Raw genomic sequence first — 95994 nt, forward strand, 5'->3', positions numbered from 1 at the left:
GGAAGAAGGTCTGCGCTTCGCCATCCGTGAAGGCGGTCGTACCGTCGGCGCCGGCGTCGTGGCCAAGATCATCGCCTGATCGATCCGATAACAAGAAGGAACTGACATGTCCAAGCAAAAGATCCGCATCCGTCTGAAGGCATTCGATTACAAGCTGATCGACCAGTCCGCAGCCGAAATCGTTGACACCGCCAAGCGCACCGGCGCCATCGTCAAGGGCCCCGTGCCCCTGCCCACGCGCATGAAGCGTTTCGACATCCTGCGCTCGCCGCACGTCAACAAGACCAGCCGCGACCAGCTCGAAATCCGCACGCACCAGCGTCTGATGGACATCGTGGACCCTACGGACAAGACCGTGGACGCCCTGATGAAGCTCGACCTGCCAGCCGGCGTGGACGTCGAAATCAAGCTGCAGTAATGATCCCTTCCCGGCAGGCTTGCCTGCCGGGGATGGTCTCGTACGACGCGAACTTGCTTGCAAAAGCGGTTCGCGTTATACTTTAGGGCTTCGCTTTTGATGCGTGCGCTTTTGTGCACGCGCGGGCGAAGTTTTATTAACCTTCTCTCATGGCAAGCGCATGCTACGCGCGGGCCAACACCTCGGCCAATTGAAGTCGGGGCGGTGGGAGTTTTGGAGAAAACCAATGAGTCTGAGCAACTCCCTCGGGTTGCTGGGTCGCAAGGTGGGCATGATGCGTCTGTTCACCGATGATGGGGACGCAGTGCCTGTCACGGTGGTGGATGTGTCCAACAACCGCGTAACCCAGATCAAAACCCAAGAGAACGATGGCTACGTGGCCCTGCAGGTCACGTTCGGCTCGCGCAAAGCATCGCGCGTGACCAAGCCAGAAGCCGGCCACCTTGCCAAGGCAGGTGTGGAAGCCGGTGAAATCATCCAGGAATTCCGCGTGACCGCCGATACCGCTGCCCAGTACCAAGCTGGCGCCTCGGTGGCTGTGACGTCCGTGTTCTCCGTGGGTCAGAAGGTCGACGTGCAAGGCACCTCGATCGGTAAAGGCTACGCCGGCACCATCAAGCGCCACAACATGAGCTCGCAACGCGCGTCGCACGGTAACAGCCGTTCGCACAACGTTCCCGGCTCCATCGGTATGGCGCAGGATCCAGGTCGCGTGTTCCCTGGCAAGCGGATGACGGGCCACCTCGGCGATGTCACCAAGACCACGCAAAACCTCGATGTGATCCGCATCGACGAAGCGCGTCAACTGCTCTTGATCAAGGGCGCTATTCCGGGCTCCAAGGGTGGGTTCGTGACGGTGCGTCCCGCCATCAAGGCCAAAGCCTCCAAAGGAGCGAACTAATGCAGCTCGAACTCCTGAATGACCAAGGCCAGGGCGCATCCAAGCTGGATGTTCCTGAGACCGTGTTCGGTCGTGAATACAACGAAGATCTGGTGCACCAGATCGTGGTGGCCTACCAGGCCAATGCCCGCCAAGGCACTCGCGCCCAGAAGGACCGCGAGCAAGTCCGTCACTCGACCAAGAAGCCTTTCAAGCAAAAGGGTACGGGTAACGCACGTGCTGGTATGACCTCCTCGCCACTGTGGCGCGGGGGCGGTCGCATCTTCCCGAACCTGCCTGATGAAAACTTCAGCCAGAAGATCAACAAGAAGATGTACCGCGCTGGCATGTCCGCCATCCTGTCGCAGCTGGCCCGCGAAGGCCGCCTGGCAGTGGTGGATTCGCTGAAGGTCGACTCGCCCAAGACCAAGGTCCTGGCCGACAAGTTCAAGGCGATGAACCTGCAATCGGTGATGGTGATCTCCGAGGAAGTGGACGAAAACCTGTACCTGGCTTCGCGCAATCTGGTGAACGTGCTCGTGGTCGAGCCCCGTTACGCCGATCCCGTGTCGCTGGTCCGATTCAAGAAAGTGCTCGTCACCAAGGGCGCGATCGACAAACTCAAGGAGATGTTCGCATGAGCACGCTCAAGTTTGACGAAGGTCGTCTGATGCAAGTGCTGGTCGCTCCCATCGTGTCCGAAAAGGCCACCATGGTTGCTGAAAAGTCCAATGCTGTGACGTTCAAGGTGCTGCAGAACGCAACCAAGCCAGAAATCAAGGCCGCTGTGGAATTGATGTTCAAGGTCGAGGTCAAGGGCGTTTCCGTGGTGAACACCAAAGGCAAGACCAAGCGCTTCGGCAAGACCGTCGGCCGCCGCGACAATGTTCGCAAGGCATACGTCACGCTGCAGCCAGGTCAAGAGCTGAACCTGTCCGGGGAGGCTGCTTAATCATGGCCGTTATCAAGATGAAACCCACTTCGCCCGGCCAACGTGCCGTGGTGAAGGTCACGCGTGACCACCTGTACAAGGGTGAGGCGTACGCCCCGCTGCTGGAACCCCAGTTCCAGAAGGCCGGCCGTAACAACAACGGTCACATCACCACCCGCCACAAGGGCGGTGGCCACAAGCACCACTACCGCGTGGTGGACTTCAAGCGCAACAAGGACGGCATCCCGGCCAAGGTTGAGCGCATCGAGTACGACCCGAACCGTACGGCCCACATCGCTCTGGTGTGCTATGCCGACGGCGAGCGTCGCTACATCATCGCTCCCCGCAACCTGGAAGTGGGCGCAACCCTGCTGTCCGGTTCGGAAGCCCCGATCCGCGCTGGCAACACGCTGCCGATCCGCAACATCCCCGTGGGTTCGACCATCCACTGCATCGAGCTCAAGCCCGGTGCCGGTGCGCAGATCGCCCGCTCGGCTGGTGCTTCGGCAACCCTGCTGGCCCGCGAAGGCACCTACGCCCAAGTGCGCATGCGCTCGGGTGAAGTGCGCAAGATCCACATCGAATGCCGCGCCACCATTGGCGAAGTGGCCAACGAAGAACACAGCCTGCGCCAACTGGGCAAGGCCGGTGTGAAGCGCTGGATGGGTATTCGTCCAACGGTTCGCGGCGTGGCCATGAACCCTGTGGATCACCCTCACGGTGGTGGCGAAGGCCGCACCGGCGAAGGCCGCCATGCAGTCGATCCTTGGGGCAATCTGACCAAGGGTTATCGCACCCGTAACAACAAGCGCACACAGATCATGATCGTGTCGCGTCGCAAGAAGTAAGGGGTAACAGATGACTCGCTCTCTCAAAAAGGGTCCATTTGTTGACCATCACTTGCTGGCCAAGGTCGAGAAGGCCATCGCCACCAAGGATAAGAAGCCAGTGAAGACCTGGTCACGCCGCTCCATGGTTCTGCCCGAGTTCATCGGTCTGACCATTGCCGTGCACAACGGCAAGCAGCACGTACCTGTGTACGTTACCGACCAGATGGTGGGCCACAAGCTGGGCGAATTCGCCCTGACGCGCACCTTCAAGGGCCACCCCGCGGACAAAAAAGTCCAGAAGAAATAAGGAACGACCATGTCTGAAACACGTGCAGTCCTCCGGGGCGTCCGTCTGTCGGTCGACAAGGGCCGTCTGGTCGCTGATCTGATCCGCGGCAAGAAGGTTGATCAGGCCCTGAACATCCTGACGTTCACGCAGAAAAAAGCTGCTGGCATCGTCAAGAAGGTTCTGGAGTCCGCTATCGCCAACGCTGAGCACAATGACGGCGCCGATATCGACGAACTGAAGGTCAAGACCATCTACGTCGAGCAAGGCACCACGCTCAAGCGCTTCACCGCGCGCGCCAAAGGCCGCGGCAACCGCATCAGCAAGCCCACGTGCCATGTGTACGTGACGGTTGGCAACTAAAGGCTCGGAAGACTATGGGACAGAAAATCCATCCTACCGGCTTCCGCCTTGCGGTCAGCCGCAACTGGTCCAGCCGTTGGTACGCCAGCAACCGCGACTTCGCGGGCATGCTGGCCGAAGACATCAAGGTGCGCGAGTACCTGAAGGCCAAGCTGAAGAACGCAGCCGTGTCGCGCATCCTGATCGAGCGCCCCGCCAAGAACGCCCGCATCACCATCTACTCGGCACGTCCTGGTGTGGTGATCGGCAAGAAGGGTGAAGACATCGAGAACCTGAAGAAGGAACTCGCGTCGCGCCTGGGCGTGCCTGTCGCAGTGAACATCGAAGAAGTGCGCAAGCCTGAAATCGATGCCAAGCTGATCGCCGACAGCATCACGCAGCAGCTCGAAAAGCGCATCATGTTCCGCCGCGCCATGAAGCGCGCCATGCAGAACGCCATGCGTCTGGGTGCCCAGGGCATCAAGATCATGTCGTCCGGCCGTCTGAACGGTATCGAAATCGCCCGTACCGAGTGGTACCGCGAAGGCCGTGTGCCACTGCACACCCTGCGCGCCGACATCGACTACGGCACCTCCGAAGCCAAGACCACCTACGGTGTGATCGGCGTCAAGGTCTGGGTCTACAAGGGCGATACGCTGGGTCGTAACGACCTGCCTGCCGTGGAAACCCCACGTCCAGACGAAGAACGCCGTCCCCGCGGCCCACGCCGTGATGGCCGCCCAGGTGGCGACCGTCCAGGTGCTGGCCGTGGCCCACGCCGCCCAGTGGGTGCGAATTCCGCACCTGCTGACGGCAGCGACAAGCCCGCCGAAGCCGGTGGCGCTGACAACACCGCCGTTAAGCGCGTTCGCAAAGTCGCCGCGCCCGCTACAGCAGCGGACGGTAAAGGAGAATAAGTATGCTGCAACCTGCTCGCCGCAAGTACCGCAAGGAGCAAAAGGGCCGTAATACCGGTGTCGCAACGCGGGGTGCCTCCGTTGCCTTCGGTGATTTCGGTCTGAAGTGCACCGACCGTGGCCGTCTGACGGCCCGCCAGATCGAGGCTGCACGCCGTGCAATCTCCCGTCACGTGAAGCGTGGCGGCCGCATCTGGATCCGCGTGTTCCCGGACAAGCCGATCTCTACCAAGCCCGCAGAAGTGCGTATGGGTAACGGTAAGGGCAACCCCGAGTACTACGTGGCCGAAATCCAGCCCGGCAAGATCGTTTTCGAAATCGTCGGCGTGCCCGAAGAACTGGCCCGTGAAGCGTTCCGCCTGGCTGCCGCCAAGCTGCCGCTGCGCACCACGTTCGTCAGCCGCCACATTGGCTCGTGATTCAGGAGAACAAGCAATGAAGACCTCTGAACTCCGCCAAAAAGACGTTGCCGGCATCGAAAGCGAAATCAAGGCTCTGCAGAAGGCCCACTTCGGCCTGCGCATGCAGAAGGCTACCCAGCAGTTGGCCAACACCAACACGCTGCGTACCACCCGCCGCGATATCGCCCGTGCAAAGACCATTCTTGCTGAAAAGCAAGCCGCCAAGTAAGGAGCCGACATGACGGAAGCTAAAAAATCCCTCAAGCGCACCTTGATCGGCAAGGTGGTCAGCGACAAGCGCCAGAAGACCGTGACCGTGCTGATCGAGCGCCGTGTGAAGCACGAGCTCTACGGCAAGATCGTGGGCAAGTCGAGCAAGTACCACGCCCACGACGAAAAGGGCGAGTACAAGCTGGGCGACGTGATTGAAATCACCGAGAGCCGTCCGCTCTCCAAGACCAAGAACTGGGTTGCCACCCGCTTGGTGCAAAAGGCCGGCCTGCTCTAAGCCCTCCCGGCTGACTGGCAGCACTGCCCTCCAAAACGACCCACAATGTGGGTCGTTTTGCTTTGTGGGCCGTGCTTTGTCGAAAGCGGCCCGCCGGGCATGCGTACACCCCCAACAAACCTAGGAGAGAGAACCATGATCCAAGTCGGCGACACCCTGCCCGCGAGCACCCTGATGGAATATTCGGAAGTCGAAGGCGAAGGCTGCAGCATCGGCCCCAACCCCGTTCCTGTGGACAAGGCCACGGCAGGCAAGACCATTGCGCTGTTCGCGCTGCCCGGCGCCTTCACGCCCACCTGCTCGGCCAAGCATGTGCCTGGTTACCTGGAGAAGGCCGAAGAGTTCAAGGCTGCTGGTGTGGACGAAATCTGGTGCGTGAGCGTGAACGACGCCTTCGTGATGGGCGCCTGGGCGCGCGACCAGAAGACCGCCGGCAAGGTGCGCATGCTGGGCGACGGCGACGCCACCTTCGCCAAGGCCACCGGCCTGACGCTGGACCTCAACGGCAAGGGCCTGGGCCTGCGCAGCAACCGCTACTCGATGCTGGTGCGCGACGGCAAGGTCGTCACGCTCAATATCGAAGCCCCCGGCAAGTTCGAGGTCAGCGACGCGGCCACGCTGCTGGCACAGGCCAAGGCAGCCTGATTTCAGTCCTTCGCCGCCGCTTCCCCGTCCACCGGCGTGAAGCGGATGGCATCGAACAAACGCTGCAATCTGGCAGCGCGCGCTGGTGCCAGCCATTGGCTGGCCCAGCGGATTTCTCCCTCCAGCCGCGCACGGTCGCCCGCCTCCACCCAGGCCTGCTGTGCCAGCCGGTGCAGTCGCGCCTTGAGCATGTCGAACTGCGTGCGGCTGTAGTTGGCCCGTTGGTTGACCACCAGGCCGGTGACGGTCTGGCGCTGGTGGGCCGGCATCACACGGGTCTTGTCGGCCCGCAGGGCAAACCCTTCATCCTGAGCGATCGCAGCGACCCAGGCGCGCAGCGCAATGAACTGGCGCCGCAGGGTTTCGGGGCCTGAAAACACCAGATCGTCGGCATAGCGGGTGTAGTTCGCGCCAAAGCGCTGCGCGAGCGCCTGCAGCCGCACATCCAGCCCAAAGGCGCACAGGTTGGCCAGCGCAGGCGAGGTGGGCGCACCCTGGGGCAGATGGGGCCGGGCCAGGCGCTGGGCCATGGCGCGGCGCTGCGTAACGAAGGCCGGAGCCTCGGGCATGCACTCCAGCAGCCGCTCGCGCACGCCCACAGGCGTAGGTGTTGTGCTCAAGCGGGTGAGCAGCTCGGCAGCGGCGCGTCCGTGCCCCAGGGCGCGCCACAGGGCCCGCACGCGTGTGGCGTGGATCTGGGTGAAGAAGTCCGCCAGGTCGAACCGGATGACGACGGCCTGGCCGGTGTGAACCTGCGCATGGCTGCCCACGCTGCGGCCGCGAACGAAGCCGTGCGCTGCTTCGTGCAGGGGAATGGCTGCCAACAGTGTGTCCAGGATGCGCCGTTGCGCATGCATCAGGCGTGGGCGCGGAGACTCCAGCAGGCGCAGTCCGCCACTGGGCTTGGGCAGCAGCCGGTAGCGGTAGTGCGAAGGCGGGAGCGCATGGCCCGCAGCCTGCCGTTCGCGCCAGAAAGCGCCCTGGGGCGCCAGCCACGACAGATCGTCCAGCGAGAGCGCCAGCATCCGGGCCACGTCGGCGGCGGTGGCCAGGAGCGGGGGTGCTGTGCTGCGCTCCATCCAGGCCGGAGGGGGACCTGCCTCGGCGGGGCGCAGCAGCCAGCGCCGTGGAGCGGCCGTGCGTGCGGTGGCGGCCCAGATGCGGAACGCCTGGGCCAGGCGTGGCGCCGTCCAGCCGGTAGGAGGCAGGCCGGGCAGGGTGCCATCGTCGTCGCTTTCCCCATCGGGTTCAGCGAAGCCATCGCCATCTCCATCCGAGGCCGGTGCATCGCTATCGCCAGCGGCCCAGGGCAACGCGCCCTGGCGCAGGCCGGCGCTGCGCCACCAGCGGCCCCAGCAGAGCCAGGTGGCCACGTCTTCCGGTTCCCAGCGCGCCCACTCCAGCGAGGGCATGGCGGACAGGCGCCGCAACTGTTCCAGCACAGAGGCAGGGAGCGTGGGTCCTGCCGCCGCCTCCAGGCCCAGGCAGGCCTGCACCCGCGCGACAAGGGCCTGGGGCGTGCGGTGTCCGGGCGTCTGCGCGTCGGCCAGCACCGCCATTGCGATCGCCTTGGCCAGCACGCGGGAGCGGACGGGGGTCTTCACAGCGTGTCGGCGCGATGGTGGGCAGTGGGGCGGGGCCGTGCGATGGCCGCGGCAAGGGTGGCCCGGCGCCAACCTGCGGGTTGGGCGCGAACCTGGTGCCACGGATGGCAGGGGGGTCGCGCGCCGCGATGTGCGCTTGCCAGATACACCGTGGGGCTACCCCACGGCCCGAACCGGTGAGGGATCGGAATGCTTGGCGCCAGGCCGCTGGCATTCTAACGTCGCCATCCCGGCGACGGCGAGCCACGCCCACGCACAAGCACCGCTGGCCACCATCGCCCTCAGGAGATATCCACCTTGAGGTAGTGCGAGCCTGCGATGGGGTTGTGGTAGTAGGGGGGGATCTGCTCGAAGCCCAGGTCGGCGTAGAGTGCGCGGGCCGACTCCATGCCGTCGAGCGTGTCGAGCAGCACGCAGGCGTAGCCGGCACGGCGCGCCTGGTCCAGCATGGCCTCGGCCAGTTCGCGGCCCAGGCCGAAACCCCGGAAGGCCTTGCGCACGTACAGGCGTTTCATCTCGCTCGCGTTGGGGTAGTCGGCGGTATCCAGCGGGCGCAGGGCGCAGCATCCGGCGATGGCGCCTTCCACCACGGCCAGCAGCAGGTGGCCGCGGGGGGCGGCATAGTCGCCGGGCAGCTGGGCCAGTTCGGTCTCGAAATCCTGGAACGCCAGGTCCACGTTCAGGGTGCCGGCGTACTCCCGGAAGATGTCGCGCACCGCTTCCATCTCGGTGGCGGACGAGGGATTCATCAAGGTGACGGCGGGCTTGTCCAAGGCGGCAACTCAGGAGCTGGGGAGGGGGCAGTGTAGCGCCATGGCCCTTGCCGAACCCCCTGTGGGCTCAGAACGCGGGAGCCCCGAGGGTGGAGACCCACCAGGCCAGCCCCGCACCGAGCGCCAGGGCCAGCACCGCCGCCACGCGGCTGAGCAGGTCGTCGCGCGAGGGCGCCACGGGCTGGGGCAGCTCCTTGTCGCCATGCAGCATGGGCCGCACCAGGCGGTGCTTGCGCACTGCGATGTAGAAGACGATGGCCAGCAGGTGCAGGGCGACCAGTCCGAGCACCAGGTACTGGCCGATCTCCTTGTGGTAGCCCGTGGCCTGGCCCACCACGGCATTCGAGACGAAGCGCGTCAGCGGGCCCGAAAAGGCGATTTCATCGTCGCTCAGCAGGCCCGTGCCCACCTGGGCGGCCAGAACGGCCAGCAGGGCGAACACCGACAGCGCCCCCAGCGGGCTGTGGCCCACGGCATCGTCGGGGTGGCCCGCGCCGCGCAGGTAGCGCACGAGGCGTGCGGGCGAGTAGAGGAACGCGCCAAAACGCGACCAGCGTCCGCCCACCAGTCCCCAGACCAGCCGAAACACCAGGAGCGCCAGCACCACATAGCCCAGGCGCAAATGCCAGACCATGGCATTGCCGCCGATTTTGGCCGTGACCACCAGGGCGATCACGCTGGCGGCCAGGGCCCAGTGGAAGAGGCGGGTGGGCAGATCCCAGATGCGGACGGTGTGGGTCATGGTCGTGCTCCGGCGCTTGCCGTGTCGTGGGGTGTTCTTGGCCGCATTGTGCGCGAGATGGCCGGCGCCGCCAACGCGCACCGATAGGCATGCCAAAACCGCCGCAAAGCGGCATACTGGCGGTGGCTGGTTGGTTTTTGCTCCCCACGATACAAGGAAATATCCGATGAAAACCCTCGCTGTAGTCGCCCTTGCCGCGGCCGTCACCACGCTGTCGGCCCCTGCATCTGCCCAGTTCGCCAAGCCCGAAGACGCCATCAAGTACCGCCAGAGCGCGCTGTTCGTGATGGGCCAGCACTTCGGCCGCCTCGGGGCCATGGCCAATGGCCGCATCCCCTTCGATGCCAAGGCGGCGCAGGAGAACGCCGACATTGTGGCCGAGATCGCCAAGCTGCCCTGGGCCGGCTTTGGCGCCGGCACCGACAAGGGGGCGCCGACCAAGGCCCTGCCCGAGATCTGGACCCAGCAGGCCAAGTTCAAGGAGCATTCCGACAAGCTCGAGGCCGACACCGTCAAGCTCGCCGCGGCGGCCAAGACCGGCAACCTCGACAACCTCAAGACGGCTTTTGGTGCCACCGCCAACAGCTGCAAGGCCTGCCACGACAACTATCGCGCCAAGTGAGCGCTGGCACACCTGGGTGTGCCGAGCGAAAAAAGGCCTCTTCTGTGGAAGAGGCCTTTGCTTTTTGGAGCGGCCCGGTGTGCGGGCTTGCCCTGGATCAGGTCTCGGCCAGCAGCTTCTCGATCAGCTGGTGCAGCTCGGCGAAGTTGGGGGCGCCCACATAGGTCTTCACGATCTCGCCGCGCTTGTTGACGATGAAGGTCGAGGGGGTGAGCCGCACGTCGCCCCAGGCCTGGGCCACGGCGCCGGTGTTGTCGATGGCGACCTTGAAGGGCAGCTTGCGCGTCTCGGCGAAGTTCACCACATAGCTGGGCGGGTCGTAGCTCATGGCCACGGCCAGGGTCTCGAATCCCTTGGGCTTGTACTTGTTGTAGGTGGCAATGATCTCGGGCATCTCGGCCACGCAGGTGGTGCAACTCGTGGCCCAGAAATTCACCAGCGTGACCTTGCCGCGCAGGTCGGCCGTGGACTGGCGCGAGCCGTCAAGCAGCACGAAGGTGGACTGCGGTGCTGCCGAGCGGCCCGTGTCCAGGTACACGTAGGCACCCACGGCGGCAAAAGCCGCCACCGCTGCACCCGCTGCCCACTGCTTGATACCCATGGTGTCGTTCCCATCCCTGACTGGCGGGCCCTTGCGGCCCTGCACGGTATTGTGCCGGACATGCCGATCCTGCGCAGGCGCGGCGTGCCACTCCTTTGAGTGGAGTGCGCTCGCGCGCAAAAGTTCGCGTTCCCGGGCCGCTTGCACAAAAGAAGTGCATCCCTGCCGATAATGGGCCGATGAACTGGACTTTGCTCGGCGCGGCCTGCGCCCTCCTGGGCCTGGCCGCCTGCAGCCCGGCGCTCAATTGGCGCACGGTGCCACTGCCCGAGGCGGCACTCACCATCACTTTGCCCTGCAAGCCCGACCACGCCACCCGCAGTGTGGAGCTGGCCGGTGCGCCGGTCGATCTGTCCATGGTCGGCTGCGAGGCCGATGGCGCCACCTTCGCCGTCTCGCACGCCACGCTGGCCGACCCGGCACAGGCCGGTGCGGCACTTGCGCATTGGCACGCGGCCGTGCTGGCCCGCCTGGGCGGCCCGCAGGCGCAGACCGGCGAGCAGCCCTTTGTGCCGCGGGGCGCGCTGCCCTTGCCGCAGTCGGTGCGCGCCGTGGCCCAGGGCCAGGGGCCTGGCGGGCGTGCGGTCGTTGCGCAGGCGGTCTGGTTTGCCCGCCCCGTGGGGCCACAGATGCGGCTCTACCATGCCGTGGTCTACACGCCCAAGCCCCGCCCCGAGGTGGCCGACACCTTCTTCACCGGGTTGGTGCTGCCATGAGTGCGGGGGTGCTGCCGCGGCGCATGGCCGTCATCGTCTTCCTGGCCTTTGCCTTTGCCTACTTCCTGTCGGCCCTGCTGCGTGCCGTCACGGCCACGCTGGCGCCCACGCTGTCGCAGGAGTTCACGCTGCACGCCAGCGACCTGGGCCTGCTCGCGGGCGGCTACTTCCTGGGCTTTTCGGCCACGCAGCTGCCGCTGGGCGCCTGGCTGGACCGCCATGGCCCGCAAAAGGTGCTGCTCGGTTTTCTGGGCGTGGCCGTTGCCGGCTGCCTGGTGTTCTCCATGGCCACGGGCTTTTCGGGCCTGCTCGCGGGGCGGGTGCTGTGCGGCGCGGGGGTGAGTGCCTGCCTGATGGCGCCGCTCACCGGCTACCGCCGCTGGTTCGACCCGACGGCGCAGATGCGCGCCAACTCCTGGATGCTGATGACCGGCTCGCTGGGCATGGTGGCCTCCACCCTGCCGGTGCAGTGGGCCTTGCCGCTCGTGGGCTGGCGGCCGCTGTTCTGGGGGCTGGCCGTGCTGATCGGCGTGGCCATGGTGGGCATCGCGCTCTGGGTGCCGCGCTGGCATGCGGCCGAGCCCGCGCCAGGTGCAGCGGCGCCCCTCGCTCCTGGGGGCTATGGCGTGGTCTGGCGCCATCCCTACTTCCAGCGCATGGCCCCGCTGGGCTTTTTCGTCTATGGCGGCATGGTGGCCATGCAGACCCTGTGGGCCGGTCCCTGGATGCAGCAGGTGGCCGGCTACACCGCACTCGAATCGGCCGTCGGCCTGTTCTGGATCAATGTCTCCATGCTCTGCACTTTCTGGACCTGGGGCATGGTCAATCCCTGGCTGCTGCGCCGCGGCCTCGGCGCCGACCGGCTGATCCTCGCGGGCCTGCCGCTGTCGCTCCTCATCCTGCTGGCCATCATCGTCGCGGGGCCGGCGGCCGGAGGCGCCGCATGGGCGCTGTTCTGTGTCTCGTGCACCTTCGTCTCGCTGTCGCAGCCCGCGGTGGGCATGGCCTTCCCGCAGGCGCTCGCGGGGCGTGCGCTGTCGGCCTTCAACCTGGTGATCTTTGCCGGCGTGTTCGTGGTGCAGTGGGGCATCGGCCTGGCGGTGGACGCATTTGCCTCCGCAGGCCTGTCGACGACCGAATCGTTCCGGGCGGCCATGGGGGTTTTCCTGGCCTGCAATACGGGGGCCTACCTGTGGTTTGCGCGGGCCCAGCGCCATAATGTGCTCCAAACCTCTGTCCCATGAGCACCAGCATCCTCCTCATCGCCCATGCCCCCCTGGCCCATGCACTGCGCGAATGCGCCCTGCATGTGTTTGCCGACTGTGGCGACAGCGTGGTTGCACTCGATGTGCAGCCCAATGAGCGGCCCGAAGAAACCCTGGCCCAGGCCCAGATCCTGCTGGACCAGCTGGGCACCGACTCCACCCTGGTGCTGACCGACGTGTTCGGTGCCACGCCCTGCAATGTGGCGCAGCGCCTGGTCGATGGCGTGCGCTCACGCCTGGTGACAGGGGTCAACCTTCCGATGCTGCTGCGTGCCGTGAGCTACCGCGCAGAACCCCTGGATTCGGTCGTCACCCGCGCGGTGGTGGGCGGCACGCAAGGGGTGATGCAGGTGGCCATCGCCGCGCCGCAGAACCAGTCCCGACGCAACCGACATGATCAAGACCCGTACGACCATCAGCAATAAACTGGGCCTGCATGCCCGTGCCTCGGCCAAGCTCACCAAGCTGGCCGGCAGCTTTCCCTGCGACGTTTTCATGAGCCGCGGCGACCGCCGCATCAACGCCAAGAGCATCATGGGCGTGATGATGCTGGCCGCCGGCATGGGCACCGAGGTCGAGATCGAGACGAATGGCGAGCGCGAGCAAGAGGCCATGGACGGCCTGCTGGCGCTGATCGCCGACAAGTTCGGTGAAGGCGAGTGAGGTCCCGCAAGGGGGATTGATGGCTGAAGAAAGGCGCTGGCAATGACCTTTTCCGTCCACGGACTCGCGGTGGCGCGCGGCATCGCCATCGGCCGTGCCGTGCTCGTGGCCTCGAGCCGCGTGGACGTGGCCCACTATTTCATCCAGCCCGAGCAGGTTCCCGCCGAGATCGAGCGCGTGCGCCAGGGCCGCAATGCCGTGGTGGAAGAGCTGCAGCGCTTGCAGACCGACATGCCCGCCGATGCACCGCACGAGCTCACCGCCTTGCTGGACGTGCACCTGATGCTGCTGCAGGACGAGGCCCTCACGGGCGGCGTCAAGCACTGGATCACCGAGCGCCTGTACAACGCCGAGTGGGCGCTCACCACCCAGTTCGAGGTGATTGCGCGCCAGTTCGACGAGATGGAGGACGAGTACCTGCGCGAGCGCAAGGCCGACCTGGAACAGGTGGTCGAGCGCATCCTGCGCTACATGAAGGGCGTGTCCAGCCCCGTGGCGCCCCCAGCGAGCAGCCCGCGCCGCAAGACCCAGCAGGACCTGCTGCTCGACGACACGGTGGACGTACCCCTGGTGCTGGTGGCGCACGACCTGTCGCCGGCCGACATGCTGCAGTTCAAGGAGAGCGTGTTCGCCGGCTTCGTGACCGACGTGGGCGGCAAGACCTCGCACACGGCCATCGTGGCGCGCAGCATGGACATCCCGGCGGTGGTTGGCGCGCGTGCGGCCAGCCAACTGGTGCGCCAGGACGATTGGGTCATCATCGACGGCGATGCCGGCGTGGTCATCGTCGACCCCTCGCCCATCATCCTGGCCGAGTATGGCTTTCGCCAGCGCCAGACGGAGCTCGAACGCGAGCGCCTGTCGCGCCTGCGGCATACGCCAGCCGTCACCATCGACGGCCACCGCATCGAACTGCTGGCCAACATCGAGCAGCCCGGTGACGCCGTGGGGGCCGTGCGCGCCGGGGCCGTGGGTGTGGGCCTGTTCCGCAGCGAATTCCTGTTCATGGGCCGCACCGGCAACCTGCCGGGCGAGGATGAGCAGTACCGCGCCTACCGCGAGGCCCTCGACGGCATGCAGGGCCTGCCGGTCACCATCCGAACCATCGACGTGGGGGCCGACAAGCCGCTGGACAGCAAGGCCCACAAGGACACGCACCTGAACCCCGCCCTCGGCCTGCGTGCCATCCGCTGGAGCCTGGCCGACCCGGCCATGTTCCGCACCCAGCTGCGCGCCGTGCTGCGTGCGGCGGCGCATGGCAAGGTGAACCTGCTGTTCCCCATGCTGGCGCACTCCAACGAGATCCGCCAGACCCTGGCCCAGGTGGACCTGGCGCGTGCCGAACTCGATGCCCGGGGCGAGGCCTATGGCCCGATCCAGCTCGGGGCCATGATCGAGGTGCCGGCTGCGGCGCTGATGGTGCGCACCTTCCTGCGCTACTTCGATTTCCTGTCCATCGGCACCAATGACCTGATCCAGTACACCCTGGCCATCGACCGCGCCGACGAGGCCGTGGCACACCTCTACGACCCGGTGCACCCGGCCGTGCTGCGCCTGGTGGCCGACGTGATCGCCGAGGGCGAGCGCCAGGGCAAGAGTGTGTGTGTCTGCGGCGAGACCGCGGGTGACGTGACCATGACCCGGCTGCTGCTGGGCCTGGGCCTGCGCAGCTTCTCCATGCACCCGGCGCAGATCCTGGCCGTCAAGCAGGAGATCCTGCGCGCCGATACGCGCAAGCTGGTGCCCTGGGCGCAGCAGGTGCTCGATGGCGAAGAGCCGGCGGCATTGCTGGCGTCGTAGTTGGATGCAATGGCTGCCAGCGCCGGCTGGACAAGCGCTGGAGGTTGATCTTGGCCCATGCCCCGGTAGTCCCCGCTGACGCGTCCCTGATCGATTCGCGCCAGGCCTTTGAGCGCCTCCTGGCCACGCTGGGCCTGGTGGTGCTGGGCAACAGCAGCATGTATGTGGTGTCGGTCGTGCTCCCGGCCGTGCAGAGCGAGTTCGGCATCGGCCGGGCGAGTGCCTCGTTGCCCTACACCCTGATGATGGTCTGCCTGGGTCTGGGAGGGCTGCTGACCGGCAGGTTGGCAGACCGCCATGGCCTGACGCCCGTGCTCTGGCTGGGCGCCCTGGCCGTGCTGGGCGGCTTTGTCGGCGCGGCCTTTTCCGGCAACATCTGGGCCTTCGGCCTGGCCCATGCGGTGATGGGCTTCATCGGCAGCTCGGCCACCTTCGCGCCGCTGCTGGCCGACACGGCGCTGTGGTGGAACCGCCGGCGCGGCATTGCGGTGGCGGTGTGCGCCAGTGGCAACTATGTGGCGGGTGCGCTCTGGCCCCCCATCGTGCAGTACGGCATCGACACCATCGGCTGGCGACCGACCTACATGGCGCTGGGCGTGGTCTGCGGCCTGGGCATGCTCGCGCTGTCGCTGCGCATGCGCCAGCGGCCGCCGGCCATCCAGGCCGCGGCGGTTGGCACGCCGGCGGCCGCCGTGGACCGCACACGCCCCTTCGGCCTGGCACCGGCCGTTGCCCTGGGGCTGCTGTGCGTGGCCGGTGTGGCGTGCTGTGTGGCCATGGCCATGCCGCAGGTGCACATCGTGGCCTATTGCACCGACCTGGGCTTTGGCGCCGCCCAAGGGGCGCAGATGCTGTCGCTCATGCTGGCCTGCGGTGTCGTGAGCCGGCTGGTCTTCGGACTGATCTGCGACCGCATCGGCGGCATCCGCACCCTGTTGTTGGGGTCGGCACTGCAGGGCATCGCGCTGCTGCTGTTCCTGCCTTACGACGGCCTGGTGCCGCTGTATGTGATCTCGGCGCTGTTCGGTTTGTTCCAGGGCGGCATCGTGCCGACCTACGCCATCATCGTGCGCGAGTACTTCGCGCCCACGCGGGCGAGCGTGCTGGTGGGTGCCGTGATCATGGCCACGCTCATCGGCATGGCGCTGGGTGGCTGGCTATCGGGCTTCATCTTCGATGTCACCGGCAGCTACCATGCCGCCTTCCTCAACGGCATTGGCTGGAATCTGTTGAACCTGTCCATCACCGGCTGGCTCTTCCTGCGCCTGCGCAGGGAGCGCCTGCAACCTGGTCTGCCCACCGGGGCGTGACCCCGTGGCGCTCGGCCTGCCTATTTCTGCCGCAGGCCCAGGATGGCCGCTCCGATGATCATGGCCGTGGCCAGCGCGATGCTGCCGCTGAAGTTGCGGCCGCTCACCACGATCAGCAAGGCGGTCGAGGCCAGCGGCGTGATGTAGCTCAGGATGCCGATGTGCCGCGCATCGCCGAGCTTGAGCGCCTTGTCCCAGAGGAAGAACGAGGCCCCGAGCGGCCCCAGGCCCAGCACGCTGAGCAGCAGCCAGTCGCGCGCCACGAGCGTGGCGGCCGGCTCCAGCACCGCGTGGCAGAGCAGCGAGAGCACGCCCGAGACCAGACCGAACAGGCCGATGGCCGTGGTGGGAAAGGCCGCGACGCGCTTGGTCATGAGCGAATAGGTGGCCCAGATCAGCGCCGCCGCGAAGGCTGGCACATAGCCCCAGGCCAGGGTGCCGCTGAGGCCGCGCCCACCCGCGATGGCGATGGCCGCGCCGCCAAAGCCCAGCAGCGCCGCCAGCACATGCGGCCAGCGCAGCGACACGCCGGGCAGCACCACGGGAGCGAGCACCACGATGAACAGCGGCCACAGGTAGTTGACCAGGTTGGCCTCCACCGGTGGCGCGTGGCGCAGCGCGATGAACAGCAGGAAGTGGTAGGCGAACAGGCCGTACACCCCCAGGGCCAGCGTGCGCAGCGGAATGCGCCACTGCAACGGGTCGCGCAGCACGAAGGGCCAGGCCGGCACGCTGCCGATGATGAGTGCCACCCCCGTGAGCAGGAACGGGGGCACATGGGTCAGCGAGACGCCCAGCGAGGCGAGCGAGGCCCACAGCGCGATGGCGCCCAGGGCGTAGAGATTGGCTTGCATGCCGCCAATGTAGGCGGCTGCACCGTCGCGTGCCGATGGTGCATCGTCGCGAACCGACGGTGTGGGCGGTTCAATCGCGCCGCAGGGCGGCGGTCAGCGCGGAGGGCGAGCGGTAGCCCGTGCGCCGTGCCACCTCGGCCACGGCCATGCCGCCCGAGCGCAGCAGCCGGGCGTGCTCCAGGCGCTGGCTGCGCAGCCAGCCCATGGCACCCTGGCCCTGTTCCTCGCGGCAGCGCGCGGCGAACTGGCTGGGGCTCAGGTGCACCTGCTCTGCCATGTCCGCCACCGACAGGGGCAGGTGCCACCGCTGGGCAGCCCAGCGGCGCAGCGCCGGCCAGTCGATGGCGCGGCGCCGGGTGTCGAGTTCGAGGGGGGAGGGGGCTTGCAAGGAAAGGAGCGACGGGCTCCAGGCCTCCAGCAACAGCGCCGGGCCGTGGGCCTGGGCCAGCGGGCGGCCTTGTTGCAGCGCGCTGGCCAGGTAGCGGGCCAGCGCCAGTGCGGGCGGGGGCGGCGCCGTCTGCAGCGCGGGCGCCGTGCAGCGCGTCCAGCCCAGGTCGCTGCTGTCCAGCACCAGGCACAGGCTGCCGCCGCGGGCCTCGAAATCGTGGTGGGCCCCCGGGGCGATCACACAGCCGCCGCCGACGGGCACGCGCATGCCGCGCCCGTCGATCTCCAGCTCCAGTTGGCCGGCCAGGCCCAGCAGCACCTGGAAGTGGCCGTGGCTGTGGCTGCCCGGGGACGGACCGTACCGGCGCAGCGAGAGCGAGCCGGCGGTGTCCATGTTGTGTGCGGGCTTACACGCCCGCGGCGTGGGCCTGCTGGTCGGCGTGGTAGCTCGAGCGCACCATGGCACCCACGGCTGCGTGGCTGAAGCCCATCTTGTAGGCCTCTTCCTCGAACATCTTGAAGGTGTCGGGGTGCACGTAGCGGCGCACGGGCAGGTGGCTGTTGCTGGGCGACAGGTACTGGCCGATGGTCAGCATGTCGATGTCGTGCGCGCGCATGTCGCGCATGACCTGGAGGATCTCTTCGTCCGTCTCGCCCAGGCCCACCATGATGCCGCTCTTGGTCGGCACCGTGGGGTGCAGGGCCTTGAACTTCTTGAGCAGGTTCAGGCTGAACTGGTAGTCTGAACCGGGGCGCGCTTCCTTGTACAGGCGGGGCGCGGTTTCCAGGTTGTGGTTCATCACGTCGGGCGGCGCGGCCTTGAGGATTTCGAGCGCGCGGTCGTCGCGGCCACGGAAATCGGGCACCAGGATCTCGATCTGCGTGAGCGGCGAGAGTTCGCGGATGTTCTGGATGCACTCCACGAAGTGGCCGCTGCCGCCATCGCGCAGGTCGTCGCGGTCCACACTGGTGATCACCACGTACTTCAGGCGCAGCTGAGCGATGGTGCGCGCCAGGTTCAGCGGCTCGTCCTTGTCCAGCGGGTCGGGGCGGCCATGGCCCACGTCGCAGAAGGGGCAGCGGCGCGTGCACTTGTCGCCCATGATCATGAAGGTGGCCGTGCCCTTGCCGAAGCATTCGCCGATGTTGGGGCAGGAGGCCTCTTCGCACACCGTGTGCAGGTTGTTCTGGCGCAGGATGTCCTTGATCTCGTAGAAGCGCGTGGTGGGCGAGCCCGCCTTCACGCGGATCCACTCGGGCTTCTTGAGCACTTCGCCCTGCTCGACCTTGATCGGAATGCGCGACAGCTTGGCCGCGGCCTTCTGCTTGGCCAGCGGGTTGTAGGCTTCGGTGGACTGCGCTTCGCGGACGACGTCGGTGGTGCTCATGGCTTGGTAGCGGTTCAGGGAGACAGGCGGATGCCGAGCTGCTGGCCCAGCACCTTGGCAGCATCGTCCCAGGTGGTTTGGACCCCGATTGTAGAAAGGTCCACGGTTTGCAGTCCCGCGTAGCCGCAAGGGTTGATACGGTGGAAGGGTTCCAGGTCCATCGCCACGTTGAGCGCGGCGCCATGGTAGGTGCTGTGGCGGCTGACCTTGATGCCCAGGGCGGCGATCTTGCCCAGGCCTTCGAAATCGGGCTCCACCGGCCCCGCAGCTTCGCGCTTTTGCGGGCGCTGGGGCAGCATGGCGTGGCTGTGCGGGTCGTCCAGGCGCACATAGATGCCGGGGGCACCGGCCACGCGGTGGCCGGTCACGCCGAAGTGCGCCAGCGTGCGGATGATCGCTTCTTCCAGGCGGTAGACGTATTCCTTGACGAAGTAGCCCGCGCGCTGCAGGTCGATCAGCGGGTAGGCCACCACCTGGCCCGGCCCGTGGAAGGTGACCTGGCCGCCGCGGTTGGTGGGCACCACGGGGATCGCGCCGGGGTGCAGTACATGGTCGCTCTTGCCCGCCAGGCCCTGGGTGAAGACGGCGTCGTGCTCGCACAGCCACAGCGCGTCAGGCGTTTCGGCCGTGCGCGTGGCCGTGTACTCCTGCATGGCCTGCACGGTGGCGGCGTAGTCCACCCGCCCGAGCGTGCGCAGATCGATGGCCACGGGCTACAGCACTACTTTGACGAGCGGGTGGGAGGAGAGGGCGCGGTACAGGTCGTCGAGCTGCTCGCGGCTGGTGGCCGTGATGGTGACTGTAACTCCGAGGTAATTGCCCTTGCTGCTGTCGCGCAGTTCAATGGTGGCGGGGTCGAAGGTCGGGTCGTACTGGTGGGCCAGCTCGGTGACCGCGTGCACGAAGCCGTCGACCTTGGTGCCCATGACCTTGATCGGGAACCGCGAGGGGTACTCGATCAGCGAGTCCTTGCGGGCATCCGCAGCGGAGGAATCGAGGATGGTGAGGTTCGGAGGCAAAGGAGTGGACGTCATGAAAGGCTCTGGTTGCGGTCGCCGTGCTGGCGCTGCCATTGTGCGGCAAGCCCCTTTGGGCGGCGGGGGTGTGTCACATGCCCATGCGCGTTTTCGGTGCATAACACGGGGTTGCGTGCCATTGGCGTGCGTTGGCGACTCACCACAACAGTGCTGGCGGGCGCACGCCATCGGACCTGGTTTGCAGGTCTTTGTAGTTCACAACGGGTTTTTACTTATAATTAGAGGCTTTGTGAAATTTGCAGTCTGTAACAGGGGCGTTACTCAACAATGAAAACAATCGCCCCCGAGACTGAAGCTGAGGCTGAAGATTCTGACTTCAAGCCCCTGACCGCGCAGGAAGCGCAGCAGTGGCGAAGCCGCAACCCTCCCGTCTCGATGTGGAAGGTGGTGGCCGGTCAGGCGCTTGTCGGCATGCTCGTGGCCCTGGTGGCCTGGGGGCTGACGGGCAGGACCGAGGTGGGCTGGTCTGCCGCCTACGGCGCGCTTGCAGTGGTGGCTCCGGCCGCATTGTTCGCCCGTGGGTTGTCGCGCCAGATGGCGTCCGCGAATGCGGGTGCGTCCATGGCGGGGTTCTTTGGTTGGGAGATTGCCAAGATCGTGTTCACCGTCGCGCTGCTGGCTGCGGCCCCCTGGGTTGTTCCGGGGCTGGTGTGGCTTGCCTTGCTGGCGGGCATGGTGATCACGATGAAAACGTACTGGGTGGCACTCATGGTGCGGCCCGGTGTCCGAAAAACCGATTGATAGTTACGAGAGAGTTGTCCGATGGCCGCAGAAGCGCACGCTCCGACTGCAAGTGAATACATCGTTCACCACCTGCAGCATCTTCAAAACGTCAACCAGACCAAGATTGTTGACTTCACGGTCATCAACTATGACTCGATCATTGTCGGTTTGGTTCTGGGCGCGCTGACCCTTTTGATCCTGTGGTCCGCTGCCCGCAAGGCCACCTCCGGCGTGCCCGGCCGCTTCCAGGCCGCTGTGGAAATGCTGGTCGAAATGGTGGACAACCAGGCCAAGGCCAACATCCACAACGCCGAAAGCCGCAAGTTCATCGCCCCCCTGGGTCTCACGGTGTTCGTCTGGATCTTCCTGATGAACTTCATGGACATGCTGCCCGTGGACCTGCTGCCCGCAATCTGGGCCCAGATCTACGGCGCTGCCGGCCACGATCCGCACCATGCCTACCTGCGCGTCGTGCCCACGGCCGACCTGTCGACCACCCTGGGCCTGGCATTCGCCATCCTGATCCTGCGCTTCTGGTACAGCGTCAAGATCAAGGGCGTCGGCGGCTGGAGCCATGAACTCGTGTCGGCCCCGTTCGGCACCAGCAAGAATCCCATCTTCGCCCTGATTCTGGGCGTGGTGAACCTGCTCATGCAGGTCATTGAATATGTCGCCAACACCGTGTCGCATGGCATGCGGTTGTTCGGCAACATGTACGCCGGCGAACTGGTGTTCATGCTGATCGCCCTGATGGGTGGTGCGGCTGCACTGTCGCTGTCGGGTGTGCTGCTGCCTGTGGGCCACGTCATCGCTGGCACCATCTGGACGCTGTTCCACATTCTGGTGATCTCGCTGCAAGCCTTCATCTTCATGATGCTTGCGCTGATCTACCTCGGTCAGGCGCACAACGCGCACTAACGGTTCCCTTTCGTTTCCTTTTCAACCTTTCCTTTTTTTAACTCAGGAGTCATCATGGAAAACATTCTCGGTCTCGTCGCTCTGGCTTGTGGTCTGATCGTTGGCCTCGGCGCTATCGGCGCTTCCATCGGTATCGCACTGATGGGTGGCAAGTTCCTCGAATCGTCGGCACGTCAGCCTGAGCTGATCAACGAACTGCAAACCAAGATGTTCATCTTGGCCGGTCTGATCGACGCCGCCTTCCTGATCGGCGTGGCCATCGCCCTGCTGTTCGCTTTCGCAAACCCCTTCGCTTCCACGTTCTTGGCCAACCTGCCCAAGTAATTCCCTCCCAACGCCACTCTAGAAAGGTGTTGCCGTGAGTATCAACGCGACCCTGTTCATTCAGGCCATCGTCTTCCTGATCCTGGTGTGGTTCACGATGAAGTTCGTGTGGCCCCCGATCGCGAAGGCGTTGGATGAACGAGCCCAGAAAATCGCCGAAGGCCTCGCTGCTGCCGACCGTGCCAAGTCCGAACTGACCGCTGCCAATCAGAAGGTCGAGAAGGAACTGGCGCAGGTGCGCAACGAAACGGCCTCGCGTCTTGCGGACGCCGACCGCCGTGCCCAGGCCATCATCGAAGAAGCCAAGGCACGCGCCACGGAGGAAGGCAACAAGATCGTTGCATCCGCACGTGCCGAAGCCGAACAGCAAACGGTGCAAGCCCGCGAAGCCCTGCGTGAGCAGGTGGCCGCGCTGGCCGTCAAGGGTGCTGAGCAGATTCTCCGCAAGGAAGTCAATGCCGGCGTTCACGCCGACCTGCTCAACCGCCTGAAGACCGAGCTGTAAGGGGACACACATGGCTGAACTCGCCACCATTGCCCGTCCCTACGCCGAAGCCCTGTTCAAGGCCGCTACCGCGGGTGCGGGCATGGACCTGGCCAGCACCGCTGACTGGGTCGATGAACTGGCGGCTATTGCCGCCAACCCCCAGCTGCGCCAGCTGGCGGACAGCCCCAAGGTGACGGCAGACCAGGTGTTTGCCGTCTTCACGGGTGTTGCGCGTTCGGCGCTGTCCGATACGGCCAAGAATTTCCTGCGCACGGTCATCGACAACGGGCGCCTTGCAGCGCTGCCGGAAGTCGCCGTGCAATTCCGTGCCCTCGTGAATCGCCGCGCCGGCTCCTCGGACGCCGTGGTGCACAGCGCCTTCCCGATGGATGCCGCAGCACTGGCTGAGGTCAGCGCCGCGCTGGAAAAGCGCTTCGGCCGCAAGCTCAACCTCACCGTTCAGCTGGACGAGTCCCTGATCGGTGGCATTCGCGTAGTGGTGGGTGACGAGGTGCTGGACACTTCGGTCAAGGCCCGTCTTGAACAAATGAAAGCGGCCCTCACCGCGTAAACGCGGCGAGGACAGCGAACCAAAGAAAGAAGGAAAGAGTCATGCAACTCAATCCCGCAGAAATTTCTGAACTCATCAAGAGCCGCATCGAAGGTCTGGCCGCCAGCAGCGATATCCGCAACCAGGGTACCGTGGTGTCCGTGTCCGACGGTATCGTGCGCGTGCACGGCCTGTCCGACGTGATGGCCGGCGAAATGCTCGAGTTCCCCGCCACCAAGGACGGCCAGCCCTCCTTCGGCCTGGCCCTGAACCTCGAGCGCGACTCCGTCGGCGCCGTGATTCTGGGTGAGTACGAGCACATCTCCGAAGGCGACACCGTCAAGTGCACGGGCCGCATTCTGGAAGTGCCCGTGGGCCCCGAACTGGTCGGCCGCGTGGTGAACGCCCTGGGCCAGCCGCTCGACGGCAAGGGTCCCATCAACGCCAAGCTCACCGACGTGATCGAAAAGGTCGCTCCGGGCGTGATCGCCCGTAAATCGGTGGACCAACCCCTGCAAACCGGCCTGAAGTCCATCGACTCCATGGTGCCTGTGGGCCGTGGCCAGCGCGAGCTGATCATCGGTGACCGCCAGACCGGCAAGACGGCCGTCGCCATCGACGCCATCATCGCCCAGAAGGGCCAGGGCGTGACGTGTATCTACGTCGCCATCGGCCAGAAGGCTTCGTCGATCAAGAACGTGGTGCGCGCGCTGGAACAAGCCGGTGCCATGGAATACACGATCGTGGTGGCCGCATCGGCCTCCGAATCGGCTGCCATGCAGTACGTGTCGGCCTACTCGGGCTGCACGATGGGCGAGTACTTCCGCGACCGCGGCCAGGACGCCCTGATTGTTTATGACGACCTGTCCAAGCAGGCCGTGGCCTACCGCCAGGTTTCGCTGCTGCTGCGCCGCCCACCAGGCCGCGAAGCCTACCCCGGCGATGTGTTCTATCTCCACAGCCGCCTGCTCGAGCGCGCAGCCCGCGTGAACGCCGACTACGTCGAAGCCTTCACCAAGGGTGAAGTCAAGGGCAAGACCGGTTCGCTGACGGCTCTGCCCATCATCGAAACGCAAGCCGGCGACGTGTCCGCCTTCGTTCCGACCAACGTGATCTCGATCACGGACGGCCAGATCTTCCTGGAAACCAGCCTGTTCAACGCCGGTATCCGCCCCGCCATCAACGCCGGTATCTCGGTGTCGCGCGTGGGTGGTGCTGCCCAGACCAAGCTGGTGAAGAACCTGTCCGGCGGTATCCGTACCGACCTGGCCCAGTACCGTGAACTGGCTGCCTTTGCGCAGTTCGCTTCCGACCTGGACGAAGCTACCCGCAAGCAGCTGGACCGCGGTGCCCGCGTGACCGAACTGCTCAAGCAGGCACAGTACAGCCCGCTGTCCATCTCGCTGATGGCTTCGACGCTGTTCGCTGTGAACAAGGGCTTCATGGACGACATCGACGTCAAGAAGGTTCTCGACTTCGAACACGGCCTGCACCAGTTCCTGAAGACCAGCCACGCCGCACTGCTGGCCAAGCTGGAACAGGCCAAGGCCATGGACAAGGACGCAGAAGCCGAACTGACCGCTGCCATCGGCGCGTTCAAGAAGTCGTTCGCTTAAACCGGACGAGGAGCCATCATGGCAGCAGGCAAGGAAATACGCGGCAAGATCAAATCGGTGGAAAACACCAAGAAGATCACCAAGGCCATGGAGATGGTGGCTGCATCCAAAATGCGCAAGGCGCAGGACCGGATGCGCGCTGCCCGTCCCTACAGCGAGAAGATCCGCAACATTGCAGCCAACCTCGGCCACGCCAACCCCGAATACGTGCATCCGTTCATGAAGTTGAACGATGCCAAGGTGGCGGGCGTGATCGTGGTGACGACGGACAAGGGCCTGTGCGGCGGCATGAACACCAACGTGTTGCGTGCCGTGACGACCAAGTTGCGTGAACTGCAGACCGCTGGCGTGTCGACGGAAGCCGTGGCGATTGGCAACAAGGGCCTGGGTTTCCTGAACCGTGTCGGTGCCAAGGTGGTTTCGCACGTGACGGGTCTGGGCGACACGCCCCATCTGGACAAGCTGATCGGCCCGGTCAAGGTGCTGCTCGACGCGTATGCGGAAGGCAAGATCAACGCGGTGTACCTGAGCTACACCAAGTTCATCAACACCATGCGCCAGGAATCGGTGGTGGAGCAGCTGCTCCCCCTGTCGTCCGAGCAACTGCAGGCCGACAAGACCGAGCATGGCTGGGACTACATCTACGAACCCGATGCCCAGACCGTGATCGACGATCTGCTGGTCCGCTATGTCGAATCCCTGATCTACCAGGCCGTTGCGGAAAACATGGCGTCCGAGCAGTCGGCACGCATGGTGGCCATGAAGGCCGCCACCGACAACGCCGGCAGCGTCATTGGCGAGTTGAAGCTGGTCTACAACAAGACGCGCCAGGCAGCGATCACGAAGGAACTGTCCGAGATCGTGGCTGGCGCCGCTGCTGTGTAAGCAGCTCAACCAACATCTATATTGGAGCGAAAAATGGCTCAAGTGCAAGGCAAGATTGTTCAATGTATCGGCGCTGTGGTGGACGTTGAGTTCCCGCGCGACCAGATGCCCAAGGTTTACGACGCCCTGAAGCTCGAAGGCACGACGCTGACGCTGGAAGTGCAGCAGCAGCTGGGCGACGGCGTGGTGCGTACCATTGCCCTGGGTTCGTCCGACGGCCTGCGCCGCGGCATCATGGTGACCAACACCGGCAACGCCATCACCGTGCCCGTGGGCAAGGCAACGCTGGGCCGCATCATGGACGTGCTGGGCGCGCCCATCGACGAGCGTGGTCCCGTGAGCCAGGAACTGACGGCATCCATCCACCGCAAGGCCCCTGCGTACGACGAACTGTCGCCTTCGCAAGAGCTGCTGGAAACCGGCATCAAGGTGATCGACCTGGTGTGCCCGTTCGCCAAGGGCGGCAAGGTGGGTCTGTTCGGTGGCGCCGGCGTGGGCAAGACCGTGAACATGATGGAACTCATCAACAACATCGCCAAGGCCCACTCGGGTCTGTCGGTGTTCGCTGGTGTGGGCGAGCGTACCCGCGAAGGGAACGACTTCTACCATGAAATGGCCGATTCCGGCGTGGTGAACCTCGAGAAGCTCGAAGAGTCCAAGGTCGCCATGGTCTACGGCCAGATGAACGAGCCACCAGGCAACCGTCTGCGCGTGGCGCTGACCGGCCTGACCATCGCCGAGTCCTTCCGTGACGAAGGCCGTGACGTGCTGTTCTTCGTGGACAACATCTACCGCTACACGCTGGCCGGTACCGAAGTGTCCGCTCTGCTGGGCCGCATGCCTTCCGCCGTGGGCTACCAGCCTACGCTGGCCGAGGAAATGGGCCGCCTGCAAGAGCGTATCACCTCGACCAAGGTCGGTTCGATCACCTCCATCCAGGCCGTGTACGTGCCAGCCGATGACTTGACCGACCCCTCGCCCGCCACGACCTTCGCCCACTTGGACTCCACCGTGGTGCTGTCGCGTGACATCGCTTCGCTGGGTATCTACCCTGCCGTGGACCCGCTGGACTCCACCAGCCGCCAGCTGGACCCGAACGTCGTGGGCGAAGACCACTACGCCACGGCCCGCGCCGTGCAAGGCACGCTGCAGCGCTACAAGGAATTGCGCGACATCATCGCCATTCTGGGCATGGACGAACTGGCTCCTGAAGACAAGCTGGCCGTGGCCCGCGCGCGCAAGATCCAGCGTTTCCTGTCGCAGCCATTCCACGTGGCCGAAGTGTTCACGGGCTCGCCAGGCAAGTACGTGCCCCTGGCCGAAACCATCCGTGGTTTCAAGATGATCGTGAACGGCGAGTGCGACCACCTGCCAGAACAAGCGTTCTACATGGTCGGCACCATCGACGAAGCCTTCGAAAAGGCCAAGAAGGTGGCCTGATTGCCCGGGAAGGCTGAACAGCCCTGCGCTGCGCAGCCTTCAAGAGCAGCCAAGCAACCCATCCCCTTTTTCGAGGAGCAATGATGAACACCATCCACGTTGATGTGGTCAGTGCCGAAGAGTCCATCTTCTCCGGTGAAGCACGCTTTGTCGCGCTGCCTGGTGAATCTGGCGAGCTGGGCATCTATCCCCGCCACACCCCGCTGATCACGCGCATCAAGCCCGGCTCGGTGCGCATCGAGATGGCCAACGGCAACGAAGAGTTCGTCTTTGTGGCCGGTGGCATTCTGGAAGTGCAGCCCAACTGCGTGACCGTGCTGTCCGATACCGCCATCCGCGGCAAGGACCTGGACGACGAGAAGGCCAACGCGGCCAAGGCATCTGCCGAGGAAGCGCTGAAGAACGCCAAGAGCGAGATCGACCTGGCCAAGGCCCAGTCCGAGCTGGCCGTCATGGCTGCCCAGATCGCCGCGCTGCGCAAGTTCCGCCAGAAGAAGTAAGCAAGTAAGCAAGCGAGCAAGTAAGAAGCGAAAACAAGTAAGCAAGCCCTCCGGATCCTCGCGGATCTGGCCTGAAAACCCGGCCTCGGCCGGGTTTTTTTATGCCTGTACGCCAGGGCCCTCGACCAGGTGGATCTGCAGGCCTTCACACGCCAGCGAAAGTCTGCCCTCCGTGGTGCCGTCGGCCTGAAGCAGCCCTCGGGAGGCCAGGAAGGCACGCGCCGTGGCCAGCGAGTGCACGCCGAAGGCGAGCGACTCGATGCGCAGCTCGACGGCGGCAAACAGTTCCAGCGCGATGCCAGGCGCCAGGGTGATGGCCTGGCCCGGCGGGGAGCCTGCGAGGGCTTGCCAGCGGCCCTGGTGGGCCGACAAGTCCGGCGTGCCCATGCGCACCGTCTGCAACCCCAGGAGCCCCAAGGGGCCGCCACCCTGCTCCCGCAGCGATTGCCGGTGCTGTGCGCGGCGTTGCGCGGGCGTGGCGGCTTCGTCCCAAGGGTAGATGCTTCCCCGGGGATCCCATTCGCAAAAGAACACGCAGCATTCCGGCGCCGACAGGTCCAGCAGTACGGAGTTGGTGAAGTTTGTGACCACTTCGCCGCATGCGTTGGTGGAGGTGAAAGGGCGGGGCGGCTTGCACGACACGCCCCGCGCAGACGCCTGGGCCATGGCCGCCGGCAGAGGGCCTTCAGGCTCGAGCGCAAAGCCGTGCACGAGCGGGGGTTGTGCGTGGGCCGGCAGGTCGGAATTCGATGCCGCGGCCCAGAACTCCAGGTCGGTGTTGTCCACATGCACCCAGCCGTACGTGGCGAACGCGGTGTGCTGCAAGGGCCAGGCCACGGGCAAGCCGAAGACGCCGCTGAACAATTCGAACAAGGGCTCTGCGTCGCCCAGGCGCAGCATGATGTGATCGATGGATCGGTAGGCTGGCATCAGCGGTGGGCGTGCATGTTCCTTGTCTGCGCATTGTGCCCGCGCCCGGCCGCCGGAAAATTCTGGGTCCAGGTGAGCGTTCACTTGCGGCTTTCCGCTGTGCCCATGCAAAAAGGCCGCTGCCCCTCGCGGGACACCGGCCTTTTTGCATGGAGGCTGCAGTGCGGTCTGCAGCCTGCCTTGCCTGTTCGATTACAGGGCGCTGATTTCGCCCGAAGGGATCTGGCCCAGACGAACGGCTTCGGCAGCCGCAGCACGCACGGCAGCACGGTCAGCCGTGGACTTGTAGGTCACGACACGCGAACCAGCGGGTTCCAGGCTGCGGGTCTGTGCCACGGCGGCGGCTTCGGCAGCCACTTCAGCGCGGGTGCGGTTCGTGTCGAACTTCAGGGCGAACTGCGAAGCGTCGGCTTCGTCAGCGTGGGCGCCAAAGGCAGAGAAAGCAGCCACAGCGGCGATGGAGAGGATGCGAGCGGTCTTGTTCATGGTGATCTCGATTCTTTGAAATAGGGGTAGAGGGTCAGTTCAGTTCGGGGGCGCTGATTACAGAGCGCTGATCTCACCCGAAGGGATCTGGCCGGTGCGCACGGCTTCGGCGGCAGCGGCACGCACGGCAGCGCGGTCAGCCGTCGACTTGTAGGTCACCACGCGGGAACCAGCGGGTTCCAGGCTGCGCGTCTGGGCGACGGTGGCGGCTTCGGCGGCCACTTCGGCGCGGGTGCGGTTGGTTTCGAACTTGGTGGCGAATTGCGAAGCATCGGCTTCGTCAGCGTAAGCGCCGAAAGAAGCGAAAGCAGCCACAGCGGCGATGGAGAGGAAGCGGGCGGTCGTGTTCATGATGAAATCCTTTGAAGATAAAGAAGCGTCTCAATAAAACCGGGACAGAAACCATTCCTGAACCGGGTTCGGTGAGTCGCCTTGCGGGTTCGGCTCATCGATGGGTTGAACTGTACGCCGTTGGTGTTCAGAGAAAAACCATCTGGTCGCGAACTAACTGTTCCAGTATTGGAAACAATGGATCGGGAACTTTTGCGGGTTTACCCGTGCCTCACCGCAGTAGCAAGGCCCGTGATCCGCTGGGTAGAGAAAAACCCGTGGCCACCAACGGAACAATGGCAAAACCCGGTGTGCTTGCCGCGTGGACGTGCCCACCCGGGTGGGCCCACAAGCCCGGCGGACCGCGCACAATAGGCGCACTGTCCACCACCCCTTCTTGCCCATGCCCCGCGCACGACCCATCGCTGCCACTTTGGGCGGCTCTTCGGACGAGACCGAAACCGCTTTCTACGACGCACTCCAGCGGGGTGATCTCGAACTGCTGATGTCGTGCTGGGCCGATGAAGAGGACATCGTCTGCGTGCACCCGGGTGGTCCGCGGCTCGTCGGGGCCCCCGCCATCCGCGCCGCGTTCGAGGCCATGTTTTCCAACGGCACGGTGCGTGCCCGGCCGACCCAGGTGCGCCGGGTGCAGGCGCTGACCAGCGCCGTGCACAGCGTGGCCGAGCATGTCGAGGTGATGCTGCCCGACGGCATGCACCGGGCCATCGTGATCGCCACCAACGTGTACCACAAGACGCCGCAGGGCTGGCGCCTGGTCGTGCACCACGCCAGCGCAGGTGTGGTGGAGGACGTGCAGGCCATGCAGGCGCAGCAGCCGGTGCTGCACTGAGGGTGCCCGCGCCATGCAGTATGTAGCGCCGCGATGGCTGCCCGGCGGGCAGCTGCAGACCATCTGGCCCGCGTTGTACTCGCGCCGTGTGTTCGGTGCCCAGCCGCCGCCCTACCGGCGCGAGCGCTGGGACACACCCGATGGCGATTTCGTGGATGTGGATTTCCTCGATGACGGGGTGGCTCCCGGCGTGGAGCGACCGCTGCTGGTGGTGTTCCATGGCCTCGAAGGCTCTTCGCGCAGCCACTACAGCGAGGCCTTTGCCGACCTCGCGCGCGAGCGCGGCTGGGCCTGTGCGCTGCCGCATTTCCGCGGCTGCAGCGGCGAGATCAACCGCGCCCCGCGCGCCTACCACTCGGGGGACCATGCCGAGATCGGCTGGATGCTGCAGCGCCTGCGCGCCGCTCACCAGGGGCCGCTGATGGCGGCAGGCGTTTCCCTGGGAGGCAATGCACTGTTGCGCTGGGCCGCCGAGGTGGGCGAAGACGCAGGCCGTTGCGTGGACGCGGTGGCGGCGGTGTGCTCCCCCATCGATCTGGCCGCCGGCGGGCATGCCATCGGGCGGGGTTTCAACCGGCAGGTCTACACGCGCATGTTCATGCGCACCCTGGTGCCCAAGGCCTTGCAGAAGCTGGCCCAGCACCCGGGCCTGTTCGACCGCCAGGCGCTGTTGGCGGCGCGCGACCTGTACGCCTTCGACAATGTCTTCACCGCGCCGGTGCACGGCTTTCGCAACACCGAGGACTATTGGTCGCGGGCATCGGCCAAGCCGCTGCTGCACCGCATCCGTATCCCGGCGCTGGTGGTGAATGCACGCAACGACCCCTTTGTTCCGGCCAGCAGCCTGCCCGGCGTGCACGAGGTGGGGCGTTGCGTCACCCTGTGGCAGCCGGCGCATGGTGGCCATGTGGGTTTTGCCAAAGGGCGTCTGCCGGGCCATGTGCGGGCCATGCCCGATGCCGTGGGCGCCTGGCTCGCGGCGCAGGCTGACACGCAAGGCCGCGCAGCGGGGGCACAATCGCGCCATGGATGACATCGTCAAACAGGCCCTGGCCAAATGGCCCAACGTGCCCGACTGCTACGGCTGGCTGGGGCTGGATGCGCGCGGGCGCTGGTACATGCGCGATGACCGCACGCAGGCCGCCGGCCCCTTCCCGCAGGCCAAGGGCTCATTGCTGCAGCACGAGAAGCTGATCGACTTCATTCACCGCAACTACGAGGCGGATGGGGCCGGGCAGTGGTTCTTCCAGAACGGGCCGCAGCGTGTGTACGTGGAGCTCGAAGCCACGCCGCTGGTCTGGCGCCTGTCGGCCGATGGAGCTGTGACCTCGCACACCGGACAGCCCACCACGGTGGAGCAATGCCTGCTCGATGCACAGGGGCGGGTCTACCTGGTGACGCCCCTGGGCCTGGGCCTGGTGCACACCTTGGACGTGGGCCTGGCGGCCGAGGCGGTGGAGCAAGGGCGCTGGACGCCGCTGGAGGTGCGGGCCGAGGACCTGCCGGCACGCCATGGTTTCGTCACCAGCCCTGCTGCGCGGCACGCGGCTGCCTGAACGGCTCATCGCTTCCGGCAAGGCACAAAAAAGCCGACCTCATGGGGTCGGCTTTTTGCTGAGGTAGCGTGTGCTTACTGCGAAGCGCCCGAGGCTGGCGCTGCGGCTGCACCACCGTCGGCTGCTGCGGAGGCTGCCGCCGCAGGCGCTGCGGGTTCTTCGAACTTGGCACCACCGGCATTGGCCATGAAGGCCACGGCACGTGCGATCTCGGTGTCGCTGAAGTCGCCACCACCCTGAGGGGCCATCGCGCCCTTGCCCTTGAGGGCCGACTGGACCAGCGTTTCAAAGCCGGTCTTGATGCGGGCCGACCAGGCCGCGGCATCACCAAACTTCGGGGCACCTGCTGCGCCGGTGGCGTGGCAGGCGGCGCACTGGGCCTTGTAGACGGCTTCGCCATTGGCCAGGGGACGGTTCGCGTCACGCACTTCGACCACGCCCACCTTCTGGATGCGGGCTGCGGTGGCCTTCTGGCTGTCGACTGCACCGGCGCCCGGCTTGTCGGCCGAGGTCACGTAGAGGACGAGGCCGATGATGGCAAAAATCGGAATCACAAACGAGGCAAGTACCGCGACCAGCAACTGCTTGGGGTTCTTGATCGGGCCGGTATGGGCTTCTTCGTGGTGGGTGTCGCTCATGACTTCCTCGGGTTTATCGTGGGGCTTTGATGCAATCAACCTTCAATTATATCTGTCGGTGCCCCCAGCCCCTGCACCACGGGCGACGCGTGTGCCGAAAGGCCGACAGTGCCTTGCGGGCGGCGCACCACGGGCCGTGGCCGCCCGCCAGCCTTCAGGATCCCGCGGCCGCCGGGGCTGCGGGTTCGGCCGTGCCACCACCGCCCAGGGCCTTGTACAGCACCACCTGGTTTTGCAGTTGGGCCAGTCGCACCTGCACCACACCCTGCTGGGTGGTGAACAGCGAGCGCTCGGCGTCCAGCAGGTCCAGGTAGCTGGACACGCCGTTGCGGTAGCGCAGGTCGGCCAGGCGCAGGCGGGCCTCTTCGGCCTCGGCCTGGCGGCGCTGGGCCTCGGCCTGTTCGGCCAGGGTGGACTGGCCGGCCAGCGCGTCGGACACCTCGCGGAAGGCCGTCTGGATGGCCTTTTCGTACTGCGCCACGGCGATGCCGCGCGCGGCCTGCGAGCTTTCCAGGTTGGCCTGGTTGCGGCCGGCGTCGAAGATCGGCAGCAGCAGCGACGGGGCGATGGTGAAACCCCAGGAGCCGCTCTTGAACAGGCCCGAGAGCTCACCGCTGGCCGTGCCGGCCTGGGCCGTCAGCGAGATGCGCGGGAAGAACGCAGCGCGCGCCGCACCGATGTTGGCGTTGGCCGCGATCAGTTGCTGCTCGGCCTGGCGGATGTCGGGGCGTTGCGTGAGCAGCTCCGACGGCAGGCCCGCAGGCAGGGCGGCCATGGCCGGTGCCTGGGCCAGGGACGCGCCCGCCAGGCTGGCCAGGACATCGGCCGGCACCGGCTGGCCCAGCAGCAGGGCCAGGGCGTGCTCGTCGAGCGCGCGCTGGCGTTGTTGCTGCGCCAGCGTGGCGCGCGCCGCTTGCGTGAGCGATTCGGCCTGACGGAAGTCGAGCTCCGAGGCCACGCCGGCGTCCAGGCGCAGGCGCGTGAGGCGCACCGATTCCTCGCGCGAGGTGAGGGTGCGGCGCGACAGGTTGAGCAGCTCTTCGTCGGCCAGCAGCGTCAGCCAGCCATTGGCCACGGCGGCCACCAGGCTGACCTGGGCGGCATTGCGGCCCTCCTCGCTGGCCAGGTACTGGGCCAGCGCCTGTTCCTTGAGGCTGGCGATGCGGCCGAAGAAGTCGATCTCCCAGGCCGAGAGAGCCAGGCCCACGCTGAACGAGTTGGTCAGGTCGCCATTGGACGCCGAAGGGCCCCGGCTGGCATTGGCGCCCAGGCCCACGCTGGGGAACTGGTCCGCGCGGCGCACCTGGAACTGCGCGCGCGCCTGCTCGATGTTGAGCGCGGCCACGCGCAGGTCGCGGTTGTTGGCCAGGGCGGCGCTGATCAGGGTCTGCAGGCGCGGATCGGCAAAGTAGTCCTTCCACGGCACCTGCGCCGCCGCGGCGGCCCCTGCGGGCGCCGAGGGGCCCGCCTGGAAGGTGCCGGGCACGGGCGCCGCAGGGCGCTCGTAGGTGGGGATCATCGAGCAGCCCGACAGCAGCAGCGCCGCGGCGGCGGCCACCGCCAGGGGCAGGGGGGTACGGCTATCAGTCATGGGTTCCAACTCCTGCTTCTTCTGCGTGGCGGCGGTTCATCTCCTGCTGGCGCGCGCTGCCCTTGAACAGGCTGCGCACCACGACGAAGAACACGGGCACGAAGAACACGGCCAGTGCCGTGCCGGTGACCATGCCGCCGAGCACGCCGGTGCCGATGGCGCGCTGGCTCGCCGAGCCCGCGCCCGAGGCGATGGCCAGCGGCAGCACGCCCAGGCCGAAGGCCAGCGAGGTCATCACGATGGGGCGAAAACGCAGGTGGGCCGCGGCCAGCGCCGACTCGATCACGCCGCGTCCCTGCGCCTGCAGGTCCTTGGCGAACTCGATGATCAGAATGGCGTTCTTCGCCGACAGGCCGATGATGGTGATCAGCCCCACCTGGAAGTAGACGTCGTTCGCATACCCCCGCAGCAAGGTGGCCAGCAGCACGCCGAGCACACCGAGCGGCACCACCAGGATCACGGCCAGCGGGATCGACCAGCTCTCGTACAGCGCGGCCAGGCACAGGAACACCGCCAGGATGGCGAAGCTGTACAGGATCAGCGACTGCGAGCCGGCGAGCTTTTCCTCGCGCGACATGCCCGTCCACTCATAGCCGAAGCCGGGTGGCAGCTGGGCGGCGAGCTTTTCCATCTCGGCCATGGCAGCGCCGGTGCTCATGCCTGGGGCGGGCGAGCCCGAGATGCGCACGGCCGGGTAGCCGTTGTAGCGCACCGTCTGCTGCGCGCCCTTGATCCAGCGCGTGCTGGCAAAGGCCGACAGCGGCACCGGCTTGCCCAGATTGTTGCTGGCGTTGATCTTGAGCAGGTCGTCGGGCTGCATGCGCGCCGGTGCGTCGGCCTGCACCACCACGCGCTGCAGACGGCCCTGGTTCGGGAAGTCGTTCACGTAGGTCGAGCCCAGGGCGGTGGACAGCGCCGAGTTGATCGCATCGAAAGGCACGCCCAGGGCGTTGGCCTTGTCGCGGTCGATGTCGATCTGCAGCTGCGGCGCATCTTCCAGGCCATCGGGGCGCACCTGGGTGATCACCTTGCTCTGCGATGTCATGCCCAGCAACTGGTTGCGCGCGTTGATCAGCGCCTCGTGCCCGGCGCCGCTGCGGTCCTGCAGGCGGAACGAGAAGCCGCTGGCATTGCCCAGCTCGGGAATGGGCGGTGGGCTCAGCGGGTAGATGAAGGCGTCGCGGATGCCCATCAGCCCGCCGAAGGCGCGGCCTGCCACCTCCTGGGCCGACTGGCCGGGGGCGTGGCGTTCCTTCCAGTCCTTCAGGGTCACGAAGGCGAGCGCGGCATTCTGGCCCTGGCCGGAGAAGCTGAAGCCCAGCACGCCGACCATGCTCTGCACCTCGGGCTGCTTGAGGATGAACTCCTCGACCTGCTGCATCACGGCCAGCGTGCGTTCCTGCGTCGCACCGGGCGGCAGCTGCACGTTGACGATGATGTTGCCCTGGTCTTCGCCGGGCAGGAAGGAGGTGGGCACGCGCATGTAGACCACCGCCACGGCGCCGATGATGGCGGCATAGATGATGAGGTAGCGCGCCGCCTTGCGCAGCATGCGCGAGACCATGCTTTCATAGCCCTTGGCCGTGCGCGAGAAGCCGCGGTTGAACCAGCCGAAGAAGCCGGTCTTTTCATGGTGGTGGCCGGCTTCCACGGGCTTGAGCAGCGTGGCGCACAGCGCGGGTGTGAGCGACAGCGCCATGAAGGCCGAGAAACCGATGGACGCCACCATCACCGCCGAGAACTGGCGGAAGATGTTGCCGGTGGAGCCCGAGAAGAAGGCCAGCGGCACGAACACCGAGATCAGCACCACGGTCACGCCGATGATGGCGCCCGAGATCTGGCGCATGGCCTTGCGCGTGGCTTCCAGCGGCGGCAGCCCCTCCTCGCTCATGATGCGCTCGACGTTCTCCACCACCACGATTGCATCGTCCACCACGATACCGATCACCAGCACCATGCCGAACATGGTCAGCACGTTGATCGAGAAGCCCAGCGCCAGCAGCGTGGCCATGGTCCCCAGCAGGGCAATCGGCACCACGATGGTCGGGATGATGGTGTAGCGCCAGTTCTGCAGGAACAGGAACATCACCAGGAACACCAGGACCACGGCTTCCAGCAGCGTCATTGCCACCTGGGTGATGGAGATGTCCACGAAGCGCGAGCTGTCGTAGGGAATGCTCCACTCCGTGCCCTCCGGGAAGAAGCGGGCCAGCTCGCCCATCTTGGTGCGCACCGCCTTCGCCGCCTCCAGCGCATTGCCGCTGGGCGACAGCTGCACGCCGATGCCGACCGCGGGCTTGCCGTTCAGGCGCGCCGAAGTGGCATAGGCCTGGCCACCAAGCTCCACGCGCGCCACGTCCTTGAGGCGCACGGTGGAGCCGTCGGTGTTGGCGCGCAGCACGATGCTGCCGAACTGTTCGACGCTGGACAGCTGGCCGTTGACCACCACCGTGGCGGCGATGCCCTGGCCGGCCACGTTGGGCAGGTCACCGATGGTGCCGCTGGCCACCTGGGCGTTCTGCGCCCGGATGGCGGCCGTGATCTCGGCGGCCGAGAGGTTGAAGCTCTGCATCTTGGCCGGGTCGATCCAGATGCGCATGGAGCGCTCGGTGCCGAACAGCTGGGCCTGGCCGATGCCGGGAAGGCGCTGCAGCTCGGGCACGATGTTGCGCGAGGCGTAGTCGCCCAGGGCCACGGTGTCCATCTTCGGGTTGGTCGACGAGAGCATCGTGAACAGCAGGAAGTTGGAGCGCGACTTGTCCACGCGCACGCCCTGCTGCGTCACGGCCGAAGGCAGGCGTGGCGAGGCGCGCGAGAGGCGGTTCTGCACATCCACCTGCGCCAGCTCGGCATTGGTGCCGGGCTGGAAGCTCAGTGTGATGCTGCCCGAGCCATCGGCCTGGGCCACCGACTCCATGTAGATCAGGCCGGGCGAACCGTTCATCTCGCGTTCGATGACGGACAGAACGCTGTCCTCCAACGTCTGCGCCGAGGCGCCGGGGTAGGCGGCATTGATGACGATGGCAGGCGGCGCCACCGGCGGGTATTGCGCGATCGGCAGCTGCGTGATCGCCACGCCGCCCATCACCATGATGAACAGTGCGATCACCCACGCGAAGATCGGGCGGTCGATAAAGAACTTGGCCATGGATGCCCCTTACTTCGAAGCGGCGGCAGAGGCCGCAGGCGCTGCGCCGGGGGCCGCTGCGGCGGCCGGGGCTGCCGCAGGCGCGGCACCGGCTGCCTGCCAGGGAACCGGCTTGACGGGCGTGCCCGGGGGCAGCATCTGCAGCTTCTGGAAGCCGTCGACCATGACCTTCTCGCCAGCCTTCAGGCCGTCGAGCACCACCCAGCGGTTGTTCTGCGCCGCGCTGATCTTGACGCTGCGCGGGCTGATCTTGCCGTCCTCGCCCACCACGCTCACCGTGTCACCCTGCTGGGTGCGCGTCACGGCCTGCTGGGGCAGGGTGATGGCGTTGCTGGCCTCCACCTGCTCGATCTGCACGCGCAGGTACAGGCCGGGCAGCAGCTCGCCCTTGGGGTTGGGCACTTCGGCGCGCAGCGTGACCTGGCCCGTGGTCGCATCGACCGTCAGGTCCGAGAACAGCAGCTTGCCGGGGTGGGCATACACCGAGCCATCGCCCAGCAGCAGCTTGACACTGGCCGCGTCGCCGCTGGCGCGCTTGAACTGGCCGCTCTCCATGGCACGGCGCAGCGCGAACACCTCGCTGGCCGACTGGGTGAAGTTCACGTACACCGGGTCGATCTGCTGGATCACGGCCAGGGGCGTGGCTTCGCCCTGGCCCACCAAGGCGCCTTCGGTCACCAGGGCGCGGCCGATGCGCCCGGAAATGGGGGCCGTCACGCTGGCGTAGCTGAGGTTGATGCCCGCGGTGCGGGTGGCTGCGCGGCCGGCTTCCACGTCGGCCTGGGCCTGCTTCTGGGCGGCCTCGGCGTTGACGAAATCCTGCTTGCTGATGGCATTGGCTGCCACCAGGGGGCGGTAGCGCTCCACCGTGGCCGTGGCCTGGGCCAGGTTGGCCTCGGCCTTGGCCAGGCTGGCCTTGGCGCTGTCTGCCGCCGCAGCGTAGGTGGCCGGGTCGATGCGGAACAGGGGCTGGCCTGCCTTCACGTCGCTGCCCTCGCGGAACTCGCGCTTGAGCAGGATGCCGGCGGCGCGGGCGCGCACCTGGGCGACGCGCGAGGCTTCCACGCGGCCGGGCAGCTCGGTGACCAGGCCGACATCGCCCGGCGTGGCAACCACCACGCCCACTTCGACGGGCGGCATCTTGGGGGCGCCGCCGGCCGCAGCCGGGGTATCGGACTTGCCGCACGCGGCGAGGAAGGCAGTCACGGTGCACAGAGCGGCCACTGGCAGCATTCGCTTCAGGGCAGGGATGCGCGCAATGCGGGGGGAGGGGTCACGCAGGCGAGGCATGGGAGTCCTTGTGTTGGGCATCAACGGGAGGGTCACGGCAGGCGTCGCCGGGCAGCGGGCTGCGTCGGCGAGTAGGAGTTTCTACCAATAGACGGGTAATTATACATACAACCATGGATGTATAATAGAGCCGGCGCGCCACCCGGGCCGCCGGTGAACTTGCATGAATGAAAGGCTGTACCCATGGTGCGCAGAACCAAAGAGGACGCAATTGCCACGCGCAACGGCCTGATCGACGCGGCAGAGAGGGTGTTCTACGACAAGGGCGTTTCCCGGGCCTCCCTGAGCGACATCGCCCTGGCCGCGGGCACCACCCGGGGGGCCATCTACTGGCACTTCAAGGACAAGGTCGATCTCTTCAATGCCATGATGGACCGGGTGACCCTGCCGCTGGAGCAGGGCTATGCCGAATTCGAGGCCAATGCCGACCTCGATCCGCTGCAGCGCCTGCGCGCCGTGATGGCCCTGGTGCTGGAGAGCGTGGCCTCGGACGAGCACACCCGCCGCGTGTTCGAGATCGCCATGCACAAGGTGGAGTACGTGGGGGAACTGGTCGCCGTGCGCGAGCGCCACATGGCCGCCTGCGACGGCTTCATCCGCCAGCTGGCGCGTGACTTCGAACTTGCCGCCAGCGCACAAAAGGTCACCATGCCGGTCACGCCCCTGGGAGCCGCGCTGGGCTTGCACGCCATGTTCGACGGCCTGATGCAGAACTGGATCCTGTCCAACGGCATCTTCGACCTGCTGGGCACTGGCCGCGTCTGCACCGACGCCTTCATCTCGGGCCTGGGGCTGCGGATCGGGGCTTGCGCGCCTCCCGCGGGCGCGCCCTAGCCGGCTTTTTCTGCGGGGCGGCGACCGCATGCGATAATGCAAAGCTACACGCACGCGGCTGTAGCTCAGTGGATAGAGTATTGGCCTCCGAAGCCAAGGGTCGTGGGTTCGATCCCCGCCAGCCGCGCCACCATCTTCCCGCATGAACCTGGGTCTGTTGTTCGTGCACCCATTGCCGTGCCAAGAGCAGCCGGGTCCGCTCACCAGGCAACGGGGTGACCCCAGGGTCCAACGCTGAAGCGATCGATGGTGCTTGCGCAATGCCCATGCGCTGTGTCCAATAGAACAATGCCGCACCTGCTATTCAAATGGGTCCTGCGCGAGGACCGCTACGAGTTTTCCGGCGAAGCGAAGACCCCGCGTGCGCTCGAAGCCGAGGTGAATGCCGAGATCGTGGCGATCTGGGCCTGGCTGCAGCGCCAGAAGCTGCGTCCCGGGCAGTTCGGCTGGGAAGCCACGCGCCGCACCCTCACCAGCAAGGACGAGACCCTCACCGTCTCCCATGGCATGGTTTCCGCCGATGGCAGTACGGTGCTGCATCCGCAGGAAACCCGCGTCGTCGTCACGCTGCCGGAGAAGGTGGCGGTGCAGTTCCGTTTTGAGTTCAACGTGGTGGACGACAGACGTTGACCGACCCGCTGCCGTGCCATGCTGCAAGGCAGCGAAGCCTGGGCACGAGGGGCACTGACGGAAAGTGCCTTGCTTTCAGCGGACAAATTGGTCGATGTAGTCCGCCCCCAGGCCGTTGGCCGCGTAGTGGCGCCGGCACATCTCGATCTTGGTGAACACGTCTTCGTAGCCTGTGGGCTGGCCCTGGGCGTCCACGTAGACCATGGCGCCCGAGATGTTGAAGAAGGTGATCATCTCGGTGGCTCCGCCCGAGGCCTCGTCCACCACCAGGGTGTGGATCTCGCCGGGCGGTTCGAAAACGAAGGAGCCTTCGCGCGCCACCCAGTCGTGTTCCAGGTAGCGCCACGATCCGCGGATCACGTAGCCGACCACGATGGAGGGATGGATGTGCCGCGACAGCACACCCGACTTGCGCACTCGCAGCAGGTTGCACCAGCCGCCGGTCACCGTATTGAGCAGCAGCGGGCGAAACCAGACGTTCTCGGCCTGGGGCACCCAGACGCGCTCGTCGTCGGGGATGGCGGTGACAGCGATCTCGGGCTGTATGCCAGGCAGTTGCAGGATGGGGGACATCATGAGGAAGGCTCTCCGTGGGGTGGTTATGTTGCTTGGGCTCGCCTCGCTCAGGTGATCAGATAGCCCCCGTCGACCGGCAGCACCACGCCGGTGACGAAGGCCGCCTGTGCCTTGTCGGCCAGAAAGAGCACCGGGCCGGCCACGTCCTGTGGCGTGCCCCAGCGGCCCATGGGTGTGCGTGCGAGGATCGGGGCCGAGCGGGCCGGGTCGTCCTGCAGCGCCTGGGTCAGCGGCGTGGCAATCCAGCCCGGCGCCACGGCATTCACGCGGATGCCGTCGGTCGCGTAGGCGATGGCCAGGGACTTGGTGAGCTGGGCCACGCCGCCCTTGCTGGCGCTGTAGCCCGGCACCAGCCCGCCGCCGAAGAAGCTCAGCATGGACGCGGTATTGATGATGCAGCCGCCCGATGCCTTGAGCAGCCCGCGCGCAGCAGCGCAGGTGCGCATGCTGCCCGTGAGGTTGATGTCGATGACACGCGCGAACGCCACGGGGTCGTGCTCCTGCCCGCGCTGGATGATGCCGGCGCAATTGACCAGCACATCGAGCCGCTGCAGGGCACCGAAGAAGCTGGCCACTGAGGCGTCGTCGCGCACGTCCAGTGGCGCGAAGGCCATGCCAGGGTGTCCTGGCTGGGCCTGTGCGGCGGCCACCTCGGCCGCGGTGGCGCCGGTGGCGGTTACCTGCGCGCCGGCCTGGGCAAAGGCCTGGGCGATGCCGTGGCCGATGCCGCTGGTGGCGCCCACCACCAGCACACGCTGGCCGCTGAAGGATGGATGGTTCTGCTCTGTGGTCATGTCGCTCACTTCGCGTGGTAGGGCTGCGCGCCCAGCTTCATGCGGTAGATGCGGAAGTTGGGCACCTTGGGGTTGTTGAAGTCCATGTCTTCGTCCACCCACAGGTGCAGGTGGTTGCTCACCAGGTACAGGTCGCCGCCGGGGCCCCAGGCGAGCGTGTCGGGCCAGGAAATCTCGTCGCTGGAGACCAGGGTCGTGACCTTGCCGGACTTCGCGTCGCGCTTCATCACGCCGTTCAGGCCCAGGGCGGTCATGTACAGGTTGCCGTTGCGGTCGGCCGTCATGCCGTCGGTGTTGGAGGGCAGTGTGGCCACGACCTTCGCGGCTTTTTTCACCTGGTCTTCCGTTTTCGAGAAGTCACGCGCCACGCTGGTGGGCAGCGAAAGCAGGCGGTTGCCGGTGAGGTTGGTCCAGTACAGCGTCTTCTTGTCACCCGACAGCGCGATACCGTCGGCGCCGGTCTTCATGCCGTTGGGCTTGCCGTCCTTGGGCTTGAGCACGTCGCGGCCATGGATCTTGAAGGTGTAGTTCTCGTCGTTCACCCACTCCGGGGCCGAAAGCACGCGCCGGGCCTTGTTGGCCTTGATGTCATACACCAGGATGCCGCCCTTGAGCGGATTGCAGAAGATGCCCGAATCCGAGATGTAGACCACGCCCGCGTCGTTGTCCACCGCCACGTCGTTGAGGAAAGAGCACTTCTTGTCCGTGTCGGCATCGCTGAACTCGTAGCGTGCCACTTCCTTGCCCGCTTTCAGGTCCCAGCCGATGAGCTTCTCGTCGCCGGGGCCCGACGGGGCGCCAGCGATGTGGCCCTGGTCCAGGATCCACATTACGTCGTTGCGGTCGATCTCGAAGCCCAGCACCGCCTTGAGTCCAGCCGGGTTGGCCACGTCGTTCAAGACCTTGCTCGGAAAAGGCTGCAGCTTCCACTCGGTGCCGTTCTTCACCAGTTTGGAGAGCGTGGCAGGCACCTCCTTGCCGCCCCAGCGCGCGGTGCTCACGTAGATGTTGCCCTGGGAGTCGACCTTGGCGCCCTGCATCAGCACCTTCTTCCAGACCTGTCCGTCCTCGTAGGCCTTTTCCGCTGCGGGATCGCCGAGGTCGTACGAAATCCGGTTCCACTGTGCCACCACCTCGATTTGGGGTGGCACCGCAAGGGCAGCCGAACTTGCTGCAACGCTGGCCGCGAAAGCCATTGCCACACGGAACACGCGATTGCTCATGGTTTGTCTCCTTGGATGTTGTGTTGCTTCTTGCGGGTACTCAGGATTGGTCTGCCTGCAGGGCCGCGCGCACGGCCTCGGCGCGGGGAATGGGCGCGACGGCGCCATAGCCCTGTGTCGACAGGGCGGCTGCAGTCGCTGCATAGCGTCCTGCGTCGGCCAGGCCGTCCCCCGCGATCAACCGGGCCACGAAGGCCCCGCCGAATGTGTCCCCTGCACCCGTGGCGTCCACCGGCGTGCAGGGCGCGGGCGCGATGGCGTGGCGCTCGTGCGCATTGGCCACCAGGGCGCCGCGCTCGCCGAGCTTGAGAGCCACGGTTTTTGCACCACGCCGCAGGCAGTGGTCCACCAGCGCGTCGGGCTCCGTCAGGCCGGTGATGGCCACGATGTCCTCGTAGCTGGGCAGGCAGATGTCGCACAGCGCCATGGCTTCGCCCATCACGGCGCGGGCGCGCTGCACCGGCCACAGCTTGAGCCGCAGGTTGGTGTCGAAGGACACGCGCACGCCCGCGGCGCGGGCTTCGTCGATGGCGGCGAAGCAGGTGTCGGCCGCACTGTCCGAAATGGCCAGCGAAATGCCCGACAGGTGCAGCACCTGCGCTGCGCGGATGCGGGCCAGCGGCAGGTCGGCCGGCCGCATGCGGCTGGCGGCCGAGCCGCTGCGGAAAAAGCTGAACTGGTGCCCCTGCACGCCATGGGTGACGAAGTAGATGGCGGTGAAGGCCTGCGGGTTGGTGGCCACGCTGGCGTGGCACACGCCCTCCTCGTCCCACAGGCGGCGCAGCAGCGCGCCGTAGGGGTCGTCGCCCAGGGCGCTGGCATAGGCCACGCGCGCGCCCTGGCGTGCGGCGGCAATGGCGAAGTTGGAGGTGTCCCCGCCAAATCCCTGCAGGTACAGGCGCCCGCCGCCCTCGCCGGTCTGATTGAACTCGACCATGGGCTCGCCCAGGGCGATGATGTCGACCGGGCCGGTGCCCACGGCAGCCGGGCCGGCCAGGGCCTCAGATGCGGCCATACTTGGCCAGCCCCTTGCGCAGCGAGCGCTCCTCGATGATGAGCTTGGCCTGCTCGAGCTCGCGCACGTCGATCTCCAGCGCCATCTTCAGCACCTCCTCGGCCTTGCCGCGCGGCACCACCACCACGCCGTCCACGTCGCCCACCACGATGTCGCCGGGGTGCACCACCACGCCCGCCACCTTCACCGGCACCTGCGAGGACACGGTGCGGTAGCGGCCCAGCGTGGTGCCCGGGCTCACGTCGCGGGCGTACACGGGAAAGTCGTAGTCGCGGCGGATCTCGGTGAGGTCGCGCACGCCGCCGTCCAGCACCGCGCCCACGTGGCCATTGGCCACGGCGCCGGCCGTCATCAGGCCGCCCCAGACGGCCACGTCGGGCTCGCCGCCCACGATGGAGATCACGATCACGCTGCCGGGCTCGACCTCGTCGATCAGGTCCAGCGCGTGCTGCGGTGGCACGAACTCGTCGGTGGCAGCCTCCAGCACGGTGGCGGCGGGGCCGCAGATGCGCTTGTCGTTGATGCGCGGCTTGATGGGGCTGTCCATGTAGCCGCGGTGCCCGCAGACCTTGTCCACGGCATCGGCCACCGACGCCACGGCAACACGGTTGAATCCTTCGATCAGTTCTTTCATGGCAATGTCTTTCAGGGTTTGGAAGAGAAGAAATCAGGGGGGCGGCCAAGGCCGCCCCTGGCTCACCAGCGGTTGAGCCAGTGCAGCGGCTCCTCGCCGCGCAGCACGCGCACGGCCTCCAGCGCGGTCTTGCGCTGCAGCTCGCGCATGGCCTCCTCGCTGTACCAGCCCATGTGGTTGGTCACGACCACGTTGTCCAGCGTGAAGAGCGGGTGGGCACCGGGCGGCTCCTGCTCGAACACGTCCAGTCCCGCCCCCAGGATGCGGCGCTCCCGCAGCGCCTGGTACAGCGCGTCCGTGTCCACCAGGCCGCCACGCGCGGTGTTCACCAGGATGGCGGTGGGCTGCATCAGCGCCAGGCGCCGCGCGTCGATGAGGTGGTGCGTCTGCGCGTTGAGCGGGGCATGCAGCGAGACCAGGTCGGCCTGGGCGCACAGTTCGTCCAGCGGCGCACGCTCCACGCCGGGCGGCAGCTCGGCCGAGGGGTCGTGCACCAGCACGCGGGCAAAGCCGAAGCCCGAGAGCTTGTCCAGCGTCATGCGCGCAATGCGGCCAAAGCCCACCAGGCCCAGCGTGCGCCCGCGCAGCCGGTACATGGGCTGCAGCACGCCGGTGGACCAGCGGCCCGCGCGCACCTCGGCATCGTGCAGGCCGATGCGGCGCGACACGGCCAGCGCCAGCGCCACGGCCTGCGAGCTGACCTCGTCGGTGCCATAGTCGGGCACGCTGACGACCTTGATGCCGCGTTCTTTGGCAGCGACCTGATCGATGTTGTCCACCCCGATGCCGTAGCGGATGATGGCCTGGCAGCGCGCCATGGCATCGATGACACGGCGGCCCACGGGCGACTCGCGCACCAGCACCACGTCGGCATCGCGCACCGCCTCCATCGCACTGTCCTCGCTGCGCCGGCAGGGCCGCAGGGCAAAGCGCGCACCGGCCTCGGCCAGCAGCGCCTCCTCCTGGTCGTAGGCGGCGTAGCCATCGTCCAGTGCGACCACCAGACGCTGCTCTTGCGATGTCACGGCATTCACAATCGGGTTCCCAATCACTTGGTGGCGGCCAGCAGCTTCTGGGTCCACTCCTTGCTGACCTCGGCCTCCAGGTAGGCCTGCACCACGGGCTGGGCCACCTTGCGGAAGCGGTCGATCTCGGCCGGGGTGAGCTCGGTCACGGTCATGCCCTTTTCGGCCAGCACCTTCTTGGCCGAGAGGTCCTGCTCGCGCGTCATGTCGCGGTGGATCTTCTTGGCCTTGTCGATGCCCTCCGTCACGGCCTTCTTCTCCACGTCGGTCAGCGTGTTGTAGAAGCGGTCGCTGACCAGGTAGGCATGCAGGCTGTAGACGTGGCCGTCCAGCGTGACGTGCTTCTGGTGCTGGTAGAGGCTGGCGGCCATGATGTTGGTCACGCCGTTCTCCTGGCCGTCGGCCGTGCCCTGCGCCAGTGCGGCAGGCAGCTCGCCCCAGTCGATGGCGGTGGGGCTGGCGCCCAGGGATTCGACCAGCTTCACGAACACCGGGCTGGGCTGCACGCGCATCTTCAGGCCCTTCATGTCCTCGGGCGTGCGAATGGCGCGCTTGCTGTTGGTGAAGTGGCGAATGCCGTTGTCGGCATAGCCCATCAGGCGGATGCCGGTGCGCTTGCGCATGTCCTCGGCCAGCTCCTGGCCGAACTTGCCGTCCAGCACGGCATAGGCGTGCGCGTGGTCGTTGAAGATGAACGGCAGGCCGAAGATGTTGAAGGTCTTGTACACGCCGGGAATGCCGCCGTCGTGCACCACCGCCACCTCCACCGTGCCCAGGCGCAGGCCTTCCATGACCTGCTGCGCGGGGCCGAGCTGGCCGGCAGGATAAAGCTCGACCTTGACCGAACCGTTGGTGGCCTTCTCCACATGCTCCTTGAAGGCCAGCGCCGCCATGTGCTTGGGCTGGTCGTTCTTGGCCGGCTGGTAGTGGGTGTACTTGATGACCTTCTGCGCCATGGCAGGTAGTGCGCCCAGTGCCAGCGCGGCGGCGGCCGCTGCGGTGAAGAAGTGCTTGCGGGTGATGTTCATGCTTGTCTCCTTGGTTGTTGTCGTGCGAAAGGGAATGCCGGGACCCCGTGTCGTTCGGCTAGTTGCGGTAGCCGAGCAGGCCCGGCAGCCAGGTGGATATGGGCGGGAAGAAGGTGAGCAGCGCCAGCACCACGAAGAGCGCCGCGAGCATGGGCGCCATCTCGCGCACCATGGGGCCCATCTTCACGCCCGATACGGCGGAGGTGACGAACAGCAGGCCGCCCACGGGCGGGGTCACCATGCCCAGCGTCAGGTTGACGATGACCACGATGGCGAAGTGCAGCGGGTTGAGCCCGGCCGCATCGGCCAGCGGCGCGAGGATGGGCACCATGATCATCACGCCCGGCAGCGGCTCGATGAAGATGCCCACGAGCAGCAGCAGCACGTTCACCGCCACCAGCAGCGCGGCCTGGCTCAGTTCCATGCTGGCGATCCAACTGGCGGCATGCTGCGGGATCTGCCCCACGGTGAGCACCCAGGCGAACACCGCCGAGGTGGCCACGATGAACAGGATGGAGGCCGTCATCAGCGCCGTGCGGAACAGGATGGCCGGCAGCATGCTGAAATGCAGCGTGCCGTAGACGAAGCGCCCCACGATCAGCGCGTACAGCACGGCGGCGGCAGACGCTTCGGTGGGGGTGAAGATGCCCAGGTGGATGCCGCCCAGGATGATGGCCGGCAGCATCAGCGCGGGCAGCGCGCGCCAGAACAGCAACAGCAGGGGCGCGGGGTCCAGCAGCTCGGGGGCCGAGCGGTAGTCGCGCCGCACGCTCACCCAATGGTTGACCAGGGCCAGCGCCACCGCGATCAGCAGCCCCGGCAGCACGCCCGCCAGGAACAGGCCGGTGACGGTGACGCTGTTGTCCGTCAGCGCATAGACGATCATGATGATCGAGGGCGGAATGATGGGCCCCACGATGGCCGTGCTGGCCGTGAGGGCCGCCGCATAGGCGTCGTTGTAGCCGGCCTTGCGCATCATCTTGATCAGCATGGCGCCAGGGCCTGCGGCGTCGGCCAGGGCCGAGCCGCTGATGCCCGAGAAGAAGGTCAGCGTGAGGATGTTGGCATGCCCCAGGCCGCCGCGGCGCATGCCGACCAGGCGCGCGGCGAACTTGAGCAGCACGTCCGTCAGCGCGCCGCCGGACATCAGCTCGGCCGCCAGGATGAAGAACGGAATGGCCAGCAGGGGAAAGCTGTCCAGCCCGCTGAAGAGGTTCTGCATGACCACCAGGGCGGGCATGCCGGGTTTCATCCAGACGGCGGCGAGGCCGGCGATGAGCATGGCGAATGCGATGGGGGCGCCCAGGGCCATCAGGCCGATGAACACGCTTGCGAGGATGGCACTCATGGTGTCTTGCTTCCGGTGAAATGGGGGGGCGGGACTACAGGGCCTGTGGGTCGAAGCCTTCGACCCGCTCCCACTCGCCGCCCATCACCCAGGCGCGCGCCACCAGCGCCAGGTGCACCAGCGTGAGGGCCGCACCCACCGGCAGCGCCAGGTAGACCAGGCCGAGCGACCAGCCGAGCACCGGCGATTCCTGGTACCAGGCGAACTCGGCGTACTCGATGCCCAGCCACACCATGGTGGCCAGCGTGGCGGCCATGATCAGCGCCACCAGTGCGCGCAGCGCACGGGCACCGCCCGTGGGCAGCGCGGCCGGCAGCGTGTCGATGGCGATGTGGCCGCCCACGCGCAGGGCCGGGCCCGCGCCCAGGAAGGCGGCCCAGATCATCATGTAGCGGGTGGCCTCTTCCACCCAGGTGAAGGAGTGGCTGAACACGTAGCGCGAGATCACGTTGCCGATGACCAGCACCGCCATCACCGCCAGCAGGGCGATCAGGGCCCAGCGGTTGGCGCCGACGAAGGCGCGCTCCAGCACATGGGGCGGGCGCGCTGGCGCGAGAGGGGAATCGTGCGCCACGCCGGGCGCCTTGTCGGGCAATGCAGCAGTCAAGGGTCTCGTCTCCGTGTTTGTCTTATTGACCAAAGTGCGAACGAGGCGCATCGTATCTGATATCTCAGATGTTGAAGAACTGTCGTAAACCCTATACTCGGCGCTGTCCAAAAAGCAGCAAGCTGCGCCCACCCATGAGCAAAGTCCTAGAACTCCAACGCCCCCGCCTGCTGACCGACGTGGTGGGCGAACGCCTGCGCGAAGCCATCGTCACGGGCGACCTCAAGCTCGGCGAGCAGGTCTCCGAGGCGCAGCTCGCGCAGTTGATGAACGTGAGCAAGACGCCCGTGCGCGAGGCGCTGCTGCGTCTGAAATCCGAAGGGCTGGTGGAGATCCACCCGCAGCGCGGTACCTTCGTGTTCCGCCTGTCACCGGCCGAGGTGGCGCACCTGTGCCAGTTCCGTGCGATGGTGGAGACCGAGGCCTTGCGCGAGGCCATGCAGTCGCAGCCCAAGGTCCTGGTCAAGCGGCTGGCGGGGTTCGTGAAGGCGATGAAGTCCGCAGAACAGACCCAGGACCTGCCGGCCCTGGCGCGGCTGGACATGGACTTCCACTGGGCCTTCCTGGAACTGTGCGAGAACGACTACCTGCGCGCAGGCTACGAACTGCTGCGCTACCAGCTCAACGCGCTGCGCCACCGCTCGCCGATCTCCAACGCCGTCCCCAGCCACCAGATCCTGGTCGATGCGATTGCCGGTGAAGATGTGGCCGCGGCGACAAACCTTCTGCGTGAGCACATCCAGGAGAATGAACCCCGGTACCGAGTGGCCTGCGGGCTCGCATGAGGAAGATTTGGGGCCTGCGCTCACATCCAGCGGGTGAAGCGGGCATGTCGTAGCCAGAATGCTTCAAAAAAAGCGCCGGGCTCCTGCCCGGCGCCAACCTTGGAGCACTCTTTCTTCAGAACGCGTGCCGCACACCCACGGCCACGCCGCTTTGCGAGCCGCCTGCGGCAGGCGCGCCACCCGCGGCGGCATTGCTGACCGAGATCGCCAACGCACCGTCGTTGGCGATGTGGCCGGCCGTGGCGTACACCGCCGTGCGCTTGGACAAGTGGTAGGTGGCGCGCAGTGCCAGCAGCGTGGCCTGGTTGGCGCTGTTCTTGTAGTCGAGCTTGAAGACCTGGCCGTCGAGCACCAGCACTGGTGTGGCGCTGTAGGAGGCGCCCAGGTACCACAGGTTGCTGCGCCGCGTGGCGGGGGCAGCATCGTTGTCGCGCGCGATGAGGCCGGCGCCGAGCTTGAGCGCATCGAACTTCGCCCAGCCAGCCACCGTGGAGCGGCGGTCTTTGAGGGTGCTGCTGGTCAGCCCGGCAAAGGCGCCTGCGCCGCCGCGGATCTCGTCCACCGCCAGGGCCAGGCCCCAGGCCGCGGTGTCGTACTTGGCCAGCAGCGACCATTGGCGGCAGGCCGACTTGTCGGTAGCCGATTCGCCCGCGCAGTTGGTGCCGGAGGGGCTGGGGCCGGCGTTGACGGCGTCTCGCCCCAGGCTGTAGGTGGCGCCGGCGGTGAAGCCGCTGAACGTGCCGCGGTAGGCGATGGCGTTGTCCACGCGGGCGTTGGGCAGGTAGCTGTCGAGCGAGCCAGAGCCGAAGGCGCTGGGGCCGAGGATGTCGGCGTCGAGCTGCGACCAGAACAGCATGGAGTACTGGCGGCCCAGGTTCAGACTGCCCCAGTCGCCCGACAGGCCCACGAAGGCCTGGCGCCCGAAGGCCCGGCCGCCCTGGTTGTAGGTGCCGCTGTCCACGCCGAAGCCCGACTCCAGCGTGAAGCCGGCCTTGAGGCCGCCGCCCAGGTCTTCGACACCGCGAAAGCCCAGGCGCGAGGGTGCGCTGCCGGTCAGGCCCGGCATGCGGGTGAGGCTGCCACCGTTGGCCGACGCGTTGGAGAGGTGCTCGACCGAGGCGTCGAGCAGGCCGTAGATCGTGACACTGCTTTGGGCACTGGCTGCGCCGCATGCGGCGGCCAGCAGGCCCAGGGTGAACAGGGAACGGAATTTCATCTTGGAGGTCTCCTCTTTCTTCAGGGTGGTGGTGAAAACAGTCGGTTGCGTCAGGTGCCGGTGGTGGCCTCGTGGGGCGCATCCCATGTGAGTGCGCCAGCGTCCTTGCCGGCCACCGAGTACAGGGCCTGGGTGTTGCGCGTTTGCTGGAAGGCTTCGAGCGATTCGCCGCGCATGGCGGCGTAGATGTGAAGGTTGGAAACGCCGACCACGGCGCCCAGCTTTTCGAGCAGGAAGAAGATCACGCCGTAGTGGATGAGGCCGCGCCAGTCGCGCTGGCGCACCAGGCTGCGCTCGGTCTCGGTGAGACCGGCGCGCTCATAGGCCCCCTCCTCGTCGGCCAGGAAGGCTGCGCGCACGGCAGGCGCAATGAGCGCATGCAGAAAGCGGTTGAGCCGGTAGGCCTTGACGCTGCGCTCCAGCGTGAACGGGTGCGTTCCTTGCAGCACTTCGGCACCGGCGAGCTGCAGCTGCATGTGCGCGCGGTGGCGCTGCAGCATGGGCGCGGGCAGGCCGCTGTCGGCGGGCTCGTAGATGGCGGCGGCAATGCCGGTCATCGACGGCAGGTAGTAGCTGCGGTGCAGGCAACGCACTTGCGAGGCCAGCGCACCGCGCATCACCAGCCACATGATGACCTCGGCCCCCTCGAAGCCGCCCAGCGCGGCGTACTCAGCATGGGTCATGTCGGCGAGCTGCTCGGGGTCGCGCTCGAACAGGTCGAGAAAGCGCGCATCCCACTCGGGGTTGTTGAAGCCCGCGCGTTCGCCATGCACCTGGTGCGACAGGCCGCCGGTGGCGACGATGGCCACACGCAGGTCCTCGGGGTAGCTCTCGATGGCGCGGCGCAAGGCCTGGCCGAGCTTGTAGCAGCGGCGCGCGCTCGGGATGGGGAACTGCAGCACCCCCATCTGCAGCGGTACCAGTTGCACGGGCCAGGCCGGCGCGTGCGGGCACATCACCGACAGCGGCGAGAAGCAGCCATGGTCCAGCCCCTTGTCCTGGAAGAAGGACATGTCGAACTCCTCGGCCATCAGCGACTGGCCGATGTGTGCCGCCAGGCCCGGATGGCCGGCAATCGGCGGAAGCTCGCGCGCACCGCCGCCCTCGTCGGCCACGGCCCAGCGCTCGCCCACACCGAGCGCAAAAGCGCTGTAGTGGTCGAAGAAGAACGAGGTGACGTGGTCGTTGTAGATGAGCAGCAGCACGTCGGGCCGCTGCGCGGCGATCCAGTCCTGCACCGGCGCGAAGGCCTCGAAGATGGGCGCCCAGATGGGGTCTGTGCGCTTGTCGCGGTCGAACGCGAAGCCGATGGTCGGGGTGTGCGAGGCGGCAATGCCGCCGATGATGGTTGCCATGGGAAGGGGGCCGCCCCTGCGGGCCGCCAGGTCGTTGGGATGCGGGATCAGGGGTTCGAATCGAGCTTGGCCTTGATCCAGGCGAAGGCCTCCTGCACGTCGTAGTTGCCGCTGTGCGGCACCAGGTAGGGCAGCTTGAAACTGACCTCCTTGACGGACGGGTCCTTGCGGATCGCGTGGTACAGCAGGGTCTGCATCGAGAAGGCGGTGTCGCGGTCGATCATTCCGTGGCGCACGTACCAGTAGGGCGCGCTGTCGGCGCTGGTGTTCAGGTAGGCGATCGGGTTGATGAGCCTGATCTGCGCGGCCAGCGTGTTGGTGGACGTGGCGGCCAAATGGCTGGCCCAGGGCTGGCCGGTATCGTCCTGTCCCGAGGCATCCCTGGCCTTGGTGTTGTTGTTCCAGCTCCATTCGGTGAAGTTGGAATACTCGGCGGTGGCAGAGCCGAACAGGTTGGTCTCGCCGCTGATGGCCGGGTTGCCCGTGACGCCCACGGCGTCGAAGGCCACCACGGTCTTGAGCTTGGTGATGGTGGCAACGAAGTTCAGGAACTTCGCATAATCGATGGCCGCCACTTTGGCACTGCTGCCCGTGCCGGTCAGCGTGAGCCAGTCGTTGGGGTAGCTGGCCGTGGTGCCGCGCTGGGTGACGGTGAAGCTGCCGCCCAGCTGGGGCACGGCCGTGCCCTTGGCGATCTGGCGCTCGATCTCGTCCTTGATCTGGGCAGTGGTGGCCTCGCGCATGCTCGCGTCGGTAAGCGCCTTGCCGTCCTCGCGCACCAGGAGCAGGCCGTTGAGGTAGGCCGGGAAGGCGGCCGCAATGGCCCGCGAGGCGGCTGGCTGCTGGCCCGCAGAGTAGGCCACGCCGTCGAGCGCGCCGGTGTTGGCGTCGCTGCGCAGGGCGCTGTACTCCCACTCGTAGCCGGCGTCGGCATTGCCCAGGTTGTTGATGGGGCAGTAGGCCACGGCGGCGAACACATCGTCCTTGAGCGTGCTGGCCACCGTGGTGCCTGCGCCCGTGATGCCTGCGGCGCCGATCTCTGCCAGGTAGGGCAGGTAGTCGGCGCTGTTGCCGCTGGCCGAGACGGCCGCTGTGAGGCCGCCGCCGCCGCTGGTGCCCGTGAGCACGATGCGCTCGGCCGAGCCGGGCATGCGCGCATCGTTCAGGCGCAGGTAGCGGATGGCGGCCTTGGTGTCGACCACCGGCGAGGGCGCCTTGCCGGCCCAGCTGCCATCGGCCGCGCGCGCGCCACGGCTGCGCGTGCCCACGTTGGCCACGATGTATCCGGCCTTGAGCGCCGCGCCGATGTTGTCGGTGTCGCTGGTGCTGGCGAAGGCCTGGCCTTCGTTGATGGTGGTGGCCACCGCGCTGGTCCACCAGCCGCCGTTGTTGACCAGCATGTAGACCGCCTTCTTCTGGTCAGCGGCCGATGCCTCGGGCACCGAGATGACCATGCTCTGGTAGGCATAGGGGTCGGCCAGCGTGGTGGTGCCGCCGCCCAGCGTGGCCTGTGTGGCGGCCATGCGGATGGGCTTGGCCACATAGACCACCTTGTACTGGCGCACCTTCATGGCCACACCGTCCACGGTGACGTTGACCGTGGTGTAGCTGGCGGGGTCGAACTGCAGGGCGGTGTCTTCGGCATCGGTGGGCACGTCGTCGCTGCCGCCGCAGGCGGCGAGCAGGCCGGCGCTGGCGACGAGGGCGAGCGCAGATACCAGAGCGCGGCGTTTGAAAGGGGTGTGCATGCGTGTCTCCTTGGCCGTCATCGGCTTGGTTGTGGTAATGGCAGGGAATGCGTTGCGCGCTCAGCGGGCAGCAGCGTCCTGGTGCTTCTTGATCAATGTCCGGGCGTCTTCGAACAACTTGGCGCCGTCGAGGCCCTTGCCACCCATCTCCTTGACCCAGTCGGTGGACAACCGGTCGCCCAGCTTTTTCCAGGTGGCCAGCTCGCTGGCGGCGATCACGTTGGTGGCGTTCTTCGCCGTGAGCTTCTTGCCCTCGGCATCGGCCTGCACGAAGGCCTTGCCTATCTGTCCCGAGAAGGCCTGGCCGGAGTTGTTGTCGATGACCTTCTTCAGGTCGGCGGGCAGCGATTCGTACCTGGCCTTGTTCATCGCGAAGATGAAGGTGGAGGTGTAGAATGCGGCCTCGTGGCTGTCGGTCTCGGAGTGGTACTTCGCCAGCTCTTCGAGCTTGACGGAAGGCACGACCTCGTAGGGCACCACGGCCCCGTCGATCACGCCCTTGGCCAGCGCATCGCCCACCTGCGGCACCGGCATGCTCACGGGCGTGGCGCCCAGCAGCGCAATGAATTTGTTGGTCAGGCGCGTGGGCGCGCGCAGCTTGAGGCCGCGCAGGTCGGCCATGGTGCGCACCGGCTTGCCGGCCATGTGGAACACACCTGGGCCGTGCACGTGGAAGGCCAGCGGCTTGACGTCCTTGAACTCGCCCTGGCTGTGCAGCTGGGCATAGTCCCACAAGGCCTTGCTGGTGGTCTCGGGGCTTTGCATCATGAAAGGCAGTTCGAAGGCTTCCATGGACGGAAAGCGCCCTGCCGTGTACCCAGGCAGCGTCCAGACCACGTCGGCCACGCCATCGCGCACCTGGTCGAACAGCTGGGGCGGCGTGCCGCCCAGCTGCATCGAGGGGTAGATCTGGCACTTCATGCGCTGGTTGGTCTCGCGCGCGATGCGCTCGCACCAGGGCTGGATGAACAGCGTGCCCGCGAACGAGGTCGGCGGCAGGTGGTAGTGCACCTTGAGCGTGACGGGCTCCTGCGCGGCGGCGGGCAGCGTGGCGACCGCGGCGGCCAGCAGGCCGCTGAGGGCGAGCAGATGGTGCAATTTCTTCATGGTGTGTCTCCTTCGTTGTCGTGCCTCGGGGGCAGGTTTTCAGATGAATGGGCAACAGGTGTCCCTGCCACACCCCGAAACGGTGTGGCCCAGGAGCGAAGCGTGGGAAGTTCAGGTCAGCCGGTGCACCAGCCACAGCGCAGTGGCGGGAAAGGCGATCAGCAGCGCCAGGCGCAGCCCGTCGGTTACGAGGAAGGGAACGACGCCCTTGTAGGTGTCGACCATGGGCACATCGCGCGCCAGGCCGTTCATGATGTAGACGTTGAGCCCTACGGGCGGAAAGATCATCCCGATCTCGCACACGGTGAGGATCAGGATGCCGAACCACAGCGCCTTGTCGGCGGGGCCCAGGCCGAAGAAGTCCATGCCCATGATCACCGGGAACAGCGTCGGCACGGTGAGCAGGATCATGCTCATCTCATCCATCACACAACCCAGCAGCACGTAGAACAGCATCACGCCGGCCATCACCAGGAGGGGCGGTATCTGCAGGTGCCCGACCAGGTCGGCCAGCTGTGCCGGCAGCTGCGACAGCGCGAGCGAGGCATTGATCATGTCGGCGCCGATGAAGATCAGGAAGATCATGCCGCTGGTCTGCGCCGTGGTGCGCACGGCGGCCACGAACCTGGTCCGGTCCATCACGCGGCGCAGCAGGGTGATCACGCAGGTCAGTACGTTGCCGATGGCCGCGCCCTCGGTCGCCGTGAACAGGCCGCCGTAGATGCCGCCGAACACCACGCCGAAGATCGCCACGATGGGCCACACGCGCAGTGCGGCGGCGAGCACTTCGGCAGCAGGTGCGCTCTGAGCGGCGGGCGCCTGCTGCGGGTGGATGCGCACCACCAGGGCGATGGCCAGGATGTAGCCCAGGGCCGCGATCAGCGCCGGCACGTAGGCAGCGAGGAACATCTTGGTGATGTTCTGCTCGGTCAGGATGGCATAGACCATGAGCGTGACCGAGGGCGGCAGCAGCACGCCCATGGTGCCGCCGGTGGCCAGCGCCGCCGTGGCCAGCCGGCCCGAGTAGCCGATGCGGCGCATCTGCGGATAGGCCACCTGGGCAATGGTCGCCGTGGTCGCCACGGTGGAGCCCGAGATGGAGCCAAAGGCTGCGCAGGCCAACACACCGGCCATGGCCATGCCGCCGCGAAAGCGGCCCAGCAGCGCATTGGCGAAGTCGAACAAGGCCTTGGCCAGCCCGCCCTGCACGGCGATGGCACCCATCAGCATGAACAAAGGGATCACCGACAGGTCGTACACCGACACGCGGCCATACACCGCGCCCTTGAGGTGGGCCAGCAGCGGCAGCCAGCCCGATAGAGCGATGTAACCGACCGCCCCGGGCACGAACATGGCGACGGCAATGGGCACGCGCACCGCCATCAGCACCAGCATGGCGGCGAACATCGCCAGCCCGATGGACAGGGCGCTCATGCGGCCACCTCCGTTGCCTGACCCAGTGATTCCCACCATTGCACGGCCCCGATCAGCACACACAGGGCCAGGCCCGGCAGCATGAGCGCGTAGGGGATCCACAGCGGCAGGTCCATGAGCATGGAGCGCTCCTGCGCGGCGTAGATGCCCATGCCGCCCACGGCCACGCGCCAGGTGACGAGCGCGAGCGTGGCGGTGTAGAGCAGCATGCCGAGCGCGTCCATGCGGCGCTGGGTTGTGGGGCTGGCGCTGGTGGTGAAGAAGTCCAACACGATGTTGGCGCGGCGGAACTGCGTGTAGGGCAGGAACGAGGCCACGACCACCGCGCCGCCCAGTTGCACCAGTTCCACATCGCCCAGGATGGGCGAGGCGAAGAAGGCCCGGCCGATGACACTGGCCGTGGTCATGAGCGCTACCGCCACGAGCACGAGCGCGCCCACGGCGGCGCTGGCATCGCACAGGCCCTCGAGCCGGCGCATGGCGCGGGTGGGCGGGGTGACGGGCGGCACGCTGGGTGCCGGATCGGGTTGTTGCACGGGGGGGTCTCCTGCATCGTTGTTCTGTCGTTGTGGTGACTCAACTCGCCACCGCTTCTCTTGCTTCCTTGATCTATTGCAAGGTCGAGAGGGAGTCTAAAAATTAGACTGGCGTGACGGAAGATGCCGTGCCGCGGACCGCGATAACCGCCGGATATCATGGGAAACCATGATGAAGCTCACCAACCTGCGCGCCCTGGTCGCGGCCATCGAGGAAGGCAGCCTGCGCGCTGCGGGCAAACGGCTGGGGGTTTCACAGCCCGCGCTGACCAAGCTGATCCGTGAGCTGGAGCGCGAGCTGGCCACCACCTTGCTCGTGCGCTCCACCACCGGCGTGGTGGCCACAGCGCAGGGCATGGTGATGTATGAGCGCGCGGTGGCGGCCGAGCGCGAGCTGGCGCAGGCCGTGGAGCAGATCCGCCAGCTCGATGGGCACATGACCGGCGCACTCACCATCGGCGCCGTGCCCCTGGCCGTGATGCTGCTCGTGCCCGAGACGCTGCGCACCTTTGGCAGCGCCTTCCCGGGCATCCAGCTGCGCATTTCGGAAGAGCTCTACATCGCCCAGCTCACGCGCCTGCGCAAGGGAGAGGTGGACATCGCCCTGGGCCCCTTGCCCCCCGAGCTCCCACCCGGCGAGTTCGTTGTGGAGACCTTGATGCCCATCACGATGGTGCCGGTGGTGCGCAAGGGCAATCCGCTGGCCTGCGCCCGGAGCCTGCGTGAGCTGGCACAGGCCCCATGGGTTTACACAGGCTCCGCGCCGGACTCTGGATATGCGCGGACGCTGTTTGAGTTGCACGGCATGGCAGCACCGCCTGCCGGCGCGCTGGTCAACTCCACCCTCGGCCTGCTGTCCATCGTGGCCAGCGGCAAGTGCGTAGGTCTGCTGCCTCAGCAGATCGCCGTCCACCCCATCGCAGGCCAGTACCTCGACACAATCCCGCTGGAAGAAGGCCCCTTGCGCCTGATCCTGTGCGCCTTGACCCGCACCGAGGTGCACCTCAAGCCCAGCGTGCGGCATTTCATGGCGCATCTGCACAGGGCAGCACACCATCTCGCCCAGGGCGACCTGTGAACGACGTGTCGCGGCCGGCACAGCGCCCCGGCCTCAGCCGGTAGCCATTCCACCTGTCTGACTGCCGCAGCAGGAATGCGCGCAACGCCGTGCCGAGCGCGGCGCGTTTTGCGCGCGTCCGGCCCAAGGCCTCCATGGGCTCTGCGCCCACAGCCCAAGGCTCCGCCGGCCCAAAAAAAGTGCCAGCGAATCTTCATTTTGTATAGAGGCGCCGGCTAGGCCAATCAATAAAGTTCCCACAGCTGGAAACGATCTCCCCATACCGAGGGAGACCCTGGTCATCGACACCAAAACAGGAGACAACTGTGAAGAACACTCTGTGCAGTGCGCGCAAGCGTGCCCGCAAGGCAGCCAACCCCCTGGCTGCCTTGATCATGACAACGCTGGGCGGAGGGGCCATGGCGATGGACCTCAACCCCGACGGCGAGTGGCAGATCCGCTGGGACAACACCGTCAAGTACAGCGCGGGTTACCGCCTCAAGTCCCCAGCATCCGTGTTCATCGATCCCGTATCGGTGCGGGCCAACAGCGACGATGGCGACCGCAGCTTCGGCCGCGGCCCTATCTCCAACCGGGCCGACCTGCTCAGCGAGTTTGACGTACAGAAGAATGGCTTTGGACTGCGCCTGAGCGCGGCGGCCTGGTACGACCAGGCCTACAACAGCCTCAACGACCACAACTCGCCGATTTCGGCCAACCGCGCCAGCGTGCCCTACAACGAGTTCACTCCGGGTACACAGAAGGTGGCCGGCCAGAAGTCCGAGATGCTCGACTGGTTCGTGTTCGGGCGCAACGACATCGGCGGCAAGACCTTGTCCTACCGCCTCGGCCAGCACTCGCTGATCTGGGGCACCAGCATGTTCTTCGGCATGAACGGCATTGCCAAAGGCATGGCGCCGATCGACGTCTACAAGCTGAACATTCCCGGTACCCAGGCCAAGGAAACCACCATTCCCGTGCCCCAGCTGTCTTCCACGCTGCAGCTGACCGATGACACCAGCCTGGAAGGCTATGTCCAGTTCAAGTACCGGCCGACCCGCCTGCATCCGTCGGGCAGCTTCCTGAGCACGACGGACATGCTGGGCGATGGCGCCGAGCGCATGTTCATCGGCAACCCTACGGCCAACCGCTGCGGCAGCGCCAGCGTGCCGGTCGCGCAGCGCTTCAACAACTGCTACCTCGGCTACGCGGGCATGGACGAAGGCAAGAAGCGCCCGAACTTCGGCCTGGCGCTGAACACGCGCAGTGAATGGCTTAACGCCGATCTGGGCTTCTACGCCATCAGCTACCGCGACACCTCGCAGATCATCCAGACCAACACCGCCGGCGGCACCTACCGGCTGATCGTTCCGACCGAGCCGGTGCGTTCCGTGGGCATGAGCATGGCCAAGCTGGTGGGCGATGCCAACATGGGCCTGGAGCTGTCGGTGCGTGACAAGCAGCCGCTGGCGGTCAAGGAGGGCGTGGTCAGTCCCGCCGACCCCGGCTATGTGACGGGGCGCACCGCGCACATGAACCTGTCATGGACCATGCTGGGTGCCAAGTCGGCAGCCTGGGATGGCTACAGCCTGGTGGGTGAGCTGGCCGCCAACCGCGTGATGAGCGTGGATGATGTGCGCACCGGCGTTGCGGGCCGCTACCCCGTCGGCACCGAGAAGGTCAATCTGGAGAAGCGCAAGACCAGCGCCGGTATGCGCGTGATCTTCACCCCATCCTGGTACCAGGTGGCGCCAGGCCTGGACATGAGCCTGCCGATCAACCTGGGCTGGTCCTTCCGGGGCAATTCGATGATCGACACGTCCTTCCCCTTCGGCGGCAGCCCCGAGCGCAGCGGTGAGCTGGTCCTGGGCGTGACGCTGGTCTATCTGAACAAGTGGACGGCCAACCTGTCCTGGATCAACTACTTGGGCAATGCGGCCCGCCAGCCTGTGCTGGACCGCGACTACCTGCGTTTCAGCCTGCAGACGACCTTCTGACAGGTTGTCCTAGAGAACATAGCTTTCGGAGACATCCCATGCATTTCCTTTTCCTGAACCGCGCTGCCACCATGGCCGCCGCATTGGTCTTCACCGGGGCCGCTGTGGCGGCGCCTGAAGATGTCGCGGCGCTGAAGTCCGGGTCGCTCACACCTTACGGCGCCGAGCGCGCCGGCAACAAGGACGGCACCATCCCCGCGTGGGATGGCAAGGCGCCGCCAGCTTCCGGCAGTGCTACCACCAAGCGGGCGGATCCGTTTGCCGCGGACAAGCCGCGCCTGACCATTACCGCTGCGAATGCCGGCGAGCATGCCGCGGCGCTGACCGATGGCACCAAGGCGCTGCTGGCCAAGGTGCCCGGCTTCAAGCTCGATGTCTATCCCACCCGGCGCAGCGCTGTGTTCCCGCAGGCCATCTACGACCAGGTCCTGAAGAACGCCAGCCGTTCCAAGCTGGCCAATGACGGTCTCACGGTCGAAGGCTCCTACGGCGGCATTCCCTTTCCGGTGCCCAAGAACGGACACGAGGCCATCTGGAACCACATGCTCAGCTACCGCGGGCAGGTGACCAGCTTCGTCGCCGACAAGTACGTGATGACGTCCGCAGGTGACCAGGTCCTGACCAGCCGCCAGCGCACCAACCTGATCTACCCTTTCTACGATCCTGCAGGCAACCCCGAGCAGTTCAGCGGTGAGTGGGCGCGTGCGCGCATCGATATCACCGAGCCTCCGGCCAATGCCGGCCAGGCCTTGATGACCATCGACTATGTGGACAACTTCGGCAAGCCCAAGGACGGCTGGCAGTACCTGCCGGGCCAGCGCCGCGTGCGCAAGTCGCCGTCGATTGCCTACGACACACCGGATGGCTCTGCCGCCGGGCTGGCGAACTTCGATGACGTGAACCTCTTCATCGGGTCACAGGACCGCTACCAGATGAAGCTTCTGGGCAAGCGCGAGGTCATCGTGCCCTACAACAACAACGCCCTCATGGCCAAGCCGGTCAAGGAGGTGGTGGGCAAGGGGGCGCTCAATCCCGATGCCGTGCGCTGGGAGTTGCACCGTGTCTGGGTGGTCGAGGCCACGCTGCGCGATGGCAAGCGCAACACGGCGGCCAAGCGCCGCTTCTACCTGGACGAGGACACCTGGCAGGCCGTGCTGGCTGACAGCTGGGATGCGCAGGGCAAGCTGTGGAAGACCGGCCAGGCCTTCACGCTCGTGGCGGGTGACCAGCCGCTTGCCACCACGCTGAGCTATGCCTGGTTCGACCTGCTGTCGGGTGGCTGGGTGTTCGCGGGAGCCGTCAATGAAACGGGCGGTGTGAGCTACCGGCCGTTCGACGCCAAGCAGTTGAACAACTTCACCTCCTCCGCGCTTGCCAGTGGCGGCGTGAGGTGAGCCAACACCGCACGCTGCACGCGCCGATGACGGAGCGTGCAGGCTGTGCACGGGTGGGGTGGTAGGCAGTGGCGCAGGCCCCTCCTGGGGCGAGTCGCCGAGGTAGCGAGACAGACAGGCGGCCGATGATGGATGCAGTTGGAATGAGGCGCCGCGCGGTGCTGCTGGGAACGCTGGGCACTGCTCTGCTGCCCACGGCAGCCCCTGCGGGCGAGCGTGTGGCGCGGGCCTTGGGCCTGCCGGCGGTGAAGGTGGTGCGGCCGACCCAGGCCGTACTTCAGGCGGTGACCCGTGCGGGCAAGCGGTTGGTGGCGGTGGGGGAGCGCGGCCTGGTCATCTATTCGGACGATGCGGGCCAGAGCTGGGCACAGGCGCGCGTACCGGTGAGCTGCACGCTGACCGCGCTGCACTTCGCCGATGCACAGCGCGGCTGGGCCGTTGGCAGCATGGGCGTGGTGCTGGCGACCGAGGATGGCGGCGCGAGTTGGCGCCGGTGTCTCGATGGCCAAGCGGCTGCCAGGTTGGCCCTGCAGGCGGCGCAGACGCAGCTGCAGGCCAGCCCACCCGGCAGCGAGGCCATGGCCCAGGGCAATCTGCTGGTGGAAGACGCGCAGCGCCTGGTCGCAGAAGGGGCCGACAAGCCGCTGCTGGACATTGCGCTCGGTTCCGATGGCGCGCTGTGGGCGGTTGGCGCCTATGGGCTGGCCTTTTCCAGCACCGATGGCGGGCGGGAGTGGCAATCGCAGATGCACCGCTTGCCCAACCCCGATGGCCTGAGCTACTACGGCCTGGTCTCCCGACAAGGGGAGCAGTTGCTGTTCGGTGAGCAAGGGCTGGTTCTAGGCCGCCGCACCGGTGGCATGAGCGGAAATTTCTCCGCCCAGCCGTCACCTTCCAACGGCAGCCTGTTTGGCGCGCTGGCATTGCGGGAGGGACCGTTGCTGACGCTGGGGCTGCGCGGCAAGCTATGGCGCAGTGCCCAACCGGGCGATGCCTGGACGGCGGTGCAGACGCCGGTGGATGCCTCCCTGGTCGCGGGAACCCAGCTGGCCGACGGCAGCGTGCTGCTGGTGGGCGCTGCAGGCCAGGTGCTGCTGAGCCGTGATGGCGGCCAGCGCTTTCAGCCCCTTTCGCTGCCGCAGCGCTTTCCTTTCACGGGCGTGGCAGAGGCCGACGATGGCGCCGTGCTCCTCGTCGGCATGCGAGGCCTGCTGCGATTGATGCCGGCCGATTTGAAAGCCGCCGCATCTTCTTCCCCTTCTCCTTCCACCAGGAAGTCCCCTGTATGAGCGTGGCGCTGCACACCGTGACCGACATTCCTTCGACCGAGGGCTTCGATGCCGACTCTGGCAGCCGGCTGGAGCGTGCGGTCTTCAACCACCGCGCACTCGTGCTGCTGGTCTGCCTGGTCCTGACCCTGCTGCTGGGTTGGCAGGCCACGCGCGTGGCCTCCAACGCCAGCTTCGAGGGCATGCTCCCGCTGTCGCATTCCTATCTGCAGAACTACCTGGCCGAGCGCAAGAAGATCGTCTCCCAGGCCAACAGCCTGCGCGTGGTGCTGGAGCGCCGGGACGGGGGCAGCATCCTGGATGCGGACTACCTGGCCCGGCTGCGGGCGCTGAACGACGATCTGTTCGCCCTTCCCGGTGTGGTGCGCGGCCAGATGAAGTCGCTGTGGACGCCGTCCACCCGATGGACCGCGGTGACCGAAAGCGGCTTCGAGGGCGGTACCGTGATGCCGGACAGCTTCGACGGATCGCCTGGAGCGCTGGCGCGGGTGCGGCTGAACATCGAGCGATCGGGGGAGGTCGGCCAACTGGTGGCCAAGGACTACCAGTCCAGCGCTGTCCTGGTGCCGCTGGCGGAGCGCGACCTGGAGACAGGGCTAGCGCTCGACTACGCGCAGCTGTCCGAGCGCCTGGAGGCCTTGCGCGCCAAGCACAGCGATGACCGGCTGCAGGTGCGCATCACCGGCTTCGCCAAGTTGGCCGGTGACCTGATCGAGGGCCTGACCCAGGTGCTGCTGTTCTTTGCCCTGGCCGCCGCCATCGCCACGGCCGTGGTGCTCTGGTACACACGCTGCCTGCGCAGCACCTTGCTGGTGATGCTGTGCTCCATCATCGCCGTGGTGTGGCAGCTGGGTCTGTTGCCCTTGCTGGGCTTTGCGCTGGACCCGTATGCGGTGCTGGTGCCCTTCCTGGTGTTCGCCATCGGAATGAGCCATGGCGCGCAGAAGATGAACGGCATCATGCAGGACATCGGCCGGGGCATGCACCGTCTGGTCGCGGCACGCTTCACCTTCCGCCGACTGTTCACGGCGGGCTTCACTGCGTTGGCATGCGACGCAGTCGGTTTTGCCGTGCTGCTGCTGATCGACATCCAGTCCATCCGCCAACTGGCCATCGTTGCCAGCCTGGGGGTGGCGCTTCTGGTGTTCACCAACCTGATCCTGCTGCCGGTGCTGTTGAGCTACACCGGCGTCAGCGCAGCGGCGGCGCGCCGCGCTGCCAAGGCCGAACACAGCGAGAACACCGCCAGTGCCTGGCTCTGGAATCTGCTGTGCCGCTTCACCGACCGGCGCTGGGCGCAGGCGGCGATTGCCGTGGCCATCGTGCTGACCGGGGTGGGGCTGTACCAGGCCCGGCTGTTGCAGATTGGCGACCTCGATGCTGGAGCACCCGAGCTGCGACCCCAGTCGCGCTACAACCAGGACAACGCCTACCTGACGGCGCACTACGCCACCAGCAGCGATGTGCTGACCGTGATGGTGCGCACCAAGGAGCAGGGCGCCATGGCGCATGCCGTGCTGGAGCGTGTGGATGAGCTGGAGTGGGAGCTGCGCCAGGTCGCTGGCGTGGAGAGCACGCAGTCGCTCGCTTCCCTGGCACGCCAGACCGCCGTGGCGATGAACGAGGGCAACCCCCGCTGGTACGAGCTGCAGCCCAACCAGGGCGCACTCAACACAGCGGGCTCGCGCGCTCCCCGGCAGCTGGTCGACGCCGGCTTCTCGCTGCTGCAGGTGCAGGTCTATCTGACCGACCACAAGGCCGATACGCTCAAGCGGGTGACGGCCGCCGTGGAGGACTTCGCCCGGCGCAATGACAGCGAGGAAGCGCGATTCTTGCTGGCCGCAGGCAATGCGGGCTTCGAGGCTGCCACCAATGCCGTCGTCGAAAAGGCCAACCGCCAGATGCTGGTGCTGGTGTACGCAGCGGTCGTGGTCCTGAGCTACCTGACCTTCCGCTCCTGGCGGGCCGTGGCCTGCGCCATCATTCCGCTCGCCGTCACCTCGGTGCTGGCCGAAGCGCTGATGGTGCACCTGGGCATCGGCCTCAAGGTGGCTACGCTGCCCGTTGTGGCGCTGGGTGTGGGCATTGGCGTGGACTATGCGCTGTATGTGCTCAGCCTCATGCTGGTGCAACTGCGCGAAGAGGCCAGCCTGCGTGCCGCCTATTTCCACTCGCTGCTCTTCACCGGCCGGGTGGTGATGCTGACCGGCGTCACCCTGGCCATCGGGGTGGCCACCTGGGCTCTTTCGCCCATCAAGTTCCAGGCGGACATGGGCGTGCTGCTGGCCTTCATGTTCGTGGTCAACATGGTGGGCGCGCTGGTGCTGCTGCCGGCGCTGGCGCATTTTCTGCTCAGACCGAAGCGTTCATAGACCCCCGTGTTTGGGCACGCCCGGCAGAGCCTGCTTCCATTTTTTGGGCCGCGCCAGGGCCGTGAACCAGGCGGGTCGATGAACGGGGCATGTTTGGCGCCCTGGCTGCTGGCTTGTCGGCCTTCAGGATTGCAAACGATCGCGCTGTGCCAGTGCAGGAAACAGCCGGGTCCAGAGCAACACGATCGCGAGGGTGCCCATCCCTCCCAGCAGAACGGAGCCGACCGGGCCCAGGAGGGCTGCGGTGCTTCCCGATTCGAACTCCCCCAGCTGGTTGCTGGCGCCGATGAACACCGAGTTCACGGCGCCCACGCGGCCGCGCATCTCGTCCGGGGTTTCCAGTTGCACCAGGGACTGGCGGATCACCACACTGACCATGTCGGCGGCGCCGCTGACCGCCAGTGCCGCAAAGGCCACCCAGAACGAGGTCGCCAGCGCAAAGGCGATCATCGAGCCACCGAACAGCGCCACGGCTCCGAGCAAGGCGCGGCCCACCCGCCGGTTGATCGGCATGCGCGCGAGGCCCAGCCCCACGATCACCGCACCCAGCGCTGGCGCGGAACGCAACATCCCGAGCCCTTCAGGTCCGGTGTGCAGGATGTCGCGCGCGAAGATGGGCAGGAGTGCGGTCGCGCCTCCCAGCAGCACGGCGAAGAGGTCCAGGGAGATGGCTCCCAGGACCACGGGGCGCTGCCAGATGAAGCGGATGCCGGCGGTCAGCTGGGCCAATCCAGGGGCGCGGCGTACCCGCTCCAGCGGCCGATGCCGGATGGCCAGCACGGCGGTCACTGCACCGAGCAGCAAGACCAGCGAGGTCGCATAGACCACGGCTGCACCCCAGTTGGCGCCGGCCTGTGCTGCCGGCTGTCCCAGCAGTTGCGAGACCCTGGGATCCAGCGCATAGAGGACCCCGCCCAGGGCGGGCCCGGCGATCACGGCGGCCTGCATCGACGAGCTGGCTGCGGCGACCGCACTGGGCAGCAGGGCAGGGGGCACCAGGGATGGAAGCAAGGCTTGCTGCGAAGGCATCTGCAGTGCTCGTGCAGCGCCCAGCGCGATGGACAGCATCAGGATCATGTGCGAGCCGATCCAGCCTTCGGAGCAGGCCAGTGCCAGGCCCAGTGCGACTACGCATTGCAGACCCAGGCTGCCTGCGAGCAGCAGGCGGCGATCGTGCTGGTCCACCAGATGCCCGGCGGGCAGGGTCAGCAGCAACGCCGGAAGGAACTGCGCGAGCCCGACCAGGCCCAGGTCCCAGGCGCTGCCAGTCAGGTCGTACATCTGCCAGCCCAACGCCACCATGAGCATCTGGTTGGCCGCACCGCCCGTCACGCGGGCGCCCAGAAGGCGCAGGTAGTCAGGGTGTTCGCGCAGTTGCGCGCTGCCCGTGAGATGCGTCGTGGAAGCGTTCATGCGCCGCAGTCTAGGACGCAGCGTGGCACCTTTTTCAACGCCATGATTCGTTGGCGATGGATTCACCGGAAAGTACAAGCGAATCTGATTTTTGTAGATGTGCGCAACGGCGAGCGGACCCTAACCTTCAGTCTGTCAGAGCATGGTTCCACATGCCCCAAGGCGGTGGAGCCTGCTGCGCAGGCACCAACAGGAAAGTTCAAGGAGACGCACGTTGTCCAGCAAAAAAGTCCATCTCAAGATCGCCATTGCGGAGCATCCGCACACCTCGGCGATCCGCAACGGCACGATACCCATCGAGGGTGTGGATGCCGAAATCATCACCGTCAAGCCACAGATCGGTGCCTTCCGCCGCATGGTCCGTGACGTGGAGTTCGATGTCTGCGAGATTGCGCCCACCACCTACATCATCGCCCGCGCTTACGGCGCACCCTTTGTCGCACTGCCCATCTTCGTGGTGCGGCGCTTTCACCATGCCGGCCTGCTGGTGCGGCCGGATGCCGGTATCAAAGCCGCCAAGGACCTCGAGGGCAAGAAGGTGGGGGTGCGTGCCTACTCGGTCACCACGGGTGTCTGGACACGGCAAGTCCTGATCGATGAATTCGGCCTGGACAACGACAAGGTCACCTGGGTGGTGGACGATGAAGAACACGTGACGCAACTCCAGCTGCCGTCCAACGTGGTCCATGCTACCCGCCCTCTGGCGGACATGATGGCGGACGGTGAACTGGTGGCGGGCTTCGACGGGGCCGCCGGCATCGGCCGCACGGGCAATCCCACGGGAGGCTGGCAGGAGGTCGAGGCGAACTATCCCGACCTGCTGCCCAATGCCGCCGAGCTGGAAGCCGAGTACTACACCCGCACGGGCATCTACCCGATGCACGGCACCATCGTCGTCAAGGATTCGGTCCTGGCCGAGCACCCCTGGATCGCCAAGTCGCTCTACGACGCCTTCGACAAGGCCAAGCAGGACTACCTGGCCCGGCTGGACGCTGGCGAGGCGAACAGTGCGACGGACAAGAAGTACCTGGAGTTGCGCAAGATCGTCGGCCACGACCCGCTGCCCTATGGCATCGAGGAAAACCGCAAGACCATCGAGGCCCTGGAGCAAACCGCTTTCAAGCAAGGCCTGACCCCGCGCCGCATGTCCATGCACGAGCTGTTCGTGGACCCCCAAGCCTGAACCGGAATCTCCCATGATCATCGATTGCCACGGTCACTTCACGACCGTCCCCGCTTCCTTTCGCGACTGGCGTGCAGCCCAGGTGGCCGCCGCCAACGATCCTGCCAATGCGCCGCCACTATCGGGCGCCCAGGTGTCCGACGATGAAATCCGTGAGGGCGTCGGCAATGGCCAGCTCAAGCTGCAGCAGGAACGCGGTAGCGACATCACGCTGTTCTCGCCCATCGCGGGCCTGATGAGCCACCACCTGGGCAATGAGCGCACCAGCCTGGAGTGGGCCCGCATCTCCAATGACCTGGTGCGGCGTGTCTGTGACATCTACCCGGACAACTTCGTGCCCGTGGGCATGCTGCCGCAGTCACCGCTGGCGCCGCCGAAGAACTCCGTCCCCGAGTTGAAGCGCATCGTCAATGAACTGGGCTTCGTCGGCGTGAACCTCAACCCCGACCCGAGCGGCGGTCACTGGAACGGTCTGCCGATGACGGACAAGAGCTGGTACCCGGTGTACGAAGCCTTGTGCGAACTCGACGTGCCCGCGATGATCCACGTCGCTGCCTCCTGCAACGCCTGCCACCACGGCACCGGGGCGCACTACCTGAATGCCGATACCTCGGTGTTCATGCAGTTGCTGCAGGGCGATGTGTTCAAGGACTTCCCGCAGCTGCGCCTGGTGATCCCGCACGGTGGTGGTGCCGTGCCCTACCACTGGGGCCGTTACCGCGGCATGTCGCTGGAAATCGCCAAGCGTCCGCTCGAAGGGCTGCTGGACAACGTCTTCTTCGATACCTGTGTCTACCACCACCCAGGCGTTGAACTGCTGACCAAGGTGATTCCGACCAGGAACGTGCTGTTTGGCTCCGAGATGATCGGTGCGGTGCGCGGCCGCGACCCCAACACCGGCAACTACTTCGACGACACCAAGCGCTACATCGACCAGTGCGAGGCGCTGTCGGCAGCGGACCGCCACGCCATCTTCGAAGGCAATGCGCGGCGCGTCTACCCGCGTCTGGACAAGCACCTGAAGGCCAAGGGCCTGTGACAGTCGGAGCACCCATGAACATCATCGACATCCATCCCCACATCATCTCGGACGACGAGAAGCGCTACCCGCCCGCACCGCTGTTCGGCAAGCGCTCGGACTGGTCCCAGGAGCGGCCCAGCACCGTCGAATCGCTGATCGCAGCCATGGACGAGGCCGGTGTGGCCAAGGCGGCAGTCGTGCACTCCTCGACCACTTACGGCTTTGACAACAGCTATGTCGTCGATGGCTGCAACCAGCACAAGGACCGGCTGGTGGCCGTGGGTTCGGTGGACATGCTGGCCGACGACGTGCCCGCCGTGGTCAAGGACTGGGCCGACAAGGGCCTGGCCGGCCTGCGCATCTTCACCGGCGGCTCGACCAAGGACTTCGATCCCAGCGAGCTGGACAACCCGAAGAGCTTCAAGGCCTGGCAAGCCTGCGCCGAGCTGGGTCTGCCGATGTGCATCCAGACGGGGCCCATTGGCCTGCCGCAGGTGCGCATGCTGGCCGAGAAATTCCAGAACGTGGCCATCATCCTGGACCACCTGGGAAGACCGGATGTACTCGACGGACCGCCCTACCGGAATGCGCAAAGCCTGTTCGACCTGGCCGACCTGCCCAATCTCTACATGAAGCTCACGCCGCGCATCTTCGGTGACGTGAAGAAGGACCAGGCCTCGGCCGAGACCTTTTTCCCGCGCGTGGTCGAGGCCTTCGGTGCGCAGCGCATGGCCTGGGGATCGAACTTCCCGACCTCGCCGGGTACGTTGGCAGAGATCCTGGCCACGGCCCAGGCCGGCCTCGCCAGCCTGAGCGCACCAGACCGCGACTGGATCTTCGGCAAGACGGCGCAACATCTGTATCCCGCCCTTGCCTGAAGCTTCACAGCGTCCACACCATGCAATTGATCCATCTGTCAAGAAGCGCTGCCAGGGCTCTGGTGACCGGGCTGCTCGCCTGGAGCGTGACGGCACAGGCCCAGACCTACCCTGCGCGTCCCATCACGGTGATCGTGCCGGTGCAGGCGGCGGCCACGCACGATGCCTTCATGCGGCTGATTTCGCCCAGGCTCGGTGCCGCCCTGGGGCAACCCATCGTCATCGAGAATCGCAACGGCGCGGGCCAGAGCATAGGCACCGAAGCCGTCTCCCGGGCCAAACCAGACGGCTACACGCTGCTGCTGGCGTCCAACGCCCCCTTCACCATCAACCCGGTGGTGTCCAAGGTCCGCTACGACCCGGTCAACGACTTCGAGCCCATCATCAACATCGGCCAGAACTCGCTGGTGCTGGTGACGAGTCCCAAGCTGCCAGCCAAGACGCTGCCCGAACTGATCGCCCTGGCGAAGAGCCGCAAGGGCGAGCTCAACGCCGCCAGCTCCGGCAATGCGTCCACCGGCCACCTGGCACTGTCGCAATTCAATCTGCTGGCCGGTGTGGATGTCGTGCATGTCCCCTACAAGGGCGGCCCTTCGGCGCTGAACGACGTGGCCGGCGGCCAGGTCTCCATGGCCTTTGCGGGCCCCACCGCCGTCCTGCCGCTGGTCAAGCAGGGCCGCCTGCAGATGTTGGCCTATGCCGGCAGCAAGCGCTCTGTGTTCCTGCCCGAGTTGCGCACCGTGGCGGAACAAGGCGTGCCTGGTTTCAGCGTCGACGTGTGGTTCGGCTTGCTGGCGCCAAAGGGCACGCCCAAGGACATCGTCCAGCGCCTCAACGCCGAGGTTGCCAAGCTCGTCAAGGACCCCGAGATCGCCAAGAGGATGCTCGAGCTGGGTATCGAGCCGGGCACCTCCACGCCCGAGGAGTTTGCTGCGCAGATCAAGCGCGAGATCCCCATCTGGCGTCAGATCGTCACCAAGGCCGGTGTGGTCGTCAATTGATGCTCGCCTCCATTTAAACAAACAGAACTGGTAGAGACCCATGGCAAAAATCGTTTTCGGGATGGCGGTTCCACACAGCGGCATGTTGGGCCAGAAGCCCGAGGAATGGCTTCACAACGCCGAGCGCGACTTCAACAACCCAGAGCTTTGGTTCCGCAATCGGACCTGGACCTATCCGGAGCTGGAGGCCCACCGCGGCAAGGCCTTCGAGCAGTTCCTCACGATCGAGGAACGCACGGCCCGCGCCAGCCGCTGCCGCGCGGCCCTCGATGTGATGGCCGCTGCCTACCAGCGCGCCAAGATCGATGTGGCCATCATTCTCGGCAAGGACCAGAAGGAAATCTTTCCGCAGCTCTCGCCTTCCATCGCCATCTACAGTGGCAAGGAAGTGCACAACGGGCCGCCGCAGCGCAAGGTGTACGCGCCCGACCACCACGTCGTGCACCAGTGCCACCCCGAGCTGGCGGCCTACCTGCTCAAGGCCTTCCAGGCCCAGGGCTTCGACATGTGCGACCTGGAGGACTGGCCCGAGAACGTCTGGATGGAAAAGCAGATGAAGCAAAAGGCCGACTACCCCGTCGTGCCCCATGCCTACAGCTTTGTCTACCACCAGATCATGGGCGACAGCCCGCCGCCGCATGTGCCGGTGCTGATGAACCTGTTCTACCCGCCGACGCAGCCGTCCATGGCGCGCTGCATCGAGTTCGGTGATGTGCTGCGTGATGCCATCGAGGCCTGGCCCGAAGACGTGCGTGTGGCCGTCATCGCCTCCGGCGGGCTCTCGCACTTCGTCAACGACGAGGAGTTCGACCAGGACATCCTGCAGAAGCTGGCGAGCTACGACTACGAGGGCCTGTCGGCCATACCGGACGGCTGGTTCCAGTCCGGCACGTCGGAAATCAAGATCTATTCGACCGTCATGAAGGCGCTGCAGCACACGGGCGCGCAGATGACGCTGGTCGATTACGTGCCCTGCTGGCGCACCGCCGCCGGTACCGGCGAAGGCATGGGCTTCATGTACTGGAACCCCGAGGAAGCAAAGAAATGACACAACGTCTGAACAGCATCATCAAGGCCTTCGAGGCCGGCAAACCCGCCTTCACGGCCTTCTCCAAGCTCGACAAGTTCAGCGCTGCCGAGTTTGCCGATTCTCCCTACGACGGCGTCGTTTACGAGATGGAGCACAACCCCTACGACGTTTCGGCCTTGGGCGACGCGTTGCAGTACATGCTCAACCGCAAGCAGATCGCCGAGAGCGGATCGGTCGCCCCCAGGGTGACGCCGCTGGCCCGCATACCGTCCAACGGCGTGGAGATGAACCAGAGCTTTGCCAAGCAGGTGCTGGACCGCGGTTGCTATGGCGTCATCTGGCCGCATGTGTCCACCGTGGAGCAGGCCTACAACGCCGTGGCCTCGTGCCGTTATGTACGTCCCAAGGGTGCGCCACTGTACGAGCCCAAGGGCGTGCGCGGCGATGGTCCGGCCAATGCGTCTCGCTACTGGGGCCTGTCCATGGCCGACTACTACCAGAAAGCCGACGTCTGGCCCCTGGCGCCCGAGGGCGAGATCCTCGTGGGCCTGATGTGCGAAAGCCCCGAGGCCGTAGAGAACCTCGACGACATCCTGTCCAACGTGCCCGGCATCGGCTTCATCTTGATCGGAGAAGGTGACCTCAGCCAGGCCCTGGGTTTCCCGCGCCAATACGAGCACCCCGAGGTGCAGGACGCGATGCGCCGCATCGCCCAAACCTGCCACAAGCACAAGGTGGTCGTAGGTAACCCCCACGTGACGGCCAAGAACCACAAGAAGCTGCTGGACGAGGGCTACCGCTTCCTGATGGCCGCGCCGACCAAGAGCTACGGCGTCGTGGGCCTGGCCCAGCAGGCCGCCACTTCGTACTGACGCCATGAACGGAGCTGAAAGCCTCGTGGACACCCTGGTCGGTCAGGGCGTCGACATCTGCTTCGCCAATCCCGGCACCTCGGAGATGCATTTTCTCGCGGCGCTGGAGAACCCGCGGATGCGCAGCGTGCTGTGCCTGTTCGAGGGCGTTGCCACAGGCGCGGCCGATGGCTGGTACCGGATGAAAGGTACGCCTGCGTCGACCCTGCTGCACCTGGGGCCGGGCCTGGCCAATGGCCTGGCCAACATCCACAACGCCAAGCGTGCCTCGTCGGGCATGGTCAACATCATCGGCGAGCACTCCACGTCGCACCTGAAGTACGACCCGCCGCTGACCTCGGACATCGAGGGCCTGGCCCGCCCTCTGAGCCATTGGGTGCGGCGCGCCGATTCGGCCAACGCCATTGCCTGGGATGCCGCACAGGCGGTGGCCAAGGCGTCGGAACATCCGGGCCAGATCGCCACGCTGATCCTGCCGGGCGATACCTCCTGGCAGCAGGCTGGCACCGCGGTGCTGCCAGAGGCTGTTGCGCCGAGGCGCAAGGCGCCCGATGCGGCGCGCATCGCGCATGTGGCCAAGGTGTTGCGCTCGGGCGAACCGGCGCTGATCATCCTGGCCAACCAGGCAACGCGTGGGGCTGCGCTGCAGCTTGCCGGCCAGGTGGCGGCCGCTACCGGTGCACGCCTGGGGTCGCAGTTTTTCACGGCCCGCATCGAACGTGGGGCCGGGCGGGTGCCGATCGAGCGCATTCCCTATGCCGTGCCGCAGGCGCAGGCCTTCCTGAAGGGCGTCAAGCACCTCATCACGGTCGAGACGCGAGAGCCCGTGGCCTTCTTCGCCTACCCGGACAAACCCAGCCTGCTGAAGGCCGAGGGCACGGTGGTCCATCCCTTGGTCGAAGCCGATGAGGACAGCGAGCTGGCCTTCGAGATGCTGCTCGAGGCCCTGGGCGCGACGGGCATCGAAGCGCTGCTGCAGCCCCGTGTGGAGACGCCGGTGCCTTCAGGCGCGCTCAACCCCACCAGCGTGGCGCATGCGCTGGCGGCGGCATTGCCCGAGCACTGCATCCTGGTCGACGAGTCGCTGACCACGGGCCGGGAGTCGATGGGGTTGACCATGGGTGCCCGCCCGCACGATCTGATCAACAACATGGGCGGATCCATCGGCTATGCGACACCCGTGGCCACTGGGGCGGCTCTGGCCTGCCCGGATCGGCGCGTGTTCTGCATGGTCGGCGATGGCAGCGCGATGTACACCATCCAGTCGCTGTGGACGCAGGCGCGCGAAGGCCTGAATGTGACCACCATCATCTTCGCGAACAACAGCTACGCGATCCTCAAGGCCGAGTACGCCAACATGGGCGCGGGCACGCCCGGGGCGCGTGCGCTGTCCATGATCGATATCGATCGGCCCCGCATCGACTGGCTCGCCATGGCCAAGAGCATGGGCGTGCCGGCCGTCTCGGTGGATACCGCAGAAGGCTTCCACCAGGCCATGGTGAATTCCACCCGTGAGCCTGGCCCCTGCCTGATCGAAGTCAGGCTGTAGACCCGTTCCCCCTGGAGGAGACAAGAAATGACCACGACCGACACCCTGGTGCCAACGCTGCGCACCAACCTGGCCGATTACGCCGTCACCAAAGCGATGAAGGATGGACGCGTGAAGTCCGACGTCGTCCACCTGGACTACTGCGGCCCGACGCCGGCGCACAACGGCTTCAAGGCCATGGTGCGCGAAAGCAAGTTCGATGCGGGCGAGCTCGCCATCGTCACCTTTCTGCAGGCCAAGGCCTATGGCAAGCCCTATGTGATGCTGCCGGTGCCGATTTCGGGCCGCTTTCAGCACCACTGCGCTGGCTTCAACATCGAGTTCGGCGACATACGGCCCAAGGACATCGAAGGCAAGAAGGTCGGGGTGCGCACCTACACCCAGACCACCGCCCTGTGGATCCGCGGGGTCCTGCGGCACGAATGCGGCGTCGATCTCGACAAGGTGACCTGGATGACCCTGGGGGATGGGCACCTGGCCGAGTACAAGGACCCGGAGAACTGCCAGCGCCTGCCTGCCGGCTCCTCGATCCCGGACATGATGATGGCCGGCCAGTTGACGGCTGCGCTGCTCGGCGAGGACATGCCCAAGGATCCCCGCGTGCGCACCCTGGTGCCCGATGCGCAGGCCGCAGCCAAGACCTGGTACGAGCGCGTGGGCATCGTGCCGATCAACCACATGTTCGTGGTGCATGCAGACCTCTCGAAGAAGCGGCCGGACATCGTGCGCGAGCTCTACCGCATGGTGGTCGAAAGCCGTGCACTGGCCGAGGGCGTGCCGGCGGTGTTCCCGCCGGTCGGGCTCGAAGCCAATCGCAAGGGCCTGCAGCTGGCGATCGACTGGGCGCTGGACCAGAAGATCATCCCGCACCGTCTGAGCGTCGACGAGCTGTTCGACGACGTCACGGGCGCACTGGGCTGATGCGAGTCCGCTCGCCCAGGCTGTGATTGCACGATAAGCAGCGGCGCCAGGCCGTGGAGATGCCATGAACAATCCCGCGGGGCCTGGCCCCATCGTCAGGTGGTTGGAACGTTGCCTGATGGCCTGGGTGGTACTGGGAACCCCCGCCCTGGCCCAAGACATCGTGTTGGGCCAGATCGGTCCGTTCACGGGCGTTCCCGTGCCGGATGCCCGGCAGATCAGCCAGGGCGCGAGGGCCGCAGTGGCCCATGTCAACCGTTCTGGCGGGGTGGCCGGGCGAAGGATCGCCTGGTTCGAACTCGATGACACGCTGTCTCCGGCGGTGTTTGCGGAGCAATTCGACACCGCCATGCAGCGCAAGCCCGTGGCTCTGATTTCGCCCTGGGGTTCGGGTGCGGTGCAGAAGATGCTGGGTGACAAGTTACTCGACAGGTACGACCTGGTAGTGATGAATGTCGTACCGGGATCGGATGCTTTTCGCAACCCCGGGCATGCCCGGCTGTTCCATGTGCGCGCAAGCGATTTGCAGAAGCTGAGCAAGATCGTCCTGCATGCACGCGCTTTGAGCATGCGCAAACTGGCAGTGCTGTACCAGAACAACCCCGTGGGGGCGGCCGGGCTGGAAGACGTTGTCCGAGAAGCGGCGCGGATCGGCGGTATCGAGGTCCAAGGCGTTGCCGTGGCCTCGGAAAATCTGGCCAATGGAGCGCGGGAGGTTGTCGCACTCGGCGCCGACGGCGTATTGGTGCTGGGTGCTCCGCCGTTCGCTGCGTCGTCCGTGGCGCCGTTGCGCAAGGCCGGTGCGGGTCAGACCATCTTCCTGGCGGCCGACATGTCGCCGGAGTTTTTGATCCGGACCGCGGGGCAGGAGGCGGCCCGCGGCGTCGGCATCGTGCAGATCTACCCCGATCCGAACAGCAAAACGGGCGTGCGCGAATTTCAGGCGGCGATGAAGGCCACCTTCCCTGAGCTGGATGCGTATACGCCGGCCCAGTTCGAAGGCTATGTCTCGACGCGCGTGGCGGTCGAGGGGCTGCGCCGCATCCGTGGCGACATCACGCCCGGTGCGCTGGCCAGGGCCTTGCAGACCATGGGGGAAATCGCGGTGGATGGCTATCGGCTCAACTTTGGCAAGGGCAATGCCGGCAGCCAGTTCGTCAATATTGCGGTGATCGATGCCAAGGGCCGCCTGCGCTACTGAGAAGAAGTTCCCGGGTGGCCACCGCCCGGGATTACCCGCTTGCCAGGGGCGCGGCCCTGGCCGAGCATCGTTGCAAGGCGTGCACCATTGCCATGCGCGACGTCCCCTGCGTTCTTCTCCAACACCCTGCCATGCAGCCCGCTTGCGGTGCTGGGCCACGTGGCCAGAGGGCCTGAGTGGTTTGTCTTGTTGCCGAAGGCCCGGCGCATTCCATCCCTAGAGCAGCTCTCGATGACCAAGTCCCAACGTGATTGGTACCCACCGAACGTGCCGGAGCCGGTGCCGAAAGTGCGCCTGTATGTCGAAAGCCCGGAGAAACCGCAGTCCTGGTTCGTGAACGTCGGCCATGTCACGGAAGGCGGGCGCCGCCGTACGGCCCCCCATTCCCATCCCGCCTACGGTCAGGTGATCTTTGTCCGCATCGGGCGTGGCGTCATGAACCTCGAGGGGAGCAGTGTCCCCTTCGAAGGCCCATGCGCACTGCTGCTGCCCAACGAATGCGTGCACGGCCTGGAGTACGAGATCGATGTGGACCGCTGGGTGGTGACCATCGAGGAAACCTACCTGAACCAGGTCAACGCCAAGCTGCCCGAGTTCATACAGCTGTGGACGGAGCCGCGCGTGATTCCGCTCACCCACAACCCCGAGGCGCCAGAAGACGTCCATGGCCTGGTCAGCCGGCTGGAGCACGAAATTCGATCCATGGCGCTGGGTCATGTCGTGGGGACGGAGGCCCTGCTGACCTCGCTGCTGCTGATGCTGGTGCGCAGCACCCGGCTGGACCAACTCGACAAGGAAGGCGCTACGCGCAATGCGATCCGCCTGACCAACCGCTTCCGTGAGCTCGTCCACCAGCACTACCGGGAAAACCTGCGCCTGCAGACCTATGCCTCGAAGATGGCGGTGTCGCCCACCCAGCTGCGCGCGGCCTGTGTCGCCGCCACGGGCCTGAGTCCAACCAAGCTGATCCATGCCCGTTTGATCACCGAGGCCAAGCGCAACCTGATCTTTGGCGACATGTCGATCGAGCAGATCGCCTATGGGCTGGGCTTCATGGACACGGCGTACTTCACGCGCTTCTTCCGCAAGGAAGTGGGACAGTCTCCCAGCCAGTTCCGAACCGCTGCACGCGAACAGACCCAGCCCGCCATGTAGCTTGCTGGAGGGCCACCCCTCGGTGCCATGGCCTTCTGTCACTCGCGGTGAATGCCTGCAAGAGGCCGATGCTTGACCCTCGTCAAGCCCGAGGGCATGAAAAGTGCCAGCGAATCTGCCTTTCGTGTAGATACCCGCGTCAGGTCCTCCCCTATCCTTGAGATACCGCCGGGAGCCATGTGGTGCGGCGGGCACAAAAGATGACAGGAGACCTGCTGGCCATGTTGGGGCATTTCACACGATCGGGATCGACCTGGCGCGGACTGGGCCTTGCGCTGCTGTGGTGCCTGGGGGCCGCCCATGCCACTGCAGCGGTGCCCTGCAATGCGTCCGAACTGGTCTACCTGGGGACGGATGGGGTGGGGATCCGGGCGATCCGCTTTGACGCCTGTGCAGGGACACTCGCGCCGCTGGGGCAGCCGGCGGATGCCCGCAAGTCCCGGTGGCTGCTCAAGCACCCGCGCCTGCCCGTGCTGTACGCGGCGGCAGAGGGTGCAAATGGCGATGGACGTGTGCTTGCCTACACGGTGGACGGTCGTAGCGGGGGACTTTCCTTGCTGGGCGAGGGGGCTGCGGGCGGGGCCGGTACCACGCACCTGTGGCTGGATGCGCCGTCCATGACCCTTCTGGCTGCGAACTTCGCAGCAGGTACGGTTTCCAGCATCGCACTTTTGCCCGATGGCAAGCCAGGTGCCCTGGTCAGCACCATCAAGGCCACGGGTTCGGGGCCGCACCGTCGCCAAGCCAGTCCCCATGCCCATGGCGTAGCCATTGACCCGTCGGGCCGCCACGCCCTGGTCGCGGACATGGGGGCGGACCGCGTGTTCGTCTACGGCTTCGAGCGCTCGACCCGGGTGTTGGCGCCCGACGATGCGGCCGCTCCCCGTTCCTTCCAGGCGGCTGCCGGAAGCGGACCGCGCCGGGCTGTTTTCAGCACAACAGGGCGCATGGTCTACGTGCTGAGCGAGTTGACGGCCGAGATCACCGCATTGCGATGGGATGCGTCGGCCGGCCGATTGGCGCCCGTGCAGACCCTGGCCCTGTCCAGTGAGGAATTTGCCGGCACGCGCAGCGCGTCCGAACTGGCACTGGGCCCGGATGGCCGTTTTCTCTACGTGGGCAACCGGGGCGAGAGCCAACTGCTCGTCTACCGGGTGGATGCCGGCTCTGGGGAACTCACCCCCGTGCAGCGCCTGCCCAGCGGGGGCGAAGCCCCGTGGGCCTTCGACATTCATCCATCCGGCCAATGGATGCTGGTGGCCAACTACCGCAGCAATCGCGTGAGCCTGATGCGCATCGATGCGGCCTCGGGGCGCTTGTCCGATACCGGCGTGTCGCTGGAATCACCAGCGCCCGTGAGCGTCGTGTTTGTGAATTGAGGTCGCACCCGCGCTGTGCACCCGAACCTAGCCTGGCAGGAGACAAAGAACCGTGGATCGTAGAAAATTTCTGGGCGGCGCCGCTTCGGCCAGCCTCTTGGCCTTGGGGCAGCAACCGTGGGCCGCGGTGGCGGCAGAGCCAGCCAAGGGGCCGCTGCTCCTCAACCGCATTGGGCCTTCGGCCTCGCAGATCTTCATCGCGAACGCCGATGGCTCCGACGAGCGCAAGCTGATCGACAGCGGTACCCTGGATTACAACGCCTCGTTCTCGGCCGATGGCCAATGGATCGTCTTCACATCCGAGCGCGATGGCCTGGGCAACTCCAATCTCTATCGCGCACGGACCGACGGCACGCAGGTGGAGCGTCTGACGGATGGCTCCGCCGTTGAAGATGCGGCAGCCCTCTCGCCCGACGCAAGCAAGGTCGCTTTCGTCGGCACGCGCGACGGCATGCTTGCCAACATCTGGGTGCTGGACCTCAAGACCCGCACGCTGAAGAACCTCACTGGCGTGAAGGGCATCCAGGGACGGACCGATTCGCCCAACGGCTTCTTCCGCCCGAGCTGGTCACCCGATGGCCAGTGGCTGGCCTTTTCCTCCGACCGGGACACCGAGTGGAAGGGCCACCACAACGGCGCGGGCTGGGAGCATACGCAGGAGCTCAGCATCTACGTGATTCGCGCCGACGGCACGGGATTCCGCAAGGTCAGCAGCCGCAAGGACTACTGCCAGGGGTCGCCCAAGTGGTCGGCCGATGGCAAGCGCATCGTGTTCTATGAAACCCAGGCCGAGTACACCTACTGGGTGCTGCGCCCGGACCTGCTGCTGAAGATCGACTCGCAGATCGTCTCTGTGGACGTGGCCAGTGGCGAACGCACCGAGCACACCAGCGGTCCGGGCTTCAAGATCAGCCCCCAGTACCTGGGCAGCGACGAGATCGTCTACCGCCGCAAGGGCGGTCCCGAGGATGGGCTCTATTCCACGGCACCGGGCAAGGCGATGGTCAAGATCGCCGGCCTGCGCACGCCCGCCTGGTCGCCGGACGGCAAGCGGGTGGTCTACGAGAAATTCACGTGGCGCGGCTGGAAGCAGAACCAGGCGCTGTACAGCTGGGAGGCTGGCCGTGAGTACCGCTACACCGACGTCTGGCCCGCCTTCTCCAAGGATGGCTGGATGGTGCTGACGGCCAAGCATGAAGATGGTTCGGTGGATGTGATGCGTGCCGATGGCAGCGAGCGTCGCCGTGTCTACGATGTCACCAAGCAAAGCGGCCTGGATCTGACGCTGGTCAAGCGGGGCCTGGCCGGAGCCTTCTTCCCCGTGTGGTCGCCGGACGGGGAGTGGATCGTCTTTGGCGTCGGCGAATGGTTCACGCAGCGTGGAAAGGGCCGCGCCAAGCTGATGCGCGTCAAGCGCGACGGTTCCAGCCTGGAGCAACTGACGGACGACAGCGTCTTCAATGCGGGCTTCCCCAGCTATTCCGCCGACGGGAAGGAAGTGGTCTTTCGCATCGCCAACCAGGATCCCAGCAGCGCTTCGTTGGGAGGGCTGGCCGTGCTGAACCTGGAGACGCGCCAGATCCGGCACATCACCCGGGGCTATGACAACATGCCGATCTGGTCGCCTGATGGCAGCCGCATCCTGTTCAACCGGGGGGTGCGCAACCCTGACAGCATCTGGTCGAATTTCGACCTGTACACGGTGCGCCCCGATGGCAGCGACCTGCGCCGCCTGACCGACCACCCGGCCAGCGATGGCCACCCCGTGTGGACAGCGGACGGCAAGCAGATTCTCTACAACAGCGGCCAGGCCGGCTACCGCGACGAGGCCTGCCACTATGACCAGACCTTCCAGCCCTACGGCCAGGTGTTTGTGATGAACGCCGACGGCAGTGGCAAGCGCCAGATCACCGACAGCATCTGGGAAGACTCGACGCCGCAGTACGTGCCACCCGGCGCGCGCTGATCGGCCCAGGCAGCGCAGCGCCGCTCCCCGGCCGCCACGAATCCTGGTGGGCGTGGCGGTGGGGGCCCAGGCGCCTGCATCCCGACCGGCTTGCGCCGGTTCCTTCATGTGCATCACGGATGTCCCGCTGCGGCGGGAGGAGGTATCGTGGACACCCACAAGAGAAGCTTCGTGCGCTGCGGCAGCGCTGTCGCCCTGGCGTTAGCCACGGGCGGTATCTGTGCGCAGTCCTATCCCAGCAAGCCCCTGCAATTGGTCGTGGCGTTCGCGCCGGGCGGCGCAGGAGACATCGTGGCACGGCTGGTGGCGCAAAAACTGGGTGAAGGCCTGGGCCAGCCGGTGGTGATCGAGAACCGGCCCGTTCCGGTCGCGGCTGCTTCATTGGTCAAGCATGCCCGGCCGGATGGCCACACCCTGCTGATGGCCGGCAGCGGAACCGCGCTCACGTCGGCGCTCTTTCGCAAGCTGCCCTACGACCTGATGGGGGACTTCACGCATGTCTCCACGTTGTCCTCGTTCGATCTCGCCTTCCTTGGCGCGGCCGCGTCGGACCTGAGATCCGTGGCCGATGTGATCGCTTTCGCGAAGACCCATCCAGGCAAGCTCAATATCGGCAGTGCACGGGTGGGCAGCACGCAGAACCTGGCTGCCGAGATGTTCCGCTCCATGGCCGGCATCGATGCGCTGATCGTGCCCTACAAGACCACCTCAGACCTGGTCAGTGCGATCCGGGCCAGGGACGTGCACGTGGCGATCGACATGCTGCCGGTCGTGCTCAGCCAGATCCATGCCGGTGCGATCAAGCCCCTGGCCGTGACCTCGGCCCGTCGCTTCGCCGGCCTTCCCCATGTGCCGACGGTGGCGGAAAGCGGCCTGGCGGGGTTCGAGGTCTCCTCCTGGAACGGCATTGCCGTCCCCGCGGGTACGCCGCAGGCCGCAGTGACCCGGCTCGCCAGGGAAATCGCAACGGCTGTGGGATCGCCGCAGGTGCGCAAGGCACTGCTGGATCTGGGCGCCGAGGCCCAGGCCAGCACGCCACAGCAGATGGCCCAGCGCATGCGCAGCGATATCGCCAAGTGGCGCTCGGTGATCGACGGGGCCGCAATACCCCGCCAGTAGCCACCACGCATTCAACAACCTCCAACCAGCGCGACACCATGCCCTCGTTCCCGCTCCCGTCACTTCGCCTCCGCAATACCATGGCCGCTGCAAGTGGCCCCCAGGGAGGCGGACGGCTGGGCATTGGCATGCGGCTGGCCCTGGGCTTTGGCGTAGTGTTGGTGCTGTTCGCCGGTACCACGGCCTATGCCGTGCTGCAGATGAGGACCATGGAAGAAAACATGGCGTCCGCGGTCCAGGCCCACGCCGAGATCGCTGCCCGTGCCAGCGCCATGCGCAGCAGCATCGACGACATCTACCTGAACGCCTTGCTGCTGGTGCTGTCGACCCAGCGCGAGGACATCGACTTCCACCAGGGCTTGGTCGAGCAGTCGCGCGGCCTGTACCACCGGGCCCGCAGCGAGCTGGTGTCGCTGACCCACGGTGGCCAGGACATCCCGGGCCTGGCAGGAGCCCTGGGCGGGCTGGCGCAGGCCGAGGGCGTGCTGCAGGAGCTGGAACGCAGCATCCGCAGCCGGGTGGAGGCGGTCCGGGGCCAGGGCAATGTGGAGCCCGACCTGGCCGTGATCGACCACTTCGCCGGCACCATGAGGGCCCGGGTCGAGCAGTGGGTGAAGGCCGTCGATCCGATCGTGGAGGCGACCACGGCGGCCGGGCGCGAGCGCCAGGCCCACACATCGGCGGCGGCAGCGCTCGCCCAGTCGGTCCAGGTGCTGGCATCGGTGCTGGCGATACTGGGGGGCGCACTGGCTGCCTGGGGCATCGCGCGGGGCGTGACACAACCCATTGGAGAGGCAGTTCGCGTCGCCGAGCGGGTGGCGCAAGGAGACCTCTCGCTCGTGATACCGCGCGGTGGCCGTGACGAGACGGGGGCCTTGCTGGAAGCCCTGGCCCGCATGCAGTCCAGCCTGGGCGCACTGGTGCGCGAGGTGCGCGATGCCGCCCACTCCATCCAGGATGCTTCGACCGATGTTTCCTCGGGCAACAACGATCTGTCGCAGCGCACCGAGCACGCGGCCAGCCAGCTGCAGCGGACGGCAGGATCCGTGGACCAGTTGTCCGGCGCGGTGCGCCAGTCGGCCCAGTCGGCCCGCACGGCGGACGGGCTGGCACGCAACGCAGCCCAGGCGGCAGAGCAGGGCGGCCAGGTGGTGCTGCAGGCCGTGCAGAGCATGCAGGACATTGCCCTGCAGTCCCGCAAGATCGCCGACATCATCGGCCTGATCGAAGGCATCGCCTTCCAGACCAATATCCTGGCGCTCAATGCCGCCGTGGAGGCGGCCCGGGCGGGGGAACAAGGGCGCGGATTCGCGGTGGTGGCGGGCGAGGTGCGCAGCCTCGCGCACCGATCGGACGCTGCAGCCAAGGACATCAAGCTGCTGATCCAGTCGTCCGTGGCCAGCGTGGCCTGCGGCAGTGCACTGGTGCACGATGCGGGCCAGAAGATGGAGGGCATCGTCGCCGGGGTGCGCCAGGTCACCGCCGCCATCCATGAGATCACCCACGCAGCAGCATCGCAAAGCCTGGGCGTCGACGAGGTAGCACAGGCCATGAACGACATGGACCAGTCCACCCAGCAGAATGCCGCGCTCGTGGAGCAGAGTGCGGCGGCAGCGCAGTCGCTGCAGTCCCAGGCGCAGCGCCTGGCCCACATGGTCGCGGCCTTCCAACTGGCCGACGGAACTGCCGGGCGCTGAACCCAGGCAATGCGTTGGCACGTCAAAAGTGCCAACGAATCTGCCGCCTGTGCAGGGACCCGGGAAGGCGTCTTGCGTAGCCTCAAGGGAGGCTGCAGCCCGCGGCAAGCGAGGCCCTGCCACCGACTCTTACCGAGAACCAACGCAATGCACAAGAACTTCATCGACGGCACCTGGCTGGCGGGGCCGCAGGTCTCCCGCAACATCAACCCCTCCGACACCCGCGACCTGGTCGGCGAGTACGCGCAGGCCGACGCCGCACAGACCCGGCTGGCCATCGCCGCCGCCGAGGCCGCCTTTGCAGGATGGAGCCTTTCCACACCGCAGCAGCGCTTCGATCTGCTCGACGCGGTGGGCAGCGAGATCCTGGGGCGCCGCAATGAACTGGGCGACCTGCTGGCACGCGAGGAAGGCAAGACCCTGCCCGAAGCCATCGGCGAGGTGGTGCGCGCCGGCAATATCTTCAAGTTCTTCGCGGGCGAGGCCTTGCGGCCCGGCGGGGAAGCCCTGCCTTCGGTGCGGCCAGGCGTCGGTGTGGAAATCACGCGCGAGCCCCTGGGCGTGGTGGGCATCATCACGCCCTGGAATTTTCCGATGGCCATTCCGGCGTGGAAGATCGCCCCGGCGCTGGCCTATGGCAACTGCGTGGTGTTCAAGCCCGCCGAACTGGTGCCGGGGTCGGCCTGGGCGCTGGCCGAGATCCTGTCGCGTGCGGGCTTGCCGGCTGGCGTATTCAATCTGGTGATGGGCCGGGGCTCCGAGGTGGGAGCCACACTGCTGGACGATGCGCGCGTCAGCGCGGTCTCCTTCACAGGCTCTGCCGCGACGGGCCGCAAGGTGGCGGCGGCCTGCGTGGCGCGCATGGCCAAGTTCCAGCTGGAGATGGGGGGCAAGAATCCGATGGTCGTTCTGGACGATGCGGATCTGGACGTCGCCGTGAACTGCGCGGTCAACAGCGGTTACTTCTCCACCGGTCAGCGCTGCACGGCGTCGTCGCGCCTCATCGTCACTGACGGTATCCATGATCGGTTCGTTGCCGCGATGGTCGAGCGCCTGAAATCCCTGCGGGTGGACGATGCGCGCGCTGCGGGGGCTGATATAGGGCCTGTGGTGGACCAGAGGCAGCTCGACCAGGATCTGGAATATGTCGCGATTGCCCGTGCGGAAAGTGCGCGGCTGGTCTATGGCGGCGAGGCGCTGGCCCGGGGCCTCGCGGGGAACCCCGGCTTTTACATGAGCCCTGCGCTGATTGTCGACACCACGCCAGAGATGCGCATCAACCAAGAGGAAGTCTTCGGGCCTGTGGTCAGTGTGCTCCGGGCACGCGACTACGGGGCGGCGCTGGCCCTGGCCAACGACACGCCCTTTGGCCTGGCCGCCGGCATCGCGACGACCTCGCTCAAATACGCGACGCATTTCAAACGGCATGTCCAGGCTGGCATGGCCATGGTCAATCTGCCCACCGCCGGGGTGGACTACCACGTGCCCTTCGGCGGGCGCAAGGGCTCGAGCTACGGTGTGCGTGAACAGGGCAGGTATGCGTCGGAGTTCTACACCACCGTGAAGACGGCGTACACGCAGGCCTGATGCCCAGCCGCACCACCCGTGCGACCGTGGGGGGTGGCTCGAGCCGCGGGTTCAGCGGGGCTCTGCCATCACCAGCAGCACCCGCACCGGTTGCGCGCTGCGGTTGGCCAGTTGCCGTGCCTCGCACGGCGCAATGCGGCAGCTGTCGAGCGCGCGCAGCACTTCACGTTGCGGTGGGCCATCGGGCTGCTGGCTGGTGACCTCCAGCTCGCCGTCCAGCACCACGTAGAACTTTTCCAGCGCGGAGGCGGACAGCGTGGTGCTGCCCCCCGGGGCCACCAGCGACAGCCCTATCCAGGCTGCGTCCGCGGGGCCGGCCTCGCGGCCTTGCAGGCGCGCCATCGTGAAGCCATCGTGGCCGGGCGCGTCGTAGCCGGGCGCGTCGGCATGTCGTACCAGGTGCATGGGGTTCTCCGTTCTCAGGGCGCCAGCACGACGCGTGAGGACGAGCCCGCGATCACGCGCCGGTAGGCGTCGGCCGCTTCTTGCAGCGGCACCAGGCCGGCCGGATCGACCGGGAAGGCACGCAGCGACCCATCGCCGAAGCCCGGCGCCAGCAGGTTCAGGATGGCGGCGCAGTCCACCACGCTGAGCTTGAGGCTGTCCACCCCCAGCAGCTGCAGGTTGCGGCGGTAGAACATCAGGATGTCGAACGGCACCGAGCGTTCGATGGTGGAGATGAGCACCTGCGTGCCGCCCACGGCCAGGCTGTGCAGCGCCGCTGCGAAGTAGGGCGAGCCCACCGTGTTGTAGGCGATGTCGGCCCCGCGCCCACCCGTGGCCTCGAGCAGGGCATCGCCCAGGTCGGGGGCGGTCCCATCCAGCACACGGACCGGCTGGCTGGCGTGGCCCTGGTAGCGGCTGGCGCCGCGCTCCACGCCGATGACCGCCGCGCCGGCGCGCGTGGCCAACTGGATGGCGGCCTGGCCTACCTTTCCGTTGGCACCGAAGACGACCACGGTCTGGCCCGGCCCGCGCAGCCCGGCCCGGCGCAGGCCCTCCCATGCGGTGATGAAAGGCACGCCCACGGTGCCCGCTGCGGCCACGGGCACGGCAGCGGGCTTGCGCGCCAGGGCGGCTTCGGGCAGCACCAGGTAGCGTGCGTGGCTGCCGTCGCGGGTGACGCCGAGGTCACCGCCCGTGCCCCAGACCTCGGCGTCCAGCCACTCCTTGGGGCCGGCCACCACGCGGCCGGCAAAGTCGCGGCCTGGTGTGCGCGGCCAGACGGCATGGGGCATCATGCCCAGCGCGGCCTTGACGTCGCTGGGGTTGACGGCCGCAGCCAGCACTTCGACGACCGCATGGCCGGGGGGCGCTGCGGGCGGGCTTTGGGGCTGCAGTTGCAGGTCGAGCGTGTCGGGCGCCTCGGCCTTCTGGGAAATGCGCAATGCATGCGCGGGGGAAGCAATGGTCATGGTGAGAGTCCTTGGTGTGGAATGGATGGAATCGTTTCAGTGCAGGGCGTTGCTGGCGCGCAGGCCCCAGGTGGTGCGCGCCTGCGCGCTGGTCGCCAGGCGCCCGCCCAGGTCTTCGACAATGCGGCGCGCCTTGTGCACCAGTTCGGCGTTGCTGCGCGCGAGCACGCCCTTGTCGAGGTAGATGGTGTCTTCCAGGCCGATGCGCACATTGCCGCCCAGCAGGTGGGCCTGGGCCACGGCGGGAAAGGCATGGCGCCCCACGGCAAACGCCGACCAGGAGGCCTGCGGCGCGATCAGCGAGCGCGCCAGCATCAGGGCCGCGGGTGTGAATGGCAGGGCATAACGCACGCCCATGACGAAGGTATACAGGCCGGGGCCGGCCAGTGTTCCGTCGGCCATCAGGGACTGGGCGAGCACCAGGTCGCCGGTGTCGAAGCATTCGAGCTCCGGCACCACGCCGTGTTCGCGGATCACGGCGGCCATGCGGCGCACGTTGGCGGGGGTGTTCATCACCACCTGCTCGCCCGAGTTCATGGTGTTGAGGTCCAGCGAGCAGATGTCGGGCCGCAGGGCCGCGATGTGCTCCACGCGCAGTTCGGGCCGCAGCAGCGAGGTGCCCGGCGCGGCCAGGCGCGGCTCGTCGGCGCTGGGCACGAAGCGCCCGCCCGGCCCGGTGGTGAGGTTGATGATGAGCTCGGGCCGCTCGCGGCGCAGCACCTCGACCACGCGGCCATAGAGGTCCACGTCCATGGACGGTGCCCCGGTGAGCGGATCGCGCACGTGGATGTGCACCGCTGCGGCGCCGGCGTCTGCGGCCTCCAGGCAGGCGTCGCTGATCTGCCCGGGCGTGATGGGCAGGTGCGGTGTCTGGTCGGGCCGCGTGAGATTGCCGGTGACGGCGCAGGTGAGGATGGTGGTGGGTTCCATGGGCATGCTCAGCCGAGGTGGCGGCCTCCGTCGGCAACGATCACGCTGCCCGTGGCATAGCGCAGCGCGGTGCAGCAGGCCACGATGGCGGCCGCCACGTCGTCGGCCGTGCCCACGCGCTGCAAGGGGATGGTCGGGCCCACGCGTTCATTGAAGGCCGCGTCGCGCCCGGGCACGAAGGCCGTGTCGACAACGCCGGGCGACACCGCCAGGCAGCGCACCTGGGGTGCCAGGGTCTTGGCCAGCCCGCGCGTGAGCGCATCGGTGCCGGCCTTGGCGGCGGCATAGGCCAGGTTGCTGCCCAGGCCTGTGAAGGCCGCGATGGACGAGACGTTGACCACGACCGCGTCGCCTGCCGCCTTCATCTGCGGCGCGAAGGCGCGGATGGCCGCGAAGCTGCCGCGCCAGTTGGTGGCGAAGATGTCGTCGATGAGCGCGTCGTCGAGGCCCTCCAGGTCCGCCGCGGGCACCGGGCGGGTGAAGCCGGCGCTGTTCACCAGCACGGTGGCCGCGCCCATCTCCTGTTGCACCGCCAGCGCGGCGGCGCGCAGGGCGGCACTGTCGGTCACGCTGGCCTGCAGGGCGCGGTGCCCGCTGCCGGCCAGTTGTGCCAGTGCGGGCGCCGCCGTCTCGGGGGCGCTGCGCTGCAGCAGCACCACCCGGGCGCCGAGCGCGGCCATGCGCCGGGCCGTGGCCAGGCCGATGGCGCCTGTGCCACCGGTGATGACGGCGATGTCGCCGTCGAGCCGCTCGCGCGGCGCGAAACTTCGGTTGTCGTTGTGTTGCATGGAGGTTCAGGTCAGGGGAGGGGGCAATGGGGCAACTGCGTGGCCCCGGGTTCGAGCCGCAGTTCGATGTCCAGGGAGAAGCCGCCCTGGCCATCGGGTTCGAAGTGGCGCAGCAGCGAGCCCACGGCGCCGAACACCACGTCCGCGTGGGCGTTCGGGTCGTCGATGTCGAAGTACTGCGTGGCCAGCACCCTGTGGCCGTCGGCCACCACGATGAAGTGCAGGTGGGCCGGGCGCATGATGGCGCGGCCCTGCGCCGCCAGCAGCTCGCCGCACGGCCCGTCCACCGGCACGGGGTAGCCCGCGGGGCGCACGCTGTGGAAGTCGAAGCGGCCCTGGGCGTCGGTCAGGAACACGCCGCGCAGGTTCATCTCTTCCTGCTCGGGATCCTGGTTCTCGTACAGGCCCTGGGGCGAGGCCTGCCAGGTCTCCACCCTTGCATTGGCCAGCGGTGCGCCGTCGAGCGAGCACACGCGGCCGCGCACATGCAGCGGTGCGCCGGGCGTGCCGGGGGTGGCAATGCTTTCGCCGCTGGCGCGCACCGGCTGCCGGGCGCGCCAGAACGGGCCGACCAGGGCGGGCTCGGTGCCGCCCCGGGCCAGGGCCTCGCGCGCGCCGCGCAGCTGGGCCAGCGTGGCCAGGCCCAGGATGTCGGCCAGCAGGATGCCCTCGTTCTTGTGCGGCCCGCTGGCCTGGCCCACGCGGACCAGGAAGTCCATGCCCAGGTCGAGCTCGGCAGAGCTCAGGTCCACCTCCAACGCGAAGGCATGGGCGTGGCGGATGAGTGCGTCCAGGATCTGTTTCAGCCGCGCATCCCGCGTGCCGGCATTGGCGCGCAGCACGGCGGCCAGCAGTTGCGCCGGGTCGGTGGCCGAGAGACCGTGTGGGGCGTCCAGCGGCTCCACGGTGGGCGTGCCCGCCGTCATCGCAGCACCGCCTTGGCGTTGTCGCGGTAGATGGCCTGCAGCTCACTGGCGCTCAGGCCGGACTTCTCCAGCCCTTCGACGATGCGGGCCGGCTCGACCCAGGGGAAGTCGGAGCCGAAGACGATCTGCGAGGTCGGCACGACCATCTTCAGGATGCCCATGTGCACCGCGTCTGCCGCCGCGGCCGTGTCGTAGTAGAAGCGGCGCAGGTGGTGCAGGCGCGAGTCGGTCTGCGCCACGCGCGCCAGCGACTCGGCCGTTTCGCCGACCAGGAAGCGCTGCGCCCAGAGGCTGCCGCCGCCGTGCGACCAGATGTAGCGCACATCGGGCGTGGCCTTGGCGGTGCCGCCGTGGATCAGGCTGACCATGGCCCGCGCGAGGTCCGAGCCCAGCTCCACGAAGGTGGGCAGGATGCCTGGCTGGAAGTTCCAGGCGCAGCAGTTAGGCGCGGTGGCGTGGATGTAGACCACCGCCTTGCGGCGGTTGAGCTCGGCCCACACCGGTGCAAAGGAAGGGTCGCCCAGCCACTTGTCGTCGTAGCTGGAGAGCAGGCCCACGCCATCGGCCTTGAGCACATCGAAGGCATGGGCGATTTCGCGCAGGCTGCCCTCCACGTCGGGCAGGGGCAGCACGGCGAAGTGGCCGTAGCGGCCCGGGTGGTCGGCCTTCATGCGCGCGGCGTACTCGTTGAGCTCGCGCGCGGCAGCGCGCGTTTCGGCCACGTCGCCGAACCAGACGCCGGGCTGCGTGACCGACAGGAAGGCCTTCTCCACGCCACCGCGGTCCATGGCCTCCAGGTCTTTCTCCACCGTCCAGGTCTTGAACTGGTCGAACCCCAGCACGGGCTGCTTGTGGTGCTCGCGCTCCACCAGCCGCACCCAGGCGGGCGAGAAGAAGTGGTGGTGGAAGTCGATGCGCGAGGCCTTGGTGGCCAGGGTCTGGGCGAGCGGCCGGCCCTCCGGCACGAAAGTGGTTGCGCCGAGGGCGCCCAGGGTGCCGAACATGCCGAGAAAGCCCCGGCGCGAGGGCGCGCAGGGCGGCGTGTCTGCCGGTGTGTGGTGCAAGTGATCCATGTGCAAGGTTCCTGGCGTTTGTCAGAAGTTGTGCCGTACGCCGAACTCGACGCCCTGCGAGCGGGCACCGGCCTGGGCTGGCAGCGGCGGGGTGTTCGGCCAGTCGGCCACGCCCGTGCCGCTGACCAGTTGGGCCGAGGCCCCGCGGTTGCGGATGTGCGCATAGGTTCCGTACAGCGCCGTCCGCTTGGACAGGTGGTGCACGTAGCCCAGGGCCAGCTTGCTCCAGTCATCGCCGCTGTTCTGGCGGTCGTAGTGGCTGTAGGCGGCACGCCATTCGCCCACGCCATGGCGCAGCGAGGCACCGATCAGCCAGGCATCGATGCGTGCCCCGCGGCTGTCTTCTTCGCGCGCCCAGAAAGCCATGGGCGTGACGGGCCCGAAGCGGTAGGACGCCGCCATGTTGGCGGCCTTGATCTGGGCCGCCGCGGTGGCCGTGCCGCTGTGGCGCCGGCCCACGGCGGCTGCGACGTTCAGGGCTTCGTCGGCGAAGCCCAGGCGCGCACCTTCGTAGTTGTTGTTGCTGCGGTTGGCACTGTTGGAGGGCTCTTCGCCAAAGGCGTACTGCACCTGGCCGTACCAGCCACCCAGCTGCCTGGGCAGCAGGTAGGCCAGAGCGTTGCTGACGCGGATCGGCGCGCCCAGCATGCTGTAGACCGTGGGCTGGCCGATGCCGGTGCCCCCGAACGGGTCGAACCAGGAGGGGTTGAGGTTGGTCGCCGCCATGTCGCGGCCCAGGCGCAATTCGCCGAAGTCGCCGCTCAGGCTGACGGTGGAGCGGCGCTGGAAATTCAGTCCGGTCCCGCCCGTATCAGGGGCCAGCGCGCTTTCCAGCCAGAAGCCGGCCGACAGGCCGCCGCCCAGGTCTTCGGTGCCGCGAAAGCCCAGGCGGGCATGGCTGTTGCCGCTGTAGCTCAGCGCGGTGAGGCGGGCATGGCCGTGCGAGACATGGGCGACGCCCAGGTCGACCACGCCGAACAGCGTGACCTGGGTTTGCGCGGCGACACCGCCGCTGCTACCGATGGCAAGGCCCAGGAGGGACAGGGCGAAGCAGGTTTTTTTCATGGGAGCGCTTCCGTGGAGGGGGTGGTGGGTGCGGAGTAGTAAATAGAATGAATGCCCGGAATTGATATGAAATTCAGATGAACATCACCTTGCGGCAGCTGCGTGCCTTTGTGGAAGTGATCAAGAGCGAGGGCTTCACGGCCGGGGCGCGCAAGCTGCACCTGACGCAATCGGCCACCAGCCTGCTGGTGCGTGAGCTGGAGTCGCAGTTGGGCCTGCCGCTGGTGGACCGCACGACGCGCCAGATTGCGTTGACCGACGCGGGCCGCGAGCTGTTCGAGAGTGCCGAGCGCATCCTGGCGGACGTGGAGCACGCGGTGGCGAACACCCAGGACCTGCTGCACAAGCGCCGGGGCCGCGTGACGGTGGCGACCACGCCCTTCCTGGCGGCCCATTTCCTGCCTGGCGTGATCGCGCAGTTCCAGGTCTCGCATCCCGCGGTGTCGGTGCGCATTGCCGACCTGTCCACCGAGCAGCTCGTGCGGGCGGTGGACAGCGGCGACGCCGACATCGGCTTCGGCGTGTTTCCGCAGATGGATGTCGCGATGGAGCGCGCGACCCTGCTGCGCCACAGCCTGGGTGTGCTGCTGCCGGCGGCCTGGCCGCTGGCACAGCGCCGCAGGCGCATGGTCTGGGCCGACCTGGAGGGCCAGCCCATGATCGGGCTGGGGCCGGCCGGGGGCTTTCGCGCCCTGGTCGATCCGCTGGTCCCCCACGGGGGCGAGACCACGGCGCTGCGCTTCGAGGTCGGCCAACTGGGCACGGCCGTGGGCCTGGTGGAGGCCGGCCTGGGGGCCACCGTGGTACCCGCCTACGTGGGTGCCCTGGTGCGCTCGAACCGGGCGCGCTTTCGCGAACTGAACGAGCCGGTGATCCACCGCAATGTCGAGCTGGTCTGGCGCGCCTCTCGCTCGCTGTCGCCCAGTGCCAGTGCCTTTCGCAGCTGCCTGGAAGACTGCTGCAAGCAACTGCAGGCCTGAGCGCCGGCAGCCTCTGCCGGGCCGGGGGGTCAACGCGCGATGCATGGCTTGGCCTTGCCGCACTGGTCGCCGATCACCGCCACGGCCTGGATCTCGATCTGCATGCCTGGCACCGCGAGGTTGGACACCGTGATCTGGGCGCTGGCAGGGAATTTCCGGTCGGGGAACATCTCCGTGCGTACCTTGGAGAAGGTCGCCCCGTTGCGCGCATCGGTCAGGTAGACCGTCATGCTCACGATGTCCTGCAGTCCACCGCCGGCGCGCTTCAGGGTTTGCTCCAGCAGCGCAAAGACGGTGCGCGCCTGGGCTTCGAAGTCGCCCTTGATGTCCTTGCCGTTCAGGTCGGTGGTGGTGGTCTCGCCCGCCAGCCAGATGACGCGCCCGCCTTCGGTGACCACGGCGGGCGAGTAGGACCGGCCCTGGGTCCTTTCGCCGTGTTCCAGGTGGTCGGCAGCCATCGCGGGCGGCAGGAGGAGGCTGGCCAGTGCCATGGCGGCCAGTGCGCGGGGGTATCGGTGTTGCATCGTGCTCTCCTTGGGTGGGGGCGGGCCCCCGGGGGTGAAAAAGTCGCGTTCCGCGTTCAGGACTGGGGGCGGCGGCGTGCCAGTGCGCGCATGGACTCGGTGGCCTCGCGCACGATGTCGGCGCTGTCCCAGCGGGTGGGCTGGCTGCGGCGCAGCAGCACCCGGCCGTCGACCAGCACCGTGTCCACGTTGCCCGGCTGCGCCGAGTACACGAGCGCATGTGCGGGGTCGAACACCGGGGCCAGGTTGGGGTCGGTGGCGCGCACGATCTGGATGTCGGCGCGCTTGCCGGGCGTGAGGGAGCCGACCAGGTGGTCGAGCCCGAGGTCGCGCGCACCGTCCAGCGTGGCCAGGCGCAGCAGGCGCTGGGCGGTGAGGGGCACACGGCTGCCGAAGCGCTGCTTGTGCGACCACAGCAGCGCCCGCATGCAGGCGAAAAAGTCCGCGTTGGCGGAGGCGCCGGAGCTGTCCACCGACAGGCTCTGGTGCACGCCGGCTTCTTCCAGCTCGTGGAACTGGATCACGCCGCGGCTGGCCTGGGCGTAGAGCATCTCGATGGTGGGCGAGCAGGTCATGCTGGTGCCGGCCGCCGCGAGCAGGGCGCAGTCCTGCGGCGACATGCCCTGGGGATGGACCAGCTGCAGGTCAGGGCCGAGCAGGCCGTGCTCTGCGAGCACGGAAACCACCCCGGGGCGGGCATGCATGGTCAACGGCAGGCCCAGGGCGCGGATGCGGGCGCATTCTTCGCTGACCACGCCGATGGGCACCGCGCCGCGCGGGTTGGACACCGGGGTGCGCACGGCCGCACCAAGGGTGAGCAGCGGCGAGGCCAGCCCCTGCTGCTGCAGGCCCTCCAGGCCAGAGAGGTCCATGGGCTGGGCGAGCGGCTGCTCTTGCCCCCAGCCGTAGGCAAAACGGCCGCGCACGCCCATGTCGGCCATGGCGCGCAGTTCGGCGTCGGCGTGCTCGGGCGAGCGCGTGTTGTGGGCCCAGTTGTGGACCGTGGTGATGCCGGAGAGCAGACCCTCCGCCAGCCCGAGGCGCACGGAGCGGTAGCTGTCTTCGGGGGTGAAGAGCGGCCCGGCCCCCAGGGTGACGGGAAAGTAGCCGTGCACAGGGTCGTCGCCGCGCACCAGGGCGCGCAGGGCGCTGTTCCACAGGTGCCAGTGGGTGTCCACGAAGCCGGGCAGCACGATCATGTCCCGCGCGTCCAGTTCGGGCACACCCTGGGCGGGCAGTTGGGGGCCGACCGCCACGATGGCGCCGTCACGCACATGCACGTCGGCGCACGGCCAATCGCCCAGAGCGGGGTCCATGGTGAGCACGTGGCCGCCACGGATGACGAGCTCCTGGTCGAGGCCGGAACGGTCGGGCGAAGGTTTCGAAGGCACGAAGAATCTCCTGCACCACGCGCGGGTGCATCAGTCGCTGAAGGAAAAAGGGGGGAGGGGGCGGCGGGCGCTACTCGGCCTTGGCGCCCGAGATGCGTATCAGCTGCGCCTTCTGGCGCATGTCCGCCTCGATGAAGCGGGCGAACCCAGCGGGGGTCGAGAACACCGGTTCGAAGCCGCGCGAGAGCAGCGCGCTTTCGCGGAATGCAGGGTCGTTGCCGATGGCCGCCACATCGTGGTGGATCTTCTGCACGACGTTGGCAGAGGTGCCTCCGGTGGCGAACAGGCCGAACCAGGACTCTCCCGGATCGATGTCGGCCAGCCCCGCTTCGCGCAGGGTGGGCACGTCGGGCATCTTGGCCAGCCGGGTTGGCCGGCCGACAGCCAGGGCCTTGAGCTTGCCGGCGCGCAGCAGTGCCAGGGCCCCCGATACGCCGGCCAGCGTGAGCTGGGTTTCGCCCGCGTGCACGGCAGACACCGCCGGCGATATGCCCCGGTAGGGCACATGCACGAGGTTGCCGCCATGTTTGGCGCGCAGCGATTCGAACAGCAGGTGTGGCAGGCTGCCAGAGCCATAGGAGGCATAGCTCAGCGCATGGCTGCGCGACTTGAGCAATGCCATCAGCTCGGCCATGGTGTTCGCCGGGACCGAGGGATGGGCGATGACCATTTGCGGCAGGCTCACGAGCTGGCTGATGGGCGCCAGCTCGCGCACGGGGTCATAGGGCAGCTTGTCGAACAGAAAGGGGTTGCTGGTGATGGTGGCTTCGCTGGTCAAGAGCAGTGCCAGGCCGTCGGGCGCGGCCTTGGCGACCGCCGTCGCACCGATCAGCGTGGAGGCGCCGGGCTTGTTGTCCACCACCACCGGCTGGCCCCACTGCCGGTGCAGGCGCTCGGCCAGCATGCGGGCCACCAGGTCCACACCCCCGCCCGGCGCATAGGGCACCACGATCTTGACGGTGCGCGGTGGCCATGCCGGGCTCTGGGCCCACACCACGGGGCTGGCCATGCCCAGCCCCAGTGCGCTCAGCAAGCGTCGGCGGGCGGGGTTCTTCAGCGCGGGGCTCGTCGTCTTCACTTGATGCTCTCGAAATGGCGGTAGGAGGGGTCGCTGCGGCCGGTGTGGCCGATGACCTGGTAGCGCGACTTGACCAGATCGGCGGGCACATCCAGCACGCGGCGGTAGTCGCTCACCGTGTGGCGCCCATCGAGCGCCCATTTGCCGTTGCGGCGCGACCAGGTGTCGAGGTAGCGCGAGTGCATCCAGCGCTCTTCATAGAGATTGGGGTTGCCCTCCTTGGGGACCAGCAGGGTGGCGGTGCCGGTGCATTCGCTCACCGCACGGTCGCCGTTGACCTCGATCAGGATGTTGGAGATGCGGTGGTTGTTGCCCGCCATCTCGTCATGGGCCTTGATCAGCCAGTCCACATAGGCCTCCCAGTGGGGAAAGTCGCGCGTGCCGAAGCGCATCTTCGCGCCCGGGTGGGCCAGCGACATCAGCATCTCGCGGTCACCCCGGTCCAGGGCGCGCGGGTACTTGTAGATCAGCTCGGTGATGGCCTGCTTGGCCAGCAGTTTGTCGATCTCGGCGGCGGCGGCGCTCTGGGCCTGGGCCTGCAGCGGCATTGCCAGGCTCAGGGCCAATGCGGTGGCCAGGGATGCCAGCAGCATGCGGCGTGGAGGTGGGGGCGGTCTGTCCATGGGCGGTCTCTCCGTAGGGGGTTGTCGTGCAAGCCTGGGCCAGGTGGATGGCACCCGGCATGGACCGTATTTCAATGCGTTCGCCGCCATCTTTCCAACGATTAAATTCAATGAATTCATGAGCTTTTGAAATGGGTCGGCGGGGCTCGTGCTTGTGTGGTGGCCATCGTTGGAGGCGGGAGCGCTGGATGCCGTAGCCAGCATGGGCGTGAATTCCATGTGCAGGCCACTGGATCTGGACGGGCGGGCCGGATGCCTTGGGCGCTGGCGCACTGGGCGCAGGCATGGGCGGCGCAATGTCGTTTATTTCCCCTCCAAGAGCCCGGCAGTCGTGCCAGGACACCTTTGGCTGGCATAGAATCGCTGTCTCAGGCTAAAACGCGGGTGCTGTCGCAAGCGGTTTCGCGCAAAACCTGGGGCGAAGAGTGGTGCTGGAATTTTTTTGATGTGTGCTTCGGCGGATCGTAAAAATTCAGTGCTATAATTCGAGGCTCTCCGGAGGGGTGCCCGAGTGGCTAAAGGGGGCAGACTGTAAATCTGTTGGCTTACGCCTACACTGGTTCGAATCCAGTCCCCTCCACCAGTGAAAGAAAATGAAAGCAGGTTGCGGCAGGCCCGTGCAGGGTTGGGGTCGCAGGGCCAGTTGAGTTGGCAGTGCGGGAGTAGTTCAATGGTAGAACCCTAGCCTTCCAAGCTAATGACGCGGGTTCGATTCCCGTCTCCCGCTCCATTGTTCGGTTTGCTGGTAGGTTGAGAGAGAAGTTTTTTTGGGGCTGCGAAAGCGGTTTCAATTGCCCATGTGGCTCAGTGGTAGAGCACTCCCTTGGTAAGGGAGAGGTCGCGGGTCCGATTCCCGCCATGGGCACCACCTTCAGGCGCACCCGAAATCCGTTCGGGTGCGCCGAAATTTCGTTGTGTAGTTGGTAGATTTTTTTCGGAGTCGGAAAAATGGCAAAAGGTAAGTTCGAACGGACCAAGCCCCACGTCAACGTGGGTACGATCGGCCACGTGGACCACGGCAAGACGACGCTGACGGCGGC

Annotated in this window: 100 protein-coding genes and 4 tRNA genes; 61 read left to right on the top strand and 43 right to left on the bottom strand. The window is 66.7% G+C overall.

What is annotated here, in order from left to right; genetic code table 11:
* From AC3WOH_RS26275 to AC3WOH_RS26335, 13 genes are all read left to right on the top strand, one after another.
* Positions 1-79: EF-Tu C-terminal domain-related protein (locus AC3WOH_RS26275; RefSeq protein WP_290575830.1), on the top strand; the 79-nt coding region annotated here is incomplete at its 5' end.
* 27 nt (positions 80-106) lie between these two features.
* Positions 107-418 (top strand): 30S ribosomal protein S10, encoded by a 312-nt coding sequence (rpsJ, locus tag AC3WOH_RS26280; protein ID WP_005796953.1) that lies wholly within the window; start codon positions 107-109, stop codon positions 416-418.
* 226 nt (positions 419-644) lie between these two features.
* A complete protein-coding gene (gene rplC / locus AC3WOH_RS26285) occupies positions 645-1319 on the top strand; it encodes a 50S ribosomal protein L3 (RefSeq protein ID WP_007847818.1) in 675 nt (224 codons plus the stop codon).
* The gene (rplD, locus tag AC3WOH_RS26290) at positions 1319-1939 is read left to right on the top strand and encodes a 50S ribosomal protein L4 (RefSeq protein WP_184864776.1); all 621 of its coding nucleotides are present in this window, start codon (positions 1319-1321) and stop codon (positions 1937-1939) included. The genes rplC and rplD overlap by 1 nt, the downstream gene beginning before the upstream one ends.
* A complete protein-coding gene (rplW, locus tag AC3WOH_RS26295) occupies positions 1936-2250 on the top strand; it encodes a 50S ribosomal protein L23 (RefSeq protein ID WP_007847815.1) in 315 nt (104 codons plus the stop codon). The genes rplD and rplW overlap by 4 nt, the downstream gene beginning before the upstream one ends.
* A 2-nt stretch (positions 2251-2252) precedes the next feature.
* Complete coding sequence (gene rplB, locus AC3WOH_RS26300; protein ID WP_007847814.1) at positions 2253-3077, top strand: 50S ribosomal protein L2; 825 nt, start codon at positions 2253-2255, stop codon at positions 3075-3077.
* A 10-nt stretch (positions 3078-3087) separates the two neighbouring features.
* Positions 3088-3366, top strand: coding sequence for a 30S ribosomal protein S19 (rpsS, locus tag AC3WOH_RS26305; RefSeq protein WP_024813777.1), 279 nt, complete (start codon positions 3088-3090; stop codon positions 3364-3366).
* Between the two features lie 9 nt (positions 3367-3375).
* Positions 3376-3708, top strand: a complete 333-nt coding sequence (rplV, locus tag AC3WOH_RS26310; RefSeq protein WP_005796970.1) for a 50S ribosomal protein L22 — start codon at positions 3376-3378, stop codon at positions 3706-3708.
* A gap of 14 nt (positions 3709-3722) precedes the next feature.
* Positions 3723-4604: a 30S ribosomal protein S3 gene (rpsC, locus tag AC3WOH_RS26315; protein ID WP_184864774.1), complete on the top strand. Its 882-nt coding sequence runs from the start codon at positions 3723-3725 to the stop codon at positions 4602-4604.
* Positions 4605-4606: 2 nt separating this feature from the next.
* Positions 4607-5023: a 50S ribosomal protein L16 gene (rplP, locus tag AC3WOH_RS26320; protein ID WP_007847799.1), complete on the top strand. Its 417-nt coding sequence runs from the start codon at positions 4607-4609 to the stop codon at positions 5021-5023.
* A 16-nt stretch (positions 5024-5039) separates the two neighbouring features.
* Positions 5040-5234 (top strand): 50S ribosomal protein L29, encoded by a 195-nt coding sequence (gene rpmC / locus AC3WOH_RS26325; RefSeq protein ID WP_184864771.1) that lies wholly within the window; start codon positions 5040-5042, stop codon positions 5232-5234.
* Positions 5235-5243: 9 nt separating this feature from the next.
* Entirely contained in the window at positions 5244-5513 is a 270-nt protein-coding gene (rpsQ, locus tag AC3WOH_RS26330) for a 30S ribosomal protein S17 (RefSeq protein ID WP_110539576.1), read from the top strand.
* Positions 5514-5648: 135 nt separating this feature from the next.
* Positions 5649-6158, top strand: a complete 510-nt coding sequence (locus tag AC3WOH_RS26335) for a peroxiredoxin (protein ID WP_184864769.1) — start codon at positions 5649-5651, stop codon at positions 6156-6158.
* A 2-nt stretch (positions 6159-6160) separates the two neighbouring features.
* Here the strand turns inward: AC3WOH_RS26335 and AC3WOH_RS26340 are convergent, their stop codons facing one another.
* The 3 genes from AC3WOH_RS26340 to AC3WOH_RS26350 form a co-directional block, all read right to left on the bottom strand.
* Positions 6161-7762, bottom strand: a complete 1602-nt coding sequence (locus tag AC3WOH_RS26340) for a reverse transcriptase family protein (RefSeq protein WP_492232286.1) — start codon at positions 7760-7762, stop codon at positions 6161-6163.
* Between the two features lie 281 nt (positions 7763-8043).
* Positions 8044-8535 (bottom strand): GNAT family N-acetyltransferase, encoded by a 492-nt coding sequence (locus tag AC3WOH_RS26345; protein ID WP_492232287.1) that lies wholly within the window; start codon positions 8533-8535, stop codon positions 8044-8046.
* A gap of 67 nt (positions 8536-8602) precedes the next feature.
* Positions 8603-9277 (bottom strand): cytochrome b/b6 domain-containing protein, encoded by a 675-nt coding sequence (locus tag AC3WOH_RS26350; protein ID WP_184864763.1) that lies wholly within the window; start codon positions 9275-9277, stop codon positions 8603-8605.
* 166 nt (positions 9278-9443) lie between these two features.
* Between AC3WOH_RS26350 and AC3WOH_RS26355 the strand changes: the two genes are divergently transcribed.
* On the top strand, positions 9444-9899 hold the full coding sequence (locus tag AC3WOH_RS26355) for a c-type cytochrome (protein WP_492232288.1): 456 nt from the start codon (positions 9444-9446) through the stop codon (positions 9897-9899).
* Positions 9900-9996: 97 nt separating this feature from the next.
* Here the strand turns inward: AC3WOH_RS26355 and AC3WOH_RS26360 are convergent, their stop codons facing one another.
* Complete coding sequence (locus AC3WOH_RS26360) at positions 9997-10500, bottom strand: TlpA disulfide reductase family protein (RefSeq protein ID WP_184864759.1); 504 nt, start codon at positions 10498-10500, stop codon at positions 9997-9999.
* 179 nt (positions 10501-10679) lie between these two features.
* On the opposite strand from AC3WOH_RS26360, the gene AC3WOH_RS26365 reads away from it, so the two are divergent.
* The 6 genes from AC3WOH_RS26365 to AC3WOH_RS26390 are packed head-to-tail and all read left to right on the top strand — an operon-like array spanning position 10680 to position 16254.
* A complete protein-coding gene (locus tag AC3WOH_RS26365; protein WP_492232289.1) occupies positions 10680-11216 on the top strand; it encodes a hypothetical protein in 537 nt (178 codons plus the stop codon).
* Complete coding sequence (locus AC3WOH_RS26370; protein ID WP_492232290.1) at positions 11213-12460, top strand: MFS transporter; 1248 nt, start codon at positions 11213-11215, stop codon at positions 12458-12460. Before AC3WOH_RS26365 ends, AC3WOH_RS26370 begins: the two co-directional genes overlap by 4 nt.
* Positions 12457-12906 (top strand): PTS sugar transporter subunit IIA, encoded by a 450-nt coding sequence (locus AC3WOH_RS26375; RefSeq protein WP_184864753.1) that lies wholly within the window; start codon positions 12457-12459, stop codon positions 12904-12906. Before AC3WOH_RS26370 ends, AC3WOH_RS26375 begins: the two co-directional genes overlap by 4 nt.
* Positions 12875-13144: an HPr family phosphocarrier protein gene (locus AC3WOH_RS26380; RefSeq protein WP_184864752.1), complete on the top strand. Its 270-nt coding sequence runs from the start codon at positions 12875-12877 to the stop codon at positions 13142-13144. The genes AC3WOH_RS26375 and AC3WOH_RS26380 overlap by 32 nt, the downstream gene beginning before the upstream one ends.
* A 42-nt stretch (positions 13145-13186) precedes the next feature.
* The gene (gene ptsP / locus AC3WOH_RS26385) at positions 13187-14944 is read left to right on the top strand and encodes a phosphoenolpyruvate--protein phosphotransferase (protein ID WP_492232291.1); all 1758 of its coding nucleotides are present in this window, start codon (positions 13187-13189) and stop codon (positions 14942-14944) included.
* 50 nt (positions 14945-14994) lie between these two features.
* Positions 14995-16254: an MFS transporter gene (locus tag AC3WOH_RS26390; protein ID WP_492232292.1), complete on the top strand. Its 1260-nt coding sequence runs from the start codon at positions 14995-14997 to the stop codon at positions 16252-16254.
* 20 nt (positions 16255-16274) lie between these two features.
* Here the strand turns inward: AC3WOH_RS26390 and AC3WOH_RS26395 are convergent, their stop codons facing one another.
* From AC3WOH_RS26395 to AC3WOH_RS26415, 5 genes are all read right to left on the bottom strand, one after another.
* Positions 16275-17108, bottom strand: coding sequence for a DMT family transporter (locus tag AC3WOH_RS26395; protein ID WP_492232293.1), 834 nt, complete (start codon positions 17106-17108; stop codon positions 16275-16277).
* Positions 17109-17178: 70 nt separating this feature from the next.
* Positions 17179-17889, bottom strand: coding sequence for an AraC family transcriptional regulator (locus AC3WOH_RS26400; protein WP_492232294.1), 711 nt, complete (start codon positions 17887-17889; stop codon positions 17179-17181).
* A 13-nt stretch (positions 17890-17902) separates the two neighbouring features.
* A complete protein-coding gene (gene lipA, locus AC3WOH_RS26405; protein WP_184864741.1) occupies positions 17903-18883 on the bottom strand; it encodes a lipoyl synthase in 981 nt (326 codons plus the stop codon).
* 14 nt (positions 18884-18897) lie between these two features.
* On the bottom strand, positions 18898-19536 hold the full coding sequence (gene lipB, locus AC3WOH_RS26410; protein WP_492232360.1) for a lipoyl(octanoyl) transferase LipB: 639 nt from the start codon (positions 19534-19536) through the stop codon (positions 18898-18900).
* Between the two features lie 60 nt (positions 19537-19596).
* Positions 19597-19917 carry a YbeD family protein gene (locus AC3WOH_RS26415; RefSeq protein WP_492232295.1) on the bottom strand — a complete coding sequence of 107 codons (321 nt, stop codon included), beginning with the start codon at positions 19915-19917 and terminating at the stop codon, positions 19597-19599.
* 270 nt (positions 19918-20187) lie between these two features.
* Here AC3WOH_RS26415 and AC3WOH_RS26420 point away from each other — a divergent pair, with 270 nt between their 5' ends.
* From AC3WOH_RS26420 to AC3WOH_RS26460, 9 genes are all read left to right on the top strand, one after another.
* Positions 20188-20661: an ATP synthase subunit I gene (locus AC3WOH_RS26420; RefSeq protein ID WP_492232296.1), complete on the top strand. Its 474-nt coding sequence runs from the start codon at positions 20188-20190 to the stop codon at positions 20659-20661.
* 21 nt (positions 20662-20682) lie between these two features.
* Positions 20683-21561, top strand: a complete 879-nt coding sequence (atpB, locus tag AC3WOH_RS26425; RefSeq protein ID WP_492232297.1) for a F0F1 ATP synthase subunit A — start codon at positions 20683-20685, stop codon at positions 21559-21561.
* 54 nt (positions 21562-21615) lie between these two features.
* The gene (atpE, locus tag AC3WOH_RS26430) at positions 21616-21885 is read left to right on the top strand and encodes a F0F1 ATP synthase subunit C (protein ID WP_007847749.1); all 270 of its coding nucleotides are present in this window, start codon (positions 21616-21618) and stop codon (positions 21883-21885) included.
* A gap of 34 nt (positions 21886-21919) precedes the next feature.
* A complete protein-coding gene (locus AC3WOH_RS26435; RefSeq protein WP_094285965.1) occupies positions 21920-22390 on the top strand; it encodes a F0F1 ATP synthase subunit B in 471 nt (156 codons plus the stop codon).
* Positions 22391-22400: 10 nt separating this feature from the next.
* Complete coding sequence (locus AC3WOH_RS26440; protein WP_184864729.1) at positions 22401-22943, top strand: F0F1 ATP synthase subunit delta; 543 nt, start codon at positions 22401-22403, stop codon at positions 22941-22943.
* Between the two features lie 41 nt (positions 22944-22984).
* Positions 22985-24538: a F0F1 ATP synthase subunit alpha gene (atpA, locus tag AC3WOH_RS26445; RefSeq protein ID WP_492232298.1), complete on the top strand. Its 1554-nt coding sequence runs from the start codon at positions 22985-22987 to the stop codon at positions 24536-24538.
* A gap of 18 nt (positions 24539-24556) precedes the next feature.
* Complete coding sequence (gene atpG / locus AC3WOH_RS26450) at positions 24557-25423, top strand: F0F1 ATP synthase subunit gamma (RefSeq protein WP_492232299.1); 867 nt, start codon at positions 24557-24559, stop codon at positions 25421-25423.
* Positions 25424-25456: 33 nt separating this feature from the next.
* Positions 25457-26863, top strand: a complete 1407-nt coding sequence (gene atpD / locus AC3WOH_RS26455; RefSeq protein ID WP_184864723.1) for a F0F1 ATP synthase subunit beta — start codon at positions 25457-25459, stop codon at positions 26861-26863.
* 83 nt (positions 26864-26946) lie between these two features.
* Entirely contained in the window at positions 26947-27363 is a 417-nt protein-coding gene (locus tag AC3WOH_RS26460; RefSeq protein ID WP_492232300.1) for a F0F1 ATP synthase subunit epsilon, read from the top strand.
* 99 nt (positions 27364-27462) lie between these two features.
* On the opposite strand, the gene AC3WOH_RS26465 is transcribed toward AC3WOH_RS26460, so the two are convergent.
* The 3 genes from AC3WOH_RS26465 to AC3WOH_RS26475 all read right to left on the bottom strand — a co-directional run bounded on the left by AC3WOH_RS26465 (position 27463) and on the right by AC3WOH_RS26475 (position 29130).
* Positions 27463-28293 carry a VOC family protein gene (locus tag AC3WOH_RS26465; RefSeq protein WP_492232301.1) on the bottom strand — a complete coding sequence of 277 codons (831 nt, stop codon included), beginning with the start codon at positions 28291-28293 and terminating at the stop codon, positions 27463-27465.
* Positions 28294-28485: 192 nt separating this feature from the next.
* On the bottom strand, positions 28486-28779 hold the full coding sequence (locus AC3WOH_RS26470; protein ID WP_492232302.1) for a DUF4148 domain-containing protein: 294 nt from the start codon (positions 28777-28779) through the stop codon (positions 28486-28488).
* Positions 28780-28836: 57 nt separating this feature from the next.
* Positions 28837-29130, bottom strand: a complete 294-nt coding sequence (locus AC3WOH_RS26475; protein ID WP_492228284.1) for a DUF4148 domain-containing protein — start codon at positions 29128-29130, stop codon at positions 28837-28839.
* A gap of 382 nt (positions 29131-29512) precedes the next feature.
* On the opposite strand from AC3WOH_RS26475, the gene AC3WOH_RS26480 reads away from it, so the two are divergent.
* The 3 genes from AC3WOH_RS26480 to AC3WOH_RS26490 are packed head-to-tail and all read left to right on the top strand — an operon-like array spanning position 29513 to position 31518.
* Entirely contained in the window at positions 29513-29962 is a 450-nt protein-coding gene (locus tag AC3WOH_RS26480; RefSeq protein ID WP_492232303.1) for a YybH family protein, read from the top strand.
* A 13-nt stretch (positions 29963-29975) separates the two neighbouring features.
* Entirely contained in the window at positions 29976-30995 is a 1020-nt protein-coding gene (locus AC3WOH_RS26485; protein WP_492232304.1) for a YheT family hydrolase, read from the top strand.
* Entirely contained in the window at positions 30988-31518 is a 531-nt protein-coding gene (locus tag AC3WOH_RS26490; protein ID WP_492232305.1) for a DUF2946 family protein, read from the top strand. Before AC3WOH_RS26485 ends, AC3WOH_RS26490 begins: the two co-directional genes overlap by 8 nt.
* Positions 31519-31592: 74 nt before the next feature.
* Here the strand turns inward: AC3WOH_RS26490 and AC3WOH_RS26495 are convergent, their stop codons facing one another.
* From AC3WOH_RS26495 to AC3WOH_RS26510, 4 genes are all read right to left on the bottom strand, one after another.
* Positions 31593-32156: a c-type cytochrome gene (locus AC3WOH_RS26495; RefSeq protein ID WP_492232306.1), complete on the bottom strand. Its 564-nt coding sequence runs from the start codon at positions 32154-32156 to the stop codon at positions 31593-31595.
* A 154-nt stretch (positions 32157-32310) separates the two neighbouring features.
* Entirely contained in the window at positions 32311-33747 is a 1437-nt protein-coding gene (locus tag AC3WOH_RS26500; protein WP_492232307.1) for an efflux transporter outer membrane subunit, read from the bottom strand.
* Positions 33740-36895, bottom strand: a complete 3156-nt coding sequence (locus AC3WOH_RS26505; protein WP_492232308.1) for an efflux RND transporter permease subunit — start codon at positions 36893-36895, stop codon at positions 33740-33742. Before AC3WOH_RS26505 ends, AC3WOH_RS26500 begins: the two co-directional genes overlap by 8 nt.
* A 9-nt stretch (positions 36896-36904) precedes the next feature.
* Complete coding sequence (locus AC3WOH_RS26510; protein WP_492232309.1) at positions 36905-38206, bottom strand: efflux RND transporter periplasmic adaptor subunit; 1302 nt, start codon at positions 38204-38206, stop codon at positions 36905-36907.
* Positions 38207-38368: 162 nt separating this feature from the next.
* On the opposite strand from AC3WOH_RS26510, the gene AC3WOH_RS26515 reads away from it, so the two are divergent.
* The 3 genes from AC3WOH_RS26515 to AC3WOH_RS26525 all read left to right on the top strand — a co-directional run bounded on the left by AC3WOH_RS26515 (position 38369) and on the right by AC3WOH_RS26525 (position 39649).
* Complete coding sequence (locus tag AC3WOH_RS26515; protein ID WP_492232310.1) at positions 38369-39019, top strand: TetR family transcriptional regulator; 651 nt, start codon at positions 38369-38371, stop codon at positions 39017-39019.
* A gap of 54 nt (positions 39020-39073) precedes the next feature.
* Positions 39074-39149, top strand: a tRNA-Arg gene (locus AC3WOH_RS26520).
* A gap of 158 nt (positions 39150-39307) precedes the next feature.
* Positions 39308-39649 (top strand): hypothetical protein, encoded by a 342-nt coding sequence (locus AC3WOH_RS26525; protein ID WP_492232311.1) that lies wholly within the window; start codon positions 39308-39310, stop codon positions 39647-39649.
* A gap of 75 nt (positions 39650-39724) precedes the next feature.
* Here AC3WOH_RS26525 and AC3WOH_RS26530 read toward each other — a convergent pair whose 3' ends face one another.
* The 9 genes from AC3WOH_RS26530 to AC3WOH_RS26570 form a co-directional block, all read right to left on the bottom strand.
* A complete protein-coding gene (locus AC3WOH_RS26530) occupies positions 39725-40225 on the bottom strand; it encodes a 2,4'-dihydroxyacetophenone dioxygenase family protein (protein WP_492232312.1) in 501 nt (166 codons plus the stop codon).
* A gap of 47 nt (positions 40226-40272) precedes the next feature.
* Positions 40273-41019, bottom strand: coding sequence for an SDR family NAD(P)-dependent oxidoreductase (locus tag AC3WOH_RS26535; protein ID WP_492232313.1), 747 nt, complete (start codon positions 41017-41019; stop codon positions 40273-40275).
* A 5-nt stretch (positions 41020-41024) separates the two neighbouring features.
* A complete protein-coding gene (locus tag AC3WOH_RS26540) occupies positions 41025-42242 on the bottom strand; it encodes an L-dopachrome tautomerase-related protein (RefSeq protein WP_492232314.1) in 1218 nt (405 codons plus the stop codon).
* A 40-nt stretch (positions 42243-42282) separates the two neighbouring features.
* Positions 42283-43257: a sugar kinase gene (locus AC3WOH_RS26545; protein WP_492232315.1), complete on the bottom strand. Its 975-nt coding sequence runs from the start codon at positions 43255-43257 to the stop codon at positions 42283-42285.
* Complete coding sequence (locus AC3WOH_RS26550) at positions 43244-43891, bottom strand: RraA family protein (protein WP_492232316.1); 648 nt, start codon at positions 43889-43891, stop codon at positions 43244-43246. The genes AC3WOH_RS26545 and AC3WOH_RS26550 overlap by 14 nt, the downstream gene beginning before the upstream one ends.
* Before the next feature lie 62 nt (positions 43892-43953).
* Positions 43954-44916: a C-terminal binding protein gene (locus tag AC3WOH_RS26555; RefSeq protein ID WP_492232317.1), complete on the bottom strand. Its 963-nt coding sequence runs from the start codon at positions 44914-44916 to the stop codon at positions 43954-43956.
* A gap of 23 nt (positions 44917-44939) precedes the next feature.
* Complete coding sequence (locus AC3WOH_RS26560; protein WP_492232318.1) at positions 44940-45944, bottom strand: TRAP transporter substrate-binding protein; 1005 nt, start codon at positions 45942-45944, stop codon at positions 44940-44942.
* Between the two features lie 58 nt (positions 45945-46002).
* Positions 46003-47292: a TRAP transporter large permease gene (locus AC3WOH_RS26565; protein WP_492232319.1), complete on the bottom strand. Its 1290-nt coding sequence runs from the start codon at positions 47290-47292 to the stop codon at positions 46003-46005.
* Between the two features lie 34 nt (positions 47293-47326).
* Complete coding sequence (locus AC3WOH_RS26570) at positions 47327-47899, bottom strand: TRAP transporter small permease (protein ID WP_492232320.1); 573 nt, start codon at positions 47897-47899, stop codon at positions 47327-47329.
* A gap of 134 nt (positions 47900-48033) precedes the next feature.
* Between AC3WOH_RS26570 and AC3WOH_RS26575 the strand changes: the two genes are divergently transcribed.
* Positions 48034-48684, top strand: coding sequence for a GntR family transcriptional regulator (locus AC3WOH_RS26575; RefSeq protein WP_492232321.1), 651 nt, complete (start codon positions 48034-48036; stop codon positions 48682-48684).
* Between the two features lie 115 nt (positions 48685-48799).
* Here AC3WOH_RS26575 and AC3WOH_RS26580 read toward each other — a convergent pair whose 3' ends face one another.
* From AC3WOH_RS26580 to AC3WOH_RS26605, 6 genes are all read right to left on the bottom strand, one after another.
* Positions 48800-49900 carry a porin gene (locus tag AC3WOH_RS26580; protein ID WP_492232322.1) on the bottom strand — a complete coding sequence of 367 codons (1101 nt, stop codon included), beginning with the start codon at positions 49898-49900 and terminating at the stop codon, positions 48800-48802.
* A gap of 50 nt (positions 49901-49950) precedes the next feature.
* Positions 49951-51255 (bottom strand): gallate dioxygenase, encoded by a 1305-nt coding sequence (locus AC3WOH_RS26585; RefSeq protein ID WP_492232323.1) that lies wholly within the window; start codon positions 51253-51255, stop codon positions 49951-49953.
* A gap of 47 nt (positions 51256-51302) precedes the next feature.
* Positions 51303-53003 (bottom strand): subtype B tannase, encoded by a 1701-nt coding sequence (locus AC3WOH_RS26590; RefSeq protein ID WP_492232324.1) that lies wholly within the window; start codon positions 53001-53003, stop codon positions 51303-51305.
* Positions 53004-53063: 60 nt separating this feature from the next.
* Positions 53064-54110, bottom strand: a complete 1047-nt coding sequence (locus AC3WOH_RS26595) for a TRAP transporter substrate-binding protein (RefSeq protein ID WP_492232325.1) — start codon at positions 54108-54110, stop codon at positions 53064-53066.
* A gap of 111 nt (positions 54111-54221) precedes the next feature.
* Positions 54222-55544, bottom strand: coding sequence for a TRAP transporter large permease (locus tag AC3WOH_RS26600; RefSeq protein WP_492232326.1), 1323 nt, complete (start codon positions 55542-55544; stop codon positions 54222-54224).
* Positions 55541-56080, bottom strand: a complete 540-nt coding sequence (locus AC3WOH_RS26605; protein ID WP_492232327.1) for a TRAP transporter small permease — start codon at positions 56078-56080, stop codon at positions 55541-55543. Before AC3WOH_RS26605 ends, AC3WOH_RS26600 begins: the two co-directional genes overlap by 4 nt.
* Positions 56081-56249: 169 nt before the next feature.
* Here AC3WOH_RS26605 and AC3WOH_RS26610 point away from each other — a divergent pair, with 169 nt between their 5' ends.
* The 5 genes from AC3WOH_RS26610 to AC3WOH_RS26630 all read left to right on the top strand — a co-directional run bounded on the left by AC3WOH_RS26610 (position 56250) and on the right by AC3WOH_RS26630 (position 64189).
* Entirely contained in the window at positions 56250-57158 is a 909-nt protein-coding gene (locus AC3WOH_RS26610; protein ID WP_492232328.1) for a LysR family transcriptional regulator, read from the top strand.
* Between the two features lie 305 nt (positions 57159-57463).
* Entirely contained in the window at positions 57464-59134 is a 1671-nt protein-coding gene (locus AC3WOH_RS26615; RefSeq protein ID WP_492232329.1) for a DUF1302 domain-containing protein, read from the top strand.
* A gap of 38 nt (positions 59135-59172) precedes the next feature.
* On the top strand, positions 59173-60528 hold the full coding sequence (locus AC3WOH_RS26620) for a DUF1329 domain-containing protein (RefSeq protein ID WP_492232330.1): 1356 nt from the start codon (positions 59173-59175) through the stop codon (positions 60526-60528).
* A 143-nt stretch (positions 60529-60671) separates the two neighbouring features.
* Positions 60672-61817, top strand: a complete 1146-nt coding sequence (locus AC3WOH_RS26625) for a YCF48-related protein (protein WP_492232331.1) — start codon at positions 60672-60674, stop codon at positions 61815-61817.
* On the top strand, positions 61814-64189 hold the full coding sequence (locus AC3WOH_RS26630) for an efflux RND transporter permease subunit (RefSeq protein ID WP_492232332.1): 2376 nt from the start codon (positions 61814-61816) through the stop codon (positions 64187-64189). The genes AC3WOH_RS26625 and AC3WOH_RS26630 overlap by 4 nt, the downstream gene beginning before the upstream one ends.
* A 123-nt stretch (positions 64190-64312) precedes the next feature.
* Here AC3WOH_RS26630 and AC3WOH_RS26635 read toward each other — a convergent pair whose 3' ends face one another.
* Positions 64313-65602, bottom strand: a complete 1290-nt coding sequence (locus tag AC3WOH_RS26635; protein ID WP_492232333.1) for an MFS transporter — start codon at positions 65600-65602, stop codon at positions 64313-64315.
* Between the two features lie 214 nt (positions 65603-65816).
* Between AC3WOH_RS26635 and AC3WOH_RS26640 the strand changes: the two genes are divergently transcribed.
* From AC3WOH_RS26640 to AC3WOH_RS26710, 15 genes are all read left to right on the top strand, one after another.
* Positions 65817-66785: an ABC transporter substrate-binding protein gene (locus tag AC3WOH_RS26640; protein ID WP_492232334.1), complete on the top strand. Its 969-nt coding sequence runs from the start codon at positions 65817-65819 to the stop codon at positions 66783-66785.
* A gap of 13 nt (positions 66786-66798) precedes the next feature.
* The gene (locus tag AC3WOH_RS26645; protein ID WP_492232335.1) at positions 66799-67824 is read left to right on the top strand and encodes an amidohydrolase family protein; all 1026 of its coding nucleotides are present in this window, start codon (positions 66799-66801) and stop codon (positions 67822-67824) included.
* 14 nt (positions 67825-67838) lie between these two features.
* The gene (locus tag AC3WOH_RS26650; protein WP_492232336.1) at positions 67839-68684 is read left to right on the top strand and encodes an amidohydrolase family protein; all 846 of its coding nucleotides are present in this window, start codon (positions 67839-67841) and stop codon (positions 68682-68684) included.
* 20 nt (positions 68685-68704) lie between these two features.
* Positions 68705-69685 carry a Bug family tripartite tricarboxylate transporter substrate binding protein gene (locus tag AC3WOH_RS26655; protein WP_492232337.1) on the top strand — a complete coding sequence of 327 codons (981 nt, stop codon included), beginning with the start codon at positions 68705-68707 and terminating at the stop codon, positions 69683-69685.
* A 40-nt stretch (positions 69686-69725) separates the two neighbouring features.
* Positions 69726-70733, top strand: a complete 1008-nt coding sequence (locus AC3WOH_RS26660) for a DODA-type extradiol aromatic ring-opening family dioxygenase (protein WP_492232338.1) — start codon at positions 69726-69728, stop codon at positions 70731-70733.
* On the top strand, positions 70730-71587 hold the full coding sequence (locus tag AC3WOH_RS26665) for an HpcH/HpaI aldolase family protein (protein ID WP_492232339.1): 858 nt from the start codon (positions 70730-70732) through the stop codon (positions 71585-71587). Before AC3WOH_RS26660 ends, AC3WOH_RS26665 begins: the two co-directional genes overlap by 4 nt.
* A gap of 4 nt (positions 71588-71591) precedes the next feature.
* Positions 71592-73136, top strand: coding sequence for an acetolactate synthase large subunit (locus AC3WOH_RS26670; protein ID WP_492232340.1), 1545 nt, complete (start codon positions 71592-71594; stop codon positions 73134-73136).
* 27 nt (positions 73137-73163) lie between these two features.
* Complete coding sequence (locus tag AC3WOH_RS26675; protein ID WP_492232341.1) at positions 73164-74057, top strand: substrate-binding domain-containing protein; 894 nt, start codon at positions 73164-73166, stop codon at positions 74055-74057.
* 64 nt (positions 74058-74121) lie between these two features.
* Positions 74122-75258 carry an ABC transporter substrate-binding protein gene (locus AC3WOH_RS26680; protein ID WP_492232342.1) on the top strand — a complete coding sequence of 379 codons (1137 nt, stop codon included), beginning with the start codon at positions 74122-74124 and terminating at the stop codon, positions 75256-75258.
* A 231-nt stretch (positions 75259-75489) separates the two neighbouring features.
* Positions 75490-76413 (top strand): helix-turn-helix domain-containing protein, encoded by a 924-nt coding sequence (locus AC3WOH_RS26685; protein WP_007857741.1) that lies wholly within the window; start codon positions 75490-75492, stop codon positions 76411-76413.
* A gap of 221 nt (positions 76414-76634) precedes the next feature.
* The gene (locus AC3WOH_RS26690; RefSeq protein WP_492232343.1) at positions 76635-77792 is read left to right on the top strand and encodes a lactonase family protein; all 1158 of its coding nucleotides are present in this window, start codon (positions 76635-76637) and stop codon (positions 77790-77792) included.
* 52 nt (positions 77793-77844) lie between these two features.
* Entirely contained in the window at positions 77845-79758 is a 1914-nt protein-coding gene (locus tag AC3WOH_RS26695) for a hypothetical protein (protein WP_492232344.1), read from the top strand.
* Positions 79759-79905: 147 nt separating this feature from the next.
* Positions 79906-80877: a Bug family tripartite tricarboxylate transporter substrate binding protein gene (locus AC3WOH_RS26700; protein ID WP_492232345.1), complete on the top strand. Its 972-nt coding sequence runs from the start codon at positions 79906-79908 to the stop codon at positions 80875-80877.
* An 80-nt stretch (positions 80878-80957) separates the two neighbouring features.
* Positions 80958-82574: a methyl-accepting chemotaxis protein gene (locus AC3WOH_RS26705; protein WP_492232346.1), complete on the top strand. Its 1617-nt coding sequence runs from the start codon at positions 80958-80960 to the stop codon at positions 82572-82574.
* 147 nt (positions 82575-82721) lie between these two features.
* Positions 82722-84161: an aldehyde dehydrogenase family protein gene (locus AC3WOH_RS26710; RefSeq protein WP_492232347.1), complete on the top strand. Its 1440-nt coding sequence runs from the start codon at positions 82722-82724 to the stop codon at positions 84159-84161.
* Between the two features lie 51 nt (positions 84162-84212).
* On the opposite strand, the gene AC3WOH_RS26715 is transcribed toward AC3WOH_RS26710, so the two are convergent.
* From AC3WOH_RS26715 to AC3WOH_RS26745, 7 genes are read right to left on the bottom strand one after another with little or no spacing between them, the layout of a single operon-like run.
* Entirely contained in the window at positions 84213-84566 is a 354-nt protein-coding gene (locus AC3WOH_RS26715) for a cupin domain-containing protein (protein WP_492232348.1), read from the bottom strand.
* Positions 84567-84580: 14 nt separating this feature from the next.
* Positions 84581-85576: a quinone oxidoreductase family protein gene (locus AC3WOH_RS26720; RefSeq protein WP_492232349.1), complete on the bottom strand. Its 996-nt coding sequence runs from the start codon at positions 85574-85576 to the stop codon at positions 84581-84583.
* A gap of 36 nt (positions 85577-85612) precedes the next feature.
* The gene (locus AC3WOH_RS26725; protein ID WP_492232350.1) at positions 85613-86512 is read right to left on the bottom strand and encodes a beta-keto acid cleavage family enzyme; all 900 of its coding nucleotides are present in this window, start codon (positions 86510-86512) and stop codon (positions 85613-85615) included.
* Between the two features lie 2 nt (positions 86513-86514).
* The gene (locus tag AC3WOH_RS26730; protein ID WP_492232351.1) at positions 86515-87294 is read right to left on the bottom strand and encodes an SDR family NAD(P)-dependent oxidoreductase; all 780 of its coding nucleotides are present in this window, start codon (positions 87292-87294) and stop codon (positions 86515-86517) included.
* A gap of 11 nt (positions 87295-87305) precedes the next feature.
* Positions 87306-88220, bottom strand: coding sequence for a dioxygenase family protein (locus AC3WOH_RS26735; RefSeq protein ID WP_492232352.1), 915 nt, complete (start codon positions 88218-88220; stop codon positions 87306-87308).
* Positions 88217-89293, bottom strand: a complete 1077-nt coding sequence (locus AC3WOH_RS26740) for an amidohydrolase family protein (RefSeq protein ID WP_492232353.1) — start codon at positions 89291-89293, stop codon at positions 88217-88219. The genes AC3WOH_RS26735 and AC3WOH_RS26740 overlap by 4 nt, the downstream gene beginning before the upstream one ends.
* Positions 89294-89314: 21 nt before the next feature.
* Positions 89315-90358, bottom strand: a complete 1044-nt coding sequence (locus AC3WOH_RS26745; protein ID WP_492232354.1) for a porin — start codon at positions 90356-90358, stop codon at positions 89315-89317.
* Positions 90359-90435: 77 nt separating this feature from the next.
* Here AC3WOH_RS26745 and AC3WOH_RS26750 point away from each other — a divergent pair, with 77 nt between their 5' ends.
* A complete protein-coding gene (locus AC3WOH_RS26750) occupies positions 90436-91338 on the top strand; it encodes a LysR family transcriptional regulator (protein ID WP_492232355.1) in 903 nt (300 codons plus the stop codon).
* 29 nt (positions 91339-91367) lie between these two features.
* Here the strand turns inward: AC3WOH_RS26750 and AC3WOH_RS26755 are convergent, their stop codons facing one another.
* The 4 genes from AC3WOH_RS26755 to AC3WOH_RS26770 all read right to left on the bottom strand — a co-directional run bounded on the left by AC3WOH_RS26755 (position 91368) and on the right by AC3WOH_RS26770 (position 94954).
* On the bottom strand, positions 91368-91862 hold the full coding sequence (locus tag AC3WOH_RS26755) for a RidA family protein (protein ID WP_492232356.1): 495 nt from the start codon (positions 91860-91862) through the stop codon (positions 91368-91370).
* Positions 91863-91918: 56 nt separating this feature from the next.
* Positions 91919-93253, bottom strand: coding sequence for an amidohydrolase family protein (locus AC3WOH_RS26760; protein ID WP_492232357.1), 1335 nt, complete (start codon positions 93251-93253; stop codon positions 91919-91921).
* 70 nt (positions 93254-93323) lie between these two features.
* Positions 93324-94331, bottom strand: a complete 1008-nt coding sequence (locus tag AC3WOH_RS26765) for a Bug family tripartite tricarboxylate transporter substrate binding protein (protein ID WP_492232358.1) — start codon at positions 94329-94331, stop codon at positions 93324-93326.
* A complete protein-coding gene (locus AC3WOH_RS26770; RefSeq protein ID WP_492232359.1) occupies positions 94328-94954 on the bottom strand; it encodes a nuclear transport factor 2 family protein in 627 nt (208 codons plus the stop codon). Before AC3WOH_RS26770 ends, AC3WOH_RS26765 begins: the two co-directional genes overlap by 4 nt.
* 497 nt (positions 94955-95451) lie before the next feature.
* Between AC3WOH_RS26770 and AC3WOH_RS26775 the strand changes: the two genes are divergently transcribed.
* The 4 genes from AC3WOH_RS26775 to AC3WOH_RS26790 all read left to right on the top strand — a co-directional run.
* Positions 95452-95537, top strand: a tRNA-Tyr gene (locus AC3WOH_RS26775).
* A 73-nt stretch (positions 95538-95610) separates the two neighbouring features.
* Positions 95611-95684 (top strand) — tRNA-Gly (locus tag AC3WOH_RS26780).
* Between the two features lie 63 nt (positions 95685-95747).
* Positions 95748-95822 (top strand) — tRNA-Thr (locus tag AC3WOH_RS26785).
* A gap of 80 nt (positions 95823-95902) precedes the next feature.
* The coding region (locus AC3WOH_RS26790) for a GTP-binding protein (protein WP_005434227.1) at positions 95903-95994 on the top strand (92 nt) is incomplete at its 3' end.

The organism is Acidovorax sp. FW305-C-20-28, assembly GCF_058783375.1.

What these genes read in the sequence shown, in the direction of transcription:
- rpsJ (WP_005796953.1), top strand. Translation starts at nt 107, where the DNA reads ATGTCCAAGCAAAAGATCCGCATCCGTCTGAAGGCATTCGATTACAAG.
- rplC (WP_007847818.1), top strand. Translation starts at nt 645, where the DNA reads ATGAGTCTGAGCAACTCCCTCGGGTTGCTGGGTCGCAAGGTGGGCATG.
- rplD (WP_184864776.1), top strand. Translation starts at nt 1,319, where the DNA reads ATGCAGCTCGAACTCCTGAATGACCAAGGCCAGGGCGCATCCAAGCTG.
- rplW (WP_007847815.1), top strand. Translation starts at nt 1,936, where the DNA reads ATGAGCACGCTCAAGTTTGACGAAGGTCGTCTGATGCAAGTGCTGGTC.
- rplB (WP_007847814.1), top strand. Translation starts at nt 2,253, where the DNA reads ATGGCCGTTATCAAGATGAAACCCACTTCGCCCGGCCAACGTGCCGTG.
- rpsS (WP_024813777.1), top strand. Translation starts at nt 3,088, where the DNA reads ATGACTCGCTCTCTCAAAAAGGGTCCATTTGTTGACCATCACTTGCTG.
- rplV (WP_005796970.1), top strand. Translation starts at nt 3,376, where the DNA reads ATGTCTGAAACACGTGCAGTCCTCCGGGGCGTCCGTCTGTCGGTCGAC.
- rpsC (WP_184864774.1), top strand. Translation starts at nt 3,723, where the DNA reads ATGGGACAGAAAATCCATCCTACCGGCTTCCGCCTTGCGGTCAGCCGC.
- rplP (WP_007847799.1), top strand. Translation starts at nt 4,607, where the DNA reads ATGCTGCAACCTGCTCGCCGCAAGTACCGCAAGGAGCAAAAGGGCCGT.
- rpmC (WP_184864771.1), top strand. Translation starts at nt 5,040, where the DNA reads ATGAAGACCTCTGAACTCCGCCAAAAAGACGTTGCCGGCATCGAAAGC.
- rpsQ (WP_110539576.1), top strand. Translation starts at nt 5,244, where the DNA reads ATGACGGAAGCTAAAAAATCCCTCAAGCGCACCTTGATCGGCAAGGTG.
- AC3WOH_RS26335 (WP_184864769.1), top strand. Translation starts at nt 5,649, where the DNA reads ATGATCCAAGTCGGCGACACCCTGCCCGCGAGCACCCTGATGGAATAT.
- AC3WOH_RS26350 (WP_184864763.1), bottom strand. Translation starts at nt 9,277, where the DNA reads ATGACCCACACCGTCCGCATCTGGGATCTGCCCACCCGCCTCTTCCAC.
- AC3WOH_RS26355 (WP_492232288.1), top strand. Translation starts at nt 9,444, where the DNA reads ATGAAAACCCTCGCTGTAGTCGCCCTTGCCGCGGCCGTCACCACGCTG.
- AC3WOH_RS26360 (WP_184864759.1), bottom strand. Translation starts at nt 10,500, where the DNA reads ATGGGTATCAAGCAGTGGGCAGCGGGTGCAGCGGTGGCGGCTTTTGCC.
- AC3WOH_RS26365 (WP_492232289.1), top strand. Translation starts at nt 10,680, where the DNA reads ATGAACTGGACTTTGCTCGGCGCGGCCTGCGCCCTCCTGGGCCTGGCC.
- AC3WOH_RS26370 (WP_492232290.1), top strand. Translation starts at nt 11,213, where the DNA reads ATGAGTGCGGGGGTGCTGCCGCGGCGCATGGCCGTCATCGTCTTCCTG.
- AC3WOH_RS26375 (WP_184864753.1), top strand. Translation starts at nt 12,457, where the DNA reads ATGAGCACCAGCATCCTCCTCATCGCCCATGCCCCCCTGGCCCATGCA.
- AC3WOH_RS26380 (WP_184864752.1), top strand. Translation starts at nt 12,875, where the DNA reads ATGATCAAGACCCGTACGACCATCAGCAATAAACTGGGCCTGCATGCC.
- ptsP (WP_492232291.1), top strand. Translation starts at nt 13,187, where the DNA reads ATGACCTTTTCCGTCCACGGACTCGCGGTGGCGCGCGGCATCGCCATC.
- AC3WOH_RS26395 (WP_492232293.1), bottom strand. Translation starts at nt 17,108, where the DNA reads ATGCAAGCCAATCTCTACGCCCTGGGCGCCATCGCGCTGTGGGCCTCG.
- AC3WOH_RS26400 (WP_492232294.1), bottom strand. Translation starts at nt 17,889, where the DNA reads ATGGACACCGCCGGCTCGCTCTCGCTGCGCCGGTACGGTCCGTCCCCG.
- lipA (WP_184864741.1), bottom strand. Translation starts at nt 18,883, where the DNA reads ATGAGCACCACCGACGTCGTCCGCGAAGCGCAGTCCACCGAAGCCTAC.
- lipB (WP_492232360.1), bottom strand. Translation starts at nt 19,536, where the DNA reads ATGCAGGAGTACACGGCCACGCGCACGGCCGAAACGCCTGACGCGCTG.
- AC3WOH_RS26415 (WP_492232295.1), bottom strand. Translation starts at nt 19,917, where the DNA reads ATGACGTCCACTCCTTTGCCTCCGAACCTCACCATCCTCGATTCCTCC.
- AC3WOH_RS26420 (WP_492232296.1), top strand. Translation starts at nt 20,188, where the DNA reads ATGAAAACAATCGCCCCCGAGACTGAAGCTGAGGCTGAAGATTCTGAC.
- atpB (WP_492232297.1), top strand. Translation starts at nt 20,683, where the DNA reads ATGGCCGCAGAAGCGCACGCTCCGACTGCAAGTGAATACATCGTTCAC.
- atpE (WP_007847749.1), top strand. Translation starts at nt 21,616, where the DNA reads ATGGAAAACATTCTCGGTCTCGTCGCTCTGGCTTGTGGTCTGATCGTT.
- AC3WOH_RS26440 (WP_184864729.1), top strand. Translation starts at nt 22,401, where the DNA reads ATGGCTGAACTCGCCACCATTGCCCGTCCCTACGCCGAAGCCCTGTTC.
- atpA (WP_492232298.1), top strand. Translation starts at nt 22,985, where the DNA reads ATGCAACTCAATCCCGCAGAAATTTCTGAACTCATCAAGAGCCGCATC.
- atpG (WP_492232299.1), top strand. Translation starts at nt 24,557, where the DNA reads ATGGCAGCAGGCAAGGAAATACGCGGCAAGATCAAATCGGTGGAAAAC.
- atpD (WP_184864723.1), top strand. Translation starts at nt 25,457, where the DNA reads ATGGCTCAAGTGCAAGGCAAGATTGTTCAATGTATCGGCGCTGTGGTG.
- AC3WOH_RS26460 (WP_492232300.1), top strand. Translation starts at nt 26,947, where the DNA reads ATGAACACCATCCACGTTGATGTGGTCAGTGCCGAAGAGTCCATCTTC.
- AC3WOH_RS26465 (WP_492232301.1), bottom strand. Translation starts at nt 28,293, where the DNA reads ATGCCAGCCTACCGATCCATCGATCACATCATGCTGCGCCTGGGCGAC.
- AC3WOH_RS26470 (WP_492232302.1), bottom strand. Translation starts at nt 28,779, where the DNA reads ATGAACAAGACCGCTCGCATCCTCTCCATCGCCGCTGTGGCTGCTTTC.
- AC3WOH_RS26475 (WP_492228284.1), bottom strand. Translation starts at nt 29,130, where the DNA reads ATGAACACGACCGCCCGCTTCCTCTCCATCGCCGCTGTGGCTGCTTTC.
- AC3WOH_RS26480 (WP_492232303.1), top strand. Translation starts at nt 29,513, where the DNA reads ATGCCCCGCGCACGACCCATCGCTGCCACTTTGGGCGGCTCTTCGGAC.
- AC3WOH_RS26485 (WP_492232304.1), top strand. Translation starts at nt 29,976, where the DNA reads ATGCAGTATGTAGCGCCGCGATGGCTGCCCGGCGGGCAGCTGCAGACC.
- AC3WOH_RS26490 (WP_492232305.1), top strand. Translation starts at nt 30,988, where the DNA reads ATGGATGACATCGTCAAACAGGCCCTGGCCAAATGGCCCAACGTGCCC.
- AC3WOH_RS26495 (WP_492232306.1), bottom strand. Translation starts at nt 32,156, where the DNA reads ATGAGCGACACCCACCACGAAGAAGCCCATACCGGCCCGATCAAGAAC.
- AC3WOH_RS26500 (WP_492232307.1), bottom strand. Translation starts at nt 33,747, where the DNA reads ATGACTGATAGCCGTACCCCCCTGCCCCTGGCGGTGGCCGCCGCCGCG.
- AC3WOH_RS26505 (WP_492232308.1), bottom strand. Translation starts at nt 36,895, where the DNA reads ATGGCCAAGTTCTTTATCGACCGCCCGATCTTCGCGTGGGTGATCGCA.
- AC3WOH_RS26510 (WP_492232309.1), bottom strand. Translation starts at nt 38,206, where the DNA reads ATGCCCAACACAAGGACTCCCATGCCTCGCCTGCGTGACCCCTCCCCC.
- AC3WOH_RS26515 (WP_492232310.1), top strand. Translation starts at nt 38,369, where the DNA reads ATGGTGCGCAGAACCAAAGAGGACGCAATTGCCACGCGCAACGGCCTG.
- AC3WOH_RS26525 (WP_492232311.1), top strand. Translation starts at nt 39,308, where the DNA reads ATGCCGCACCTGCTATTCAAATGGGTCCTGCGCGAGGACCGCTACGAG.
- AC3WOH_RS26530 (WP_492232312.1), bottom strand. Translation starts at nt 40,225, where the DNA reads ATGATGTCCCCCATCCTGCAACTGCCTGGCATACAGCCCGAGATCGCT.
- AC3WOH_RS26535 (WP_492232313.1), bottom strand. Translation starts at nt 41,019, where the DNA reads ATGACCACAGAGCAGAACCATCCATCCTTCAGCGGCCAGCGTGTGCTG.
- AC3WOH_RS26540 (WP_492232314.1), bottom strand. Translation starts at nt 42,242, where the DNA reads ATGAGCAATCGCGTGTTCCGTGTGGCAATGGCTTTCGCGGCCAGCGTT.
- AC3WOH_RS26545 (WP_492232315.1), bottom strand. Translation starts at nt 43,257, where the DNA reads ATGGCCGCATCTGAGGCCCTGGCCGGCCCGGCTGCCGTGGGCACCGGC.
- AC3WOH_RS26550 (WP_492232316.1), bottom strand. Translation starts at nt 43,891, where the DNA reads ATGAAAGAACTGATCGAAGGATTCAACCGTGTTGCCGTGGCGTCGGTG.
- AC3WOH_RS26560 (WP_492232318.1), bottom strand. Translation starts at nt 45,944, where the DNA reads ATGAACATCACCCGCAAGCACTTCTTCACCGCAGCGGCCGCCGCCGCG.
- AC3WOH_RS26565 (WP_492232319.1), bottom strand. Translation starts at nt 47,292, where the DNA reads ATGAGTGCCATCCTCGCAAGCGTGTTCATCGGCCTGATGGCCCTGGGC.
- AC3WOH_RS26575 (WP_492232321.1), top strand. Translation starts at nt 48,034, where the DNA reads ATGAGCAAAGTCCTAGAACTCCAACGCCCCCGCCTGCTGACCGACGTG.
- AC3WOH_RS26580 (WP_492232322.1), bottom strand. Translation starts at nt 49,900, where the DNA reads ATGAAATTCCGTTCCCTGTTCACCCTGGGCCTGCTGGCCGCCGCATGC.
- AC3WOH_RS26585 (WP_492232323.1), bottom strand. Translation starts at nt 51,255, where the DNA reads ATGGCAACCATCATCGGCGGCATTGCCGCCTCGCACACCCCGACCATC.
- AC3WOH_RS26590 (WP_492232324.1), bottom strand. Translation starts at nt 53,003, where the DNA reads ATGCACACCCCTTTCAAACGCCGCGCTCTGGTATCTGCGCTCGCCCTC.
- AC3WOH_RS26595 (WP_492232325.1), bottom strand. Translation starts at nt 54,110, where the DNA reads ATGAAGAAATTGCACCATCTGCTCGCCCTCAGCGGCCTGCTGGCCGCC.
- AC3WOH_RS26600 (WP_492232326.1), bottom strand. Translation starts at nt 55,544, where the DNA reads ATGAGCGCCCTGTCCATCGGGCTGGCGATGTTCGCCGCCATGCTGGTG.
- AC3WOH_RS26610 (WP_492232328.1), top strand. Translation starts at nt 56,250, where the DNA reads ATGATGAAGCTCACCAACCTGCGCGCCCTGGTCGCGGCCATCGAGGAA.
- AC3WOH_RS26620 (WP_492232330.1), top strand. Translation starts at nt 59,173, where the DNA reads ATGCATTTCCTTTTCCTGAACCGCGCTGCCACCATGGCCGCCGCATTG.
- AC3WOH_RS26625 (WP_492232331.1), top strand. Translation starts at nt 60,672, where the DNA reads ATGAGGCGCCGCGCGGTGCTGCTGGGAACGCTGGGCACTGCTCTGCTG.
- AC3WOH_RS26630 (WP_492232332.1), top strand. Translation starts at nt 61,814, where the DNA reads ATGAGCGTGGCGCTGCACACCGTGACCGACATTCCTTCGACCGAGGGC.
- AC3WOH_RS26635 (WP_492232333.1), bottom strand. Translation starts at nt 65,602, where the DNA reads ATGAACGCTTCCACGACGCATCTCACGGGCAGCGCGCAACTGCGCGAA.
- AC3WOH_RS26645 (WP_492232335.1), top strand. Translation starts at nt 66,799, where the DNA reads ATGATCATCGATTGCCACGGTCACTTCACGACCGTCCCCGCTTCCTTT.
- AC3WOH_RS26650 (WP_492232336.1), top strand. Translation starts at nt 67,839, where the DNA reads ATGAACATCATCGACATCCATCCCCACATCATCTCGGACGACGAGAAG.
- AC3WOH_RS26655 (WP_492232337.1), top strand. Translation starts at nt 68,705, where the DNA reads ATGCAATTGATCCATCTGTCAAGAAGCGCTGCCAGGGCTCTGGTGACC.
- AC3WOH_RS26660 (WP_492232338.1), top strand. Translation starts at nt 69,726, where the DNA reads ATGGCAAAAATCGTTTTCGGGATGGCGGTTCCACACAGCGGCATGTTG.
- AC3WOH_RS26665 (WP_492232339.1), top strand. Translation starts at nt 70,730, where the DNA reads ATGACACAACGTCTGAACAGCATCATCAAGGCCTTCGAGGCCGGCAAA.
- AC3WOH_RS26670 (WP_492232340.1), top strand. Translation starts at nt 71,592, where the DNA reads ATGAACGGAGCTGAAAGCCTCGTGGACACCCTGGTCGGTCAGGGCGTC.
- AC3WOH_RS26675 (WP_492232341.1), top strand. Translation starts at nt 73,164, where the DNA reads ATGACCACGACCGACACCCTGGTGCCAACGCTGCGCACCAACCTGGCC.
- AC3WOH_RS26680 (WP_492232342.1), top strand. Translation starts at nt 74,122, where the DNA reads ATGAACAATCCCGCGGGGCCTGGCCCCATCGTCAGGTGGTTGGAACGT.
- AC3WOH_RS26685 (WP_007857741.1), top strand. Translation starts at nt 75,490, where the DNA reads ATGACCAAGTCCCAACGTGATTGGTACCCACCGAACGTGCCGGAGCCG.
- AC3WOH_RS26690 (WP_492232343.1), top strand. Translation starts at nt 76,635, where the DNA reads ATGTTGGGGCATTTCACACGATCGGGATCGACCTGGCGCGGACTGGGC.
- AC3WOH_RS26705 (WP_492232346.1), top strand. Translation starts at nt 80,958, where the DNA reads ATGGCCGCTGCAAGTGGCCCCCAGGGAGGCGGACGGCTGGGCATTGGC.
- AC3WOH_RS26710 (WP_492232347.1), top strand. Translation starts at nt 82,722, where the DNA reads ATGCACAAGAACTTCATCGACGGCACCTGGCTGGCGGGGCCGCAGGTC.
- AC3WOH_RS26715 (WP_492232348.1), bottom strand. Translation starts at nt 84,566, where the DNA reads ATGCACCTGGTACGACATGCCGACGCGCCCGGCTACGACGCGCCCGGC.
- AC3WOH_RS26720 (WP_492232349.1), bottom strand. Translation starts at nt 85,576, where the DNA reads ATGACCATTGCTTCCCCCGCGCATGCATTGCGCATTTCCCAGAAGGCC.
- AC3WOH_RS26725 (WP_492232350.1), bottom strand. Translation starts at nt 86,512, where the DNA reads ATGCCCATGGAACCCACCACCATCCTCACCTGCGCCGTCACCGGCAAT.
- AC3WOH_RS26730 (WP_492232351.1), bottom strand. Translation starts at nt 87,294, where the DNA reads ATGCAACACAACGACAACCGAAGTTTCGCGCCGCGCGAGCGGCTCGAC.
- AC3WOH_RS26735 (WP_492232352.1), bottom strand. Translation starts at nt 88,220, where the DNA reads ATGACGGCGGGCACGCCCACCGTGGAGCCGCTGGACGCCCCACACGGT.
- AC3WOH_RS26740 (WP_492232353.1), bottom strand. Translation starts at nt 89,293, where the DNA reads ATGGATCACTTGCACCACACACCGGCAGACACGCCGCCCTGCGCGCCC.
- AC3WOH_RS26745 (WP_492232354.1), bottom strand. Translation starts at nt 90,358, where the DNA reads ATGAAAAAAACCTGCTTCGCCCTGTCCCTCCTGGGCCTTGCCATCGGT.
- AC3WOH_RS26750 (WP_492232355.1), top strand. Translation starts at nt 90,436, where the DNA reads ATGAACATCACCTTGCGGCAGCTGCGTGCCTTTGTGGAAGTGATCAAG.
- AC3WOH_RS26755 (WP_492232356.1), bottom strand. Translation starts at nt 91,862, where the DNA reads ATGCAACACCGATACCCCCGCGCACTGGCCGCCATGGCACTGGCCAGC.
- AC3WOH_RS26770 (WP_492232359.1), bottom strand. Translation starts at nt 94,954, where the DNA reads ATGGACAGACCGCCCCCACCTCCACGCCGCATGCTGCTGGCATCCCTG.